The sequence below is a fragment of the Pelagibacterium sediminicola genome, from assembly GCF_003390885.1.
Taxonomy (GTDB): Bacteria; Pseudomonadota; Alphaproteobacteria; order Rhizobiales; family Devosiaceae; genus Pelagibacterium; species Pelagibacterium sediminicola.
In genome coordinates this window covers 57402-163369 of sequence record NZ_QMEL01000007.1, presented here as the reverse complement: position 1 = coordinate 163369, position 105968 = coordinate 57402, and the positions used below count along the sequence as shown (strand labels likewise).

The following is a 105968-nucleotide window of genomic DNA, read 5'->3' as shown; positions in this document are numbered from 1 at the left end:
GACGGCGCCGGCCCGTATCCACGATCTCGAGCCGCTCGACACGGCTTCTATCTGTAAAGATATCCATACCGACAGTCAGCTATCAGACCGATCGCGCAAGCCAAGGCGGCTCTCAACGGAGGCTTACAGAGCACGGGATGCATACGCGTTTCAGGGTGGCGGGTCCGGGTGGTCGGGTATATTTTTTGCCCGGTCGGGCTGGCCGTCCCATGAGTTGGCCGCCAGTGCTGGCGGCGCACTTCCCCGAGGGGAAGAGGGGAAAGCCCCGGCCATTTGCGGATGGACGCGCCACAAACTCCCGGATCGCAGGGCGAAGACCGCTCTCACACAAGACAAAAGCCGTACGGAAGCGATCTTCGCCCTGCGCCGCTCAATGCCTCGAACCGGAGCCGAAAGGCCGCCGGCGGATTTTCTATCCGAGCGCGATCAGCGAAATCTGCCGTCCGGCCCGCGTTTCGTGATGCGTCCCGTAGCGATGTGAGAAATACCTTTCGGGATCGGCATAGCTGTCTCCGCCCGCCCGCTCGGCGCTCGCAAGCCCCAGCGTCTGCGCCTGGTGCATCACCAGCCCCGGCACGTCGAAATGCGGCTTGTGCCTGCCGGGCACGATGAAAGGAGCCGCATCGGGATAATCGCGCCGGATCGTGTCCGCAAAATCCTCGCCCACCTCGTAGCTCTGGGCGGCGATGGCCGGGCCGATGGCCGCAACGATCCGCTCCGGGGCCGCCCCCAGCGCGGCCATCGCATCGACGGTTCGCGCCAGCACCCCGCCCACCGCTCCACGCCAGCCGGCATGGGCCGCTCCGATGACCCCCGCATCGGGGTCGGCGAGCAGGATGGGCACGCAATCGGCGGTGAGGATGCCCAGCGCGATGCCGGGCCGCGTCGTCACCAGCGCGTCGGCCTCGGGGCGGCGTTCGAGGTCGTAATCCTCATCGACCACCAGAACATCGGCGCCATGCACCTGCTTTGCCAGCGCCACCGGCACCGGCCCGAGTTTCAGCGCCATCACCGCGCGATGCAGGTTCTCGCGCACATTGGCGAGGTCGTCGCCCACATTGCGCGAGGCGTTGAGCGAGGCGAATTCGCCCTCCGAAACGCCGCCCTGCCGACCGAAAAATCCATGCCGGACGCGGGGCAGTGCGGAAAGGGAAGCGGCGGTTTCAAACGGAGGGTGCATGTGAGGGCTGCCTTGGAAAGATCAGGAAAACCCGGCGGGACTCAAGCCGGGGCTCGCCGCGCAGAACGCCTTGAACAGCACGCCCATTTCTTGTGCATGCGTCAGGCGATGAAACGCCGCCTCCAGCGCCCCGGTCCGGGCCGGGTTCGCAGCGGCCAGCGCTTCCATTCGCGCGGTGATGCCCAAGGATGTAAGATAATCCCCCTGGGTGGCAAGGGGTGCTATGGTCAACCCTGCCATGCGCAAGGCGCCGCCCAGCGCCTCGAAATCCACATGCGCCGTCAGGTCCGCCGCCCCCGGCGCGTCCAGCGGGTCGGCAAAGCGGTGCCTCGCCAGCGCCTGCAAGGTCTCGCCGGGCTGGGTGCGTCCATAGCCGTAGTCGAGCGCCAACAGTACCCCACCGCGCGGCCCGATCACCTTGCCCAGCCGTTCGGCGAACTGGCGCGCGGCCAGCGATATCTCGGCCACCGCCCCCTCGGGCGCATCGGCAAAGCCGGGCCCCAGCAGCGCCCCGTCATAGGGCGTGGGCGAAAGCCCGAACCGGCGCTTGCCGCCCTCGAGCCCCACCATCCGCTCGAACCACTTGTCCCCGCGCTTGACGAACTGGCGCACCGGCAGCGCATCGAAGAACTCGTTGGCGATGACGATCACCGGGCCGGGAGAGATATCCTCGGGCTCGGAAATGAATGTAGGATCATAAGCCCTGAGTGTTTCGGCCTGCATGGCCTTGAGATCCGGGTTGGTCTCATAAAGCGCCAGCGCCCGCGCGTCGGCAAAACCGGGCACCCGCGTTGCAACGCGCAGGGCGTCGGCCATCAGGGTCCCCCGTCCGGGACCCAGTTCAAGAAGGGTAAGACTGCGCGGCGAGCCCATCTGCACGTAAAGGTCCGCCACCCACGCCCCGATCATCTCCCCAAACATCTGGCTGATCTCGGGCGCGGTGATGAAATCGCCTCCCGCCCCCAGCGGGTCCGCCTTGCGGTAATAGCCGCGCGTGGGGTGGGTGAGGCACAGCCCCATATAGGTGGCGATCGAGATCGGGCCGCTGGCCCGGATCTGCATGTCGATCAGGTCGCCCAGCGAAAGGGAAGTGTCAGGCATGGCGCCGGGTCTGCGCGTAAACGACAAGCCCGATCCCGGCCAAAAGGATGGGCAGCGAGAGCACCATGCCCATGGTCAGCCAGCCAAAGGCGAGATAGCCGATATGAGCATCGGGCAGCCGGAAGAACTCGACGAATATGCGCGAAAGCGCGTAGCCGATCCCGAAAATCCCCGCCGCCAGCCCGGGCTTGCGCAGCGCCAGCCGCGCATGGGTGAAATAGCGGATGACGAGGAACAGCAGCACGCCTTCGAGCAGCCCCTCGTAGAGCTGGCTCGGATGCCGGGGCAGATCGCCCCCACCGGGGAAGACCACGCCCCACGGCATGGTCGTCACCGAGCCGAACAGCTCGCCATTGATGAAATTCGCCACCCGCCCCAGAAACAGCCCGATGGTCGCGCAGCACGCCAGAAGATCGAGCCCGGAAAGGATGTTAGCGCCCTTGTGCCGGCAATAAAGCGCCATCGCCGTGACGAGCCCGAGGAACCCGCCATGAAAGCTCATGCCACCATCCCAGAGCGCAAGGATCGCCAGCGGGTCGGCGAGAAAGGCCAGCGGATCGTAAAACAGCACATAGCCCAGCCGACCACCCACGATGATGCCGACCACGATCCAGAAGGTGAAATCGAGCAGTTCCGAAGGCGTCATCGGGGGGGTGTTCTTCACCCACAGCGATTTGCGCCTGAGGATCAGCATACCATAGCCGACCCCGAGGAAAATGCCTGCCAGATAGGCCAGCGCATACCAGCGGATGACGATGGGGCCGATGGCAAAGGCGACGGGGTCGATCTGGGGAAAAGGCAAGGCGCACTCTTTTTGGGTTGCTTGGGGACCATGCCGCCATACCGGACTCTGGTCAAGCGGGCTGGCACTGCTTAAATAGAGGAGCTAGGGCGATCCCGCCACGCAAAAGGATTTGAACCATGTCGCAGAGCAGCAGGATTTTCGACGATCTGGGCCGACTGATGAACGACGCCGCCTCGGTCGCCGACGGCGTGCGCCGCGAAGCGGAAACCGCCGTCAGGGGCCAGATGGAACGCATCGTCAACGAGCTCGATCTCGTCAAGCGCGAGGACTACGACGCCCTGCGCGAACTCGTTGCCATTCAGGGCGAGGAAATCGAAGCCCTCCGCCGGGACCTCGACGCCCTCAAGAGCCGCAAGAAGACGAGTTGACCGGACATATATGCTTCGGCTTGCGCCGACTCCCCCCTCCCAGCCTCCCCCACAAGGGGGGAGGTGCTGGCCTTGTGCGTAGGGGAGCGCTGCGGAAAAGAAAGCACCCTCCCCTTGATGGGGAGGGCTGGGGTGGGGTGAAGCGGCAAACGCAAATCTGTCTCTGATAGGCTGTCCCCAAAGGACCCGACGACCACAAAGGAAATACCATGCGCATCGCCGTCATCTCGGACATCCACGGCAACGCATTCGCCCTCGAAGCGGTGCTGGAGGATATCGGGCGGCACGCCCCCGATGCGATCCTCAATCTGGGCGATCATTTCCACGGGCCGCTCGATCCGGCTCGCACCGCAAAAATGCTCGCCGGGCTCGATGCACTCACCATCCGCGGCAACACCGACCGCTATTTCCTCTACGCCGAACCGGATGCGATGGACGCCGACGACCGCCGGGTCCTCGAGCAATTGAGCCCCCAGACCATGGAGTGGCTGCGCGCCCTGCCCGCCACCGCGCGGTTCGAGGACCAGATCTTCATGTGCCACGGCACCCCGGCTTCGGACAGCGTTTACTGGCTCGACCGCACCCAAGGCGAACGCTTCCGCAAGGCAAGCCTTGCCGAGATCGAGGCTGAGCTGCCCGACAATGGCTTTCCGCTCCATTGCTGCGGGCATACCCATATCGCCCGCGTCGTGACACTGCCTGACGGGCGGGTCGTCTTCAATCCCGGCAGCGTGGGGCGACCCTCATTCAACATGAGCGACCCCGAATCCGCCGCCCGTGCGGGACCGGACGCCGCCTATGCACTGCTGACACAGGGCGAAAACGGCTGGACCATCGATCTGCGCCAGGTCCCCTACGATCACGCGGCCGCCGCCACCCTCGCGCGCACCAATGGCAGCCGCAAATGGGAACGCGAACTGCTGGAAGGCCGCAGGCGGTAAACCCCGGGGAAAACCCGTTCACGAATCGCCCCCGTTAACACCCCGTTAACCATGTGAAACCGATCATCCACAGATAGAATCTGTGTATTGGGCTTTGCGTTCATGGGCCCAGTTGATCGGCTGCGTGTAGATTTGTCCTCAACGACGATTCGTACATCGGACGCCGGTCAGACCGGTTCGGTTGTGCCGCGTAGGGCCTGCAACACCCGGTTGAAGGCTCATAAAAAGAATTGCTCAAGCGTGCGGAGCCGCCATGTCTCTTCTCGAGCTGGAACTGGACAGGAACATCCACCCTGTCGACATCATCGAGCACATTGCCGCCATCAACGACTGGACCTTCGAGCGCCAGGACGCCGACGAGATCTCCATTTCGGTCAAGGGCGGCTGGGCCGACTATCACGTTTCGTTCAACTGGATGGAGGAGATGGAATCGCTCCATCTGGCCTGCGCCTTCGACCTCAAGGTCCCCGAAGCGCGGCGCGGCGAGGTCAAGCAGCTCATCGCGCTGATCAACGAACAGCTCTGGATCGGCCATTTCGACATCTGGAACAAGGAAGGCGTCGTGCTGTTCCGCAACTCGCACCTGCTCTCGGGCGGCGCCGATGTCTCGCCCACCCAGTGCGAGGCCCTGCTACGCTCGGCGTCGGACAGCTGCGACCTTTATTATCAGGCCTTTCAGTTCGTCGTCTGGGCTGGAAAATCCGCCGCCGACGCGCTGGCCGAAGTGATGTTTGAAACCGTGGGTGAAGCATGAGTCTCGAAACCACCGGCACGGTCCTGCTGATCGGTGCGGGCAAGATGGGTACCGCCATGGCGGAGGGCTGGATCGGCGCCGGGCTGCCGGGCTCTTCTCTCGTTCTCGTCGATCCTGCGCCCCATGACTCGGTGGTGGAATTTGCCCGCCGGGCTGGCGCTGCCCTGCGCCGCGACCTGCCATCCGAGCCGCCGCGCGTCATGGTGCTGGCCGTCAAACCGCAAGTGATGGACGGGGTGCTTGCCGCCTCCCGCCATATCGTGGGACCGGACACGCTCGTTCTGTCGATTGCGGCGGGCATCTCGATAGCGCGGTTCGCGCAAGGGCTCGGCACGGAGCGGATCGTACGCACCATGCCCAACACCCCCGCCCAACTGGGCAAGGGCGTGACGGGCGCCGTCGCCGCCACAGCCGTCACCCCCGAGGATCGCGCGCTGGCCGATGCTTTGCTCGCGGCGGCAGGCGATGTCGCATGGCTCGATGACGAAACCGGAATCGATGCGCTGACCGCCGTTTCCGGCTCGGGCCCGGCCTATGTCTTTTATATGGTCGAAGCGCTCGCGAGAGCAGGGGAGAAACAGGGGCTCGGTGCCGATCAGGCCATGCGCCTTGCCCGCCAGACGATCATCGGCGCGGCAGCGCTTCTGGAGGCCGATCCTGCCCCCGCCGAGCAACTGCGCAAGAACGTCACCTCCCCCGGCGGCACCACGCAGGCCGCGCTCGATGTGCTGATGGCCGACAACGGCCTTGGGCCTCTCATGGAGCGCGCGGTGGGTGCGGCGAGGAAACGCAGCGAAGAACTGGGACAATGAGCGAAATCACCTTCGACGACTTTTTGAAGGTCGACATCCGCACCGGCACCATCATCGAAGCAAGGGACTTTCCCGAGGCCCGCAAGCCCGCGATCATCCTCGTGATCGACTTCGGCGAGGAGATTGGCATAAAAAAGTCATCTGCACAGATTACCGTCCACTACCGGCCCGAGGATCTCGTGGGACGCCAGGTGATGGCGGTGGTCAATTTCCCGCCCCGCCAGATCGGCCCCATCCGCTCCGAAGTCCTGACCCTTGGTTTTGAGGACGAGGACGGCGCGATTGTTCTGGCCGCGACTGATAAACGCGTGCCAAACGGCCGGAGACTGATGTAGAGTACCGGCTTGACCAATTGAGCAAGAGGGGCGCAGGACGCCGTTGACCGAACCTGAACAAACCCCGCCGCGCGAACCACGCCTTCTAGGGCTCAACAATTCCTCGCGCGGCGCGCTGATGCCGCCCATCTTTGCGGCGCGCGGCCTGATCGTCCTGATCCTGCTCGCCTCCGTCTATTTCTTCCACAGCTTCCTCGTGCCGGTTCTTGCCGCGCTCATTATCGGCTTTGCAAGCTGGCCGGTGTTCCGCCGGGTGCGCGACTGGTGCGGCGGCAACCGGACCGTTGCCGCCAGCCTGATGATCGCCGTCATCGTGCTGTTCATCCTGGTGCCCATTTTCTGGGCGCTCAGCTATGCACTCACCGAGGCCCGGCAACTGATCGGCTGGGGCATCGCCGCCAACGCCAATGGCGCTCCGGCCCCCGAATGGTTCGCAACCCTTCCGCTGGTGGGCGAGTGGGCCACCGAGCAATGGGAGACCTATATCGGGCGCCCCGGCGCGCTGGGCCAGTACGTGGCCATTTTCGGCGGCGCCAACGTCATCAACATCTATCAGACGGTTCTGGCGGCAAGCGGCAACGTGCTCAACCTGGCGCTGAACCTGTTGTTCATGATCATCGCCCTGCTGTTCGTTTACCGCGACGGCGCGAGCTTTGCCGACCAGCTCGACAAGTTCGGCGAACGCATCCTGCCCGTGCGCTGGCACCGGTTGTCCCGTGTCGTGCCCGCCACCATCAGTTCGACCGTCACAGGCATGACCCTCATCGCCATCGGCGAGGGCATCGTGCTCGGCATCGCCTACTGGCTGGCTGGCGCGCCCTCCCCTGTGCTGCTCGGCGTCATCACCGGCGTTGCCGCGATGATCCCCGGCGGCGCGCCCCTCTCGTTCACGCTGGTCTCGGTCTATCTCATCGCGTCCGGCTCGGTCTTCCAGGGCATCGCGCTGCTCATCTGGGGATCGGTCGAGTTGTTCATCGTCGACAAGACCCTGCGCCCCAAGCTGGTGGGCGGACCGATCAAGCTGCCGTTCATGCCGACGTTTTTCGGCCTGATCGGCGGGGTCAAGACCATGGGCATGGTGGGTCTGTTCGTCGGCCCGGTCCTGATGGCGCTGCTCGTCTCGCTCTGGCGCGAATGGGTGAGCGACCTCGAACAACCCGAACCCGAAAAGGGAGGCGCGGGCCTTGCGACCCCCGCCATCGCGCCACCATCCAAAACTGCCGCCAAAAGGCCCGCGCGGCGGCTAAAGAAGCCCGCCATAGACAAGACCGAGAAGCAGAGCGCCTAGCGCAATCCGGTAGACAACGAATGGCGTATAGGTCTGGCGCTTGAGCCAGCCCATCAACAGGGCGATAGCGCCCAGCGCGAAGACAAAGGCCAGCAGTCCGCCCACCAGCGCATCGCTGGTGAGTTGCGAATTGCCGCTGCGCGCCATATCGACCGCCGCGAGCAGCCCCGCACCCAGAATGGTGGGGATCGAGAGCAGCATGGCGAACCGGGCCGAAAGCGGCCTGTCCAGTCCCACGAACCGCCCCGCCGTCATACATATCCCCGACCGGGAAACCCCGGGTATGATGGCAACCAGTTGCGCTGCACCCACGATGAGCGCATCGCGGAACGAAAGGGCTTCGATCTCGGACTTCTCTTCGGGCTGGCGGTCGGCGAACCACAACGCGGCCCCGAAGATCAATGTCGCCCATCCGATGATGACGAGCGAACGCCCGCTATTGGTGATGAAATCCTTGGCAAGAAATGCGCCGATCACGATGGGAATGGAAGCAACCACCAGCACCAGCAGTAACCGCGCCCTCCTTCCGCCCCTGCCCGTCACCATGTCGAGCAGACCGCCGAACAGGAGCACGATGTCCCGCCAGAAGTAAAGGATGACCGCCCCGAGCGAGCCCACATGCAGCGCGATGTCGAGCGCCAGCTCTTCCTCCGGCGTCATCGCTGCCACGGCAAAGCCCAGCGCCTCGAGCAGATACCGCCCCAGGATCAGATGTGCCGAAGAACTGATCGGCAGGAACTCGGTGGCGCCCTGCACGAGCGCAAGGAATGCGGTATTGAGGAAATCCATGGAAAGCCTTCAGATCGTTTCGTGTCCTGGCGGGGCGGCAGCATCGCTGCCCCCTCATCCGCCCCCTTGAGGCTGGGGCCGACCAAGAGCGCCCCATGTCAAAAAGAAAGGAAGCCCGCTACGAAATCCCACTATCGAGCCTGAGCGTCTTGAGCATTGCGCGGTCGCTCGGCTCGGTCATTTCGATAAAGAAACCCCTGACGGCATCGCGGGCGTGATCGGGCAGTTTGGCGAACGCGGCCTCGATGCGCCGGGTCTGCGTGGCGCTTAGCACCTCGAAAAACTGCCGCCCCTTTTCGGTGGGATAGAGCAGGCGCTGGCGGCGGTCGGTCTCCCCATGACGCTGGGCGACATAGCCACTATCGACAAGTTGGCGCAGGACGCGCGCAAGGCTCTGCTTGGTGATGCGTAAAATATCGAGCAGATCGGCAACCGTCATGCCGGGCCGAAGATTGACGAAATAGATGACCCGGTGATGCGCTCGCCCGAATCCCTGCTTGTCGAGCAGCGCATCGGCATCGCGCACGAAGTCGCGATAGGCGAAGAAAAACAGCCCCATCACATCGATCGGCATTTCGGGGAAATCGTAAATCGCCGAATTTATGTCAGCCATGTTGACATTTATTGAATGTGCAGGCATCGTCCATCCACATGCTTTGCCGTTATGTGTCTTATTCCAGAGCCACTTTGGTTTGCCAAGTGCTGTAAGAATGCGGCAATATCGGTTACGGGTGCACCGCTGGCGCACAACTTTACACGATTGAACGACCGGGAGAAAAGAATGGCCACCGTGCCAATGGATCAGCGAGAAGGTTGGATCTGGTACAATGGAGAAATGGTGCCCTGGAAGGACGCCACGATCCACGTCCTGACCCATGGGCTGCACTATGCCAGTTCCGTCTTTGAAGGCCAGCGCGCCTATGGAGGAGAGGTCTTCAAGCTCCGCGAGCATACCGACCGGCTGATCGCTTCCGGTCGTACGCTCGATTTCGAGATTCCCTATTCCGCCGACGAAATCGACGAGGCCTGCCGTCAGGTGCTCGAAAAGAACGGTCTGACTGACGCCTATATGCGCCCCGTCGCCTGGCGCGGCTCGGAAACCATTTCGGTGCCCGCGCGCGATAACAAGGTGCACCTGGCCATCGCCGCATGGGTCTGGCCGAGCTATTTTTCGACCGACGAACGCTTGAAAGGCATCCGGCTCAACTGGGCCTCATGGAAGCGCCCCTCGCCCGAGACGATCCCCTGCAAGGCCAAGGCCGCCGGCCTTTACATGATCTGCACCCTCTCCAAGCATGCCGCCATGGACGCGGGTTACGCCGATGCGCTGATGCTCGACTATCGCGGCTACGTCGCCGAGGCGACGGGCGCCAACGTGTTCTTCGTCAAGGGCAAGGAGATCACCACCCCGACCCCCGACTGCTTCCTCGACGGCATCACCCGCCGCACGGTAATCGCGCTGGCCAAGGCCAGGGGCTATACGGTCACCGAACGGCACATCAAGCCCGAGGAACTCAGCCAGTTCGATGAATGCTTCCTCACCGGCACCGCCGCCGAAGTGACCCCGGTCTCCGAAGTCGGCGAATACAAATTCACCCCCGGCGAAGCCTGCCGCGTACTGGTCGAGGCCTATATGGCCGAAGTCCAGCCCAAACAGGTCGCGGCAGCGGAATGAACAAAGGGCCGGGGCAAGTCCCCGGCCTTTTTCATGCAATGGCTTAGCAGACCCAACTTCGATAGAGGGAATTGTCATCCGCCATATCCTCGAACAGCCATACCATTCTGTCCAGGAACCAGGTCTTGGCGAGGATGACCGTGCCGATACCCGCCAGCGTCGGCCAAACCGCCAGCACGATCAGTCCGTAAATAACCACAAGCGAAGCGATCCCATTGAGCACCGAAAGCCGGAAAGCCGCCTGACGATGACCCTCGGGGATGGCCACCGTCTTACGATTCAACCAGACTCGCTCACCCAGAACCGCTTTTGATGCCCAGTTCGCCGTTGATTGAGGATTGGCGAAAAGCCGAGGATTGATCCAAATCCACAAGATGACCATAGCAATAGGCACAAGCGCCCACCATCCGACCCAAATTCTGCTCCATATAGCCAGAGCCAGAAGCGGCAGGCCCGAATAACGAGTATAGACACTCAAGGGATTGGCGTGTCGCTGCCAAGTTGAATCGTCCATCAACATGAGTCGTTCGAAGAAAGACTTGCGCTTTTCTGTCATGGAAACATGTAGATCACGCCATCATGGGGTTTTCAATCCCACCACCGCGCCGCAGCCTCGTCGTCGCTCGCCCGTGCCTCCACCCAGTCCTCGCCATCCGCCCGCCTTTCCTTCTTCCAGAACGGGGCGTCGGTCTTGAGGGTATCCATGATGAAACTGGCCCCCTCGAAGGCGGAATGCCGGTGCGGCGCGAGGGTCATCACCTGGACGATCGGCTCGCCGGGACGGAGCGTGCCGAACCGGTGGATGATGTCGGCATCGATCAGCCCGAACCGCGCCACCGCCTCCGAGGCGAGCTTTTCGAGCTGGCGCTGGGCAAGTTCGGGATAATGCTCGAGCGTCAGTTCCTCGACCGGATCGTCCGGCGTCGAACGCACCAGCCCGGTGAAGGTGACGGATGCGCCCGCTCCCTTGGCACGCGCAAGGAAACTGTTGCTTTCCGCCCCCGGGTCGAACGGTTCGGCCTGCAACCGCATCCGCATCGGATCAGCCGCCGGTCATGGGCGGAAACAACGCCACGGTCCGCGCGCCCCTGATCGATGCGGAATGTTCGACCAGTTCTTCGTCCACCGCCGCGCGGATCGATTGGCGCTTTTGCGTCGCGAGCGCAAAGCCTTCGTCCCGCTCCGCGAGAAAATCCATGAGCTCGGCGACAGTCGAAACGTCGTCGGGAACATCGATCTCATCGCCGTCCCGATCCAGCCGTTCCCGCAGCCACGCGAAATAAAGAATCTTCATTCATCCGCCTCAAGATGAGCCGTAACCCCGGCCCAATATTGCCACCCCGTGATCGCCGTCAGCACCGCCGCGGCCCAGAGCAGGATATCGGAAACCTCGCGCATCCCCAAAACCAGCGGCTCGGCAATGAGGATGCCGAGCGCCACGAGCTGCACGGTGGTCTTGTATTTGGCGAGTTTCGACACCGGCACGACGATCTTCTCGGTGCCCATGAATTCCCGCAGGCCGGAAACAAAGATTTCGCGCAACAGGATCACCGTGGCCGGGATCAGGTCCCACACTCCGAACGAGCCATCGAAACAAAAAACCAGCAGCAGCGCACCGACCAGCAGCTTGTCCGCAATCGGATCGAGCATCCGCCCGATAGGCGAAACGGTCCCGTATTTGCGGGCCAGATACCCATCGAAAAAATCGGTGACGGCCGCTGCGATATAAACGATCAGCGCGATCCAGCGCAGCGCCGGATGATCGGCAAGCAGCAGCAGCATGATCAGCGGAATGGCTGCGATGCGGCCATAGGTCAGCCAGTTGGGGAGTTTGGCCATATCGAAACTGGGGGTAGTCATGGTGTCGGCTCCTGAGTGTGTGGCTTCACCCCTCCCCAGCCCTCCCCATCAAGGGGAGGGTGCATTCTTCGTGCGGCTGTTCCCATATGCACAGGTCCAGCACCTCCCCCCTTGTGGGGGAGGTTGGAAGGGGGGTGAGCGATGGAAACGGCAGCATTCCGCATGACCAGTCTCAACTCCGGTTGAAATGATCGTAGATCAACTGCGCCATCGCCGTCGAGATGCCCGGCAGCGCAGCAAGGTCGGACACCGCCGCCCGCGACACCGCTTTGGCCGAGCCGAAATGCTGGAGCAGCGCGCGCTTCCGTGTCGGGCCGATGCCCGCGATCTCATCGAGCGGGTTTTTCACCATTTCCTTTTTCCGCCGCGCGCGGTGCGTGCCGATGGCGAAACGGTGCGCCTCGTCGCGCAGCCGCTGGACGTAGTAGAGTACCGGGTCGCGCGCCGGAAGCATGAACGGGTCGCGCCCTTCCATGAAGAAAGTCTCGCGCCCCGCATTGCGTTCCTCGCCCTTGGCGATGCCGATGACGATAACCTCGCGCTGCAGGTTGATCTCCTCGAGAACGCCCCGCACTGCATTGGCCTGTCCCGCCCCGCCATCGATCAGCAGCACGTCGGGCCAGTCGGGCATGCCGGTCGTCTCGTCCTCGGCATCGACCTCGCTTTCGGCGGCCAGCCGGGTGAACCGCCGCGTCAGCACCTCGCGCATCATGCCGAAATCGTCGCCGGGGGTGATGTCCTTCGATTTGATATTGAAGGTCCGGTAGTGCTTTTTGGATAACCCATCCATCCCCGCGACCACCATCGCGCCCACCGCGTTGGTGCCCTGGATGTGCGAGTTGTCGTAAACCTCGATCCGCCTTGGCGTTTCTTCCAGCCCGAAGGTTTCGGCCATCGCTTCGAGCAGTTTGCGCTGGCTGGCGGAATCGGAAAGGCGCCGCCCCAGCGCCTCGCGGGCGTTGGTCAGCGCATGCTCGACCAGTACGCGCTTTTCGCCCCGCTTGGGCGTCTCGATCCTGACCGACCGCCCTGCCCGCACCGCAAGCGCCTCGCGCAGCACATCGGCCTCCACCAGTTCCTCCGACAAGAGCACCAGCGCGGGCGGCAGCCGGTCCTCATAAAACTGCGCGATGAAGGCTTCGAGCACCTCGGCGGGCGCAAGGTTTTCATCGGCGCGCGGGTAAAAGGCGTGGTTGCCCCAGTTCTGGTGCGCCCGGTAGAAAAACACCTGCACGCAAAAATCGCCCGCCTCCTGATGGATGGCAAAGACATCCGCCTCGGACACCGTCTGCGCGTTGGCGCCGCCCCCGCCCTGGATCAGCGCCAGCGCCCCCAGCCGGTCGCGCAGCATCGCCGCCCGCTCGAAATCGAGCGCCTCGGCGGCGGCGTTCATGTCCCTTTGCAGATGATCCTGCACCGCCTTGGACTTGCCCGAAAGGAAATCGCGCGCTTCCTCGACGAGCGCCTGATAGTCGGAGATGGAAATGACGCCGGTGCACGGGGCCGAACACCGCTTGATCTGGTATTGCAGGCAAGGCCGCGTGCGCGCGGCATAAAAGCTGTCCGAACAGTTGCGCAAAAGAAACGCTTTTTGCAGCGCCGTGATGGTGCGATCCACCGCCACCGCCGAGGCGAACGGCCCGAAATAATGCCCCTTGCGCCGCCGCGCCCCGCGATGTTTGGCGAGTTGGGGCGCCTCGTGCTCGGTGGCGATCAGGATGTAGGGGAAACTCTTGTCGTCGCGCAAAAGCACGTTGAAGCGCGGCCGCAGCCGTTTGATGAGGTTGGCCTCGAGCAACAGCGCCGCCGCCTCGGTTTCGGTGCGCACGAACTCCATCGAGCGCGTGGCCGAAATCATGCGGTTGATACGGACCGAATTGCCCTCATAGCGGGTATAGTTGTTCACCCGCGCCTTGAGGTTGCGCGCCTTGCCCACATAGATGACGTTCCCGTCCTCGTCGAGCATGCGATAGACCCCCGGCCCCGAGGGCAGGGTCTTCACGAAGCGCCTGATGGTCTCAGGGCCTGTATCGACAGGGTTGTCGCTCATCTGAGGCGCGGGGTTGGCCCGTTGCGCGGGCTCCATTCGAGGTGCTCGCCGCCATCGAGCGCAATCATCTGCCCGGTCATGGAGCCGAGCGTCAGAAGCGTTATGACGCCCTCGGCGATCTCATCGGGTGTCGCCCCGTCCCCAAGCGGCAGCCGTTCCCGGGACGCGTGGAATTCCGCCTCGGTCTGGCGCACATTGGCGAGCGTCGGCCCCGGCCCGATGGCGTTGACCCTGATGCGGGGGCTGAGTGCCTGGGCGAGCGTGCGCGTTGCCGTCCACAACAACGATTTCGAAAGCGTATAGGAAAAATAGTCCGGCGAAAGCCGCAATACCCGCTCATCGATAATGTTGACGATATTGCCCTTTTTGCCTTCGGGAAGCTGCGCGGCGAAATCGCGGGCAAGAAACACCGGTGCTTCGGCATGGACCGCCATATGCAGATCCCACAGATCCTCATGAAGCGTATCGACGCTGTCCGGCTCGAACGCCGAGGCGTTGTTGACGAGCACGTCCAGCGGTCCGAAGGGCGCGGACGCCGCCGCAATCAGCCCCATGCGCTCGCGCCGGTTCGCAAGATCAGCCCTGACGATCTCGGCCCGCCCCCCGTCGGCGCCGATCGCATCGGCCAGCGCCTCGGCCTTGGCCCCGGACGACCGGTAATGGATGATCACGCCATAGCCCTCGGCGGCCAGCCGCGTCGCGATGGCCGCGCCGATCCTGTCTGCTGCTCCGGTGATGAGGGCGACACCCTTCATGGGACTCTCCGGTTCCTCGAAACACGTTCGAGATAGGTGCGAATCGTATGTTTCGCAATGACTCTAACCCTGGCGCAGCCGCGCGTCCCGCACTATGCCGGGCGCATCGATCCACCGCCTGCAAATTCATGCTTAAAACGAATCGAACAACCGCATAGTCTGTCATAGTTCTCGTGGCAAACTTGCTACGGGCCACTCTCTCAGAGGGGAAGAGAACATGGAAGCAATACTGCCTATTATTATCCAGCTTATTGCCGGCGCTGTCGGCGGCAACGGCCTTGCCGCCGCCGCCAAGAATTTGAGTCTCGGCACCACGGGCAACACCATCGCGGGCGCCGTTGGCGGCGTCGGCGGCACCTGGCTTGCCGGCCTCATTCCGGGGCTGGCCGGGCTTGTGGCCGGATCGGGCACGGGCATCGATGCCACCGCGCTCGTCGGACAGGGCGTGTCGGGCCTTGTTGGCGGTGGCGTATTGACCGCGGTTGCAGCGCTCATCAAGAATGCTGTAGCCAAGTAGAGCGTAAAGAGCTATCGAAGTTTCCGGTCCGGGCAGCAATTGCCCGGGCCGTTTTCTTTTGCGCCGGATAGGGCCGGTCTGGGGCGAAAGTCCCTGGTTTTCGAGATCAGAACATGTCCGCCATGGCAAACGCCGGTGAAACCAATATCGGCAAGGGCGTCGCGATCCTGCTCACGGCCACCGCCGTCTTCGGCATTCAGGACGTTTTGACCAAGATTGTCGTCCAGAACTATTCGGTCTTTCAGGTCGTGATGATCCGCTATTGGGCGTTCGCGCTGTTCTCGGTCTGGCTGGTGATGCGGCGCGGGCCGATCCGCAACGCCTTCGTCTCGGCGGCGCCCCGCTGGCAACTGGCGCGCGGGGTGTTGCTGGTCGCCGATATCTGGCTGTTCACCGAGGCGTTGCGCACCCTGGCGCTGGGCGATCTCGCCGCCATCACCATGACCTATCCGCTGATGGTGACCCTCTTTGCCATTCCCCTCCTCGGCGAGCGCGTCGGCCCGTTCCGCGCCGGGGCGGTGGTCGCCGGGTTCATCGGCGCGCTGGTCATCCTGCGCCCCGGCTTCGTGACCATCGAGATCGGCGTCATCTACGGCCTTTTGAGTTCGGCCGCCTTTGCGCTCTATCTGGTCTTCACCCGCAAGGTCGCAACACTGGATTCCACCACCACCTCGATCTTTTACGTCGGCATCGTCGGCCTTGTGATGACCACCGCCGTGGGCGTCTTCCACTGGGAGCCCATGCGGTTCGAGGACATGCTGACCGTTATGGGGCTGTGCGTAACCATGTGCACCGCCCACGGCCTTGTGATGGCCTCCATGCGGTATGCGCCCGCCAGTGTCCTGCAGCCCTTCAACTATTTCGCGCTGCCCTGGGCCATAACTCTGGGCTTTTTGGTATTCGGCACGATGATCGAGGGTTTTGCCCTGCTCGGTGCGCTCATCATCGTGGTCGCCGGGCTCACCGTCATGTGGCGCGAGCGGCACATGGTGGCCAGGGCAAGGCTCAGCGCGGGCGCCCCAACGCGACCATCCACATAGCGACCCCGACGAGAAAACACATGAACCCCAGGGGGGCGACGGTGAGGCTGAGCAGCACAGGCAGCATCGCCTCGGTTCCCGGCGCGAGCGCCATCATGGCCAGCGCTGGCAACAGTCCGATGGCCAGCAGCAGCCCCCCAAGCTGGAGAAAGGCATAGCTCCAACGCTTCAGTGTCATCGCAATCGCTCCTCATCGACCCTTGAATATCGGGCCGGACCTGCGCATCTGGAAATCTGAAACCAAACCGGGGAGACGCGCAAGGTGATCATACTCCTTTATGCGGCCATCGTGCTGGCCGCCATAACGATCATCGGCAACCTGATGCTGCACAAGTGGAACGCCAAGCGCCTCGACCAGCGCGTGGGCGAACGCGTGGACGCCTATCTCACCTCGCTCGAGCGCGAAGGCGTGCCCGAACCGCTCGATGCCATGGGCAGCGACGAGCGCCGCGAAATGCTCATCGCCGCCGCGCGGCAGGTGAAGGCCGAGAGCGACCGCCGGTTCTATATCGCCGCCATCGGGGGGATCGTCGCCTTTTTCGTCGCGCTCGGCTTTGCCATCGAGGGAGCGGGCACGCGCGATTTCGTCATCACCCTCGCCATCGGCGCCGCCGTGATCTACGGCGTCAACACCGTTCTTTACCGCAACCTCAGATCGAAACTGGCCGCGCGCGGCATCGAGTTGGAGCGCATCGCCACCCAATAGGCCAAAGGCCGGAACCCGAGGTCCCGGCCTTTCCTTGAGGGCTTAATTGCCGACGCAGAAATAGCCATTGGGTCCGTTAAAGCAAACCTGGCTGTTGTTGTGGGGCGGGCGCGGATCGGGCCGCCAATGCGGGGGCCGCGGCGAAGGATTCCAATGCGGCGGACGCGGCGGGTTCGGCTGCCAGTGCGGCGGACGCGGCGGATAATGGTTCCAGTGCGGCGGGCGCTGGACCGGCGGCTGATAGACCGGCGGGCGCGGTTGCTGATAACCCTGTGTAAGATAATTGCCCGAGACCCAGCCATTGGGACCGAAGCGCCCCTGATCGATAAAGCACCAGCCGCTTCGGCAATATTCCACCTCGACCCGCTCACCGCGCTGCAACACGTCGATGACGCGGTAGCCAGTGCCCGGACCCGAGCGCACATTGACCGACGCAGTGGCCGACGCCGTCCAGGCATACGCCCCGGCGGTCATCACCATCATCATCAGGGCAGCCAGGCCGCCCATGAGCATATTCTTCTTGAGAGCCATTTCGCATCTCCCTGTCATGTTTCTGACACCGCTCCCGGCGTCTTGACCCCATATAACGCGCTGGCAACTGAACGGTGCCTGAACGCGATATTTAGGAAGATGCCGGTTGGTTCTGCGACGCAGGCTATATCGCAACCCCCTCATCCGACCTTTCGCTTTCGCGAAAGCCCACCTTCTCCCACGAGGGGAGAAGGGCCCCGGGGGTGAGGGGTGCGATGCCAGCCGATTCCGCACATTTGTGCAACAGGCCCGTCTCGCATTCACCTTTCATGCAAAAGTCATATTGCCCATCAAATACCCAGCCGCTAAAGGTGCCCGCAAACGAGCCGGGGCGATTGGCGGCACCGGCATAAGAGCTTGGGACAGAGGCAGATCCATGAAACTGGTGACGGGCAACTCAAACCTCACCGTGGCCAAGGCCGTGTCGGATTATCTCGAAATCCCCCTCACCGACGCGTCGGTCAAGAAATTCGCCGACAAGGAAATCTTCGTCGAGATCCACGAGAACGTGCGCGGCGAGGACGTCTTCATCCTCCAATCGACCTCCTATCCGGCCAACGATCACCTGATGGAACTGCTCATCCTGATCGATGCCATGCGCCGCTCGTCGGCCCGCCGGATCACCGCCGTCCTGCCCTATTTCGGCTATGCGCGCCAGGATCGCAAATCGGCCCCGCGCACCCCGATCTCGGCCAAGCTGGTGGCCAATCTCATCACCCACGCCGGCGCCAACCGTATCCTGACCCTCGATCTGCACGCCCCCCAGATTCAGGGCTTTTTCGATATCCCGACCGATAACCTCTACGCCGCCCCCGTGCTCACCCGCGACATCGCGGAAAACTACGACACCTCCAAGGTGATGATCGTTTCCCCCGACGTCGGCGGCGTGCTGCGGGCCCGCAACGTCGCCAACCGCATCGGCGCCCAGCTCGCCATCGTCGACAAGCGCCGTCCGCGCGCCGGTGTGTCGGAAGTCATGAACATCATCGGCGATGTGGAGGGGCAATCGTGCATCCTCATCGACGATATCGTCGATTCGGGCGGCACGCTGGTCAACGCCGCCGAAGCGCTGCTCAAGGCGGGCGCCAGCGAAGTGTCGGCCTATATCACCCATGGCGTCCTTTCGGGCGAAGCCCCCAACCGCATCGCCAATTCCCCGCTAAAGGAACTGGTGACCACCGATTCGATCGAAATGACCGACGCGGTAAGGAAGGTGAGCAAGATCCGCCACATCACCATCGCCCATCTCCTGGGCGAAGCCATCGCCCGCACCGCCTCGGAACAGTCTGTCTCAAGCCTTTTCGACTGATCCGTCCGGCAACACCCCTAACCGAACCTTAACGCGCCCCTTGCCGGTTTCCCCAATTTCCGCCCTTGGGCAAATCACGCATCCTTTCTGCTGCATCGACAGCGCGTGGAAAGGGATTTTGACCTTTGAGCACGACTCAGCCAGAAACGCTGCGCGCTGGCGGAACCTGGGGTCGGCTTCGGCATTTTCTTCTTTTGAAGATCGTCCGGTGGGCCATGCAGTCCCTCGCCTCGCGCGTTGCGTATGTGGAAGTATCAGTGACCAAATCTCCCCCCCACGGGCGACGCATCGCCCCGCGTGCCGAGGCCGAGGCGGAACTTCGCGCCCTGCTCGACGAAATTCCCCAGTGGCCCGACGACATGCTCATGCATATGCACAGGCGCTATGGCGAAAGCCGTCTTTTCCGCGTGCATCACGCCCCCGATGGCGTATTGACCGAGCGTGCCCGGACCCTGCTCAACGCCACCCGCTCCGAAATGATGCTGCGCGGCTTGACATTGAGCGGCGGGGAATGAAGCCTGCATCATTATCACCCTTTCACCGTTAGATGGCTTAGCGATGTCCAGGACCATTCTCATAGCCGCCCTCGCCGCACTCGTTCTTTCAGGCTGCACGGTCTCCGCCGAAGAGCGTCGCACCCGCGACCAGCAGACCTGCCGCGGCTATGGATTTGTCGAGGGCAGCGAGGCTTTCGCCAACTGCATGCTGCAACTCGACCTCGACCGCCGCGCAGCGCGGCGCGAGGCCCTCAACAGCGCCCCGCCCCTTTTCCCGCCCACCGTGGTGGTGGTTCGGGAACAGCAGCAGACGCCCTGAGGTCTTGCTCTCGCCGGCGCGCTGCTTTATACCGCGCGCATGAAGCGCCCATCACCCCTGGAGGATGGGCGCGCGTTTTGTTCGGACACATCACAAACAGATCCGAAGGAACGCACCAACCCAATGGATGATTTCCATGAGCGTCGAGCTTAAGGCTTCGGTGCGGGACCGGGTGGGCAAGGGGGCCGCTCGTGAACTGCGTCGTGAAGGTCTGGTTCCTGCCGTTATCTACGGCGAAAAGAAGCCCCCCCTGGCTATTTCCGTGTCCTACAAGGACGCTTTCCGCAAGATTCACGAAGGCGGCTTTCTCAGCACCGTCATCGACATCGAGGTGGACGGCAAAAAGCACCGCGTGATCCCCAAGGACTACCACCTCGAACCCGTCCGCGACTTCCTCGTGCATGTGGATTTCCTGCGCGTGGGCAAGAACACCTCCCTGACGGTAGACCTGCCCGTGCTGTTCATCAACGAGGAAAAGTCTCCTGGCATCAAGAAGGGTGGCGTTCTCAACGTCGTACGCCACACCGTCGAGGTCACCGTGCCTGCCGATAACATTCCCGAGAACCTCGTGGTTGATCTCGCCGGCACCGATGTCGGAGACTCGCTGCACATTTCGGCGGTCACGCTTCCCGAGGGTGTTGTCCCGACCATCACCGACCGCGACTTTACCATCGCAACCATCGCGGCACCTTCCGCCTTGCGCTCTGCCGAGGGCGAAGAAGCCGAAGAAGGCGCCGAGGAAGCCGAAGAATAAACCTTTGGCGAGACCGGCGGCATGCCCGCCGGTCTCCTTTCTCAATACAACGGGGTCATGCGATGCACCTGATCGTGGGTCTTGGCAATCCCGGCGCCGAATATGCCGGCCACCGGCACAATGTCGGCTTCATGGCGGTAGACGAGATTGCCCGCCGCCACACTTTCCCGCCCTTCCGCCAGAAATTCTCCGCGCTCGTTTCCGAGGGCATGATCGATGGCGAAAAGCTGCTGCTTTTAAAGCCCCAGACCTTCATGAACCGCTCCGGCGATGCGGTGGGGCAGGCCGCCAAGTTCTACAAGCTCGCCCCGGCCGACATTTCCGTCATCCACGACGAGCTCGACCTTGCTCCCGGCAAGGTGCGCATCAAGTCGGGGGGCGGGCATGGCGGGCATAACGGTCTCAGATCCATCGAGGCCCATCTGGGCAAGGATTTCGTCCGCGTCCGGATCGGCATCGGCCACCCCGGCCACAAGGAGCGCGTCAATCCGCACGTGCTCTCGAACTTCCACAAGGCTGATGGCGAATGGCTCGAACCCCTGCTCGACGCGCTGGCGAAAAACGCCGGGCTTCTCGCCAAGGGCGACGCGGCAGGGCTGATGAACAAGCTGGCGCTCGCCGTGCCTTCCGGCGAAAAGCCCCAGGCCAAAGCGGCGCTAAAAGCGCAGAGCCATATCCGCCAGGCCCGCCCCGCCGCACCGCAAGCCAAAGTGCCGGAGACCGGCCCGATGGCAAATATGCTCAAGAAGCTGTTCGGGGACAAGGGCTGACTTGGGCTCCCGTGTATCACCCCCACCCAACCTTCCCCATCAAGGGGGAGGTGCTGCATCGTACCACGGGCCGTCTCCCATGCTCCGTAACACCCTCCCCTTAATGGGGAGGGGTGAAGCCGCATACGCAAAGGCCGCACTGACGATCGTACCACACCTTCTCTTGACTTCTCCCCCCGCCTGCACGAGTTAGGGCGCTAACGTCCAGCGCCCCTCCGGCGCTTTTCCCGAGGTATCTTTCATGGGTTTCAAATGCGGTATCGTCGGCCTGCCCAATGTCGGCAAATCGACGCTGTTCAACGCCCTGACGCAGACGGCGGCCGCGCAGGCGGCCAATTTTCCCTTCTGCACCATCGAGCCCAATGTGGGCGAGGTGTCGGTGCCCGATGAACGCCTCGACAAGCTTGTCGAGATCGGCAAGAGCCAGACCAAAATCCCGGCCCGGCTGTCGTTCGTCGATATCGCCGGCCTCGTCAAAGGTGCATCCAAGGGCGAGGGCCTGGGCAACCAGTTCCTCGCCAATATCCGCGAATGCGACGCCATCGCCTATGTACTGCGGTGCTTCGAGAACGACGACATCGTGCACGTGGCGGGTCGGGTCGATCCCATCGCCGACGCCGAAGTGGTCGAGACCGAGTTGATGCTCGCCGACCTCGAAAGCCTTGAAAAACGCATTCCTGGGCTCGAAAAGAAAATCCGCGCGCAGGACAAGGAGGCAAAGCTCACCCTTGACCTGATCCAGCGCGCCAAGACCCTGCTCGAAGAGGGCAAGCCCGCCCGCCACACCGCGCGCGCGCCCGACGAGGAAAAGGCGTTCAAGGAACTCCAGCTTCTCACCGCCAAGCCGGTCCTTTACGTCTGCAATGTCGACGAAAGCGCTGCCGCGACAGGCAACGAACATACCAAAAAAGTCGAGGCATATGCCCAGGAGCAGGATGCCCGCTCGGTCATCATATGCGCCGAGATCGAGGCCGAGCTGGCCGGGCTCGACGATGCCGACCGCAAGGATTATCTGCAATCCCTCGGCCTTGACGAACCGGGCCTCAACCGCCTGATCCGCGAGGGCTACAAGCTTCTGCACCTGCAAACCTATTTCACGGTTGGCCCCAAGGAAGCCCGCGCCTGGACTATTCCGATCGGCACGAAAGCCCCGCAGGCGGCGGGCGTGATCCACACCGATTTCGAGCGCGGCTTCATCCGCGCCCAGACCATCGCCTATGATGATTTCATCGCGCTCGGCGGCGAGGTGGCCGCCAAGGAAGCGGGCAAGGCCCGCGACGAGGGCAAGGACTACGTCGTCAAGGATGGCGACGTGATGCTGTTCAAGTTCAACACCTGATCCCGCCTTCTCCCCTTCGCTGTCCCGGCGAAAGCCGGGACCCACGCGCCACACCCCTCCCCGTCATCACCCGGTTTGTCCGGGTGGCCCAGAGCCGCGAAGGCTGGTTTGCCGGGATAATCCGGGCAACGACGAGGAGTTGGACAACCCCTTTAGATCGTTTCAGGTTTTGATTGAACCGGCACAGAGCGGCGCGTTTTGAAGGATCGCGCTGGATTGCCGGGAACGGGTCCCGGAATGACAATGGTGTTTTCTGCTGGCTCCCTCCCTCCAATGTCACCCCGGTATTTATTACCGCGGACCAGAAGAGTGCCTCGGCGGACACGGACCTTCTTGATTCCGTCAAAACCTGAAATGCTTTAATGCGCCGGAACTGGCGCCTTGCCCGCCATTTCATCGGGCCCATCGCTGCGCCGGATGAAGAACGACGCCGCCAGCGAGATCAGCGAAAGCGTGGCGCCGGTGATGAAGGCGAGATGCAGCCCGCCGGTCAACGCATCGATCGGGTCTGCGCCTTCCGCCATGAGGGCCTCGCTGCGCAGCGTCATCAGCGAGACGAACAGGGCGATGCCCGCCGCACCCGCCACCTGCTGAAGCGTGCCCAGCATGGCGCTGCCGTGCGAATAGAGCCGCTGGGGCAGAGCGCCGAGGCTGGCGGTAAAGAGCGGGGTGAACAACAGCGCAAGGCCGAGGCTCAGCGCCAGATGTCCCGCCAGCACATAGGTCACGGGCGTCGTCCGGTCGATGACCGTCATGGACCAGAGTACCGCACTGACCAGAACGGCCCCGGGCACGACCAGCCGCGTCGGCCCGTACCGGTCGTACCAGCGGCCCACGAACGGGGCGAGCAGGCCCATCAGCAATCCGCCGGGCAACAGCAGCAGCCCGGTCTGAAGGGTATCGAGACCCATCACGCTCTGGGTGAAGATCGGCAAAAGGATGATCATGCCGAACAGCGCCATCATGTTGATCACCATCATGCCCAGCGCGATCGAATAGGCCGGGAAGGTGAAGGTGCGGAAATCGAGCAATGCGCCATCCCTGCGCTGCAGGAAGATCTGCCGCCACACAAAGATTGCAAGCCCCACGCCACCCAGGGCAATCGGCAACCAGATCGGCAGCAGAGGCTCGCCATGGCTGGATTCGCCGATGGTGGAAAGTCCATAGACGAGTCCGCCAAACCCCAGTGCCGACAGCACCACCGAAAAAATATCGAGCGGGGCATAGCGCGGAGTCGTGACGTTCCGCATGAGCCGCCAGCCAAGCACCAGCGCGCCCAGCGAAATCGGCAGGATGAGCCAGAACAGCCAGCGCCAGTCGAGATAGTTGAGAATGAGGCCCGAAACCGTGGGGCCAACGGCAGGGGCCACAGACATGACGATCGAGATATTGCCCATGGTGCGTCCGCGCCGGGCGGGGGGCACCAGCGTCATCACGGTCGTCATCAGCAGCGGCATCATGATCGCGGTGCCCGACGCCTGCACCACGCGCCCCACGATCAGCACCTCAAGGCCGGGCGCCAGCCCGCAGATCAGCGTGCCGAGGCTGAAGAGGCTGATCGCCGTGATATAAAGCGGGCGCGAATTGACGCGCTGGATCAGGAAACCGGTGATCGGAATGACGATCGCCATGGTGAGCAGGAACGCCGTCGTTAGCCATTGCACCGCTCCGGCGGTCACGTCGAGCGCTTCCATCAGGGGCGGCAGCGCCACGCCCATGACGGTCTCGTTGAGCATGACAATGAACGCGGAAACCAGCAAAACCGCGATGACGATGAAGTTGCGCCGTTCAAGCGCAGCGCCGGCTTCCGCGCCGGACGGAGCGGGATGCGAAATGTCGGATGTCATGATCTTTTCTCTTCCAGCCACACACCGAACCACCCACCCCGCGCTCGGCCGGCAAAAAAGCGGGGGCGTGCGGAATAAGCCCAAACGCCGGTTGCGTCAACCCGCTCCCGACGATCTTTTCCACTGGCGGCAGGCGTGACACAAATGGCACAAGCGGCCATCCGCATCGAGGACGGGCCACGCGGGGTCGATCCGACACCTGCGCGGCAAGTTTTATCGCCCTTGCCCCCAATTCCGTTATCGGCGAAACTCGATTGACGTTAAGGACAACAGAATGCCCAATCCGATAACACACGACCGCCGATATTTCGAGGATCTCGCCGAAGGCGAGACCTTCGCGCTCGGGCCGATGAAGGTGACCAAGACCGACATCATCGAGTTCGCGACCGAATTCGATCCCTTCCCCTTTCATCTCGATGAAAAGGCGGCGAAACAGAGCCTTCTGGGTGGGCTTGCGGCCAGCGGCTGGCAGACGGGCGGGCTTTCGCTCCGCATGCTCGTCGATGCCCTGCTCTCCAGGGTTGCCTCGATGGGCGGGCTGGGCTTTGCCGGCCTCAAATGGAAGCGCCCGCTGATGAAGGGCGATACGCTTTCGGGCACCGCCACCATCACCTCGCTGCGGCGCTCCAACAGCCGCCCGGAAATGGGTATCCTCACCGTCGCCTTCGACATGCACAACCAGAGAGGCGAACAGGTGATGACGCTCAATCTCGCCAATCTGGTCGAGGTGCGCAATCCCGGCGCCGGGGCCGCCCAATGACGCGCTGGTTCGAGGAGATCGTCACGAACGAGCCCATCGCGCTGGGCAGCCACACCTTCACCGAGCAGGAGATCATCCGCTTCGGCAAGCGCTACGATCCGCAATATTTCCATATCGATCCCGAAGCTGCCAGACACTCCCATTTCGGCGGCCTCATCGCCTCGGGCTGGCATACGGTCAGCGTCGGGCACCGCAAGATGGTCGACCGACTCGAAGCCGAGGAAGAAACGGTCCGCGCCGAGGGCGGCACGCCCGGCGTCTCGGGTCCCTCCCCCGGCGTCAATCGCATGGATTTCAAGGCCCCCGTCCGCCCCGGCGATACGGTGAGCTATACGCTGACGGTCACCGGCAAGCGCGCCTCCAATTCGTTGCCCGGCTGGGGACTGCTCTTCAATCTGATCGAAGCCCACAACCAGCATGGCGAACTGGTCTATAGCGCCGATCTCGTCGGCTTCTCCAAGCTCCGCGATTACCGGATGCCCCTGCGCCTCAGGCTGGCGATGGCTCTTCGCAACATACCCGGCATCGGGAAGGTCTTTCGCAGATGATCGTCATCAAAAGCATCGCCCTGATCGTTGCGGGCCTGCTCGGCGCTTCGGGAGTTGCTGCCGCCGCCGCGTTGAGCCACGCGGGCGCGGACCTTTTGGCCCCCTACGCCCTCATCGCCCTCACCCACGCCCCGGCCCTGCTGGCGCTGGGCCTCGTGGCCCGGACCCGTATCCTTTCCGTTACGATGCTGATCCTCGCGCTCGGCGCGATCCTGTTCTGCGCCGACCTCGCCACGCGCCATTTTGCCGGTCACGGCCTTTTTCCAATGGCCGCCCCGATAGGCGGAATGCTGCTCATCGCCGGATGGCTCGCCGTGACACTCGCCGGGCTGGCAGCGCTGCGCCGGTAGGCTGTGGGGCCAGCCGCCGATCAGTGCCCCTCGAAAGCGATCAGCGCATCGACGGTGACGCCCATGGCCTTGAGCCTTTCCGCTCCACCGATATCGGGAAGATCGATCACGAAGCCCGAATGCTCGACCTTTGCACCCGTCCGGCGCAAGAGGGAAACGGCAGCGACGGCGGTGCCCCCGGTTGCGATGAGATCATCGATCAGCAGGACATTGTCGCCCTCACCCACGGCGTTTGCGTGGATCTCGATGGTATCCACGCCGTATTCGAGCGCGTAGTTCTGCCCGATGGTTTCGCCGGGCAGCTTGCCCGCCTTGCGCACCGGCACGAACCCCACGCCCAGCGCGATCGCCACCCCTGCGCCGAAAATGAAACCCCGCGCTTCGATCCCGGCCACCTTGGTGATCCCCTTGTCGCGATGGGCGGCGGCGAGCCGCTCGACGCTTTCCCGGAACCCGGCGGAATCCTCGATCAGCGATGTGATGTCGCGAAAGATGATGCCCGGCTTGGGATAGTCGGGGATCGAGCGGACGAGGGTTTTGAGGTCGACGGTCATTGCGGCTCCGGCCTTCAGCATTGGAGCGTTTCCAGAATAAGTGGGCACCGCTTATTCGGTTCGGAAACGCGATAAATCAAAGACTTAGAGCTTCTGTTTTGATTCCATCAAAACAGGAAAAGCTCTAGGAATGTGGAGCCTTGCGCTTCCCAGCGGAATCGGACCCCGAACCGGGCCAATCAATCATGATTCAGGCGATGGGGAAAGCGCGTCCGCGTCAGGGTTTTCCGCGCGCCATCAGCCGGCCCGCGAGCACCCCGGCGGTATAGGCCGTGCGGCGGGTCGTCTCGATGGCCTTGGCTTTCCGGGCATCCGACAACAAACTTGGCGCGGCCTTGATCGCGGCGCGAACGGCAGGACTGCGGCTGGCGGCAAAGGCAACGACCAGGACGGTGCGGGCAACGTTTGCGGCAGACACGTCATTCTCCCCTGTTCATGCGCACGGCCCGACAATGGTCTCAAAGTCGGGCCCTTGCAAGGCGGTACAAATGAAAATGGGCTCCGGGGAGCCCATTGTCCATTTCTATCAGTGCGCATCACGCCAGAGGCGCCGCTTGACGAGATACATCAGGATCGCAAAGCCCACGAGGAAGAGCAGGACCCTGAAGCCCATCTGCTTGCGCGAAACCATGTGCGGGTCTGCCGTCCATTGCAGGAAGGCCGAAACGTCGAGCGAATACTGGTGCAGCGTCTCGGGCGTGTTGCCGTCCTCATAGGGGATCATCCCGTCAGCCAGCGGCAGGCCCATGGCGATGATGCCATAGAAATCGTTGTAGTACTGGCCCGGCTCGAGTTCCACATCCGCCGGCGGCTCTTCGTAACGCGTCAGCAGGTTATAGATATAGTCCGCCCCGCCTTCCTGATAGGCGGTGAAATAATTGAGCGCCCACCAGGGAAAGTCCTGGGAAATGGTGCGGGCCTTGGCCATCAGTGAAAGGTCCGGCGGCAGGGCGCCGCCATTGGCGTCGCGGGCGATCTGCTCGTTGGGGAAGGGATCGGGCCAGCGGTCGGAAGGAACGCCCTCGCGCTCACCGCCCTCGGCGTTCGGGTCCTCAATGGTATATTCCGCCGCGAGCGCGCGCACCGCATCTTCCGAATATTCCGGACCGCCGGGCTCGGAAAGGTTGCGGAAGGAGATGTATTCGAGTCCGTGGCAGCTCGAGCAGACATCCTTGTAGATCAGGAAGCCGCGGCGAAGCTGGTTGCGGTCATAGGTGCCGAACGGCCCCGAGAAGGACCAGCTCTGCTGGTGGGCCTCAGCCCCCTCTCCTGCCGCGTTGGCCGGAACCGCTGGCAGGGCCAGGCCCAGGACCAGCAGGATCGCGCCGAGGAATGTAGTCTTTTTCATCATTGTCTTTCCCCCGCGCCCTTACGCCTTGGACTTGCTCTCGCCCAGGACGCTTTCCGAAATGCTGGTGGGAAGCGGCGCGGGCGTTTCGATACGGCCAAGGATCGGCAGGATGATCAGGAAGTAGGCGAAATAGTAGAAGGTACAGATTTTCGCAAGCATCACATAGATGCCTTCGGCCGGCTGTGCGCCAAGATAGGCCAGCGCGACAAAATTCACCGCGAACAGCCAGAAGAAGGGCTTGAACAGCGGGCGGAACGTGCCCGAACGCACCTTCGAGCTATCGAGCCAGGGCAGCGCGAAAAGGATCAGCAGCGAGCCGAACATCACGATGACGCCGCCGAGCTTGGAGTCGATGAACAGCACGTTGAAGTCGATGGCGCGCAGCATGGTGTAGAACGGCAGCAGATACCATTCGGGCACGATATGGGCGGGTGTCACCTGCGGATTGCCGGGAATGTAGTTGTCCGGATGGCCCAGGATATCGGGCGCAAAGAACACGAACCAGGCGAACGGGATCATGAACACGACGATGGCGTAAAGGTCCTTCATCGTGAAATAGGGGTGGAATGCCAGCGTATCGCGGCTGTCCTTCACCTCGACGCCCGTGGGGTTGTTGTTGCCCGGCACGTGCAGCGCCCAGATGTGCAGCACCACGACCGCCGCGATGATGAACGGGATCAGGTAGTGCAGCGAAAAGAAGCGGTTGAGCGTCGGATTGGCCACCGAGAACCCGCCCAGAAGCAGCGTCTGGATCGGCTCGCCGATGATGGGCAGGGCCGAGAAGATGCCGGTGATGACCGTCGCGCCCCAAAGGCTCATCTGGCCCCAGGGCAACACGTAGCCCATGAATGCGGTCGCCATCATCAGGATGAACAGGATCACGCCCAGCATCCAGATGACCTCGCGCGGCGCCTTGTAGGAGCCGTAATAGAGGCCGCGGAAAATGTGGATATAGACGGCGGCAAAGAACATGGAGGCGCCTACCGCGTGAGCCCCCTGGATGACCCGGCCATAATTGACGTCGCGGCGGATATGCTCGATCGAGGCGAAGGCAAGATCCACATTGGGGGTATAGTGCATCACGAGGATAATGCCGGTGATGATCTGCACCACCAGCATGAAGGCGAGGATGGCGCCGAACGTCCACCAGTAGTTGATGTTGCGCGGGGTGGGGAAGTCCATCAGGTGTTCCTTGGAGAACCTGATGATGGGAAGGCGCTCGTCGAGCCAGCGCTCGATGCCCGTTCCCGGCGTATAGCTGCCAGAATGCTGTGCCATCTCGTGCGCTCCCCTTAACCGATCTGCACGACTGTGTCGCTGATGAACTCATAGGGCGGAACCACGAGGTTCGCCGGGGCGGGACCGCGCCGGATGCGGCCCGAGGTATCGTAGTGCGACCCGTGGCACGGACAGAACCAGCCGTCGAAATCGCCCGCCTCGCCCACCGGCACGCAGCCAAGGTGTGTACAGTTGGCGATCATGATGAGCCACTGGTCGTGGCCCTCGACCACGCGGTCCTCGTCACGCTGCGGGTCCTTGAGGTCGGCCATCGGGACGGCGCGCGCCTCCTCGATCTCGGCTTCCGTGCGGTGACGGATGAATACCGGCAGGCCGCGCCACAGGATGGTCACCGAGGACCCCTCGACGATCGGCGCGATGTCGAACCGGATGGACGCCAGCGCGAGAACCGAGGCATCGGGGTTCAACTGATCGATAAGAGGCCACGCCACGCCGGCAACGCCGACCGCCCCCACTGCTCCTGTCGCGACGTATAGAAAATCGCGTCTTGTCGCTTTTGTTTCGCTCGCTGTCGCCAAAGCTCTTGATCCCCGTAAGGCCTGAACACAAATTCTTGATTACCGCCCCCGCACCGTACCCGTTTGCACGGGAAAATGCGACTCGGCCCCACCATAGGGCGACGCGGATTTTTGGGTTCTTTTTGCACCATCAAGCACACTTGTCCAGCCTCGCGGGGCGTTACTTCAATTATCTGCGACACTATACCGTCCCCGTTTTCGCCACATTCACGACGAGGTTATGGCCATGCGGGTCGCGCTTGCCCTCTACCAGCCCGATATCGCCCAGAACACCGGCACGCTGTTGCGGCTGGGCGCATGTCTCGACGTTACGGTGCACATCATCCACCCCGCCGGCTTTCCCTTTTCGCGCGCCAGCCTCAGGCGTGCCGGGCTGGATTACCTCGATCACGCGGGATATGTCGAACATTCCGCCTACTCGGCCTTTGAACGCTGGCTGGCGGAAAACGGCAGGCGGCTGGTTCTTTTGACGACGAAAACCGGGCAATCGGCCTATAACGCCGCCTACCGGCCCAACGACGTTTTGCTGCTCGGCCGCGAGAGCGCGGGCGTGCCTCACGCGATTGCGGAAAAGGCGGCGCTTTGCGTGCGCATCCCCATGCGACAACACATGCGCTCGCTCAACGTCGCCATCGCGGGTAGCATGGTGCTGGGCGAAGCGCTCCGCCAGACAACAGCATTCGGGACATTATCATGATCTTGGAATTCGACCTCGACGACGCCAAAGACCGGGCCAGCGGCTGGTTCCGCCACGTCCGCGACAAGTTGTGCGAGGTCATCGAAACGCTCGAAGACGAGGTCACCGGCCCCCACGCGGATCGCGAGCCGGGCCGCTTCGAGCGCGAAACATGGAAACGGACCGATGCAACTGGCGCCGATGGCGGCGGCGGGGAAATGTCGATCATCAGGGGCCGCGTCTTTGAAAAGATGGGCGTCCATATCTCGACGGTTCACGGCCAGTTCTCGCCCGAATTTGCCAAGCAAATTCCGGGCACCGAGGACGATCCCAGCTTCTGGGCCTCTGGCATTTCGGTCATCGGCCACCCCTGGAACCCCAACGTACCCGCCGTTCACATGAACACCCGCATGGTTGTGACCAGCAAGCTCTGGTTCGGCGGCGGCGCCGACCTCACCCCCGTGCTCGACGCGCGCCGCACCCAGACCGACCCCGACACCATCGATTTCCACGCCGCCATGGAAAAGGCCTGCGCGCGCCATAAAAGCGTCGATTACGAGCGCTACAAGCAATGGTGCGACGAATACTTCTACCTTCCCCACCGCAACGAACCGCGCGGCATCGGTGGCATATTCTACGACCGGCACGCAACCGGTGACTGGGAGGAGGATTTCTCCTTCACCCAGGACGTGGGCGCGCGGTTCATCGAAATCTATCCCGAACTGGTGCGGCGCAACTTCAACACGCCCTGGACAGAAGCCCAGCGCGAGGAGCAGTTGATCCGCCGCGGGCGCTACGTCGAATTCAACCTGCTTTACGACCGGGGCACGACCTTCGGGCTCAAGACCGGCGGCAACGTCAACTCGATCCTCTCCTCCATGCCCCCGGCGGTCCGCTGGCCCTGATGAAAAGTTCAGAGTCTGTCGAGAACCTGGTCGATCTTTTCTTCCACGGTCGTGATGCGGCGATCGATCAGCGCTTCGATCCGATCTTCAAGATTGGCAAGGGTGCCGGAAAGCTCCGACTTGAGCATCAACGTCAGATCGTCGGTCATCTCATGCGAGTTCCGCTCGAGACGGCCGATTTTTTCCGTGACAAGGAGGATGAGCTGCCGGACCTGCATGACGTCGCTGCGCAACTGCGCCTGATCACGCTGAATATCGGCAAGATTCCGGCCTAAAAAATCAAGGTTGACTGTATCGACCATCACCATTTTTCCTTGTCTGCCGGACAACTTAGGCGAGTTTTCCGGGAAATTCCAGTCTTGGACAATGGACAGGAACCGCCCCAACTTCTGCCCGTTTTATAGCATAGAGATGGATGACAACCAGAAAACGGAGGAAAGATCATGAAACGCTTTGACGGCGGATCGTTGATCCCCGGCGCGACCTGGCACGCAACGGCGGAAACCGAAGCAGAAGTCGTCCGCAAGGCGATCGAGCGGCTCAGGACCGAGCACGGCGAAACCGAGGTGCGTCCCGATATGGTCGAACGGATCAAGGAGCGCATCTTCGAGGTGCAGACGCGCCATTGAGAAGAAGGCTATGTCTGGCCCAGGCGCGCGAGCAAGGCCCGCCTGTCCAGCGCAAAGCCCGATTCGATCCAGTCCCGTTCGAGGCGCCGCAGCGCCGCGCCGAGGGCCGGCCCTTTGGGCACGCCCGCCGCGATCAGATCTTCTCCCTTGAGCGGGAATGCGCCCGGCGCATAGCCCGCCGCTTCCCTTGTCGCCGCTAATGTCCGCTCCTCCGGCCAATTGCCAAGCGCGGCAGCAATGCGGATAGCGTCCTCTTTTTGCTCTGGAAGCCGGTAAACCAGTTCCTTCAGTTTTCCTTCAGCAGCCAGAGCCGCGCCTCTGGCAAGCTGCTCGACCTGCCGGCGCAGGCCGTTCGAGAGCCGCCAGCGGGTTTGCAGCAGGGATATGCCGGTTCCCTGCGCGACAAAAATCGCCATACGCGACGCCGCATCCCCATCACCGAGACGGTCGAGCGCGGTAAGCGCGGCAGGCGAAACGAGGTCCGGCGACAGGATGGAAAGCCTGCACATCGCCTCGAGTGCCCTTGTGCAGCGCGGCGCATCGAGCAGCTTGAGCATTTCCGAACCGACCCGCTCGGCGGAAAGCTGCCCCAGCGTTGCCGCCGCCCGCCCGCAGGCTGCAAGCGCGTCGTCGTCGAACATCTCCTCGCCATGCGTGGCGCAAAACCGGAAATAGCGATAGACCCGCAGCCGGTCCTCGGCGATCCGCGCATCGGCATCCCCGATGAAACGCACCCGGCGCGCAAGGCAATCGGCCAGCCCGCCCAGCGGATCGAACAGCGTGCCGTCCGCACCGCAATAAAGCGCATTCATCGTAAAATCGCGCCGCGCCGCGTCTTGGCTCCAGTCCGTGCCGAACCGGACCTCGGCATGCCGCCCGAAGGTCGCAACATCCTTCCTCAGCGTCGTCACTTCCGCAACCACGCCCCCGGCCACCAGCGTCACCGTGCCGTGCTCAAGCCCTGTCGGATGAACGCCGAACCCGGCTTTTTCCGCGCGCGCCATCACCTCGTGGGGCAACAGTTCGGTGGCCATGTCGATATCGGTCCGGGCCCACGTAATGCCCAGAAGCGTGTCGCGCACGATGCCGCCGACCGCCCGCGTCCGCCCCTTGTCCCCATCCAGAACCTTGAAGAACCGTGCGGCTGTCCCGAGCCACGGCGCCGACCGCAAGCGGCCCAGGGCGCCCTCGGCGTTCACAGCGCCACCTCGCCGGTCAGCACCATGTCCCGGAACCGCCTTGTGAGATTGGCCGTGATGCCCCAGATCATATATCCATCGTAGTCGAGCTGCCACGACGAATGCTCCCGCCCGTTGCGGCGAATGCTGAACCGGCCATAGCTGCGCGGGTCGATCAGCATCTCAAGCGGCACCTCGAACACCCCGCCCACCTCCCCGGGGTTGGGCAGGAAGGGCGCGCTGGGCTCGACCACCGCCACCACCGGCGTGATGAAATAATTGGTGCCGGTGAAATAGAATGGCATATAGCCGAGCACCGAGGCATCGGCGGGATCGAGCGCCACTTCCTCATTGGCCTCGCGCAATGCCGCGTGGGCGGCGTCCTTGTCCTCGGGGTCGATCCGCCCGCCGGGGAACGCCACCTGTCCCGAATGGGAGCGGAGCGACGTCGCCCGCTCGGTATAAAGCACCGTATAGCCCTGCTCGCGCTTGACGAGCGCGATCAGCACGGCCGCGGGCACCGGCGGCCCGCTGATATCCGAAATGATGAAATCGGCCTTGAGATCGCGCGCATCGGGCATCGGCTGGGGCGTATCCAGCAGCCGTCCCGGTATCTGCGCAATGGCCGCATCCGATCGCACGCCGCCCTATTCTCCGTTAAAGCGCCCGATGTCGCCCGCAAGCGTTGCGGCCATCGTCTCGTCATGAGAGTGGACCAGCACGCGGGCGGGATCAACCGGGGCGGGAAAGCGGATGGCGTTGGGGACGGACGCCACAAAGCCGAGCGAGCCGTAATAGGCCAGATCCCCCACCAGCAAGACAAACGCGACGCCGTCACGTGCCAGCGCCAGTTCGCACGCATGGCGCACCAGCGCCCGCCCCGCGCCCTGCTTGCGAAAGGCGGGGTCGGTCATCAGCGGACCGAGAAGATACCCGTTGCCCCCGCCAACCCCGATCGGCGTCAGCCGCACCGACGCTGCGCGCACGCCGTTCAGTTCGGCAATCAGGCACAGGCTCGGATCGACCGGAAAACGCTCGCGCACCCGGAACGCGGCGCGCGCAAAGCGGCCGGGCCCGAACGAGACCTCGTGCAGATTTTCGATCCAGTCATTGTCGGCAGGGGTTTCGAGCCGAATGGCAAGGGCACCCGAAGGGACGGCAGGGTATGCCGGAGAAAGAGCAGTCATCGTCATGAATCCAGAACGGACAGGAAAAGGCGACACGGTGCGCGCAACTGGCGCGCGACTAAAGTCGTCGGATAACCCGGTCGATTCTGGACATCGCAATGCTCTCCTGTCTTCTGGTTTTAGCCAATACCATTGCCGGAAGGGTCCGTCCAACGAATTTGCACGCGAGTCTCAAACGGGGAAACCTGCGAAACGAACACGGCGTTCACCATATACGGGCTGATCGTGGCGGCTATTGGTCCTAGATAGGGGAAACACGAAAAACAAAGGAGTTCCCCATGGGCCAGCTCATCGAAGGAAAATGGTCGACCCAGTGGTACGACACAAAATCGACCGGCGGAAAGTTCAAGCGCAGCGTGTCGGCGTTCCGCAACTGGATCACCCCTGACGGCGCACCTGGCCCGACCGGCAAGGGCGGCTTTGCCGCCGAAAGCGGCCGTTATCATCTCTATGTCTCCTATGCCTGTCCCTGGGCGCACCGCACCCTCATCTTCCGCGCCCTCAAGGGCCTTGAAGACCACATTTCGGTTTCCTCGGTTTCCCCCAAAATGCCCGACGAAACCGGCTGGGCCTTCAACGGCGAGATGGGCTCGGACACCGACGAGCTCAACGGTGCCGACTATCTCTGGCAGGTCTATGCCAAGGCCATGCCCGATTATACCGGCCGGGTGACCGTGCCCGTCCTGTGGGACAAGAAGACCGGCACCATCGTTTCCAACGAGAGCGCCGAGATCATTCGCATGTTCAACTCGGCCTTTGACGGGCTGACCGGCAATACGCTCGATTTCTACCCCGAGGACAAGCGCACCGAGATCGATGCGCTCAACGAACGCATCTACAACGACATCAACAACGGCGTTTACAAGGCCGGATTCGCCACCACCCAGAAAGCCTATGAAGAAGCCGTGACGGCGCTGTTTTCCGCGCTCGACTGGGTCGAAGGGGTACTGGCAGACAAGCCTTTCCTCACCGGCGAGGGCCCCACCGAAGCCGACTGGCGGCTGGTCACCACCCTGATGCGCTTCGATGCCGTCTATGTCGGCCATTTCAAGTGCAACATCCGGCGAATCGCCGATTATCCCAACCTCTCGCGTCTGCTCAAGACGCTCCACGACTGGCCGGGCATCGCCCCCACCGTGCGCATGGACCATATCAAGACGCACTATTACTGGAGCCACATCACCATCAACCCCACCCGCATCGTGCCCGTCGGGCCCGATGATCTTGGGTTTTAGATCGTTTCAGGTTTTGACGGAAACGGCCTGCCACAACGGTTGGGGTTGGACCGCGCTGGATTCCGGAAACGGGTCCCGGAATGACATTGGTGGCCTTGGCCGATACCTGCCCTACTCCCGCTTGTCACCCCGGGATTCATTCCCGGGGTCCAGGCCGAACCCGCAGCAATCGCGGGAACCCCGACGATTCCGTCAAATACTGATCTGCTTTAGGGCTTCCAGCCCATCACCAGAACGGTGAAATTTCGGCCTCGCCCCGGATTTCGGCGAGACGGCGCGCCGTCCCGGGGCTCATGTCCTGCGGCGGCGCGTCCATGTCGAACCAACCGGTCCCGGCGATCTCGTGATTGGGCGAGAACGTGTACTCCTGATGCGCATCGTCGGCGATAAACACCGTCACGTGGTTACGGTTGGTGTAAAACCTTGAATGGTAGATGCCGAACAGCCGCACGCGGCCCTCGATGCGATAACCGGTTTCCTCCAGCACCTCGCGCCGCGCCGTTTCCTCCACCGTTTCGCCCGGATCGACTCCGCCACCCGGCAATTACCATCCCTGAGCATAGGTGTGCCTCACCAGAAGCACCTTGTTATCGACGATCACCGCGCACCGCGCACCGCGCGTCAGGTGCTTGACCACCCCGACGGCCCGCAGCATCAGCCCGAACTTTAGTCGCTCCCAGCGCGATGCCATCTGCAAGGTCCCTGCCCGATCCGTTCCGGTGGCGTAAACCACGCAGGCACAAATACGGCAACAAACCGCATTCGGCCATTTTCTTGCCGCAGCCGCCGTGCCAATAGTCGCCCACTCATGATTTCACTCGCCCATATTTCCGATGTCCACCTTGCGCCCCTGCCGCGCGTGACCCCGCGTGACCTTTTATCCAAGCGCTTCACCGGCTGGCTGAACTGGCAGATCAAGCGCGGGCACGAGATGAAGGGCAAGACGCTCGCGGACCTCGTCGCCCACATGAAGGCGCAGCGTCCCGACATGATCGCGGTCACCGGGGATATCGTCAATCTCGCGCTCGACGAGGAAATCTTCCGCGCGCACGAATGGCTCCGCTCGCTCGGCGAGCCCGAAGACGTCTGCACCGTGCCCGGCAATCACGACGCCTATGTCAAGGGCGGGCTGGAAAAGGCGCTGGCCACCTACGGCGCCTATATGGCCGGCGAAACGCTCGGCAACGAGCCCTTCCCCTACCTGCGCCGGATCGATCAGGTCGCCGTGATCGGGCTTTCGAGCGCCATTCCCACCGGTCCGTTCATCGCCGCCGGCGAGGTCGGCGCCGGGCAGATCGAACGCACGGCAAAACTGCTGAACCTGCTGGGAGACGCGGGCTATTTCCGCATCATCCTCATCCATCACCCGCCCTATCCCGAATATGCCGATTCCCGGCGGCTCGGACTTTGGGACGCCCCGCAACTGCGCGCAATGCTCAGCCAGGCCGGGGCCGAACTGATCCTTCACGGCCATACCCACCAGTCCACCATCAACGCGGTTGCAGGGCCCGAGCGCGAGATCCCCGTGATCGGGGTGGCGGCGGGTTCGGCGGCTCCCGGCGGGCACGACGCCCCCGCACGCTACAACCTTTTCCGCATCGAAAAGGCCGGAACCGAGTGGCATTGCTCCATGCGCGAATTCGGCTACCAGCGCCTCGGCGATGGCATTACCATGCGTTTGCAGATGCGAATCTCTTGACCAGAGCTCGTCTTGACAAAGACCGTCTTTGAAATTGCCGCCCCCCTGTTCGACGCGGACACAGGCATCGCCCGGTTCGACTACCGTCTCGGCGAACTGGCCTTCATCGAAACACTCCGCTTCCCGCTCGATGGCCTGAGCGCGGACGCCGCGCAATCGGGCGCGTTCAGGCACCTGCTCGATCTTAACGCCGCCGTTCTGGGCGTAAGCTATTTCAAGCTCCTCGCGCCCTTCTCGATCGATCTTGCGAGCCTTGCGCTCACCGATGACGACCTGCCCTTCCTCACTGACATCTACGAAAACGGGCTGGGCGAATTTTACGCCCGCAATGACCTCAGGCGCTTTGGACAACTCCAGTTCAGCATCGGAAACAGCGCGCCCCAGCCCACGCCGATAATTCTCCCCGAGCGCGCGCTCGTCCTCATCGGGGGCGGCAAGGACTCGCTGGTGAGCGTCGACCTGCTCGAATGCGCCGGCCGGGACATCACGCTTTTCGCCGTCAACCCCAAGGGCCCGATCCTCACCACGTCCGGGCGCTCCGGCCACGACCTCATCGGCGTCGAACGCACCCTCGATCCCGAAATGATCCGGCTTTCAAGAGAGCCCGGCTATTACAACGGCCACGTCCCCTCGACCGCCATCAACTCGATGATCGCCGCGCTGGCCGCGCTGCTTTACGGCTATAATGCCATCGTCCTTTCCAACGAGCGCTCGGCAAGCGAGGGCAATATCGATTTCGATGGCCGCGAGGCCAATCACCAGCACTCCAAATCGCTCGGCTTTGAAAGGCTGATCGCGGAAACGCTTGCCCACGCCAGCGGCGGGACGCTGGGCTATTTTTCCCTGCTCCGCCCCTTTTCCGAGGCCCGCATCGGCCAGCTTTTCGCCCGCACCGACCGCTACGACGACGTTTTTTCAAGCTGCAACACCAACTTCCGGCTGGGCGGCAACGATGGTCCGCTCTGGTGCGGCAAATGCCCCAAATGCCATTTCGTCTTCCTCATCCTCGCGCCCTGGATGAGCCGCGAAAGACTGGTCGCCATTTTCGGGCAGAATGTCCTCGATGACCCCGAAAACATCCCCGCCTATCGCGAATTGACCGGGCTTGCCGGGCACAAGCCCTGGGAATGCGTCGGCGAAATTCTCGAAGCCGCCGCCTGCCTGTGGCGGATTTCAAAAGATCCGCAATGGAGCCGTAGCGCAGTCGTTATCGCCCTCAGGCCCGAACTCGAAGCCTTTTACGGCGCGGCGCGGCTCGAAGACGCCTTTATGGAACTGATGGCCGACAGCCCCGACCACCTCATCCCGGAACAGATCGAAAAAGCGGTTATTTCCCATGCAAATTGACGGACCGGTTCTTCTCTATGGCGCGGGCCGCGAGGCCCGCTCGACGGCAGACTTCCTCGCCCGGCGCTATCCCGGCCTCGAACTTTTCGTCACCAGCGACGATGGCACCGCCGAACTCGAAGGCGCCATCTCCATCCCTGCCGGGGAGGCCGCCAACGTCACGCGCTTTGGCACCATCGTCAAAAGCCCCGGCGTCTCGCTTTACAAGCCCGTGTTCGACGCCGCCCGGCAGGCGGGGGTGACGATCACCTCGAACCTCAACATCTGGGCCGCGCATTTCCGTGAGGGCCGCACCGTGGCCGCCATTTCGGGCACCAAGGGCAAATCCACCACCGCCACCCTCGTCCATCTGATGCTGGTCCATTCGGGCGTCGATGCCATCCTTGCAGGCAATGTGGGCATTCCCCCGCTTGATGCCGCCGACAAGGCGCAGACCGTTGTGCTCGAGCTTTCCTCCTACCAGACCGCCGATATCGGCTTTGCCCCCGACATCGCGGCCATTTCCAATCTTTTCCCCGAACACGTCGACTGGCACGGCGGGCTCGACAACTACTACCGCGACAAGCTCAATATCTTCGTCAAAGGGCCAAGGCTCGCCGCGCTCGGGCCACAAGCGGGCGGCAATGAGCGCGTGCTCAAAGCCATCCTGCCCTCGACCGAACGCATCCCCGCGCTCGATATCGATCTTGCCGACGAGATTCTGATGGCCGCCATGCACTCGCGGCTCAAGGGCGCCCACAACCACGACAACGCAAGGCTCGCCGCCCAGATCGCGCTCGCCGCAGGCGCGACGCGCGAGGGGATATTCAAGGGCATAGAGGCCTTCGTCCCCCTGCCCCACCGGCTCGAGGAACTCAGCGTAGGGGATATCCTCTTCATCGACGATTCGATCTCCACCACTCCCGAGGCCACCAAGGTCGCGCTCGCCGCCTATCGCGGCCGCCGCATCGCGCTGATCGCGGGCGGTCACGAGCGCCAGCAGGACTATACCGACCTTGCCAATCTGATGGGCCTCGCCGGGGTCACCGCGCTTTGCTGCCTGCCCGCCACCGGCCCCCGCATCGCCACCGCCGTGCGCGAGAACACCCCCATCCCGGTCGGCGAGTTCGCAACCCTTGATGACGCCATGCGCCATCTGGCCGCCAACCGGGCCGATTTCGACACGATCCTGCTCTCACCCGGCGCGCCGAGCTACAACCAGTTCAGGAATTTCGAGGAACGCGGCGACGCCTTCAAGGCCATGGCGCAGCGCTATTTCGGATAAGGCCCTCCGTCGTCACCCGGTTTATCCGGGTGACCCAGTGGCCAAAAAGGCTGGATTACCCGGATAAACCGGGCAACGACGCGAGAAGGTGAGTAGTCAGGCCATCTTGTCGATGGTCGACATCAGCTTGTTCTGCATTTCCGTAGCTTTCGTCTCGACTTCGGCAGCCATCCGGTCAGAGGCGGTCTTGGCGACGTTATCCACCGATGAGTTGAGCTGGAACGAAAAAGTGTTTGCAAACGCGTTGGCCAGATTTAGCGAGCGCTGCTGAAAATCTTCCATCATTTCCTTGCGCTTGAGACGCGCAAGCTCGGCCTCTTTCCACACGGAGGGTCGAGGCAGCCAGTTCATCTTCTTGAAGCCGATTTGTGCCATCGCTCCAGCCAAACGCCTGTTGCAAGGATGCCTATGCTAGCCGCCCGGCGTTAACAGTCTATTAGTGTCTGTCATAATTTGACGGGAACAGCTCCCCTCGCTTTTCCGGCGAAAGCCGGAAACCAGAACGAAATCCCAGCCTGCGCAACCGTCGAGGCATGGACTCCGGCTTTCGCCGGAGAAGCAAAGGAGAACAGATCGACTATACCGCCCTCTCCTCAAGCTCGATCAGCACCCCGTCGAAATCCTTGGGGTGCAAAAACAGCACCGGCAGGCCGTGGGCGCCGGTCTTCGGCTTGCCATCCCCCAGCACCCGCGCCCCGCCCGCAACGAGGTGCCGCACCGCGCCCGCAATGTCGGGGACCTCGAAACACACATGGTGCATCCCGCCATCGGGGTTCTTTGCAAGAAACCCGGCCACCGGGGAAGCCGCCCCCAGCGGTTCGAGCAGTTCGACCTTGGTGTTGCCCGTATCGACGAACACCACCGTCACGCCATGCTCGGGCAGGGCCTGCGGCGCGGAAACCGACGCGCCCAGCATGTCGCGATATTTGCCCATCGCCTTTTGCAAGTCCGGCACGGCGATGGCGATATGGTTGAGCCGCCCGATCATCTGTTGGTCAGCCGCCCCTCGATACGCCCCAGCACGGCAAAGGCCGCGTCGAGCACGTTGGTGCCCGGCCCGAAAATCTCCAGCACTCCGGCCTCGTATAGAAAATCGTAATCGCTGCCGGGGATCACCCCGCCGACCACCACGGCCACATCGTCGAGCCCCCGGCGCTTGAGCGCCGCAATCAGTTCGGGCACCAGCGTCTTGTGCCCCGCCGCCAGCGAGGAAACGCCCACCGCGTCCACGGCAAGCTCCCCGGCATGGGCGCCGACCTCGTCGGGCGTCTCGAACAGCGATCCCATATGCACCTCGAACCCCAGATCGGCAAAGGCCGTGGCGATCACCTTGGCGCCCCGGTCGTGCCCGTCCTGCCCCATCTTGGCGATGAAGATCGCGGGCGCGCGGCCATGGGTGGAGCAAAAACCCGCGATGCGCTCGCGCACCGCCTCGAACTGCGGATCGGCGGCATATTCCCCGGCGTAAACCCCCGAGAGCACCCGCGTGGTCGCATTGTAGCGCCCGAACACATCCTCCATGGCGTGCGAAATCTCGCCCAGCGTCGCCCGCGCCCGCGCCGCCTCGATCGCCGCTTCGAGCAGATTGCCCTCGTCCTTGGCCGCATATTCGCGCAAGGCATCGAGCATCGACTGGCACCGCGCCTCGTCGCGCGTTTTTCGGACGGTCTCAAGCCGCGCAACCTGCGAAGCCCGCACCTTCGCGTTGTCGATTTCCAGCGTCTCGATGGGGTCTTCATTGTCGAGCCGGTAGCGATTGACCCCGACGATCACCTCCTCGCCCCGGTCGATGGCGGCCTGCCGCACGGCGGCCGCCTTTTCGATTTCAAGCTTGGGCCGTCCCGTCTGCACCGCCCGGGTCATGCCCCCTTCGGCCTCGACGTCGGCAATGAGTTTTTCGGCCTTTTCGACCAGTTGCGCGGTCAGCGCCTCGATATAATGGGACCCGCCGAGCGGATCGACCACATCGGTCACCCGCGTTTCGTGCTGGAGGATGAGCTGGGTGTTGCGCGCGATGCGCGACGAGGTTTCCGTCGGCAGCGCAATGGCCTCATCGAACGAATTGGTATGAAGGCTCTGCGTGCCCCCCAGCACCGCCGCCATCGCCTCGAACGCCGTACGCACCACGTTGTTGTAAGGGTCCTGCTCGGTCAGCGAAACGCCCGATGTCTGGCAGTGGGTGCGCAGCATTTTCGAGCGCGGGTCCTTTGCGCCCAGATCGGTCATGATCTTCGACCACAGCGTCCGCGCCGCCCTCAATTTGGCGATCTCGACAAAAAAGTTCATGCCGATGCCGAAGAAAAAGCTCAGCCGCCCGGCAAAGGCATCGATATCGAGCTCCCGCGCCTGCGCGGCGCGTACGTAATCCATCCCGTCCGCCAGCGTATAAGCCAGTTCCTGGATCGCTGTCGCTCCCGCCTCGTGCATGTGATAGCCCGAAATCGAGATGGAGTTGAATTTTGGCATGTGACGCGCCGTATGCGCGATGATGTCGCCCACGATGCGCATGGAGGGTTCGGGCGGGTAGATATAGGTGTTGCGGACCATGAACTCCTTGAGGATATCGTTCTGGATGGTCCCCGAGAGCTTTTCCTGGCTCACGCCCTGTTCCTCTGCGGCAACGATGAACATGGCCAGCACCGGGATCACCGCCCCGTTCATGGTCATCGAAACGCTCATCTCGTCGAGCGGGATGCCATCGAACAGGATCTTCATGTCCTCAACGGAATCGATCGCCACCCCCGCCTTGCCCACATCGCCCGTGACGCGTGGATGATCGCTGTCATACCCCCGATGCGTCGCCAGATCGAAGGCCACCGAAAGCCCCTTCTGCCCGCGCTCCAGCGCCTGCCGGTAAAACCTGTTGCTCTCCTCGGCGGTCGAGAACCCGGCATACTGCCGTATCGTCCACGGCCGGTTGGCATACATCGTCGCCCGCACCCCGCGCGTGAAGGGCTCGACACCGGGAATGGCACCGTCATCGCCGAGATAGACCGGGGAAACCGAGAGGCCGCCATAGTCGCGGTCGAGGGACGATAGTGGGGTGTCGCGGAGTTCCTTTTGCGCGAGTTTTTGCCAGAGGTTCTTGGGGTTTTTGGTCATCGGGTCAAATCCCGGCTAACGCCGGGTCCCCCCTCCCATCCTCCCCCGCAAGGGGGGAGGTGTCAGCCCGGCGTACCGTGTGATATCGACCCCAGCCCCGTTCACTCCGTAGCACCCTCCCCTTGACGGGGAGGGCTGGGGAGGGGTGAGGCGCCGGGCGTGCTTGTCCATCACACCGCCTCGAATTCCATGATCACCGCATCCACCGCCAGCACGTCTCCGGCAACGACATTCACCTTCGCGACCTTTGCCTGCCGCTCGGCCTTGAGCACGTTTTCCATCTTCATCGCCTCGACGATCGCAAGCGGCTGGCCTTCCTCGACCACGTCGCCCTCGGCCACGTCGAGCCGGATGATCTGCCCCGGCATCGGGCAGATGAGGAACTTGCTCATATCGGGGGGTGATTTCACCGGCATGTGCACCATGAGGTCAGCCACATGGGGCAGCATGACCCTGGCGATGAGGTCCGCGCCGCGATAGCGCATGCGGAAGCCCGAGGTCACCCGGTCCATCCTCACATGGAGCGTACGCCCGTCGATCTCGGACGCCGCGACGGTTTCGCCCGGCTGCCAGCCATCCTCGATCAAAAGCCCCTGCCCGTCATCGGTCATCAGAACGAAAGCCTCGTCCGATTTGGGAATCGAGAAATCCCGGCGCTCATTGCCGATGATGACGCTGCGCTCGGCGATAACATGCTGTCCCATCATCGCCCCGGCACCCTCGAACCCGCGCGTTTCGAGCTGAAATGCCGCCCGGCAGGCCAGCGCGGCCAGCGCCAGCAGGTCATCATCGTCCAGCTTTGCCCCGGTAAATCCATCCGGGAACTCCTCGGCGATATAATTGGTCGAAAGATCGCCACCCCGGAACCGCGCCTGCCGGGCCACGGTCGCGATGAACGGGATATTGTTGCCGACACCATCGAGATCGAACTGGTCGAGCGCCACTGCCAGCCCGTCGATCGCCTCGAGCCGGGTGGGCGCCCAGGTGACGAGCTTGGCGATCATCGGATCGTACCAGGGGCTGATCTCGGCGCCCTCATAAACCCCCGTATCGTTGCGGACCACAAGCGTCGCCGACGCCTCTTCGACGGGTGGACGATAGCGCTTGAGCCTTCCGGTCGAGGGCAGGAAATTGCGGTACGGGTCCTCGGCATAAATACGCGCCTCGACCGCCCACCCGTTGAGCTTTACATCCTCCTGCCTGACCGAAAGCATCTGCCCGTCGGCGATCCTGATCATCTCCTCGACCAGATCGATGCCCGTCACCAGCTCAGTCACCGGATGCTCGACCTGCAGCCGCGTGTTCATTTCAAGGAAGTAGAAATTGCGGTCCTTATCGACGATGAACTCGACCGTCCCCGCGCTCACATAACTGACGGCCCGTGCCAGCGCCACCGCCTGCTCGCCCATCTTTTTGCGCGTTTCCGCATCGAGGAACGGCGAGGGCGCTTCCTCGATCACCTTCTGGTTGCGCCGCTGGATCGAACATTCCCGCTCGCCCAGATGAATACAGTTGCCCAGCGAATCCGCGAGCACCTGGATTTCGATATGGCGCGGCTCCTCGATGAATTTCTCGATGAAGATCCGGTCGTCCCCGAAGGACGAGGCCGCCTCTGATCTGGCGCGCTCAAAGCCCTCCTTGACCTCCACTTCGCTGCGCGCGATCCGCATCCCCTTGCCCCCGCCCCCGGCGGACGCCTTGATCATCACTGGAAACCCGATCTTTTTGGCGATCTTTACAGCTTCCGCCGCCGTCCCGATGATCCCCATATGCCCCGGCACAGTCGAAACCCCGGCTTCTGCGGCGATCTTTTTGGAGGTAATCTTGTCGCCCATCGCCTCGATGGCCGGGACCGGCGGCCCGATAAAATAAATCCCTTCCTGCCGCAGCCGCTCCGCAAACGCTGCATTCTCGGACAAAAACCCATACCCCGGATGCACCGCCACCGCCCCGGTCGCCCGGCACGCCTCGACGATTCTGTCGAAAACGAGATAGGACTGGCTGGCCGGCGCGGGCCCGATATGAACCGCCTCATCGGCCATCCTGACATGCAGCGCGTCCCGATCCGCATCGGAATAAACCGCAACCGTCGCGATACCCATCTTCCGCGCCGTCTTGATGACCCGGCAGGCAATCTCGCCACGATTGGCTATGAGGATTTTGGGGAACATTCAGGTTTTCCTGACAGCGCGAGGTGAAGGTTCGAGCCGGTCCAGCGCGTTGGCAAGAACTGCACTGACGCCGCCCGGATTGTTCAGAACATCGAGATTGGAAAACCGCAGGATGATGTATCCCTCGCCAGCCAAAAAGGCACTGCGCCGTTCGTCATGACGCTGTCCCGCCAGCGTATAATGTTGTCCGCCATCGACCTCGATAACCAGCTTTGCATGGTGGCAGAGGAAATCGGCGACATATGATCCGATCGGGGCCTGTTTGCGAAAGTGAAAGCCTTGGGATCGAAATGGAAACAGAAGACGCCACATTCGCTTTTCCGCATCGGTGGGATTGGATCGGAGCGTCCTGGCAAGCGAGGAGTTCATGCCCGCAATCCTGCGCTTAATCCAAATACCGCTGATCGGCTAACGCCGAATCCCCCCTCCCATCCTCCCCCACAAGGGGGGAGGTGCTGGCCTTGTGCGTAGGGAGACAACAAGGAAAAGGAAGCACCCTCCCCTTGATGGGGAGGGCTGGGGAGGGGTGAAGCGGCGAACACAGATGCCTCCATCCTCACCCCCCTCACAGCGGAATATTCCCGTGCTTTTTCACCGGCCCCTCGACCCTCTTGTGCCGCAGCGTCTCCAGCGCCCGCGCCACCCGCCGCCGCGTATTGTGCGGCATGATCACGTCGTCGATGAACCCGCGCTCCGCCGCCACGAACGGGTTTGCGAACCGCTCCTCATATTCCTGCGTCCGCGCCGCAATCTTTTCGGCGTCGCCAAGTTCGGAACGATAGAGAATCTCCGTTGCTCCCTTGGCCCCCATCACCGCGATTTCCGCGCTCGGCCAGGCGTAGTTCACATCCGCCCTGATATGCTTTGAGGCCATCACGTCATAGGCTCCGCCATACGCCTTGCGGGTAATGACCGTCACCTTGGGCACCGTTGCCTCGGCATAGGCGAACAGCAGTTTCGCGCCGTGCTTGATGATCCCGCCATATTCCTGCGCCACACCCGGCAAAAAGCCCGGCACGTCCACCAGCGTCAGGATCGGAATATCGAAGCTGTCGCAGAACCGGATGAAGCGCGCCGCCTTCTTGCTTGCGTTGATGTCGAGGCACCCGGCCAGAACGAGCGGCTGGTTGGCGACGACCCCCACGGTCTGACCGTTAAGCCGGACAAAGCCGATGAGGATATTGCCGGCGTGCTCCTTTTGCAGTTCGAGGAAATCGCCCTCGTCGGCGATCTTCTCGATCACCTCGCGCATGTCGTAGGGCTGGTTGGCATTGGCGGGGATAAGCGTATCGAGGCTGTCCTCGCGCCGGTCCACCTGATCGTTGGTGGCGACGCGCGGCGCCTTTTCGCGCGCCGAGAGCGGCAGGAAATCGAACAGCCGCCGAACCTCCAGCAGCGTCTCGATATCGTTCTCGAACGCCCCGTCCGCCACCGAGGAAATCCGCGTATGCGTCGAGGCCCCGCCCAGTTCTTCATGGGTCACCGTCTCATTGGTGACGGTTTTCACCACATCGGGCCCGGTCACGAACATGTAGCTCGTATCCTTGACCATATAGATGAAGTCGGTCATGGCCGGCGAATAGACCGCCCCGCCCGCGCACGGGCCCATGATCACCGAAATCTGCGGCACCGCGCCCGATGCCTGCACGTTGCGCCAGAACACCTCGGCATAACCCCCGAGCGAGGCCACCCCCTCCTGGATGCGCGCGCCGCCGGAATCGTTAAGCCCGATGATCGGAGCCCCGTTCTGCACCGCGAGATCCATGATCTTGCAGATCTTCTGGGCATGCGTTTCCGAGAGCGAGCCGCCGAAAACGGTGAAATCCTGCGAAAAGACGTAGGCGAGCCGCCCGTTGATCGTGCCCCACCCGGTCACCACGCCGTCGCCGGGAATGACCTGCGCGTCCATCCCGAAATCGCGGGCACGATGGGTGACGAACATGTCGTATTCTTCAAAACTGTCGGGATCGAGCAGCACATCGATACGCTCGCGCGCCGTCAGCTTGCCCTTGCCATGTTGCGCCTCGATCCTCCGGGCGCCCCCGCCCTGCCGCGCATGCTGACGCCGTGCCTCCAGCGCCTCGATGACTTCCTGCATCCAGTCCTCCGCAATTGCCGGTCAGATTAACGGGAAATGCCGATTTGGCGAACCCTTTTCGGCACCATGCGTCAAGCGCCGGGGTTGGAGACCACCCGGCCCCTGATCCGGCCCGCAAGGATATCGCTGCCAACCGCAGGCAGATCGGCAAGCCCCGCCTCGCTCACCATGCGCTCGTAAAGGGTGCGATCGAAAAGTTCCGTCAGCCGGTCCCACGCCGCAACCCGCGCCGCAAAGGGCTGCATCACGCTATCGATCCCGGCCAGCGTCACCCCGCGCAGGATGAACGGCACGACGCTGGCGTCCCACCCGTCGCCCGCCGCCAGTCCAACTGCGGCGACGCATCCGCCCGGCTGCATCTGCTTGAGCAATTCGCCCAGCGGCGCGCCGCCCACACTGTCGATGGCGCCCGCCCAGCGCGTCGCGAGAAGTTTTTTGGGGCTTGGCGCCAGAACATCGCGCCCCACCACGTTTGCCGCCCCCAGCGCCTTGAGGTCCTCGGCAAGTTCCGCCCGCCCGCTCATCGCATCGACGCTATATCCCAGCCGCGAGAGCAATTGCGTTGCAATCGAGCCGACGCCCCCGCCCGCCCCCGTCACCAGAACGGGGCCGCTTTCTGGCGTGATGCCCTCGGCTTCGAGCCGGTTGACCGCCAGCATCGCAGTGAGCCCTGCCGTTCCGAGCACCATCGCATCGCGGGTTGAAAGCGTTTCGGGCAGCGGCACCAGCCAGTCGGCCTTGACGCGGGCGCGGGTCGCGAACCCGCCCCAATGCCACTCCCCCACCCGCCAGCCGGTGAGCACCACGCCTTCGCCGGGCCGATAGCGCCCGTCGGCGCTTTCGATAACCCGGCCCGCAAAATCGACCCCGCCGACATGGGGGTATTGCCGCACGAGCCCGCCCTCGCCCGCCAGCACCATCCCGTCCTTGTAGTTGAACCCGGCCCACTCGATGCCGACCAGCACGTCGCCTTGGGGCAGGCTCTCCTCGTCCAACTCCATGATCGTGTTGGAAATCGTGCCGTCATCGCCCCTGTCGGTGACCAACGCTCTAAAGGCCATGGAAACGCTCCTCCGCTTTTGCCTTGTATCTGAAGGCGATTTGCGTATGGCGTCCAGAAAAGATTGCGCAATAGCAGTCAGAAGGGCCGCGCCAGCCGGTCCAGCGGCACCCCGGCGTTGGCAATCCCCAACGAGAACTGGCGCAGCAATTCGGTGTCCGAGATGAGATAGCGCAGCGTCGGCAGGATACCCATGCGGCGGAAGCGCTGCCCCGCCAGCAATTGCGGCAGATAGGCGTCGATCAGGTCCCTGTTGCGCATCTGCCCGCCCGCCGCCACCAGAATGGCAAGGCTCATATCGCGATGGGCGGGCAGCGAAAGCCGCGCATGGTCGGCAGCCTCGGCATAGTCGCCCATGCGCAGCGCATGAAGGGCCGGGGTGAGATGGAACCAGGCGGGCGGATCGCTTTCGGCGGCGCGTATCTCGTCGGAAAGCCGCATGGCCGACTCCCAGTTGCCGATATGCCCGAGCACCTGCGCATAACCCGCAACGATATCCGCCGAAGCCGGATTGAGCTGGTATGCCGAATGGAAATTGTCACGCGCCGTCAGCAGTTCTCCTGAGAAAAAGGCAGCACGGGCCAGCGCCATCCAGGCCATTTCGCGCGTCGGGTCCTCATCACGCGCACTTTCGGCCAGCGCCCGGGCCTCGGCGATGATCTCCCGCCCCTCTTCGGTTTCAGCGCCCTCGTCCCACGCGGCATCCGCCAGAAGGCTTGCAAGCACGGCCCGCGCGTCCGGCTCGGTGGCCGCCAGCTTTTCCGCGCACCCCTTCACCCGGTTTGCATCTGCCTCGGGTCCCTCGCGATAGTGCCAATAGGCTGCAAGGCAGGGATAAAGCGCGAGCGGCACGGTATCGTTTTCCGCAAGCCACGCCCGGACGGGCGCGTGCAGGACGCTGCGCGGGCTTGCCAGCCGCATCACGAAATAGCGGGCGACATCGTCGATCGACATCATCGGCACCTCGTTGACCAGCGCCACGGCAAGATCGTGATTGGCAAGCGTTGCGCCCGTATCGCCATCGGTAAGGACGATCCCGTACTGGACGCCCTGCGCCACTCGCCGGGCCACGCCCGAAAGCAGATAAACCGGCATATCCAGCGCGATCTCGGCCGGGGACAGCGCCGCCCGCGCCCCGCCATAGCGCGCCACGACGTCTGGGAACTGATTGAGATCAGTGACCATTTCCACCGCCAGACCGGCCACCAGCGGCGTACCCTGTTCATCGGATGCAAGGTTCTCGAATTCTTCCACCAGCACCAGCGGCGGCAAGGGTTGCCCGAGATCGGCAAGCCGGCCCGTGCGCTCGGCAAGATCCGGCCAGAAAACGATCGCGGCCATCAGAAGGACAATGGCCGCCGCCCCCACGATCCACGTACTGCCCCGCACTGCACCGCCCGGCCGTACCGGGGCAGGTTGGGTCTTGCTCTCCACCGGAATGAATTGAGGAACGTAGCGGCCCACCGGCAACACGATGCGAACCGCGCCTTGCCCCTCCCCGCTTTCATGGAACGCGCTCAGCAGGTTGCGCAGCCGCCGGGCCTGCACGCGCACGATGGGGTCGGTTTGCGGATCGAAATCCTCACCGCGCCCGAGCACGTCCACCGCGATCGAATAGGCCTTGAGGTTGGCCTCGTCGCCATCCAGCCGCGCCTCGACGATATAGCGCAGAAAGGCCGCGAGCTGCGGCGAGCGGCGCATAGGCTCCCACGCCAGCAGCTCGTCGAGAGCCTTGCGCACCGCCGCATCATCCAATCCGCCGGCCGCATCTTCCGATGGCATGGCGTCCTCCCGGGAGGAACTGTAGCGAGATGGGTTTTACATGTAAATCGAGCGGGACGTTACCTGCATGTTACGGTGGATAACCTAGTGCCCGCGCGCGCCCTGACGCCATACGGGCCCCAGTTTCCGGCATGCTGCTTCGATTGCGCATGTCCGGTGTCTGCGCGGGCCTTGGCGGAGGCGGCGCGCTTTTCGAGCGAGCACACGATCAGGACGAACCGTTCCGGGCAACCAGGTTGTCCCTGCCGGTTCGCTGTTGCTGGAATTGGAACCAATGACCGATCCTGCCGAAGACGATGCGCCGATATTCGCGCTCGTCGACGACCACATCCATTCCGCGCGGCTCTTCGCGCGTACCCTGCGCAGGACCGGCGCTTTCGTCCGCGTGCGGTGGATGGGCAATGCCGGACGCGCCCTGCGCTCGTTCGAGCGGCTACTGTCCAACCGGGGGCCGGGCACGCCGGATATGATCGTCGTGGACCTCAAGGCCAGTTCCGCGGCCAATGAGAATTTCCTGACGCGGATCGCGTCACAGGCCCGCGCAGCGGGCATTCCCGTCGCGGTCATGGCAACGGACCTCGATCATGACAAGCGCCAGCGCCTGTTGTCCGCCGGCGCAACCGCCGCTTTCGACCGCCACCACGAGCACGACGCCTATCGGCGTCAGGTCGAACGGATTTCCAGTTACTGGGTGCGGGAAACCGGCACCTGGCCCATTCGAGCGTAACCACCGCGTCCCCGGTTCCGCTCGATAGGGAGGAACGAACGGCCCGGCACGTCCCCCAATGGCCGTTGGGCATTCGTTCCTCCGTCTTCATCCGGCCCTTTTGAGGCCGATCCCCTTCTCGCGGCTTGTTCCTCCCGGGCCGCGGGATGAATGGCCCCGGTTTCACGTCCTCCATCCAGGGCCTTTCATCCCGTGGGGAGAGGGACAAGGTTTTCCTTGAGTGCCTGCGTTCCGGCCCCTCTCCCCACATCGTTTTCGGAACCAATCGGTTTCCCCCGCCGTTGCGTTGATGGAGCGATCCGAAACCAGCGATATTCTTGAGGACGATGACCAACCATTTTTCCGCCATCCTGACGGCCTGCGCCGGCCCGGTGGCGATCTTTACCGATTTTGACGGCACCCTTGTCGAGATCGCCCCCCGGCCCGATGCGATCGAGGTGCCCGATTTTCTCGCCGGCCGGCTCGAAGCGCTCGAAACCGCGCTCGGCGGTGCCTTTGCCATCGTCACCGGCCGCACCATCGACAACATCGATGGCTTTCTCTCCTCCCACCCCTTTTCGGTTTCCGGCAGTCACGGCGCTGAGCAGCGCCATCAGGGCGAGACGCGCCCGGCCAGTTCGGGACACGCCACAGCCGCCGCCAAACTCAGCCGCATCCTTTCGGACCATTTTGATGGCGACGAGCGCATCCTCGTCGAGCCCAAGCCCGCCGGCGTCGCGGTGCATTACCGCGCGGCTCCCGAACGGGGCGGCGACGTGCAGGCGGCGATGGACCATGCACTGAAAAGTGCCACCGATTTCCATGCGATCGGCGGCAAGAAGGTGATCGAAGCCCGCCCCAGGGGCACAGACAAGGGTGCGGCCATCGCAACCCTCATGCAAAACCCCCCGTTCCGGGGCCGCACGCCGGTGTTCATCGGCGACGACGTGACCGACGAGGATGGCTTTCGTACCGTCAACGCCATGGACGGCGTCACGGTCAAGGTGGGCCCCGGCCCGAGCGCGGCAAAATTCCGCCTACCCGATATTGCTGCGGTCTACGACCTGCTCGAGACGCTGGCGGAACGCACGCCGGAGCATGGCGAGGACACCCGGCTCAAAGAGGCTCGACAATGACGCGGCTCATCATCGTTTCCAACCGCACCCCCGGCAAGGCGCCCGCCGCCGGGGGGCTTGCCGTGGCGCTCAGGAAGACCCTCGCCCGGCACGACGGGTTCTGGCTCGGCTGGTCGGGCAGCTTTACTGAAAAACCCTCGGCGGAAGCGCGTTTTGAAACCATAGACGGGCTGACCGTTGCCCAAATCGATCTCACCCGCGATGACCACAAGGCCTATTATGCGGGCTTTTCCAATTCCATCCTCTGGCCGGCCTTCCATTTGCGGCTCGACCTGACCGACATCCAGTCGCACTGGTATGAGGGCTATCGCCGCGTCAACGCCCAGTTCGCCGACGCGCTGGTGCCCCACCTGCGGCCCGACGATGTCATCTGGGTGCACGACTATCACCTGATCCCGCTCGCAACCGAGCTGCGCCGCCGCAACGTCAGGAACCGGATCGGCTTTTACCTCCACATCCCCTTCCCCACGCCCGACGCGCTGCACGCCATTCCCCATCACGAGGACCTGCTGCAAGATCTAGTTGCCTATGATCTCGTGGGCTTTCAGGCCCAGCGCGACGTCGCCGCCTTCAACGAATTCATAGCCCATGAGCAGATGTACAAGGAGGCCGGCGGCACCCCGTTCGTCGTCGAGCTGGGCGATACCGTTCTCGATGCCTTCCCCATCGGTTCGGACCCCGATGCCTTCGCGCAACTGGCCACCAGCCCCAACGCCCGCAAGATGTACAAGCGCGTTGCCCGCGCCATGAATGGCCGCGCCGTCATTCTGGGGGTCGACCGGCTCGACTATTCCAAGGGCCTGCCCCAGCGCGTCGGCGCCTACGAAAAGCTGCTGGAAAACAACGCGCGCCTGCGCCGCATGGTCCATATGATTCAGATCGCGCCGCCTTCGCGCGACACGATCAAGGAATACCGCGTCATCTCCGAAGAACTCGACGCGGCGGTCGGGCGGGTTACGGGGCGCTTTGCCGAACCCGACTGGCTGCCGATCACCTACGTCAAGCGCGCCTATTCGCAGGCATCCCTCGCCGGGCTCTACCGGCTGGCGCGGGTGGGGCTCGTCACCCCCTTGCGCGACGGCATGAACCTTGTCGCGCACGAATATGTCGGCTCCCAGGACCCCGAGGACCCGGGCGTTCTAATCCTTTCGCGCTTTGCGGGCGCCGCCGAGATCTTCCACGACGCGCTGCTCATCAATCCGTTCGATGCCGACGAGACGGCCGAGGCGATGCGCGAAGCCCTCTCCATGCCGCTCGCTGAACGCAAGGCGCGCTGGACCCGGCTGATGGAAGCGGCCCAGGCCCACAATGTCGACAACTGGGCCGCCGATTATCTCGACGCCCTCGCCGGCCCCCAGACCTCTAACCCCACCGCGCCATCCCGGCTCCGGGGGTCGATGCCTGCCGGGTCTCCCCAGACCCCACCCACCTCGACACTGGCATTCTGGCGCTCGGTATTTGGATAGCCCTCGTTCCGTTCCTCCACCTCAAGGGGGCTAGCTCGTTTAGATTTTGACGGAAACACCCGGCTTCCGCCATCCTGGAGGAATTGCGCTGGATTGCCGGCAATAAATGCCGGAATGACAGTGGTGCTTTCTGCTGGCGCCCTCCCTCCAATGTCACCCCGATATTTATTACCGGGGACCAGAAGGGTGCCTCCGCGGACGTGGACCTTCTTGATTCCGTCAAAACCTGAAACGCTTCAGTGAAAACTGCACAAACTCCTAAGAAGGGTTTGAACGCAGGGAGCACTCAGGAAAAGGAAGTCCCCTTCCCTTTGTAAAAAAAGAGGCGGCCATCCGGCCGCCCCTCAAGTTTGCAACGTGCTTGGGAGGTCGTTTTTTTGCCCCGTCTCAGAAAGGAGAGTCGGGGAAGTAGTACTGCTCGGCGTTTTCCGGCGTGATCAGCGGAGCGCCGAGGATGTACTCGCCCGTCACGGGGCCGTTCGAGGTGAAGTGGGCGACCGTCACGTCCATCGCCGTCGCGATCATCGCGGGCGGGTAGAGAACGTTGACCGGGATCAGTTCGGACCCCTGCATCACCATCTGGATCACTTCCTTCATGCCCGCACCGCCGACGACGAACATTTCGTCGACACGGTCGGCCTGGCGGATCGCCTCGATCACGCCGAGCGCGATGTCGTCGTCCTGCGCCCAGACGCCGTCGATGTCCGGGAAGCGCGACAGGAAGTCCTGCATCACCTCGAAGCCGTCATCGCGGTTCCAGTTGGCATGCTTGTTGTCGAGGACATTGATCCCCGAACCCTCGATGGTCTCGATGAACGCGTTGAAGCGCTCGTCGTCGATCACGGTCGGGATGCCGCGCAGGATCACGATATTGTCGCCCTCGCCCAGACGGGTGAGGAAATATTCGCCCGAAACGCGGCCGAGTTCGGGGTTGTTGCCCGCGACGTAAACGTCCTCGATGCCGTCCTGCGAAAGCCCGCGGTCGACCACGGTAACGAAAACGCCAGATTCCTTGACGCGGCGGACCGGGTCGGTCAGCGGCTCGGATTCAAACGGCAGGACGACCAGCGCATCGATATTGTGGATCGACACCAGATCCTCGAGGTCGTTGGCCTGCTGGGCGGGCCCATCGGCCGTCACGAGGACGATCTCGATATTGTCGTACTGGGCCTGAAGCCGGGCTTGCGCCTGCGAGGCATGCCAGTTGAGCCCCCCTGCCCAGCCATGGGTCGCGGCCGGAATGGAAACGCCGATGGTTACGGTATCGTCCTGTGCCATTGTCGGCGCCGAGAACGCCATGGCGCCCCCGATGGCCAGCACAGCTATCTTCCTCAGAAGCTGCATTGTGTAGTCCTCCATTGTTATACACCCCTCGTTTCGTTGGGTGCCTGTTCCGTTCACGGGCCCAATTCCCGTGGACGAAAGTGGTTTTGGCTCAAGCCGTGGGCTTGCGCCGGAAAGGGTTGAGGTTGGCAAGGTTGCCCCTTTGCAACCAGACCGCCGCGATGATGATGACGCCCTGCACCGCCCCGTTGAGATAGTTGGAGATGATGTCGGTGAGGTTGAGGATATTGCCGATGGTCGTGAGCATGATCGCGCCCACCACCGTGCCCCCGATGCGCCCGTAGCCGCCCTTGAGCATGGTGCCCCCGATGATCACGGCGGCGATGGCCTCGAGCTCCCACAACACGCCCGTCGAGGACGAGGCAGACCCCAGCCGCGGCACGTAGATGATCGTGGCGATCGAGACGCAGAAACCCTGGATGACGTAGGTGAGCGTGCGCACGCGGTCGACCTTGATCGCCGAATAGCGCGCCACCGTCTCGTTGGACCCGATCGCCATGCAATAGCGCCCGAACGCGGTGCGATTGAGCAGCACCCAGCCAAGGATCGCGACGATGGCGAAGGCCAGAACCGGAACCGGAACGCCAAGGATATTGCCGTAATAGACCGGGCGATAGACATCGCGCACGTCGAAGGCCAGCGACAGCGTGCCGCCATCGGCGAAATAAGTGACGAGCGAGCGGTAGATGCCCATGGTGCCCAGCGTCACGATGAACGCCTCGATCTTGCCCTTGGTGGTCATGAACCCGTTGAGAAAACCGGCGGCAAGCCCGAGCAGGACCGAGGCGACGCACCCGATCAGGACGATATGCACACCCACGCCCATCGCCCCGATGGCGCTGTTCATCACGATGATCATCACGCCCGAGATCACCGCCGCCATCGAGCCGACCGAAAGGTCGATCCCGCCTGCGGTGATCACGAAGGTCGCTCCCACCGCGATGATGCCGATGAAGGCCGAGCGGGTGAGCAGGTTGGTGATGTTGCCCTCGGAAATGAAGGCCGAATTGAGCGCGAACCCCAGAATGCACAGCGCGATCAGGGCCAGGAGCGGCCCCATGGTGTGATAGTCGATTGCAAACAGCCGCTTTCTGGCGGGCTTTACGCCCTCATGCGCTTGCACGGTCATCGTCTTCCTTTTCCCCTTTGAGTCCTGCGGCATAGCGCATGATTTCGCCTTCGGTGATCTCTGCGCCCTCAAGCGTGCCCGTCTTGCGGCCCTCGCGCATGACGACCACGCGATGGGAAAGCCCGATCACCTCCTGCATCTCCGATGAGACGACGATGATCGACTTGCCCTCTTTGGCGAGCGCCGCGATGATGTGATAGATTTGCTGCTTGGTCCCCACATCGATGCCGCGCGTCGGCTCGTCGATGATGATGATTTCGGGGTCCGATTCCATCGCCTTGCCCAGCATGAGCTTTTGCTGGTTGCCGCCCGAAAGCTGGCCCACCCGGACCGAGGCGTCTCGCGCGCGGATATCGAAGCGGCGCGTCGCGCGCTCCATCGCCTCGACCTCGCTCGACTCGACGAGAAAACCGCCGCGCATGTGGCGATAAAGGGTCAGGAGGGTGAGGTTGGGCTGCAACCCGATATTGAGCAGCAATCCCTTTCCCTTGCGGTCCTTGGTCATATAGACCAGTCCGGCGCGCACCGCCTCGCCGATGCTCCTGAATTCGACCGGCTTCCCGTTGACGGTGACCGTCCCCGCGCTGCGCGGCTCGAGCCCCACAATGGCCTCCATGACCGCCGTGCGCCCCGAACCGATCAGCCCGGCAAAGCCCAGGATTTCCCCTTTGCGCAGTGAAAAGCTCACATTGCGGATGCCGTCCGCCGTCAGCCCTTCGACCGCCAGGACGAGGGGCGCATCGACATCGGGCTCGTGCTTGGGAGGGTAAAGGTTGGAAAGCTCGCGCCCCACCATCATCTCGGCAATCGAATCGGGCGTGAGGTCGCCGGTCTCGACGGTGGCGATCAACTGGCCGTCGCGCAGCACCGTGATGCGGTCGGAAAGCGTCATCACCTCGTCGAGCTTGTGCGAGATGAAGACGATGGCGACGCCCTTGGCCTTGAGCCGCCCGACCTGCTCGAAGAAATATTCGGTTTCCGCCGGGGTCAGCACCGCCGTCGGCTCGTCCATGATGAGCACCCGCGCATCGCGGCTGATCGCCTTGGCGATCTCGACCATCTGCTTGTCGGCCACCGAGAGCGTGTTGATGCGCGCATCGGGGTCGATGGCCACATGCAGGCTACCGAGAATGCGCGTCGCCTCGGCCCGCATGTCCGCCCGGCGCAAGAAGCCCCATCGGGTCCATTCCCGGCCCAGAAAAATGCTTTCGGCAACCGTCAGGTGTTCGGCAAGATTGAGTTCCTGATGGATGACGACGATGCCGAGCGCTTCGGCCTCGCCATTGGGGGGCAGGCGTACCGGCCTGCCGTCGAGCAGGATGGTGCCCGAGGTCGGCGGTTCGAGACCGGAGAGAATCTTGATAAGGGTGGATTTTCCGGCGCCGTTCTCGCCGATCAGCGCATGGACTTCCCCCGCGCGGATGTCGAAATCCACGCTGAACAGCACGGGCACTTCCCCGAAGCTCTTGGAAATCCTGCTGGCCGCAAGGATTGCACCCTCGGCCTGCGCAACGGCCTCGGCCATCCGCGTCTCCTCCCCATGAGAACCGGGCGTTGACCGCCACGTGTCCTGTCACTGGAAAGTCATGTAAACCTTTTCATTACCCATGTAAAGGTTTACACAACGGCAGAACCGTATAACTTTGCCGCCGGACCCGGTGTATGGACCACAAAGCCCGTTTCGCGGGACATTCCGGGGATCGGGGCGGGGGTAAGAGCAATTTGAACGCGAGCAAACCGGCAACGATCGAGGACGTCGCCCTCATCGCCGGGGTATCCATAGCCACCGTCAGCAGGGCGCTCAACGAGCCGGGCAAGGTCGCCGATTCGACCCGGCGCCGCGTCATCGATGCGGTCGCCCAGACCGGCTATACCACCAACGCCATGGCGCGCAGCCTGCGCATGCGCCGCTCGCACATGATTCTCATTCTGGCGCCCGATGTGGGCGACCCGAACTTTTCCAACATCCTTGTGGGTCTGGAAACCGAAGCCTCCAAGCGCGGCTACGGCATCCTGATCGGCAACACCCAGAACGACCCCGAGCGCGAAGCCAATTATCTGCGCTTCATCAGTTCCAACCAGGCCGACGGGCTGATCCTGCTCACCGGCCACCTGCCCTACGGGCTCACCGCCAGCGGCCCCAACAAGAAGCTGCCACCCATGGTGGCGGTCAACGAACCGGTGGCCAACGCCTCGATTCCCTTTGTCGGCGTCGACAATTTCGAGGGCGCACGGGTGGCGACCGACCATCTCATCAGCCAGGGCCACACCCGCATCGCCTTTATCGGTAAATCCCTGAGCCGCACCGTCGCCTCCCTGCGCGAGCGCGGTTACCGCACCGCGATGCAGGGCGCGGGGCTCACGATCGACGAACGGTTCGTGCTCGAAGCGGACGGCACCACCGAAAGCGGACGGGGCGCCGCCGAGCGCATGTTCGTGCGCGACCAGTTGCCCACCGCCTTTTTCTGCGTCAATGACGCCACCGCGCTCGGCGTCATCATTGCGCTGAGCGCACGCGGCTACGACTTGCCTCTCGATTTTTCTGTCATGGGGTTCGACGACATTTCCTACGCCAGCTTCGTCACCCCTTCCCTCACCACCATGAAACAGCCTCGCCTCCAGATCGGCGAGGCCAGCATGGACCTGCTCCTCGCCATGCTCGAGGGCGAGGAGGTGAAAAAGCGCGAAATTCTCCTGCGCTCCGACCTCATCCTGAGAAATTCCGTCGCCATGCGCCGGGCTTGAACCTGGCGTGTTAGACTGGATTGCCCGGATAAACCGGGCAATCCAGCCTTCATAGCACTCCAGCCGCCCCTTAACTCTCCGGCTGCACCGGCGCCGGCGTGGGCAGTTCCTCGAGGCTTTCCTCTGGTGTCGTCTGCTCCAGCGTTTCGCCGCCCTGGGTGGTCGTTGCGGTATCGGGGCTGACCGACATGTTGTACCAGATGGCCAGCGCAAAACCGATGACGACGATGATCGTGCCGATAACCAGCACGCGCATGTTCATCATGCGGCTGTTGCCCTGGCGCATCTCGGTTTTCGTAAGGTGGGGGTCAGGATCGTTCATGGCATCCCTCGCTTGCTTTGGTCTAGATCAACGCGCCGCGCAGGCCCGGCGTTCCTTGGCCGTGCAAAATCCCTTGACCCGTTCACGCCTTGAGACGACGCTATCGGGAAAAAGGGGTGCTCAATGACCAGTGCCGACAATCTGGCCCGCATGATCCGCGCCGGTCGCGGAACCGAACCAGCCGACATCGTCGTAAGGAACGTTCGCCTGCTCGACGTCATCACCGGCGCCGTCACGCAAACCGATATCGCCATCGTCGACGACCGCATCGTGGGCACCCATGCACACTACAACGGCAAAGCCGAGATCGACGGACGCGGACGCTTTGCCGTGCCCGGTTTCATCGACACCCATCTCCATATCGAATCCTCGCTCGTCACCCCCTTCGAGTTCGACCGCTGCGTACTTCCGCACGGGGTCACCACCGTCATCTGCGACCCCCACGAGATCGCCAACGTGCTCGGCGCCCCCGGCATCCGCTATTTTCTCGATTGCGCCGAGAAGACGATCATGGATGTGCGGATAAACCTTTCCTCCTGCGTCCCTGCCACCCCGTTCGAAACGGCCGGCGCGCACCTCGAAATTGGGGACATCCTTCCCTTCCGCAGCCATCCCAAGGTCATCGGTCTTGCCGAAATGATGAACTTCCCCGGCGTGCTCAATTGCGATCCGGGCATCCTCGCAAAGCTCGAAGCCTTCCAGGACGGGCATATGGACGGCCACGCCCCCCTGCTTTCGGGAACCGACCTCAACGGCTATCTCGCCGCGGGCATTCGCACCGACCACGAGGCGACCAGCGCCAAAGAAGCCCGCGAAAAGCTCGCCAAGGGCATGGCCATCCTCATCCGCGAGGGCTCGGTCTCAAAAGACCTCGAAGCGCTGGCCGAAATTCTCGACGAAAACACCTCGTCCTTCGTTGCCCTATGCACCGACGACCGCAACCCCCTCGACATCGCCGAGGAAGGCCATCTCGATAGCTCCATCCGCCGCCTCGTCGCAAAGGGCATCCCCCTCCACCACGTCTACCGCGCCGCCTCCCATTCCGCCGCGCGCATCTTCGGGCTCAAGGATCGCGGCCTTCTCGCCCCCGGCTGGCGCGCCGATATTGCGTTGCTCGACGATATCGAGGACTGCCGCGTCACCGATGTGATCGCCGCCGGGCGTCTCGTCACGCCCGATATCTGGGCCACCCGCGCACCCGTCGCTCCTGTCGGGCTCGATTCCATGAAGGCGCGCCCCGTTGAAGCGACCGCCTTCATCTCCGATCCCCCGCAAGGAAAAAACGAAATTCCCGTCATCGGAGTGCGGCCCGGCCTCATCCTCACCTTCCGCCAATCCGCCAGCCTTGCCTCGGACGAATATGGTCTGAGGCCCGATCTCGACGCAGATGTCATCAAGGTGGCCGTGGTCGAACGCCACGGCATCAACGGCAATATCGGGCGCAGCTTCGTCAACGGTTTCGGCTTGAAGCGCGGCGCCATCGCCTCCTCGGTCGGCCATGACAGCCACAACATCACCGTGGTCGGGGTGACCGACGAGGACATGGCGCTGGCCGTCAACCGGCTCATCGAGATCGGCGGCGGCTTTGCGGTTGCCGACGAGGGCGAGGTCATCGCCGACCTGGCGCTGCCCATCGCGGGGCTGATGAGCACCGAGCCCTTCGAGATCGTTACCGAACACCTTGTCCGTCTGCGCCGGGCGGCGAAATCGATCGGCTGTGTTCTGCCCGAACCGTTCCTCCAGGTCGCCTTTCTGGCCCTGCCGGTTATCCCGCATCTCAAGATGACCGATCGCGGCCTGTTCGATGTCGATGCGTTCGATTTCGTGACCTGACCGTATGTCGCCTTGACTATACAGGGTTCGGGCTTATCTCATGGTGCGATGAACAAGGAACGGACACGTCTCGAGCGCCTGTTTTTACGCATGGAAGCGCGTTTCCCACGCCTTGCGATGATCCTTTACGTATTGCGCCAGCCCTGGGCCATGGTGATCCGCATTCCCCTTGGCATATTGCTGGTCGTGGGCGGCATCCTGTCATTCCTGCCGGTACTCGGCTTGTGGATGCTGCCGCTGGGCCTGCTCCTGCTCGCCATCGATCTTCCCGTACTGCAACGGCCCATGAACGGGCTCATCCTGCGCGGCGAACGCCAGTTCAAGACCTGGCGCCGCAAGCGCAGGGACAAGAAAGCCGCAAGTCAGAAGCCTCCCGCTTGAGGTCAAGCGAGAGGCTTTTCTTCATCCCCGGAGGGAAGGGGACAACAGGTCAGGCGCTCGCCTTCTTCTCGCGCCGCCTCGCATGCAGGATCGGCTCGGTATAGCCCGAGGGTTGGCTGGTGCCTTCGAGTGCGAGGGCCAGCGCCGCCTGAAAGGCGATGGAGTTTTCCGCGTCCGGCGCCATATTCTCGTAAAGCGGATCGCCCGCGTTCTGCTCGTCGACCACCTTGGCCATGCGCGCAAAGGTTGCGACCACCTCGTCCTGCGTCACCACCCCGTGCCACAGCCAGTTGGCGATGGCCTGCGAGGAAATCCGGCAGGTCGCCCGGTCTTCCATCAGCCCCACATCGTTGATGTCCGGGACCTTGGAACACCCCACGCCCTGATCGACCCAGCGCACGACATAGCCCAGGATCCCTTGGGCGTTGTTGTCCAGCTCGCGCTGGATCTCATCACGTGAAAGCGAGGAGGCATCGAGCACCGGCATCGAAAAGAGATCGGTCAGCGGCGGGATCGGCTCGTTATGGCGGCGCTTTTGCGCCTCGAACACGTCCACCTGATGGTAGTGCAGCGCATGGAGCGTCGCCGCCGTCGGGGACGGGACCCAGGCGCAGTTGGCGCCCGCCTTGGGGTGCCCGATCTTCTGGGTCATCATGTCGGCCATATCGTCGGGCTTGGCCCACATGCCCTTGCCGATCTGCGCCTTGCCGGAAAACCCGCAGGCGATTCCGATGGTGACGTTCCGGTCCTCATAGGACTGAATCCACCGCTCGGCCTTGATCTGGTCCTTGAGCAGTACCGGTCCTGCTTCCATGGAAGTGTGGATTTCGTCCCCGGTCCTGTCGAGGAACCCGGTATTGATGAAGAATACCCGGTCGCGCGCCGCATAAATGCACGCCTTGAGGTTGGCCGAAGTGCGCCGCTCCTCGTCCATGATGCCGATCTTGATGGTGTTGGCGGGCAGCCCCAGGACCTTTTCCACCTCCCCGAACACATTGCAAGCAAACAGCACTTCGGTCGGGCCGTGCATCTTGGGCTTGACCACATAGATTGACCCGAACCGCGAGTTCGCCCGGCTCTTCAGATCGTGCATGGCGCACAGCGCCGTCACCATCGCGTCCATCATGCCCTCGCCGATCGCCGTGCCGTTGGCGTCCAGAATGGCATCGGTCGTCATCAGGTGCCCGACATTGCGCACCAGTTGCAGCGCGCGGCCCTTGAGCACCAGTTCCGAGCCGTCCGGCGCGGTATAGGTGCGGTCGGGGTTGAGGCGGCGGGTCATCATCTTGCCGCCCTTCTCGAAGGTTTCTTCGAGATCGCCCTTCATCAGCCCCAGCCAGTTGCGGTAAACGCCCACCTTGTCCTCGGCATCGACCGCCGCGACCGAATCCTCGCAGTCCTGAATGGTGGTCAGCGCGCTTTCAACGATCACGTCTGCGAGATGGTTCGATTGCGTCGAGCCGATAGGGTGGTTCGCATCGATCACCAGTTCCACATGCAGCCCGTGATGGGCGAGCAGGATGCGCAGCACCCCGTCAGGCTCGACATGCCCGGCAAAGCTCTCGGGGTATGCAAGCTTGACCGGCCCGTCCTGGCTCTCGATCACCAGCCGGCCGTCGGCAACGCCATACCGCGTCACCGCGGCGTGCTTGACGCCGAGCAGCGGAAACGCTTCATCGAGGAATTCCGCCGCGCGAGAAATCACCGCCGCGCCGCGTTCGGGGTTGTACCCCTTGCCCGCCGCAAGATTGCCCTCCTGTGCAATGGCATCGGTACCGTAAAGCGCATCGTAAAGGCTGCCCCAGCGCGCATTGGCGGCGTTGAGCGCATAGCGCGCATTGGAGACCGGCACCACGAGCTGCGGCCCGCAGATCGTCGCGATCTCGGGGTCGAGATTTTCCGTCCCGATCCTGAAATCTTCCGGCTCGTCTTCGAGGTACCCGATCTCGCGCAGGAACGCGATATAGCCTTCCGGGTTCGAGGCGACGGGCCCGTTCCCGCGATGCCAGTCGTCGATCTGCTGCTGCATCCGGTCACGGATGTCGAGCAGTTCGCGATTCCCCGGCATGTAGGCGGCGACCAGTTCGGCAAACCCGCTCCAGAAGGAGTCGGCATTGACACTCAGCCCAGCCATCGCCTCGTCTTCGATAAAGGCGGCAAGCTGGCCATCGACCTGCAATCCGGCCCGATTGACGTAAGTGCTCATTGATCCTGCTCCTTGGTTAGCGCAGATCGCCCCTCTACGCACAGGTCCAGCACCTCCCCCCTTGCGGGGGAGGTTGGGAGGGGGGATCGGCGCAAGCCGAAAATTACAAATCCGCTCTATACGTGACTGCCCACCATCGCCAACGTACCACGCAAATTCCTTTCACCATGCGGAAACGCCCTTGGCGGCCTCACCGGCCACATAAGTCTGCGCCACCACCCGGTCATCCCCGCAGGTCTGGAGCAGGAACAGTTCTTCCGAGAGCGTTTCCACCTGCTCCATCTTCAATGCCATATGCGGCACCGCCCGTGCATCGAGCACCACGATATCGGCATCCGCCCCCGGCTCCAGCACGCCGATAGTATGTTCGAGCGACAGCGCGCGGGCATTGCCCAGCGTCATCATGTAAAAGCTCTCGATGGGCGAAAGCCGCTGGCCCTTGAGCTGCAGCACCTTGTAGCCCTCATCGAGCGTCTTCAGCATCGAATAGCTCGTGCCCCCGCCGATATCGGTGGCCACCCCGATGCGCGCGTTCCCCGCCCGCATCCGGTCCCGGTCGAACAATCCCGAGCCGATAAAGAGATTCGAGGTCGGGCAGAAGACGGCAACCGAGCCGGTTTCGTACATCACCGCAATCTCGCGCTCGGTCATGTGGATGCAGTGCCCGAGGAGCGTTTTGGGCCCGAGCAGCCCGTAATGCTCATAAACGCCCACATAGTCCGGCAGGTTGGGGAAAAGCTCTTTTGCGAACGCCACTTCTCCCAGGCTCTCGTTCACATGCGTCTGGACGTAGGCGTCGGGATATTCGCGCACCAGATCCTGCGTCATCTCGAGCTGTTCAGGGGTCGAGGTCAGCGCGAAACGCGGGGTGATCGCGTAATGCAGCCGCCCCCGCCCGTCCCATTTTTCGAGCAGCCGCCTGCTCTCGTCATACCCCGATTGCGCGGTATCGAGCAGGCCCGGCGGCGCGTTGCGGTCCATCATCACCTTGCCCGCGATCATTCGCAGATTGCGCTTTTCAGCCTCGGTGAAAAACGCCTCCGCCGATTGCGGATGCACCGTGCAATAAGCCGCCGCCGTCGTCGTGCCATAACGGATCAGCTCGTCGAAAAACAGCCCCGCGATCCGCGCCGCGTGGCGCTCGTCGGCAAAGCGCTGTTCCTCGATGAACGTATAGGTGTTGAGCCATTCGAGCAGGTCCTTGGCATAGGACCCCACCACCTGCATCTGCGGATAGTGGATATGGGTATCGATGAACCCCGGCATGATGAGGTGCGGGCGATGGTCGATCACCTCCGCCTTGGGCATCGCCAGCGTCAAGGCTTCCGACCACTCCCCCACCGCGACGATCTTGCCGTCCGCGACGGCCACGGCGCCGTCCTCGATATAGCGATAGGACTGATGATCGTCCGGGCCAGCCGGCTCGTCGTGAAAGGTCAGCACCCGACCGCGCAAGATCCTGCCGCTCACAGGCTGCTGTCCCCCGTAACGCTCTGATACCAGACGACGATCAGCTCGCGCTCTTCCGGCGTCATCAGCGAGACGTTGCCCGGCGGCATGGCGTGGCTGCGTCCGGCCTGGATATAGATTTCCCGCGCATGCTCGGCGATCTGGACGGGATTGTCGAACCGCACATCCTTGGGCGCCTGATAGACCCCGTCCCAGAACGGTTCTGCCGCATGGCACATGGCGCACCGCCCCTGTACGGCGCTGGAGACCGCCCCGAAATGCGCGTCCTCCATGAAAAGCTGCGCCGTCGCGCTGGGCGGCGCTTCCCCGGTCAGCACGCGGGGCGCGGTCGAGAGCCACATGATGCCGATGAAAAGAAGGAGCGAAGCCGCCCACGTCCAGTAAGGCCGGTGGCCGGTCGAGTGCATGGTGTTGAAGAAATGCCGGATCAGCACGCCGATGAGGAAAATAAGCCCCGCGATGATCCACGAGAACTCGGTGGCATAGGCCAGCGGATAGTGTCCCGAAAGCATGAAGAACAGCACCGGCAGCGTGAGATAGTTGTTGTGCACCGAACGCTGCTTGGACTGCGCGCCGAGCGCCGGATCAGGCACCTCGCCGGCCTTTAGCGATGCGACGATCTTTTTCTGGTTGGGGATGATGATGAAAAAGACGTTGGCCGACATAATGGTCGCGGTAAACGCCCCCATGTGCAGGAACGCCGCCCGGCCCGAAAAGACCTGCAGATATCCCCAGCCCATCGCCACCAGAATGACGAACAGCACCACCATCAATCCGGTCTGGTACTTCCCGATTGGCGAGCGGCAAAGCAGATCATAAAGCACCCAACCCACCGCCAGCGACCCGGTCGAAAGCGCGATGCCCCCCCAGACGGGCAGGTCCATCACCGTGCGGTCGATGAGGAACAGATCGGCCCCGGCGTAATAGACGATGGCGAGCATCGCGAACCCGGTCAGCCAGGTCGTATAACTCTCCCATTTGAACCAGATGAGATGCTCGGGCAGGTTGGGCGGGGCGGAGATGTATTTGTTGATATGGTAGAACCCCCCGCCATGGACCTGCCATTCCTCGCCCAAAACCCCTTGCGGCAGGTTCTCGTTCTTCCTCAGGCCCAGATCGAGCGCGATGAAATAGAACGACGAGCCGATCCACGCGATCCCCACGATCACATGCGTCCACCGCATCGCAAACGCCAGCCATTCCCAGAAGATCGTGAAGTCAGTCATGTTGTGATTGTCCCAAACCTAATCCCTGTTTGTCGAAAGCAGCATCGCCACCCCCCTCCCAACCTCCCCCACAAGGGGGAGGTGCTGGTCTTGTGCGCGGGAGAGTGCTGAAGAAAAGGAAACACCCTCCCCTTGATGGGGAGGGCTGGGGAGGGGTGAAGCCAAGTACTCAGGCATTGCGTTTCTCTCCCGCCACCGCCCGCAAAATCTCCGCCGCCGTCAGCGCCGCGATCACCTCAGGGCGCTTGTCGTCCACATCCGACCCGCCAATGGGCATGGTGAGCCCGTCCATCAGCCCCACATCGAACCCCATATCGCGCAGCCAACTCCTGAACGTCGCCCGTTTCGTCTTGGACCCGATCATCCCCACATAGGCCGCGTCTCCCCGCGCCAGCGCCTCCTGCGCGATGAGGAAATCGAGACCGTGGTCGTGCGTCAGAACCACGAACACCGACCCCGGTTTCGCCTCGCGCACCACCGCTTCCTGCACGGCGACGTGCCGTGCCTCGACGCCCGCCGGCACCTTGGCAATCTCCTCGGCGCGGTTGTCGACCAGAAGCGTGCGCAGGGGCAAAAGCGAGAGCGCCTGCCCCAAAGCGTTGCCCACATGCCCCGCACCGAAGACATAAACCGCACTCTGCAGGGCGCGCTCGCGCACCGCGCGCTCGCGCAGCATTTTCGCGGTTTCCTCATCGATGCGCTGCAGGCTCACGGACACCCGTCCGCCGCAGCACTGCCCGATCTCGGGCCCGAGCGGAATATCGAGCGCGGCGACGCCCTCGCCCGACGCCAGCGCCTCACGGGCCCGCGCAATGCACAGGAATTCGAGTTGCCCGCCCCCGATCGTCCCCAGCGCGTCGGCGGCGGAAACCACCATCCACGCCCCGGCCTCGCGCGGGGTGGAGCCCAGCGCCTCGACCACCTCGACCAGCACGGCATCGCCCGTGCGGTCGAGAAAATCGCGCAGCCGCTGGGGCATAATGCTCATCGGGCCGCCGCCTCGCGCTTCAAACGCTCGATGGTCATCAGCACCCGCTCGGGCGTTGCCGGCGTATCCATGCGCGGGGGGATCGCGTAATCCACGACGCTCGCCGCCGCCATCGACAGCGCCTCTGGCACCGACATCGCCAGCATGAAGGGCGGCTCGCCCACGGCCTTGGAGCGCCCGATGGTCGGCGCCTTGTTCTCGGACCATTCGGCGAGCTTGATATTGAAGATCTTCGGCACGTCCGAGGCGAGCGGGATCTTGTAGGTCGAGGGCGCGTGCGTCCGCAGCCGCCCCTTGGCGTCCCACCACAATTCCTCGGTGGTCAGCCACCCCATGCCCTGTATGAACCCGCCCTCGATCTGCCCAATATCGATGGCCGGGTTGAGCGATTTGCCCACATCGTGGAGGATATCCACGCGCTCGACCATATATTCCCCGGTCAGCGTATCGACGATCACCTCCGAACACGACGCGCCATAGGCGAAATAAAAGAAGGGCTGGCCCTTGCCCGCCGCGCGGTCCCAGTGAATGTCCGGGGTCTTGTAGAACCCCGCCGCCGAAAGCTGCACCCGCCCGAAATAGGCCTGGTCGATGAAATCGGCCCAGTCGAACCGCTGGTTGCCGATCAAGACGCAATTGGGCTCGAACACCACCGCGTCTTCGGCAACCCCGTATTTTTCCGCCGCAAACGCAACCAGCCGCGCCTTGATCTGCCCGGCCGCATTGGCCGCCGCCATCCCGTTGAGGTCCGAGCCCGAAGACGCCGCCGTCGCCGAGGTGTTGGGCACCTTGGCGGTCGTCGTTGCGGTGATCTTGACCTTGTCGAGATCGACCTGGAACGTATCGGCCAGCACCTGCGCCACCTTGACGTAAAGCCCCTGCCCCATCTCGGTGCCGCCGTGATTGAGGTGGATCGACCCGTCCTTGTAGATATGGACCAGCGCCCCGGCCTGGTTGAAGGCGGTCATCGTGAAGCTGATGCCGAACTTGACCGGCGTCAGCGCAATCCCGCGCTTGAGGATCGGCGATGTGCGATTGAATTCGACGATCGCCGCCCGCCGCGCCCGGTAATCCGCGCTTGCCTCCAGTTCATCGACGATCCGCCCGATGATATTGTCGGTAACCGTCTGGTGATAGGGCGTGACGTTGCGCTCGCCCTCGCCGTAGAAATTGGCCTTGCGCACATCGAGCGGGTCCTTGCCCAGACTATAGGCGATTTCCTCGATCCAGCGCTCGCACGCCACCATCCCCTGCGGCCCGCCGAACCCCCGGAATGCGGTGTTGGAGACCGTGTTGGTCCTCAGGGGTTCCGATTGCAGCCGCACGGCGGGGTAGAAATAGGCGTTGTCCGCATGAAACAGCGCCCGGTCGGTCACCGCCCCGGAAAGGTCGGCTGCATAGCCGCACCGCGCCGCATAGACCGCATCGACCGCCGTGATCCGCCCCTCGTCGTCATACCCCACGTCGTAATCGACGACGAAATCGTGCCGCTTGCCGGTCGCGGTCATGTCATCGTCCCGGTCGGGACGGATCTTGACGGCCCGGCCATATTTCTTGGCCGCGATCGCCGCCACCACGGCAAAAAGATTGCCCTGCGTCTCCTTGCCGCCAAAGCCCCCGCCCATCCGGCGGCTGATGACGTTGACCGCGTTGGACGGCACGCCCAGCGCGTGCCCCACCATATGCTGGATTTCGCTCGGATGCTGGGTGGAGGAATAAAGGGTGACCTCGTCGTCCTCGCCCGGCACCGCCATGGCGATCTGGCCTTCGAGATAAAAGTGGTCCTGCCCGCCCATGGTGACGGTGCCCGCGATGCGGCGTGGCGCGGAAGCCAGCCCCGCGGCCACATCGCCGCGCTTGAGCGTCATGTTTTCGGTCACCAGTTCGCCCCCGGCGGCCCGCGCCGCCGCAACGTCCCCCGCGAACGGCAACTCCCGGTATTCGACCTTGGCCCTGTGCGCCGCCCGCCGCGCCTGATCCCGCGTTTCCGCGATCACCGCGAACATCGGCTGGCCCCAGAACGAAACCTTGCCCTCGGCAAAGATCGGCTCGTCATGCTTGCCGACCGGGCTTACATCGTTATGCCCCGGCACGTCCCCCGCCGTCAGAACCCCCACCACACCGGGCGCCGCCCGCACCGCATCGAGATCGATCGCAACGATCTCACCATGCGCCGAGGTCGAAAGCCCCAGATAAGCATGGAGCGTGCCGGTCGGCTCGACCATGTCGTCAATATATTCCGCAGTTCCGGCCACGTGCTTGTGCGCGGAATCGTGCCGCTGGGAAATATGGACCCCGCCCCTGATGGGCTTCCTTGCGTCAAGAGCCGTCATGACAACACCTCAGCCATCTGCAAACATCGCTGCCCCCTCACCCCCAGCCCCTCTCCCACGAGGGGAGAGGGGGGCTCGTGTGGCTGCCCCACGCTTCCACTTCTCCCCTCGTGGGAGAAGGTGGCCGGAGCGAAGCGGAGGTCGGATGAGGGGCAGCGATGTTTCCATACACCCAAAAGCCAACCATTCCCCATCACGCCACCTCGTGCCGCACGATACGCGCCACGTCCCCGCCGCTCTCGATAAAGAACCGCCGCAACAAATTCCTGGCCGCCAGCATCCGGTAGTCCGCCGACGCCCGCCAGTCAGTCAGCGGCTGATAATCGGTCTCGAACGCCGGAATGGCGGCCGCGATGGTTTCCATCGTCCACGGCTTGCCAACCAGCGCCGCTTCCACCGCGTTTGCGCGCTTGGGCGTTCCCGCCATCCCGCCATAGGCGATCACCGCCTCGGCAACGACCCCATCGGCGACCTTCACCCGGAAGGCGCCGAGCGTTGCAGTGATGTCTTCCTCGCGGCGCTTCGAGATCTTGTAGGTGGCGAACATCTCATCCGCCCTCGGCAACGGCACCGTCACCGCCTCGACGAACTCGCCCTCCGCCCGGTCCTGCCGGCCATATTCGATGAAGAAGTCTTCGAGCTTCACCACCCGGCGGGCGTCTCCCTTGCGCAGCGTGATGCTCGCCCCCAGCGCGATCAGCGGCGGCGGGGTGTCTCCGATGGGTGAGCCATTGGCGATATTGCCGCCAATCGTCCCCATGTTGCGCACCTGCGCCCCGCCAATGCGCTCAAAGAGCTCCCGCATCTGCGGGATATGCTCGGCAATGACGCCAAACGCCTGCGTATAGCTCACCCCCGCGCCAAAAGTGATGGCCTCCCCGGAAACCGAAATCTCCCGCATCAGATGCCCGATGAACACCACCGGCGAAATATCGCGCATGAACTTGGTGACCCACAGCCCCACATCGGTCGAACCGGCAATGATCGTCGCCTCGGGGTGTTCTGTAAAAACCGCCGCGAGATCGTCCACATCGGCGGGAACGATCACCGTGCCGCCTGCCGAACGCACCTCGACCCGCTGGCCGTCGCGCAATCCGGCAAGCCGGGCCCGGATCGCCTCGCGTTCGGCATTGAGCGCATCTTCGGCCGCCTGCCCGTAACTGGAAATCGACTGCGCGGCCCGCACAATCGGCGCATAGCCCGTGCAGCGGCAGAGATTGCCCTGCAGGGCGCGCTCGACCTCGGGCACGGACGGGTTGGGATTTTCCAGCCACAGCCCATAAAGCGAGATGACGAACCCCGGCGTACAGAACCCGCACTGGCTGCCGTGATAATCGACCATGGCCTGCTGCACCGGATGGAGCGCGCCATCCCGGCCCGCCAGATGCTCCACCGTCACCACATGGGTGCCATCGAGCGAGCCGACAAATCTTATGCAGGCGTTGACCGCCTCATAAACCAGCCCCTCGCCGTCGAGCCGCCCCACCAGCACCGAGCAGGCCCCGCAATCGCCCTCCGCGCACCCTTCCTTGGTGCCGCGCAGCATCTTTTCGAGGCGCAAAAAATCGAGCAGCGTTTCGTCGGGGCGGACATCGCCCCGCTCGACCAGCGCATCGTTGAGATAGAACCGGACCGTATCGCGCGCCATGGCCTAGCTCCCGCGATAGGTGGAATAACCGAAAGGCGAGACCAGCAGCGGCACGTGATAATGCTGGTCGGGGTTGGACAGCACGAACCGCACCGGCACCACATCGAGGAACGTCGCCGCCGTGCCGTCGAGTTCGCGGAAATATTCGCCGACCTGGAACTGAAGCTCGTAGGCCCCCACATTGATATCCGCGCCGCTGAGCAACGGCGCATCGCACCGGCCATCGTCATTCGTGGTCACGTGCCGGACATGGGTGAGAGCGCCATCGACCACCCGATAAAGGTCAATATCGAGCCCCCGCGCCGGATGCCCGTTGGCCGTGTCGAGTACATGGGTGGTCAGCCGCCCCGTTCCGCTCATCGTATGCCCCTCCTCAATACGCAAACCTTCCAACTATCGGCCCAAATGGCGATAAGTGAAAGAGGGGACAATGCAATTTTTTACCACATGGTCTAAAAAATAGCAGCTAAGCTTGGCTCCAGCATTCGGTCTTCATAGGGTTCTCCATGCGTTATCCTCGCAATTTCCAGGGTTACGGCGCCAACCCGCCCCACGCCAACTGGCCCGGCGGCGCCAATATCGCCGTTCAGTTCGTCCTCAACTACGAGGAGGGCGGCGAGAACTGCGTGCTGCACGGCGATGCAGCTTCGGAAGCCTTTCTGGCCGATGTGGTGGGCGCCACCCCCTGGCAGGGCGTGCGGCACTGGAACATCGAATCGATGTACGAATATGGTGGCCGCGCCGGGTTCTGGCGGCTCCATCGCCTGTTTGTGGAAAACGGCCTGCCCGTCACCGTTTATGGCGTCGCCACCGCCCTGATGCGCGCGCCCGAACAGGTTGAGGCCATGCTCGACGCCGATTGGGAAATCGCATCGCATGGGCTTAAATGGGTCGAGCACAAGGACATGCCGCGCGAGGAGGAGGCCGCCCAGATCGCCGAGGCGATTCGGCTGCACACCATCGCCACCGGCTCGCGCCCGCTCGGCTGGTACACCGGGCGCTGCTCGATCAACACCGTGGATCTGGTTTCCGAGACAGGCGGCTTCGCCTATGTTTCGGACACCTATGACGACGACCTGCCATATTGGCGCGTCCACAACGCCAGCCCCCAACTCATCATTCCCTATACGCTATCGAACAACGACATGCGGTTCGTCACCGCATCCGGCTTTGCCAATGGCGAGCAGTTCTTCGAGGCTCTCAAGGCCAGCTTCGATTGCCTTTATCGCGAAGGCAAGAACGGCAGTCCCAAGATGATGAGCATCGGGCTGCACTGCCGCCTCGCCGGCCAGCCGGGCCGCTTCGAGGGGCTGAAAAAATTCGTCGACTACATCAAGGGCTTCGACAAGGTCTGGGTGCCCCGCCGCATCGATATCGCCCGCCACTGGGCCGAGCATCACCCCTATAAGGCCCCCCGCCTTGTCCCTTCGCAAATGGATGCCCCGAGCTTCATGCAGGCGTTCGGGGGCATATACGAGCATTCGCCCTTCATCGCCCAGCGCGCCTGGCAGGCGGAACTGGGGCCGGTCAACGACACCCCCTTCGGCATCCATTTCGCGCTCCGCAACCAGTTCCGCATGGCGAGCGACGATGAACGCCTGGGCGTCCTCAAGGCCCACCCGGACCTTGCCGGGAAACTGGCGGCCGCCAAACGCCTCACCGCCGAATCCACCTCCGAACAGGCCTCCGCCGGCCTTGATGCGCTGACCGATGCCGAACGCGAGGCCTTCACCGATCTCAACACAAACTACACGGAAAAGTTCGGCTTCCCCTTCATCATCGCAGTCCGCGACAACACCAAGGCCTCGATCCTCGACGCCTTCAAACGCCGCGTCGACAACGACCGCGACACCGAATTTTCCACCGCCTGCGCACAGGTGGAACGCATCGCCCAGTTACGGATAGAGGCGCTGTTCGGGGAAGAGTAAGTTATCTGCCCACCCCTCACCCCCAACCCCTCTCCCTCAAGGGGAGAGGGCGCTCAAAAGCCGAAATATCCGCAGGGGTTACCCTTCTCCCCTTGTGGGAGAAGGTGGCCGGAGCGAAGCGGAGGTCGGATGAGGGGTGCTGCGATGCCAGCAAAGAAATCAATGGCCCCGCCCTACTCCACCATCGGCGCTTCCATTTCCATCCCGAACTGATAGAGCGTCAGCCCGGTGGCCTTGCCGTCCGTATCCACCTCGAACGCAATCTGCGCATCGACAATTCGATAGAAATATTCCGTCTCGCTCGTCGGATAGAGCCGCGCCGCCTCCTGCCCCGTCAGAGCCGCGAACAGCTCGCCGTCCTCGGCGTGAACGGTGATGGTGATATCCGGCGAAAGCGCGTAGTCACCCTCGAGCCCGACAAACACCGCCGGATCGACTTCCGCCTCGCGCGGCGGCACGACCAGCGGGATCGAATTGTCGAGCAGGTGCGCGCCCAGATCGTCCACCCCATGCGGGGTCCCGACGTTCGAGAGCACCGCAACTCCTGCGCCCGCTTCGCGCAAAAACCCCACGAACGCCCGCGCGCCCGCCGTGCCACCATTGTGCCAGACCATCTCGTCATCGCCCAAGGGCGTGATGTGCCAGCCCAGCCCCATGCCGGTCACCCCGTCGCCGACCTCAGCATGCCGCGCCGTCGCCAGCGCGATGGCGGGGGCGAGGTCGGTTTCGGTCTCCCCCATCACCGCCGACAGAAAGATGTCGAGATCGTTGACCGTCGAGCGCAGCGCGCCCGCCCCCGCCAGAACGTCCCAGGTCCAGTCATCGACCGGTTGCAGATCGGCGTCGTGCCCTGCCGCATAGCGATCCGAAAGGTCTTCGGGCACAACGAGCATGGTGTCGTCCATCCCCAGCGGATCGAGAATCCGTTCCTTGAGGAGTGTCCCGTAGTCGGTCCCCGCGTTGAGCGCCAGAACGTGGCCGAGCAGGCCCACGCCGAGATTTGAATATTCATAGGATTCGTCGATACCGCGTTCGAGTTCATGGTCCGAAAGAAAAGCGTAAAGATCGTCCGCCGTGTAATCGGCGTAAGGATCGTCGATGTCCCGGGGATCGAAATTGTCCGGCAGCCGGGGCAGGCCCGACCGGTAGGTCGCAAGATCGAGCAGCGTGATCTCCTGCCCGTCGCGTTCGGGCATCGTCACGCCTTCGGGCAGCAGTTCGGCCACCGGCTGGTCCAGCCTCACCTCGCCCCGCTCCACCGCATCGGCCAGCAGAAGCGTCGTGAACACCTTGTTGACCGAGCCGATCTCATAGAGCGTATCGCCATCAACCGCCCTGTCGTCCCCGACGCCCAACGTGCCATAAGAGACGACCCGCGCTCCTTCGGGTTCCACCACCCCGACGACCAGTCCCACACCCTGCCGCTCATTATTGACGCGCCGCTCGAGAAGGGCGCGAATATCATCATCGGGCGGCACCGGCGATTGGGCCATGACCGGCATGGCCAGCGCCACGCCAACGAGAAAAACTGCACTACGCAAAATCAGACTCCGGATAGCTTTGAACCGACATTTCACAAACGAATGTGGCCGGTTTTCGCTCCCCGCGGATCGCGCTACCTGTAAAATCCCTCGCGCAGATTGATGCCGTGTTCGACATAAATCTTCATCGCGCACAGCATGCCCGTCCAGCCCTCGCAATTGCCGTAGGACGATTCGAGGCCGGTTTCCGTCTCTTTCCACCCTTCCTCGGCGATCGTCACCAGCGTGCGCGTGTTGCCGTCCAGCGGCTCGAAGCGCATGGTGACGGTCGTATCGTAGCTCTCCCCGTCCTCCCCTTCGGGCACCGCGCCCCACGTTAGCACGATCTTTTCGTCCGGCACGGCCTCGACCACGTTGACAGGAAACGCACCGGGAAAATCGTGGAAATCCCACGTCACCACCGCACCGGTCTCCAGCCGCCCCTTCGCCCCGCCGGTCGTGAAATAGCCCGAGAGCTTTTCAGGGTCCGCCACCGCCTCGAACACTTCATGCACCGGTTTTGCGATCCGGCCCGAAACCGTGAATTTCAATTCCATCGCACGTCTCCTCGCTGATGGCCCCCGCCCCGTTTCTAGGCTATCAATCAAAAAAACCGACGAGCCGACACAAGGTTGCAATGTCAGACCATACCTATGCCACCCCTCCCGGCGGCCTGCCGCCCCAAAGCCAGCTTCTTTCCGGCCGCGCCGTCTTCAAGCCCGCCTATGCCTTCATTCCCAAAGGCGTGATGAGCGAGATCGTTGCCAGCCTTTTGCCCCATTGGACGGCAACCAAAGCCTGGATCATCGCGCGCCCGCTCTCGGGCTTTGCCGAAACCTTCGCGCAATACATCATGGAGGTGGCGCCCGGCGGCGGCAGCGACCGGCCCGAACCGGACCCCGAAGCGGAAGGCGTGCTGTTCGTCGTCGAAGGCGAGATCGAACTGTCGCTGGCCGGCACGCCCCACACGCTGGCAACGGGCGGCTATGCCTTCATCCCGCCCGGCACCATGTGGGCGCTGCGCAACACGAGCGGCACACCGGCCCGCTTTCACTGGATTCGCAAGGCTTATGAAAAGGTCGAGGGGATCGATATCCCCGAGCCGTTCGTTGCAAGCGACATGGACCTTACGCCCACCCCCATGCCCGATACCGGCGGCGCGTGGGCGACGACGCGCTTTGTCGACCCCGCCGATATCCGCCACGACATGCACGTCAACATCGTCACCATCCAGCCCGGCGCGGTGATCCCGTTCATGGAAACCCATGTGATGGAGCACGGGCTTTATGTGCTCGAGGGCAAGGGCGTCTATCGGCTCAATGACGATTGGGTCGAGGTCGAGGCGGGCGATTTCATGTGGCTGCGCGCCTTCTGCCCGCAGGCGTGCTACGCGGGCGGGCCCCGGCCTTTCCGCTACCTGCTCTACAAGGACGTCAACCGGCACCCGAAGTTGAAACTGTAATGGCTCGCACCATCCGCATCGAACCGCTGGAAAAGGAAGCCTTTGCGCCCTTCGGCCAGGTTTTGACCACCGAGGGCGCGCATCACTTTCCGATCAACAACGGGAAGACCGAGCGCTTCCACGACCTCGCCTCTGTCGAGATCGGCGGCGAAAACGGGCGCACGCTCATCTCGATCTTCCGCGGCCAGCCCTACCCCCTCCCCCTGACGCTAAGCCTCGTCGAGCGCCATCCACTCGGCTCGCAAGCCTTCATGCCGCTCCACGACCGTCCCTTCCTCATAACCGTCTGCCCCGACGACAACGGCAGGCCCGGCACCCCCCGCGCCTTCCTCACCCAACCGGGCGTGGGCATCAATATCGCCCGCAACGTCTGGCACGGGGTGCTGACCGCGCTGGAGAAAGAGGGCGATTTTCTGGTGGTGGATCGGGGCGGGGATGGGGTGAACCTTGAAGAATTCACCTTCGATGAGCCCTATACGGTCACGCTGACCTGACCCGTTCTCCCCATCGCTTCCCCGGCGAAAGCCGGGGCCCATCGCTCTAAATCCCCGCATACCAGTCATAGCCGAGGTCTTCCCAATACCCGCCCTTGCCGCCCCATAGCGGGCTCAAATCTTCCACCAGTTCGATGCGCGAGATGTATTTCGCCATCTTGTAGCCAAGCTGGCGCTCGATACGGACCCGCAGGGGGGCGCCGTTTTCGACCGGCAGGGGCGCGCCGTTCATGCCATAGGCAAGGATCGTCTGGGGATGGTAGGCATCGATCATGTCGATGCTCTCGTAATAGGGCACGCCGCCCGCCCCGCCCGCGTGAACGTCAAAGCAGTGGAACACCACAAACCGCGCCGAGGCGCGTGGCTTCACCTCGCCCAGAATGTGGGCCAGCGGCACCCCGGTCCATTTGGCGATGCAACTCCAGCCCTCCACGCAATCGTGCCGCGTGATCTGCGTGCGCGAGGGCATGTTGTGCAACTCCTCGAGCGACCAGCTCTGCGGCGCCTCGCACAGCCCGCCGACTTCGAGCGTGTAGAGCCCGAAATTGCCCTGCCGGAGAAACATGTAATCCATGGAATTGGGGTTGGTCGCCCCGTTCGGGCGCATCCCCTGCCGGATTTCGCTTTCCGAAAATTCCCGCGCCAGCGCCTCGCGCCCGATAAGCGCCCGCTGCACGCCCAGCGTCAGATCGTTGGCCCCGGCCAGAAAATTCCGCACCGGACTGCCCGGCGCCATCATGCCATCGAACGCATCGCACCCGGCCAGCGCCGTGCCCGCCAGCCCGGCCGCCGCAGCGGTGAGAAACCGCCGGCGCGTCAGCATCAGCTTTTTCATCGTTCCTCCTCCCCTGCATCGATCCGGTATTTTCCGGTGATTATCGAGCGCATCGTGTTGACCGGCCCGGCTAGCACCACCATCGCCACATGGACGACAAAGAAGGCGACCAGCAGCACCATCACACAAAAATGGATCGTCCGCGCCGTCTGCCGCCCGCCGAAAATATCGACGATCCACGGCCAGCCCGCATTGATCCCCGGCGACATGGCCAGCCCTGTGAGGACGATCAGCGGGAAAAGGATCAGCAGCACAAGGCCATAACTGAGCTTCTGCAACGGGGCGTAGCTGCGCCCGTGCCCGAACCGCAACCGCGTATGCCTCGCAACATCTCCCGGCAGACCCTTTATATCCGCCCCGCGCGGAACGATATCACGCCGCAAATGCCCGTTAACGAGACTGGCGACGAACCACACCAGCATGGTCCCCACCAGCGCCCAGGCGAAAAAGAAGTGCACGACCCGCCCGGTCGCAAGGTCCTGATAGGAGGGAATCGTCACCGAGGCGGGAAAGGCCCGCACCCGCGATTGCAGCGGCTGGTCCCCGCCGCCGCTGAAGCCCAGCACGCCCGTGGTCTCGAACCGTTGCCCCCAGACCGTCGTGACCCCGGCCACCCCGCCCTCAGGCGTGCGCTCGGCATGGATCGAAAACACCGAATTGTCGTACGCGAACCCCGATTCCTGCCCGATATAGAGCCGCGGGTGCGCGTTAAAGATCTGCAATCCGCTCAGGAGCAGGAAGAACAGGCACACCACCCACGTCCAATGGGTCGCCCGCGTCCAGATCGACTGGCGATGGATGACGGGCCCTTTTGCCCGCGAACCTGCCCCGGCCTTTTCCTCATTGCTCGGCGCGCTCATTATCGATTCCTCCGCCCCTCGTCCCGATCCTACCCGCTTCCGGCCCCGGAAAGGAACACTTCACGCAGATTTGCCCGATTGTCACAAATTGACCACATGGTCAAAAATTGGCTTTTCCCGCTCCTCTTTCTGCGCTTAACTGCGCCCCGGAGGCCCGCTTCATCCGCATAACTGTAATCGAAGCGTCGCACCGGCATGGCAAGAGGGGCTTGTCACAGCCTGCTAATTCAAAGGACAGGGAACATGAAACATCTGCTGACGGGCGTATCCGCCCTCGCGCTCGCATTGACGTTCACAGGGGTCGCGCGCGCCGATTTCACTCTCAACATCCTCCACATCAACGATTTCCATTCGCGCTTTGGGCCTGTCACCAGTTCCAATTCCAACTGTGCGCCCGATGCCGATGCGGCGGGGGAATGCTTCGGTGGTATCGCGCGTTTAAAGACTATCATCGATGATACCCGCGCCGGCCTTGGCGATGAGAACGCGGTCCTGCTCGATGCGGGCGACCAGTTCCAAGGCTCACTCTTTTACACCCAGTACCGCAGCGAGATCATCGCCGAATTCACCAACGATCTGGGCATCGAGGTGATGGCTGTCGGCAACCATGAGTTCGATGACGGGCCCGAAGAACTGGCCAGGCTGCTCGATGCGGTCGATTTCCCCATCATTTCAGGCAACACCAATGTCGATAACGAGCCGCTCCTGGCCGGTCGCGTCGCAGGCACCCACGTGCTCGAAATCGGCGGCGAGAAGGTCGGGTTCGTATCCGCGCTTGCCGAAGACACCGACGAAACCTCCTCGCCCGGCGACAATGTGGTCTTCGAGGATGCCTTCACCAGCCTGCGCGCCCAGGTCGATGCACTGACCGCCGCCGGTGTCGACAAGATCATTGCGCTGACCCATATCGGCTACACCCACGACATGGAGATCGCCGCGAACGTTCCCGGCATCGATGTGGTCGTCGGTGGTCACTCCCACACCCTGCTCTCCAATACCGCCGAGGACGCAACCGGCCCCTATCCCACGCTGATCGAAGGCCCGAACGGCAATGAAGTGCCGGTCGTCACCGCCTATCAGTACGGGATATATCTGGGCCATCTGGTCGTTACGTGGGACGATGAAGGCAACGTGATCTCGGCTGAAGGCGAGCCGCTTCTCGTCGATGCCTCGGTCACCCCCGACGAAGGCTATGTCACCCGGCTGGCCGAACTTGAAGAGCCGATTCTCGAGTTGATGGAACAGGTCATCGGCGAAACGACCGAGGCCATCGAGGGCTCGCGCGAAGTGTGCCGCATCGTGGAATGCACCATGGGGAACCTTGTTGCCGACGCCATGCTCGACCGCGTCGCTGCCAGCGGCGGCGATTTCGCCATCCAGAACGGCGGCGGCCTGCGCGCCTCGATCGATGCGGGCGAGATCACCATGGGCGAGGTGCTGACCGTCCTGCCCTTCTCCAACACGCTCGCCACCGTCGACATTTCGGGCGCCGATGTGATCGATGCGCTGGAAAATGGCGTGAGCGATGTCGAGAACGGCGCGGGCCGCTTCCCGCAGGTCGCCGGGCTGCAATACACCTGGGACCAGTCCCAGCCGGCCGGCTCGCGCATCGTCGAGGTTCTGGTGCCCGAGGGAGACGGCTGGGCGCCGATCGATGAAGAGGCCATCTACACCGTCGTCACCAACGACTACATGCGCCGCGGCGGCGACGGCTACGGCACCTTCGCCGAAGGCGACAACCCCTACGACTTCGGCCCGCCGCTCGAACAGGTCCTGGCCGACTACATCGCCAAAATGGGCGGGATCTACGAACCCTACACCGACGGCCGCATCACCGAGGCCGGCGAGTAAGATCGCAACACGGGGCGCGCCTCACGGGCGCGCCCTTTTGGGCATCGTCATTTCATGCTGGCCTTGTGCGTATGGAAGTGCCCCGGAAAAGGAAGCACCCTCCCCTCGACGGGGAGGGCTGGGGAGGGGTGAAGCCACACGCGCAAATCCCAAATGCGCAGCCTCCAAACCCACCTCTACCGCACGCTCAATTCCGCGCGCTTCTCGTCGGAAACAAACCCCAGATCCAGCACCTTTTGCAAATTGGCGGCATGCCGGAAGTCGGGATCGCCAGTCACCCCGCTCATAACGGCTTCGGCAAAGCGGTGATAGTTCGTCGGCACCGCCTCGACCTGCATGTCGCGCCAGGTTTGCGTTTCGATGTCCTCGTCCATGCAGACCCTGAGGTGCGATCCCTCCATACCGTGCTGCACCTCGATGCCGCCCTTTTCGCCATAGGCCCTCAGGCGCAGCGTATTGAGATAGCCCGTCGCCCAGCGCGTTGCATGGACGACGCCGAGCGCGCCGGATGAAAATTCAAGGCTCATGGTGAAACTGTCGTTGGCATCGAGCACATACTCTCCCATCCGCCCGTCCGGCGCCTTCTCGAACGTCTTGAGCCGGCAAAAGGCCCGCTCGACCTCCGCGCCGATCCCGTAGACGGCAAAATCGAGGATGTGGATGCCGATATCGCCCAGGGTGCCGTTCGAGCCATGACCGCGCGAGAGCCGCCAGAGCCAGGTGTCGTCGGTCCGCCAGTCGCCCCACGTCCGCGAGACCAGCCAGCTTTGCAGATAGCTCGCCTCCACATGGCGGATCGTGCCCACCGCACCCGATGCCACGATCTCGCGGAATTTCTGCAACTCGGCCACATTGCGATAGGTAAGGTTCACCATTCCGACCAGCCCGGCCTTTTGGGCTGTCACCGCCATCTCCTCGGCATCGAAATGGTTTGTGGCCAGCGGTTTTTCGCAAAAGACGTGCTTGCCCGCCCCCAGCGCGGCCATGGTCGTCTTGTGGTGGAACCGGTCCGGCGTCACATTGGCGACGGCATCGAACCGGCCCCACGCCAGCGCATCCTCGAGCGAGGCGAACCACTTGCCGATATGATGCGCCTCGGCAAAGGCCCGCGCCCGCTCGCCATCGACATCCACCGCCGCGACGATTTCGACGCCCTCGATGGTGGCAAAATGCGCGGCATGCGCGCGCGCCATATTGCCGGTTCCAAGGATCACAAGCCGCATGGCCGCTCCGTTAACGAAAGGTGGTGGCAATTATAACGGTCAGCGGAAACCGGCTTCGCCGGGCTTGTGCAGCTTTCCGCCGCGCTCCTCGATCGGCTCCAGCGCCTTGTCCACCGGCATGTTGGGTGCATCGAGCAGATGCCGGTAAGGCGCGTTGGGGTTGTATGCCCAGTTGACCGCGTTGCGCAGCACGCGGCCCACATTGGCGTCGTGATAGGTGGGATAAGTCTCATGGCCGGGCCGGAAATAAAAGACGTTCCCCGCCCCGCGCCGATAGGTCAGCCCCGAACGGAACACCTCCCCGCCCTGGAACCAGGAGACGAACACCGTCTCCAAAGGCTCGGGCACCGAGAAGGGCTCGCCATACATCTCCTCGTTCTCGAGCTCGAAATATTCGCCCAGCCCGGCAGCGATCGGGTGTCCCGGATTGACCACCCACAGCCGCTCGCGTTCGCCCGCCTCGCGCCATTTGAGCGCGCAGGGCGTGCCCATCAGCCGCTTGAAGATTTTTGAGAAATGCGCCGAGTGCAAAAGGATCAGCCCCATGCCTTCCCACACCCGCTCCGCCACCCGCTCGACGATCTCGTCGGCAACCTCGCCATGGGCCGCGTGCCCCCACCAGACCAGAACGTCGGTCTCGGCCAGCACCGCCTCGGTCAGCCCGTGCTCGGGGTTCTGCAATACCGTGGTCCGCGCCTCGATTCCCTGATCCTCGCGCAACAGCCGGGCGATCGCCTCGTGCATGCCGTCCGGATAAAGCGAGGCAACCAGCTCGTTTTCCTGCTCGTGGACATTCTCGCCCCAGACCAATGCCCTTACGGCCATCGCCAATCTCCCAAAACGTTTTGGACCTTCATGTCCGGCAGCCTTATCGTGTTTCCAATTCGTTTGGCAGGGGCCAAGTTGCAAGGCCAACAAAAAAGATTGTCTGTGCAAAACGCACAAATCGACACCTGCCGGTCGAAATTTTTTGACCGATTGGAAAAATTCCAGCACTGTCGATGAAACGCACAAGGCAATGATCTACCGCTGCGCTTTCCCATCACTTTGCCGGTCCGGACGCGCGATAATGCGATAGCTTGAGCGATACGCTCCAGAGGAAACGCTTGCAGGCCATGAGCATGGATGCCGAAAATACGAAACCTGTGACCCGCATCCAGCGGGAAAAGCACGAGTTGATCCTCGAAGCCGCGCTCGATGTATTTTCCCAGTACGGTTTTCGCGGGTCGACCATCGACCAGATCGCCGACGCGGCGGGCATGTCCAAGCCCAACCTGCTCTATTATTTCAAATCCAAGGAAGACATCCACGCCCCCCTGCTTGCGCGGATTCTCGACACCTGGCTCGAGCCGCTACGCGCGCTCGACCAAAACGGCGACCCGCTGCCCGAGCTTCAGTCCTACATCCGCCGCAAGCTAGAGATGAGCCGCGATTTCCCCCGCGAAAGCCGCCTGTTCGCCAACGAGATGCTGCGCGGCGCGCCCGGCTTTTCCGACGTGCTGCACACCGATCTCAAGGATCTGGTCGATGAGAAGGCCCGGGTCATCGAAAAATGGATGGCCCAGGGCCGGATCGCCCGATGCGATGCACGCCACCTGATCTTTTCGATCTGGGCCACCACCCAGCACTATGCCGATTTCGACATCCAGGTCCGCGCCGTGCTCGGCAAGGAGCGCGGCGGCGAAACCCGCTTCGAGGACGCCGCCCGCTTCCTCGACCAGTTGTTCCTGCACGGGCTCACGCCGAAGAAATAAGGCACCACCGCACCCCCCTCACCCCCAACCCCTCTCCCACGAGGGGAGAGGGGGGCTCGTGTGGCTGCCCCACGCTTCCCCTTCTCCCCTCGTGGGAGAAGGTGGGCTTTCGCGAAGCGAAAGGTCGGATGAGGGGGCCAGCAATGCTCCCCATGAACGTTGAATATCGATAAGGCCTACTTGTCCGGCGCGAAATAGAGCACGACCAGCCCCAGCCCTGTCACCAGCGCGCCCAACGCCACGCTCGGGCTGGCCCAGCCATGCCCCGAAATCCCCTCATAGACGATGACATAGGCGGGCACGAGATAGCTGTAGGACATCACCTTTGCGGCAGGCAGGCGCATCGAGGCGTATTGGATGAGCGCGAACGATATGATCCCGGTCGCGATCGCCAGATAGAACACCACCGCCCACACCACCGGCGGCAGCGCCAGCCAGTCGATCGTTACGATCTGCGGCAGCCCGTAAAGGGTGAGGCACAGCGCCGTGCCGACCAGAATGTAGAACGTTGCAAGCGCCTGGGGATCGCCCCGGTTGAGCCGGCGCAGCAGCGGCGCATACAGCGCATGGGCGACACAGCCGAAAAAGAAGATGATTTCGCCCTGCCCGATCTTGAAGTCGAGCAGCGTCTCGACGCTGCCCCCGAAAATCATCCACACCGATCCGCACGCCGCAACGGCAAGGCTCAGCAACAGGATCGGCCCGAACGTCTGCCCGGCCAGCAGGAGCCCGAACCCCACGGTCATCAGCGGGGTGAGTGTAAAGACCGCGCTGGTCGATACCGGCGAGGTCATGGTCAGCGCGATGAACATGGTGACGAAATAGATCGCCATCAGCCCGCCCAGCACCAGATAGCGCCACGGCGCACTGGGCCACGCAAACCGCTTGCGCTGGATACCGAACATCCACCCCGCCATCGCCGCCACGGCAACGATGTAGCGCACGACGTTGAGCGAAACCGAATCGATATGGGGCAGCGCCAGCGGCGCCAGCGTGAACGAACCCGCGATCAGCGCCGCAAAGCACACCATCGCCAGATGGCCGCGCAGCTTTTCGGTGCCGGTCGCATGAAGAATCGAGGATCTGATCTCAGTCATGCCGTTGTGCTAGAGGCTTTCAAGGTTTGTCGGAAACGGCCATTTCCTCAGTCGCTATCCCGGCGTTCGCCGGGGAAGCCAACAGAAAGGCCGGGGATTCCGTCAAGGACGGATTTTCTCTAGCACGAAAGCGCCCCGGGCACATCTGCCATTCCGGCAAAAGGCAAGACGCAAAAAGGCCCTGTATGCAGCTTTGGCGCTCCGCATACAGGGCCAAGGGGCAGGCCTCACTCCTGCAGGAGCAGTGTTTAGCCCATCATAATATGACTGTAAAGATCATATTTATAGAAATGCGGATTTTCCTTGCACCCCGCGTCACCAGGCACGGAAGGAACGCCGAACCGGCCTAGTTGAATTCCAGTTCCACCATTTCGAGCCCGAGACGCGACCGCATGGCGCGGCGCTTGTCGGTGAGGTCGGCGATTGTGTAGGAGCGCAGCACGCCGAAGAACGCTTCGAGCGCTTCGGTCAGCGCGCCGTTGAGTTCACACCCGCCCACCAGCGGGCAATTCGTGTCCCCGCCCTCGAAACATTCGGCCAGTGCAAAACTTTCTTCCGTAAGCTTGACCACGTCGAGCAGCGTTATCTCCGCCGCCGGCTGGCCCAGCCTGATCCCGCCATGCCGCCCGCGAACGGTTTCGAGCAACCGGTTCTCGACCAGCGGCTTGATGAGCTTGAACAGGAACAGCTCGGAAATGCCATAGGCCTTGGCGACATCGCTCACCCGCGACAGTTCGGGGTCGTTGACCGCGCAGTACATCAACGTACGGACGGCGTAACTGGTCTGACGGGTCAAGCGCATGAGGGACCTTCCACCAAGGAAAACGAGAATTGCGGCGGCATTTTTCGGGCCGCCAGCATGGCCGTACTTTATAACAATTCTAAACTGTGTCAAGGAAAGGTGAACGGAGCCATCATGTTTAACAGGTAAAACCCCCGTCCCTTTCCCGGCGCCCGTTCCTTCCAATTCTGTAGTATCCTAACGTTCAGCCCTTCGCTTCGATTCTTCCGGAGTTTTCCTTGCCGCGTAAAATCATCATCGATAGCGATCCCGGACAGGACGATGCCGTCGCCATCCTTCTCGCGCTCGCCTCACCCGAGGAGCTCGACGTCCTTGGCATCGTCGCAGTCGCGGGCAATGTGGGGCTCGCCCGGAACGCGAAAAACGCCCTCAGGATCGTCGAGCTTGCCGGGCGCACCGATATTCCCGTCTTTGCCGGCTGCCCCGGCCCGATGATGCGCAAGCTGGTCACCGCCGAGCACGTCCATGGAGACACCGGCCTTGACGGCTCGAACCTGCCCGATCCGGTCAAGACCCTCGAGGACCGGCACGGGGTCGATTTTCTCATCGAAACGGTGATGAGCGCCCCCGAAAACACCGTTACCCTGTGCGCCCTCGGCCCGCTCACCAATATCGCCACGGCGCTCGTCAAGGAGCCCCGCATCGCCGCAAGGCTCGAGGAAATCGTCCTCATGGGCGGCGCCTATTTCGAGGTGGGTAACATCACCCCCGCCGCCGAGTTCAACATCTATGTCGACCCCGAAGCCGCCGCCACGGTTTTTGCCTGCGGCGCGCCCGTAACCGTCATGCCGCTCGACGTCACCCACAAGATGCTGACCACCCCCGGGCGCATGAAGGCATTCCGCGATCTGGGCAACAGGACGGGCGCCGCCATTGCCGGCATGCTCTCGTTTTCCGAGCATTTCGATTTGCAGAAATACGGCTGGGACGGGGCGCCGCTGCACGACCCCTGCGTCACCGCCTGGCTGCTCGCGCCGGACATCTTTTCGGGCCGCCAGTGCAATGTCGAGATCGAAACCGCAAGCGAGCTCACACGCGGCATGACGGTCGCCGATTACTGGCTCATCACCGACAAGCCCCGCAACGCCATGTTCATCCGCGACGGCGATGCCGATGCCTTTTACCGCCTTCTCACCGAACGCCTCGCCCGCCTTCCCTGACAGGAGCCCCCATCATGTCGCATTTCGTATCCACCGCCTGGCTCGCCGATCGTCTCGGAGATCCCGATATCGTCATCGTCGACGGCACCTGGCACATGCCCAATGCGGGCCGCGACGCGCTCGCCGAGTTCGAGGCGGGCCATATCCCCGGCGCGGTCCATTTCGATATCGATGCCATCGCCGACACTTCTTCGGGCCTGCCTCACATGCTGCCCGATGCCCAGACCTTTTCGCGCATGGCGGGCGCGCTCGGCATCGCTCCGGACAAGACCACCATCGTTTATGACGAATACGGCCTTTTCTCCGCGCCCCGCGTCTGGTGGACGCTGAAGGCGATGGGCGCCCGCAACGTAAAAATCCTCGAAGGCGGCGGCCCCCGATGGCGCGCCGAAAACCGCCCGCTGCAATCGGGCCCGGCCAACCCAACGCCCGCCCGCTTCGATGCCACGCCAGACCGCAACGCCGTGGCCGATTTCGATACCGTCCTCGCCGCGACCCGCGCGGGCAGCCAGATCCTCGATGCCCGCCCCGCCGGACGCTTTGCCGGAACCACCCCCGAACCCCGGCCGGAACTGGCCTCCGGCCACATGCCCGGCGCGCGCAACCTGCCCTTTTCCGACCTCATAGCAGAGGGCAGCCTCAAATCACCCGTCGAACTCGAAGCCGCCATCCGGCAGGCCGGGATCGACCCTTCCGCGCCCGTCATCACCTCCTGCGGCTCCGGCGTCACCGCCGCCGTCCTCACCCTCGCCCTCGACACCATCGGCGCACGCGACGTCAAGCTCTATGACGGCTCCTGGACCGAATGGGGCGCACGAAAGGACGCGCCGGTCGAGAAGGATTAGGCATCAGCGTTTGCAGCGAACATCGCTGCCCCCTCACCCCCAACCCCTCTCCCACGAGGGGAGAGGAGGCTCAAGAACCGAAACCACCACAGGGTTACCCTTCTCCCCTCGTGGGAGAAGGTGGCCGGAGCGAAGCGGAGGTCGGATGAGGGGGCCAGCGATGCCAGCAGAAAACTATAGAACCACCGCGTTCAGGCCGCGTCTCGATCAGGCGCCGTAACCCTGTTCCGCCCGTTGCGCTTGGAGAGGTAGAGCGTGTTGTCGGCCTTGCGCATCAGCGTATCGAAGCTCCGGCCCGGCTTGTCGGAAATTGCGATTCCCGCGCTTACCGTGCAGTTCACCCGCACTCCGTCCACCTCGTGCACCGTGCGCGCCATGGCGACCCGGACGCGCTCGGCCAGCGCCGTCGCCTCGGCGACCGAGCGGTCGGGTAGCACCAGAACGAATTCTTCGCCGCCGAGCCGCACCGCCACATCGTCCGCTTCAAGAAATCCGCTGACGATACCCGCGAACGCCTTGAGCACCGCATCGCCCACCGCATGCCCATAAGTATCGTTCAGGGCCTTGAACTGATCGAGATCGAGCACGACGATTGCCGTTTTCACCGGCACGTCCCGCCCCTCGAATAGCTCGTATAGCGCGCGCCGGTTCTTGAGGCCCGTCAGCGGATCGGTCAGCGCGTTGTGCCGGTGCTGCCTTGAAATGCGCTCCTGGTGCACCGTCACCAGAAGCCCCCCGATCCCCGTCAGCGCGATCACCGAGGCGACCAGATTGGCAACCTCGGCCCAGTTCTGTGGCGAGCCGTTATCGAGATAGAGCGGGTTTTCCTGAACGCCCACCACGGCACACAGCACGAACGTTACCGCAAGAATGAAGTGCAAAAGGGCAATCGTTCCCAGCGCGGCAGGAGATTCCGCGCGCATGCGCCAGTATTGCGCGCCGCAATAAAAGACAAGGCCTGCACTCAGCACGTTGACCACCAGAAAGCCCAGCCCGTCAAAACCCAGGGCAAACGCCGCCGCTTGCGGCAGTGCAAGGACGGCCGCAAGCGCCGCCACCTGCTTTCGCGGCAGATATCCGTCCCGGAACTGGACCACGCCGCCCTGATGCACGGCGATGGCGGTGGTCAGCAGGATGCACGCAAGCGCGCCGAGCAGCATGCTGCCGGTCGCGTTGAAGAACGCGAACATGATGACCGAGAGCACGACGATGGCGATCGAGCTCGACCACGTCATGAGGAACCCCGATCCGGGCTGGCGCAGCCAGTTGGTGAACAGCGTAAAGCTCAGAGCAGCGCCCGACGCGCCGACGGCGAGCAGAACCGAACCATAATCGAATGTCATAGATAGAGCGTTCCGTAGCAACGTTGCCCCACCCTAGCGCCAAAGCGTTGACGATGAGTTCATGCCAGCGGTGCGAATTTCCCCTTCCGATCCGCTCAGTCCACGCAAAAATGCCGCGTATATGCGCACAAGGGGCTTTTTTGCTTTTTAATTTGGCAAACTTCTGGTTTCTTCGGGCTTTGCGTTCTGGCCACCGCCGGAACGATCCTGTGTGAATCGCAGCAAGGGGCGTATCCGGGCGTAATGATGCCAATCCTAGAGGTCAGGGACATCCACAAGTCCTTTGGCGAACTTGAAGTTCTGAAAGGCGTTTCGCTCCAGGCGAAAGCCGGTGATGTCGTTTCGCTCATCGGGTCCTCGGGCTCGGGAAAATCGACGCTTCTGCGCTGCATCAACATGCTCGAAGTGCCCAATGCGGGTTCGGTCAGCATCGATGGCGAGCAGATCGCGCTGTCTCCCGAAGGTGCTCACCGGCGTCCCACCAATCCCGACCAGCTCCGCCACATCCGGTCCGAGCTTGGCATGGTCTTCCAGTCCTTCAACCTCTGGTCGCACATGACGATTCTCGAAAACGTCATGGAAGCGCCCCTGCGCGTCCAGCGCCGCCCCTCCGGCGAAGTCCACGCCCAGGCCATGGACCTCCTCGAAAAGGTCGGCATCGCCGACAAGGCCAACGCCTTTCCCGCCCAGTTGTCGGGCGGCCAGCAGCAGCGCGCCGCCATCGCGCGCGCCTTGTGCATCAACCCCAAGATCATGCTGTTCGACGAGCCGACCTCCGCGCTCGACCCCGAACTCGAGGTCGAGGTGCTGCGCGTCATCAAGATGCTGGCCGACGAGGGCCGCACCATGCTCCTGGTCACCCACGACATGAAATTCGCCCGCGACGTCTCCGACAAGGTCGTCTTCCTCCATCTGGGCCGCATCGAGGAGGAAGGCACCGTCGGGGAGGTATTCGGCAACACCAGATCCGACCGCCTGCGCCAGTTTCTGAGCGCCGCCGGTCACGCCTAGCCGGAACGAGATGCCATCATGCGAAGGGAGTTCCGGTTCTCTCACCAACCACACGCTTTCGAGGAGCAATAAAATGAACAAGGTGATTCTCGCCGCTGCCGCGCTGGCAGTCCTGTCCACCGCCGCTCAGGCACAGACTGTGCGCATCGGCACCGAAGGCGCATACGCGCCCTGGAACATCGTCAACGACGCGGGCGAACTCGCCGGTTACGAAATCGATCTCGGCAACGCCATCTGCGAGCAGGCCGGCCTCGAATGCGAGTGGGTCCAGAACGACTGGGATTCGATCATTCCCAACCTGCTCGCGGGCAACTATGACGTCATCATGGCCGGCATGTCTGTCACCGAGGAACGCAAGCAGACCATCGACTTCAGCCAGGAATACTACCCGTCCGACCCGGCCCGCTTCATCGTCATGACCGGCAGCGACATCGATGTCTCAAACCTTTCGGGCGTGCGTATAGGGGTGCAGAGCAACACCATCCAGGCTGCATATATCGAAGAGAATCTCGCCGAGGGGAATACCGTCGTCCAGTTCGCCAACCCCGATCAGTCGATCGCCGATCTGGCCGCTGGTAACGTGGATGTCATCCTCGCCGACGGAAGCTTTCTTGAAAGCGTCGCGGGCGGCGCTCAGGGTGCCTTCGAGCTGGTCGGCGACGGCATCGTCATCGGCGGCGGCGTCGGTGCAGGGCTCCGCAAGGAAGACACCGACCTCATCGCCACCTGGAACGAAGCCCTCGACGCGCTCAAGGCCGATGGCACCGTCAACGAACTGATCATCGAGTGGTTCGGCGAGGACGGCAGCACGTTCTAGAGCACGTCGGCATTTGAAGGAAACGCGCAAGAAACAGCGATTGCGGTTATATCGCACTGGACCCCGGGAACATATCCCGGGGTGACATTGGAAAAAGGTTCAATGCCAAAAACACCGATGTCATTCCCGAATCCAGGGCGATTCCGCCACATCCGCCAGAGCGCGCAGTTTCCATCAAAATCTGAAACGATCTGGAGCACGAACCGCCCGCATCTCATCTTTCCCGTCATCACCCGGTTTATTCGGGCAATGACGTAAGGATAGGTCGGGACTTTCGACCATCGATTAGGCCTCCGGCACAGCCTGCCGGGGGCCGATATTGGGGGATTGCTGCTTGGACAGCTTGCCGCAATGGCTGACATCCATGGTGGGCGAGGACATCGCCTTCTGGCTTGCCTATCTCACCAATGGCAAGCACCTGCAATGGTATGCCAGCTTCCGTTTCACCATCCTCGCCGCCCTGCTCGGCGGGCTGCTGGCGCTCGGCTTCGGGCTTCTGGGCGCGGTGCTGAGGGCATCGCGCTTTGCCGTTCTGCGCGGCATTGGAAACGTTTATACTTCCATGGTGCGCGGCATTCCCGACGTGCTGTTCTTCCTTTTTTTCCCGCTCGCTTTCGAGCAGACCGCGGAATGGATATGGGCGATGCAGGTCTGCACGCCCGAAACCATCGCCGCCAGCCAGGCTCTGTGGCCGCCTTGCCGTGAAGCCAACTGGCTCCTTTCGACCAACCAGTATCTCTTTCTCGCCTGCGTCTCGCTCGGCATCGTCTATGGCGCGTTCACCGCCAACGTCATCCACGGCGCCATGCGCTCGGTACCCAAAGGGCAGATCGAAGCCGCGCGCGCCTACGGAATGAGCAATCTCCAGGTGATGTTGCGCATCCAGATCCGCCAGATGTGGGTCTATGCCCTCCCCGGCCTCTCCAATGTCTGGCTGCTGCTCATCAAGGCGACCTCGCTCCTTTCCCTGCTGCAGGTCGCCGATATCGTCTGGTGGGCTGGCCAGTTGGGTTCGCCGAACTATTTCCCGCAGGCCGGTCTCGTCCATGGCGACTGGCGCTGGGCCTATTTTTTCGCGCTGTTTGTCTTTTACATCATCGTCACGTTCATTTCCGAGCGCGCCTTCCAGCGCCTCAACGTCTGGGCGCGGCGCGGCATGCCGGTGGAGGGCTAGGCGATGGCTGTGCTTGAAACCTTCTGGGCAGAAATCGCCACCTTCGCCCGTCCCGCGCTGTTCAACATCTATTTCGCACTGGCGTCCCTTCCCGTCGGCTTTGGCCTCGCCTTGCTCGTTGCCCTGGGAAAGAACGCGAAAAACCCGATCGTCTCCCATCTTTGCGCGGGCTTCATCTACGCCTTTCGCGGTTCGCCCCTCTTTATCCAGTTCTTCATGTTCTATTCGATCATGCTGGCGCTGAATCCGGTCTGGTGGCGGCCCATGGAGCTTTCATGGCTGATGATGAACCCGCTGTTCATCGGTCCGCTCGTTCTGGTGTTCAACACCACCGCCTATACCGGCGAGATCCTTTATGGCGCCCTGCGCACCGTGCCGCGCGGCGAGGTCGAAGCCGCCCGCGCCTTTGGCATGTCGCCGTTTCAGGTGTTCCGCACGGTCACCTGGCCCAACATGATCCGCATCGCCTGGCCCGCCTATACCAACGAGGCCGTATTCCTGTTCCACGCCACGGCTCTTGTCTATTTCACCCTGCCGGTGATCGGGGACCAGAAGGACATCATGAACAAGGCCCGCGAGCTGTTTGAGCGCGACTACAACGCCGTGCTGCACTTTTCGGTCGCGGCCCTCTGGTTCCTCGCCATCACCCTTGTGATCTTCCTTGTTTTCGGACGCATCCACGAGCGCCTCATGCGCCACATGAATATTGAGGCGCCAAAGCCCAAACTCCGCTTCGGCCCCAAATATATCCGGTAGCCTCATGCCCCTTGAACGCATCACCACGACCATCCCCGCCGATGCCCCCGGCACCACCACCCAGTTGACCCTGTTCCGCATCGGCCCTGCCGATGCGGCAACCAAGGTCTATATGCAGGCCGCCCTCCATGCCGACGAGCAGCCCGGCATCATGGCCATCCACCACCTCCTGCCCCTGCTTGAAAAAGCCGATGCCGAAGGTCGGCTGCGCGCGCGTTTCTCGATCCATCCCATGGTCAATCCGCTGGGCATGAGCCGCATCGAATCGGAAGTTCATCTGGGCCGCTATGACGGGCGCTCGGGCACCAACTTCAACCGCCGCTGGCCCGACCTGTTCGCCGCCATCGGCCAGACCGTCGCACCAAAACTCACCATGGACGCCGCCGCCAACGTCTCGGCGATCCGCGGGGCGGTAAAGGCCTGGCTCGACGCCCAGACCCCGCAGACGGCGATGCAGAAGCTCCGCCACCGCGTCATGTCCGAGGCCTATGATGCCGATTACGTCCTCGACCTGCACTGCGACAACGAGGCCCTGCCGCACCTGTTCGTCACCCCGGAATCGATGGCCGAACTGACCGAACTCGCCGACTGGATGGGCTCTTCCGCCCAGCTCGTCGCCGAGGATTCCGGCGGCGGTTCGTTCGATGAGGTGTGGCCCACGCTCTGGACCCGCCTGCGCGCGGCCCACCCCGACAAGCCCATTCCCTTTGCGGGCGTCGCGGCGACCCTCGAATATCGCGGACAGCATGACGTCTTCGACGAACTGGGCAGGAACGACGCGGAAAACCTCTTCAACTTCTTCATCGCCAAGGGCTTTATCGACCTGCCCCTGCCCGAAACGCCCCGACCCGCCCCTGCACCCACCCCCCTTTCGGCAACACAGATGCTGCGCGTCGACCGCGCCGGCCTTCTCGCCTACCGGGTCGAGTTGGGAGAATGGGTCGAAAAAGGCCAGCCCATCGCCGACCTCATCGCGCTGGACGGCCCCCAGGCCTTCACCGCCCGCACGCCGATCCTTGCAGGCACCTCCGGCCGCGTCATCTCCCGCTGCATGTCCAAATACGTCCTGCCCGGCGCCTCCATCGCAAAGATCGTTGGAACCGAACCGCTGGCGGAACGCCAAGGCTACCTTCTGGAAGACTGATCTTCTGCTGTAAACTATAGTTGACTACCTCTTGGCAAACCCGGAACTGTCAACTATAGTTTTCAGATGATCGAAGTTCGCCAGACCGCCGAATTTCTCGATTGGTTCTCGAATCTGCGCGATCTCCGCGCCCGGGCCCGTATCCGCGTCAGGATCGACCGCCTCGAACTCGGCCTGTTCGGAGATGCACGATTCTTCGATGGCATCGGCGAGCTTCGCATCGATTACGGACCGGGCTACCGCGTCTATTTCACAAAGCGCGGCAACACGATCGTCATTCTCCTGTGTGGCGGAGACAAGCGCACACAGCAAAAGGACATCAAACGCGCCATCGACATGGCAAAGGAGGTCTGACATGGCCATCGAAACGACGAGGTGGGAGGGTGCCGATTTCCTCGACACGCCCGAAGAAATCGCGGCCTATCTTGAAGCGGCCTTTGAAGATGGCGACCCCAAGCTCATCACCCACGCGCTCGGCAATGTCGCACGGGCCAAGGGCATCAACCAACTCGCCAGAGATGCCGGCGTCACCCGCGCGGGGCTCTACAAGGCCTTGAGCGCCGATGGCGACCCGCGGCTGACGACGTTTCTCGGCGTGCTCAGGAGTCTTGGCCTCACGGTGTCGGTTCACGCCGCGCAATAGGGCGCAACGGCTACCTTCTGGAAGACTGATCCCTCACCGGCGCATAGACGAAGCGGGGCATTTCAATCTTGAAGATGATCGCCAACAGGCGCAGCACGAACCCCACCGCAATCGCCGCGACCATCGCCACCTCCTGCGATGCCCCCGCCTGAAACCCGAAAAAGAAGATGCACGCGGTCGCTGCCGAAACCGTTGCGTAAAGCTCGCCCGCAAATAGCAGCGGCACGTCGTTGCACAGGACGTCGCGCAGAACGCCGCCCACGCATCCGGTGATCATCCCCGCAACGATCACGATCAACACCGGCTGGCCCATCTCGATGGCCACCATGCAGCCGGCGACCGTGAACACCACCAGCCCCAGCGCATCGAGCAGGAGGAACGCCATCCTGAGCTTTTCCATGAAGCGCGCCACCGCAATGGTGAACAGCGCGGCGGCTACCGTCACCAGCAAAAGCGCGGGCTCTTCGACCCAGATCAGCGGATAATGTCCCAAAAGCACGTCGCGCGTCGTGCCCCCACCCAGCGCGGTTACGCACCCCAGAACGCAGACCCCGAACCAGTCCATGTTGCGCCGCCCCGCCGCGAGGGCCGCCGTCATCGACTCCGCCGCCAGCGCAATCACGAAAATCGTATAAAAGAGCATCTGCATTCTCCTGGCCCGACTCGGTCTGGGCGGAGAATGGCGGCTAACCCCTCGGCGCTCAAGCCACTGGTTTACCGGCCCACAACGCTTTGCTCGGCAGACCGCAGCGTATTGGCCATCAGCATGGCGATGGTCATCGGCCCCACGCCCCCCGGCACCGGCGTGATCGCACCGGCGCGCAGCGCGGCGCCGTCATATTCCACATCCCCCACCAGCCGCGTGCGGCCCTCCCCGCGCTCGGGCGCATCGATCCGGTTGATGCCCACATCGATGACGATCGCGCCGGACTTGATCCACTCGCCCTTGACATATTCGGGCCGCCCGATGGCCGCGATCACGATGTCGGCGTTCCTCACGAGGTCGGGCAGGCCGCGCGTCCGCGAATGCGCAACGGTCACGGTCGCGTTGGCGTGCTGGAGCAGCGATGCGATGGGCCGCCCGACGAGATTGGAGCGCCCGATCACCAGCGCATTGAGCCCGGAAATCCCCTCGGGCCGCACCGTGTTGATCAGCACCATGCACCCCTTGGGCGTGCAGGGCACGAACGCTTCCTCCACCCGCCCGGCGGCCAGCCGCCCGATATTGATGTCGTGCAGCCCGTCCACGTCCTTTTCCGGCGCAATTGCGGCGATGGTCTCGCGCTCGCTCAACGCGTTCCCCGGCAGGGGAAGCTGCACCAGAATGCCGTGGATCGCCGGGTCCGCATTGAGCTTTTCGACAAGCGCCGTCAGTTCCGCCTGCGTCACCGTCGCGGGCAGCGTGTGCTGGACGGAATGAAACCCGCATTCCTTGGCCATGCGGCCCTTGGAGGCCACATAGACCTGGCTCGCCGGGTCCTCGCCCACCAGCACCACGGCAAGACCGGGGGTAACACCACGCTCCGCCACCAGCCGCTCCGTCCCGGCCTTCACCTCGGCAATAGACGCCTGCGCAATTGTTTTCCCGTCGATGACAGTGGCGGTCATGATCTATCTCCCCTTCACGATGTTCCGCGTAATAGAAGCTTCAACCGCGCTTGTCGAGCGCAGGATGTATACATTTTGCCGCCGCGTTAACGGCGAGCACCGCGCACCCCTCACCCCCAACCCCTCTCCCTCAAGGGGAGAGGGGGGCTCAAGAGCCGAGGCATACACGGGCTACCCTTCTCCCCTTGAGGGAGAAGGTGGGCTTTCGCAAAGCGAAAGGTCGGATGAGGGGTGCAGCGATATTTCCGCAAACACCGGGCAACAACCCTACCCCGCCGCCTTCTCACCCCCCGGAATATAATTGAGCACCGGCCCCAGCCACCGCTCCACCTCGGCAACCGCCATGCCCTTGCGCCGCGCATAATCCTCCACCTGATCGCGCTCGACCTTCGCCACCCCGAAATAATAGCTCTCGGGATGCGCAAAATAGAGGCCCGACACCGACGATCCCGGCCACATCGCGTAGCTTTCGGTAAGCTGCACGCCGATCTCTTTTTCCGCATCGAGCAGACGGAACAGCGTCGTCTTTTCCGTGTGGTCGGGCTGGGCGGGATAGCCGGGTGCCGGGCGGATGCCCTTATAGGGTTCGGCGGCCAGGTCTTCGGGCGCGAAGGTTTCGTCGGCGCCATATCCCCAAAGTTCCTTGCGCACCATCTCGTGCATCCGCTCGGCCAGCGCCTCGGCGAACCGGTCCGCCAGCGCCTTCACCAGAATGGAGGAGTAGTTGTCGTGCGTTGCCTCGAACCGGTCGGCGATCGCGATTTCCTCGAACCCCGCCGTCACGCAGAACCCGCCCAGATAGTCCGGGGTTCCCGGTTCGGCGACGAAATCGGCCAGCGCCACGTTGGGCCTGTCGCCCGACTTGGAAAGCTGCTGGCGCAGGGTGAAAAAGGTCGCGAGGTCCTCCCCCCGCGTCTCATCGGTATAAAGGCGCACATCGTCACCAATCCGGTTGGCAGGCCAGAACCCCACAACCGCCTTGGGCGTGAACCACTTCTCGGTGACGATCTTGTCCAGCATGGCCCGCGCATCGGCAAAAAGCTGCCGCGCCGCCTCGCCCTGCCGCTCGTCATCGAGGATTTTGGGGTATGTCCCCTTGAATTCCCACGCCTGAAAGAACGGCGTCCAGTCGATATAGCGCGCCAGTTCCCCCAGGTCCCAGTCCTGATAGCTGCGCGTTCCGAGAAAGCTTGGCGCCTGCGGTGTATACATTTCGCCAGGCCGGAACGCGTTGGCGCGCGCCGTGGCGATCGGCATCCGCTGCTTGGCCGCCTCGCTCCTGCGGTGCTTTTCAGCCACCCGCTCATATTCCTGTTTTACGGTCTTGACGTAATCATTGGCCGCTTCGCGCGAAAGCAGCTTGGAAACCACGTTCACCGCAAGGCTCGCGTCCTTGACGTAAACCGCCGACCCCCGATTGTAGCGCGGATGAATCTTGACCGCCGTGTGTACACGCGAGGTTGTCGCCCCCCCGATCAGCAGCGGAATGTCGAACCCTTCGCGCTCCATTTCGGCGGCCACATGCGCCATCTCGTCGAGCGACGGCGTGATCAGTCCCGAAAGCCCGATCGCGTCCACCTTTTCGCGCCGTGCCGTTTCAAGGATCGTCTGGGAGGGCACCATCACGCCCAGATCGATGATCTCGTAATTGTTGCAGGCCAGCACTACGCCCACGATGTTCTTGCCGATATCGTGCACGTCGCCCTTGACCGTCGCCATCAGGATCTTGCCCGCGCTCTGGCGCGCGCCATCGGCCTCCGCCTCCATGAAGGGCAGCAGATAGGCCACGGCCTGCTTCATCACCCGCGCCGATTTCACCACTTGCGGCAGGAACATCTTGCCCGAACCGAACAGATCCCCGACGATGTTCATCCCGTTCATCAGCGGGCCCTCGATCACATGCAGCGGACGGGGAAGCTTTTGCCGCGCTTCCTCGGTGTCGGCGACGATATATTCGGTGATCCCGTTGACCAGCGCGTGGGAAATCCGTTCCTCGACCGGCTTTTCGCGCCAGGAGAGGTCCTTTTCCCGCGCTTCCGCGCCCGTCCCCTTGTAGCGCTCGGCCAGGTCCAGCATGCGCTCGGTCGAATCCGCCCGCCGGTTGAGCACCACGTCCTCGCAGGCCTCGCGCAGTTCGGGATCGATCGACTCATAAACCGCCAGTTGCCCGGCATTGACGATCCCCATGTTCATGCCCGCCTTGATGGCGTGGTAGAGGAACACCGCGTGCATCGCCTCGCGCACCGGCTCGTTCCCCCGGAACGAAAAGGAAAGGTTCGAGACCCCGCCCGATACGTGCACATAAGGGAGCGCCGCGATGATCTCGGCCGTCGCCTCGATATAGTCGACCCCGTAATTGTCGTGCTCCTCGATCCCCGTCGCGATGGCAAAAATGTTGGGGTCGAAGATAATGTCCTCGGGCGGGAACCCCACCTCGTCGACAAGGATGCGATAGGCGCGGGTGGAAATCTCCACCTTGCGTTCCTTCGTGTCCGCCTGCCCCTTCTCGTCGAACGCCATGACGACCACCGCCGCGCCATAAAGCCGGCACAGCCGCGCGTGGTGGCGGAACGCCTCCTCGCCCTCCTTCATCGAGATCGAGTTGACCACCGCCTTGCCCTGCACGCATTTGAGCCCGGCCTCGATGATCTCCCATTTCGAGGAGTCGATCATCACCGGCACGCGCGCGATATCGGGTTCCGACGCGATGAGGTTGAGGAACTCGACCATCACCTTTTCGGAATCGATCAGCCCCTCGTCCATGTTGATGTCGATGATCTGCGCGCCGTTCTCCACCTGGTCGCGCGCCACGTCGAGCGCCGTGGCATAGTCGCCCGCCTTGATCAGTTTCTTGAACCGCGCCGAACCGGTGACGTTGGTCCGCTCGCCCACATTGACGAAGGGGATGTCCTCGGTGAGCGTAAAGGGCTCCAGCCCCGACAGCCGCAGGCGCCGCTCGATCTCGGGCACCTTGCGCGGCGGATATTTCGACACCGCTTCGGCAATGGCGGAAATATGCTCGGGCGTCGACCCGCAGCACCCGCCCACGACATTGAGGAACCCGTCCCGCGCAAACCCCTCGATCTGCTCGGCCATGAATTCGGGCGTCTCATCGTAAAGCCCGAAGGCGTTGGGCAGCCCCGCATTGGGATAAACGCACACCAGCGTGTCGGCGATGGCCGAAATCTCGGCCACATGCGCGCGCATCGCGTCGGCGCCCAGCGCACAGTTGAGCCCGAAGGTGAACGGCTTGGCATGGCGCAGCGAATACCAGAACGCGGTGGGCGTCTGCCCCGAAAGCGTGCGCCCGGAAAGGTCGGTGATCGTGCCCGAAATCATCACCGGCAGGCGGATGCCCTTTTTCTCGAATACCTCCTCGGCCGCAAACACCGCCGCCTTGGCGTTGAGCGTATCGAAGATGGTTTCGATGAGGATCAGGTCCGCCCCGCCGTCGATCAGCCCCTCGATCTGCTCGCCATAGGCGATGCGCAAGTCATCGAAGCTGACCGCCCGGAACCCCGGATTGTTGACGTCGGGGGAAATCGAGGCCGTCCGGTTGGTCGGCCCCACCGCTCCGGCAACGAACCGCCGCTTGCCGTCTTCGGTCTCGGCCCGCGCCGCCGCGCGTTTCGCCACCCGCGCGCCTTCAAGGTTCAGTTCGTAGGCCAGCGCCTCCAGCCCGTAATCGGCTTGCGCGATCGTCGTTCCCGAAAACGTGTTGGTCCCGATGATGTCGGCGCCCGCTTTGGCATAGGCGAAGTGGATGTCCTCGATCAGATCGGGCCTGGTGATGACCAGAAGGTCGTTATTGCCCTTGAGCGGCTTGTGCCAATCGGCGAACCTCGTCCCTCGAAAATCCCCTTCTTCGAGCGCGTGCCCCTGGATCATCGTCCCCATCGCGCCATCGAGGATCAGGATGCGCTCGCGCGCCGCCGCCTCCAGCGCCGAGCGCGCGTCCGCGCCCTCCTGAGGATCACGCGCCGCCATCGCCCCCGGCCGCGCGGCGGCAATCGTCGCTCCTCCACCGCCTCTTTCATCGGCAGCCGAGCGGACGGGCACCCCATGCGTGCATCCGGGTAAATTGCACATGTCTTTTGATCCAATATGCCGCGAGCAGATAAGTGAACAAAAAGACATAAAGATATCTTTATGTCAACATTTCAAGGCATCCGATAGCCGCCCCACCGGTCATCTTGACCTGGATCAAGGCATGAGCGGACCGGCAGGTCTTAAATGAGCATCCGCACTGCCCCGGCAGGGCTGCGAAACGTCAGGGTTTCAGATGGTCATCGAGCAAGACACCCACCGGGAACGACAAACGAGGGAAATGGAGCGTCCTTTTGCCAAAGATGCGCCAAAAGACACCCTCGCCGCCCTGCTCACCGCGACCCACCGCGACCAGCTCGCCCTCTGCCGATCCCTCGAAGCCATCGCCGATTCCCTGCCTTCGCACGTCGATCGCGCCGCCTGCCTCAACGCCGCCCGCGCCCTCGGCCCGCTTATTTCCCGGGCCCATGACCTCGAGGAGCGGCTGGTCTTTCCGGCAATCGAGGCGCGCCACGCCATCTCCGCCAGCATCGAGCGGCTCAAATACGAACACATGGAAGACGTCTGTTTTTCAGAAGAACTGCACGACGCCCTCATGGCCTACGGTCGCGGCTCCCCCCGCCCCGCTCCCGACGCCTTCGGCTACATGCTGCGCGGCTTTTTCGAGGGCCTGCGCCGCCACATCGCCTTTGAACAGGAAATCATCGTACCGCTGCTCGAGGAGGACACTTAGAGTGCCTAACAAAACCAGAGACGGCCACGACGCGCGCAATTTGTTCAGCCCGCAAGGCGCCGCGTGCAGCCGATACCGAGGTATCGGCAAACGCGGGAACGCAGCGGATGGACAAATTCCGCGCGCCGCAGGTGGGGTCTGGACGGCCGGCTGCCGTGTCCAGTCGCTTGGCGATACCCCCGGTATCGCCCGCGCGCCTGTCCTTGCATCCGACTCGTCCAAACCCCATCGTGGCCATCTCTGGTTTTGTTAGGCACTCTTAGAGGCTTCCAAGGTTTATCGGAAGCGGTTGCTTTCTCAGTCGCTGTCCCGGCGAAAGCCGGGACCCATGCTCCAATTTCAGCAACCGCGGATCAGGAAGTATGGACCCCGGCGTTCGCCGGGGAAGCGAACAGAAAGAGCGGCGATTCCGTCCACGGGAATTTACGCTGAGCCCGCGGTGATCCAGCCCGCCAGCCGCCGGATGATCCGGACAGGATTGCCTACCCGCAGCGCGTCTCCAGCCGCTCCAGATCGGGCACCGTGAACGTGCGGTTGTTGACCACCTCGATCACCCCGTCCTTGCGCAGCTTGGTCAATTGCCGCGATACCGTCTCGATGGTCAGCCCGAGGAAATCGGCGATATCGGTCCGGCTCAGCGGCAGGTCGAACGTCACGCTCTCGACCAGCCCTTCCTGCCGCCGCGCCTCGGTCACCGGGTCGATATGGGTGGCGATCAGCCACAGAAAGCTCGCCACCTTCTCGCTCGCCGTCTTACGCCCCAGCGTCACCATCCAGTCGCGCGCCTCGTCGAGCTCGCGCAGCGCCTGCTCGTGCAGTCTGTGTTCGAGTTCGGGATATTCTTCCACCAGCTTTTCGAGCGCGGTCTTGGGGATGCGGCACAGTTCCACGTCCGAAGCCGCCTCAGCGGTCAAATTGTTGTGCCGCGCATAGATCCGCCCCAGAAAATCCGGCGCGAACTGCAATCCCACCACCTGCTGGCGCCCGTCCTCGAGCATCTTGGAGAGCTTGACCACGCCCCGCATCACATTGGCATAGGAGTGCACTTCGCTCTCATTGGCGATCAGTTCGCTCCCCGCCTCCTGGCGCACCATCTGGGTGTGCCGGGAAAGCGCCAGCAACTGCCCCGCCTCGAGCGCGCCGCACAACCCCCTGTGCCGCACCTCGCAATTGCGGCACAGCACCGGCATGTCGGAATTATGGATATCCTGTCTTTCCATTCTCGGCCTTTCCCGCCGCTGCCCAACATAGGACCTGCCGTTCGCGATCATAAGGCGCGCGATCGTCGCACTTGACCTTAATCAAAGAAGGCCGGTCCCGGTAAGGCTATTGTGACGGGTAAAGCTGATCTTGCGAGACCGTCCATGCGCCACCCTCTCATCGAAGCCTATTCCGCTCCTGTCCCCCGCTACACCAGCTATCCTACCGCCCCACATTTCAACGAATCCGTAACGCCGGCGGTATTTTCCGGCTGGCTCGCCGCCCTGCCGCCCGACCGGCCCGTCTCGCTCTATCTCCACATTCCCTATTGCGATCGCATGTGCTGGTTCTGCGGCTGCCACACCAAGCAGGTGCGGCAATATGCACCCATCGCCGCCTATCTCGAGTCCCTTCTTGCCGAGATCGCGCTGGTTTCCTCCCGCATCGGCCACCGTCTCACCGCCAGCGCCATCCATCTGGGCGGCGGCTCGCCCACCATGCTCGCCCCCGCCGATCTCGGGCGCCTGATGGACGCGCTCGGCGCCCATTTCACCATCACGCCCGACACCGAGATCAGCATCGAGATCGACCCCAACGACATCGACCAGCCCAAGCTCGACGCCATCGCCGCCTCGGGCTTCAACCGCGCCAGCCTCGGCGTCCAGGACTTCAACTCCACCGTTCAGGCTGCCATCAACCGCATCCAGACCTTCGGGCAGACACGCGCCGTCGTCGATGGCCTGCGCGACCGCGGGATCGATGCGATCAACATCGATTTCCTTTACGGCCTGCCCTATCAGATCGTCGAGAGCGTCACCGATACCGCAAGACAGGTCGTTGAACTCGCCCCGCGCCGTATCGCGCTTTTCGGCTATGCCCACGTGCCCTGGATGAAAAAGCACCAGCGCCTCATCAACGAGGCCGCCCTGCCCGATGCAGGAGAACGTTTCGAGCAGGCCCAGGCCGCCGCCGCGGTTCTCATCGGAAACGGGTTCGAGCCCATCGGCATGGACCATTTCGCATTGCCCGCCGATCCGCTCGCCATCGCGGCCCGCACCGGTACGCTGCACCGCAATTTCCAGGGCTACACCACGGACGATGCCCAGACCCTCATCGGTCTCGGCGCATCCTCGATCAGCCAGTTGCCCCAGGGCTATGCGCAGAACACCGTCGCAACCGGCAACCACATGCACGCCATCGAGGCGGGCGGATTCTCCATCGCCAGGGGCGTGGCGCTGACCGCGGCCGATCGCCTTCACGCCTATGCCATCGAGCGGATAATGTGCGATTTCGCCCTGTCGCGCGCCGATCTTTCGGCCCGCTTCGGCGCCGACGCCAGCGCCATCTTCAAGCGCGCCGACCGCTACCTCGCCAGCCACACCGATGGCCTGTTCGTCCGCGACGGCGACACCTATCGCGTCACCCCCAGGGGCCGCCCCCTCGTCCGCCACATCGCCGCGATCTTCGACGCCTACCTCGAAACCGGCACGGCCCGCCATTCGATAGCGGTGTAGCCGCCGCGTCCGGGCAATCCGGTACCCCATCGCTGCCCCAAACTTGCAAACCATTCGCAACAACCGTTGACAAGTTGCGAATGATTGTCATATTCATTCGCAAGTCAGCTCCATCAAACAGGATTGTATTCCCCATGATGCGCACGAGTCTTGCGGCCCTCGCCACCGCCCTCCTTGCGGCCCTCCCTGCCGTAGCGCACGCCCAGACCAATGTCGTTGCCACCATCGGCATGATCGGCGACGTCGCCCGGACCATCGCCGCCGATTGCGCCACCGTCACCACGCTCATGGGCCCCGGCATCGACCCCCATCTCTATCAGGCCACCGCCCGCGACGTTCAGACCTTCGGCAGTGCCGATCTGATCCTTTATTCCGGCTATACCCTTGAAGGTCAGCTCGCCGACATTCTCGACCGCCTCGGCCAGCGCACCCCGACCCTTGCCGTCAGCGAAGCCGCCGTCCCGCCCGCCGATCTGCTGACCACAGATGACAGCTACGGTGTCGACCCCCATGTCTGGATGGATGTTTCCCTCTGGGCGCGCACCGTCCCCGTCATCGCCACCGCGCTCACCGACGAGGCTCCCCAATGCGCCGAGGCCATCGCCGAACGCGCCACAGCTTACCAGGCCCGGCTTCTCGCCCTCCACGACTGGGTGAAGGAAAGCCTCGCCACAATTCCCGAAACCCGGCGCGTTCTCGTCACCGCCCACGATGCCTTTGCCTATTTCGGCCGCGCCTACGGCATCGAGGTAGCGGGCATCCAGGGCATCTCGACCGCCGCCGAAGCCTCCATCGCCGATATCCGCGAAACCGCCGGCCTGCTGGTCGAGCGCGCCATCCCCGCCATCTTCGTTGAATCGACCATCAACCGCCGCACCATCGAGGCCGTAATCGACGCCGCCGCGCAGCAGGATCATGCCGTCACCATCGGCGGCGAACTCTTTGCCGACGCCATGGGTGAAACCGGAACGCCCGACGGCACTTATATCGGTATGATCGTCTCCAACGCCCGCGCCATCACCGAAGCCCTTGGCGGGGCGCCCGCGCCCTTCCCCGAAGCGCTCGTGCCATGGGCCGCCGAATGGAACCTCACCCAATGAGCCAAACCCTCCACGAACCCGGCCTTGCCGTCCACGTCGAGGACCTGACGGTTTCCTATGCCGCCCGCCCGGTTCTCTGGGACATCGATTTCGACATTCCCCCCGGCGTCATGGCCGCCATCGTCGGCCCCAATGGCGCGGGCAAGTCCACCCTCATCAAATCCATCCTCGGGCTCGTCCGCCCCACCGCCGGCCACGTCACCATCCTCGGTCGCCCCTATAAGGACCAGCGCCGCCGCGTCGGCTACGTCCCGCAGCGCTCCAGCGTCGACTGGGACTTTCCCACCACCGCCATCGACGTGGTGATGATGGGGCTTTACGGCCAGCTCGGCTGGTTCCGCCGCCCCGGCGCGAAAGACCGCGAAAAGGCCATGGATGCGCTGGCCCGCGTCGGCATGCTCGATTCCGCCTCCCGCCAGATCAGCCAGCTTTCCGGCGGCCAGCAGCAGCGCGTCTTTCTTGCCCGCGCGCTGGTGCAGGATGCCGACGTCTATTTCCTCGACGAGCCCATGGCCGGGGTCGACGCCACCACCGAACGCGCTATCGTCGCCATCCTCCACGCCCTGCGCGACGCGGGAAAAACGGTGATCGTCGTCCACCACGACCTCCAGACCGTCCGCACCTATTTCGACTGGATGATCATTCTCAACATCCGCGTCATCGCGCAAGGGCCGGTGGCGCAAGTCTACACCAGCCAGAACCTCCACCGCGCCTATGGCGGCCAGGTGGCGCTGCTGGATCGAGACAAGGTGCTGGGGGAGGTGGGGTAGATGTTCAATTGCAAGCACCGCAGCACCCCTCATCCGACCTTTCGCTTTGCGAAAGCCCACCTTCTCCCGCAAGGGGAGAAGGGTATCCGGGGCTCCTCGGCTCTTGAGCCCCCCTCTCCCCTTGTGGGAGAGGGGTTGGGGGTGAGGGGTGCAGCGATGTCAGCCACACAGCGCCGGGTGAGGGGATCTTTCACGACCCTCGGCGACCGCCCAATCCGGCACTGACTCATGCTCACCCTCCTCACCGACTTCACCATCCAGAACGTCATGATCGGGGCAGCCCTGCTCGGCATCGTTTCGGGCGTGCTCGGCAGCTTCGCGGTCCTGCGCAGGCAAAGCCTGCTCGGCGACACCCTGTCCCACGCCGCCCTTCCCGGCATCTGCATCGGCTTCATGCTCGCGGGCACCCGCGATCTGCCCATGCTGCTCGCCGGTGCGCTGGTCACCGGCGCGCTCGCCGCGCTTGCCATGCTCGCCCTCACCCGTACAACGCGTCTCAAGACCGATGCCGGGCTCGGCATCGCCCTTTCGATCTCCTTTGCCACCGGCGTCGTGCTCCTCACCCACATCCAGACGACGGGCAGCGCCGGCCAGGGTGGGCTCGAATCCTTTCTTTTCGGCCAGGCCGCCGCCATCCTGCGCTCCGATCTTTATCTGATGGGCGGCATCGGCGCACTTGCCCTGGCCATCGTTTCCGCCTTCTGGAAGGAATTCAAACTCGTCTCCTTCGACCCGGACTATGCCAGAACCCTCGGCCTGCCCGTCCTCGCGCTCGATGTCGCCATCACCACCATCATCGCGCTTGCCGTCGTCATTGGCCTCCAAATGGTCGGCGTCGTCCTCATGGCGGCGATGATCGTCGCTCCCGCCGTCGCCGCGCGCCAGTGGAGCAATCGGCTTGGCACCATGGTCGTCCTTGCCGCCATCTTCGGGATGGCCTCGGGTCTGTTCGGCGCGCTGGTTTCCGCCACCGCGCGCGGGCTCTCCACCGGCCCCCTGATCGTGCTGGCCGCCTCGGTGATCGTCCTCGTCTCGCTCGCCATCGCGCCGGGACGCGGCATCGTCTGGGAATGGCTCCAGCACTGGAAGAACCGCCGGAGCCTCCCCGCCCGCCGCGTGCTGACAACGCTCTATCGCCTTGCCGCCGAACATGGCGACCCCGCCTATCCCGCCGAGCAATCCATGCTTGATGCCTATCACGGCACCGCCACCGCCAGTTCGCTCGAACGGCTCAAATCACGCGGCCTTATCAGCGCCGTCGCCCATGCCCCTGAATTCACCCCCCATTG

The 105968-nt window shown here is 63.2% G+C and carries 107 protein-coding genes and 1 pseudogene (1 of these 108 only partly in view); 51 read left to right on the top strand and 57 right to left on the bottom strand.

Features of this window, described 5'->3' with window-relative positions; genetic code table 11:
* Nucleotides 1–412: 412 nt before the first annotated feature.
* Genes pgeF through lgt form a run of 3 tightly spaced genes read right to left on the bottom strand, consistent with a single transcriptional unit; the run spans nucleotide 413 to nucleotide 3083 of the window.
* A complete protein-coding gene (gene pgeF / locus DQG18_RS12490) occupies nucleotides 413–1180 on the bottom strand; it encodes a peptidoglycan editing factor PgeF (RefSeq protein ID WP_116654599.1) in 768 nt (255 codons plus the stop codon).
* A 21-nt stretch (nucleotides 1181–1201) separates the two neighbouring features.
* Nucleotides 1202–2281 (bottom strand): class I SAM-dependent methyltransferase, encoded by a 1080-nt coding sequence (locus tag DQG18_RS12485; protein WP_116654598.1) that lies wholly within the window; start codon nucleotides 2279–2281, stop codon nucleotides 1202–1204.
* Nucleotides 2274–3083 (bottom strand): prolipoprotein diacylglyceryl transferase, encoded by an 810-nt coding sequence (gene lgt / locus DQG18_RS12480; RefSeq protein WP_116654597.1) that lies wholly within the window; start codon nucleotides 3081–3083, stop codon nucleotides 2274–2276. The genes DQG18_RS12485 and lgt overlap by 8 nt, the downstream gene beginning before the upstream one ends.
* A gap of 119 nt (nucleotides 3084–3202) precedes the next feature.
* On the opposite strand from lgt, the gene DQG18_RS12475 reads away from it, so the two are divergent.
* The 6 genes from DQG18_RS12475 to DQG18_RS12450 all read left to right on the top strand — a co-directional run bounded on the left by DQG18_RS12475 (nucleotide 3203) and on the right by DQG18_RS12450 (nucleotide 7584).
* Nucleotides 3203–3454 (top strand): accessory factor UbiK family protein, encoded by a 252-nt coding sequence (locus tag DQG18_RS12475; RefSeq protein ID WP_116654596.1) that lies wholly within the window; start codon nucleotides 3203–3205, stop codon nucleotides 3452–3454.
* A gap of 209 nt (nucleotides 3455–3663) precedes the next feature.
* The gene (locus tag DQG18_RS12470) at nucleotides 3664–4395 is read left to right on the top strand and encodes a metallophosphoesterase family protein (RefSeq protein WP_116654595.1); all 732 of its coding nucleotides are present in this window, start codon (nucleotides 3664–3666) and stop codon (nucleotides 4393–4395) included.
* A 253-nt stretch (nucleotides 4396–4648) separates the two neighbouring features.
* Nucleotides 4649–5149, top strand: a complete 501-nt coding sequence (locus DQG18_RS12465) for a type III secretion system chaperone family protein (RefSeq protein ID WP_116654594.1) — start codon at nucleotides 4649–4651, stop codon at nucleotides 5147–5149.
* Nucleotides 5146–5961: a pyrroline-5-carboxylate reductase gene (gene proC / locus DQG18_RS12460; protein WP_116654593.1), complete on the top strand. Its 816-nt coding sequence runs from the start codon at nucleotides 5146–5148 to the stop codon at nucleotides 5959–5961. Before DQG18_RS12465 ends, proC begins: the two co-directional genes overlap by 4 nt.
* Nucleotides 5958–6296 (top strand): tRNA-binding protein, encoded by a 339-nt coding sequence (locus tag DQG18_RS12455; RefSeq protein WP_116654592.1) that lies wholly within the window; start codon nucleotides 5958–5960, stop codon nucleotides 6294–6296. Before proC ends, DQG18_RS12455 begins: the two co-directional genes overlap by 4 nt.
* Before the next feature lie 118 nt (nucleotides 6297–6414).
* Nucleotides 6415–7584 carry an AI-2E family transporter gene (locus tag DQG18_RS12450; protein WP_116654618.1) on the top strand — a complete coding sequence of 390 codons (1170 nt, stop codon included), beginning with the start codon at nucleotides 6415–6417 and terminating at the stop codon, nucleotides 7582–7584.
* Here the strand turns inward: DQG18_RS12450 and DQG18_RS12445 are convergent.
* Entirely contained in the window at nucleotides 7540–8373 is an 834-nt protein-coding gene (locus DQG18_RS12445) for an undecaprenyl-diphosphate phosphatase (protein ID WP_116654591.1), read from the bottom strand. The two genes, DQG18_RS12450 and DQG18_RS12445, sit on opposite strands and share 45 nt — an antisense overlap.
* A 118-nt stretch (nucleotides 8374–8491) precedes the next feature.
* Nucleotides 8492–8986: a MarR family winged helix-turn-helix transcriptional regulator gene (locus DQG18_RS12440; RefSeq protein WP_245958455.1), complete on the bottom strand. Its 495-nt coding sequence runs from the start codon at nucleotides 8984–8986 to the stop codon at nucleotides 8492–8494.
* Nucleotides 8987–9154: 168 nt separating this feature from the next.
* Between DQG18_RS12440 and DQG18_RS12435 the strand changes: the two genes are divergently transcribed.
* Nucleotides 9155–10048, top strand: coding sequence for a branched-chain amino acid aminotransferase (locus DQG18_RS12435; RefSeq protein WP_116654590.1), 894 nt, complete (start codon nucleotides 9155–9157; stop codon nucleotides 10046–10048).
* A gap of 43 nt (nucleotides 10049–10091) precedes the next feature.
* Here the strand turns inward: DQG18_RS12435 and DQG18_RS12430 are convergent, their stop codons facing one another.
* The 6 genes from DQG18_RS12430 to DQG18_RS12405 form a co-directional block, all read right to left on the bottom strand.
* Nucleotides 10092–10604, bottom strand: coding sequence for a DUF6653 family protein (locus tag DQG18_RS12430; RefSeq protein WP_116654589.1), 513 nt, complete (start codon nucleotides 10602–10604; stop codon nucleotides 10092–10094).
* 32 nt (nucleotides 10605–10636) lie between these two features.
* A complete protein-coding gene (locus DQG18_RS12425; protein ID WP_116654588.1) occupies nucleotides 10637–11086 on the bottom strand; it encodes a molybdenum cofactor biosynthesis protein MoaE in 450 nt (149 codons plus the stop codon).
* Nucleotides 11087–11090: 4 nt separating this feature from the next.
* Nucleotides 11091–11342: a molybdopterin converting factor subunit 1 gene (gene moaD / locus DQG18_RS12420; protein ID WP_116654587.1), complete on the bottom strand. Its 252-nt coding sequence runs from the start codon at nucleotides 11340–11342 to the stop codon at nucleotides 11091–11093.
* Complete coding sequence (gene pgsA / locus DQG18_RS12415) at nucleotides 11339–11908, bottom strand: CDP-diacylglycerol--glycerol-3-phosphate 3-phosphatidyltransferase (protein WP_198669757.1); 570 nt, start codon at nucleotides 11906–11908, stop codon at nucleotides 11339–11341. The genes moaD and pgsA overlap by 4 nt, the downstream gene beginning before the upstream one ends.
* 172 nt (nucleotides 11909–12080) lie before the next feature.
* Complete coding sequence (gene uvrC / locus DQG18_RS12410) at nucleotides 12081–13994, bottom strand: excinuclease ABC subunit UvrC (RefSeq protein WP_116654585.1); 1914 nt, start codon at nucleotides 13992–13994, stop codon at nucleotides 12081–12083.
* Nucleotides 13955–14713 (bottom strand): SDR family oxidoreductase, encoded by a 759-nt coding sequence (locus tag DQG18_RS12405; protein WP_116654584.1) that lies wholly within the window; start codon nucleotides 14711–14713, stop codon nucleotides 13955–13957. Before DQG18_RS12405 ends, uvrC begins: the two co-directional genes overlap by 40 nt.
* A 217-nt stretch (nucleotides 14714–14930) precedes the next feature.
* On the opposite strand from DQG18_RS12405, the gene DQG18_RS12400 reads away from it, so the two are divergent.
* Nucleotides 14931–15230 carry a hypothetical protein gene (locus tag DQG18_RS12400; protein ID WP_116654583.1) on the top strand — a complete coding sequence of 100 codons (300 nt, stop codon included), beginning with the start codon at nucleotides 14931–14933 and terminating at the stop codon, nucleotides 15228–15230.
* A 113-nt stretch (nucleotides 15231–15343) separates the two neighbouring features.
* Nucleotides 15344–16270 (top strand): DMT family transporter, encoded by a 927-nt coding sequence (locus DQG18_RS12395; RefSeq protein WP_116654582.1) that lies wholly within the window; start codon nucleotides 15344–15346, stop codon nucleotides 16268–16270.
* Here DQG18_RS12395 and DQG18_RS12390 read toward each other — a convergent pair.
* Nucleotides 16236–16448, bottom strand: coding sequence for a hypothetical protein (locus tag DQG18_RS12390; RefSeq protein ID WP_116654581.1), 213 nt, complete (start codon nucleotides 16446–16448; stop codon nucleotides 16236–16238). The genes DQG18_RS12395 and DQG18_RS12390 overlap by 35 nt on opposite strands.
* Nucleotides 16449–16532: 84 nt before the next feature.
* On the opposite strand from DQG18_RS12390, the gene DQG18_RS12385 reads away from it, so the two are divergent.
* Nucleotides 16533–16976: a hypothetical protein gene (locus DQG18_RS12385; RefSeq protein WP_116654580.1), complete on the top strand. Its 444-nt coding sequence runs from the start codon at nucleotides 16533–16535 to the stop codon at nucleotides 16974–16976.
* Nucleotides 16977–17018: 42 nt separating this feature from the next.
* Here DQG18_RS12385 and DQG18_RS12380 read toward each other — a convergent pair whose 3' ends face one another.
* On the bottom strand, nucleotides 17019–17507 hold the full coding sequence (locus DQG18_RS12380; RefSeq protein WP_245958454.1) for an SH3 domain-containing protein: 489 nt from the start codon (nucleotides 17505–17507) through the stop codon (nucleotides 17019–17021).
* A gap of 376 nt (nucleotides 17508–17883) precedes the next feature.
* Here DQG18_RS12380 and DQG18_RS12375 point away from each other — a divergent pair, with 376 nt between their 5' ends.
* From DQG18_RS12375 to ychF, 6 genes are all read left to right on the top strand, one after another.
* On the top strand, nucleotides 17884–18816 hold the full coding sequence (locus DQG18_RS12375) for a ribose-phosphate pyrophosphokinase (protein WP_116654579.1): 933 nt from the start codon (nucleotides 17884–17886) through the stop codon (nucleotides 18814–18816).
* Nucleotides 18817–19073: 257 nt separating this feature from the next.
* Nucleotides 19074–19331 (top strand): hypothetical protein, encoded by a 258-nt coding sequence (locus DQG18_RS12370; protein ID WP_157970149.1) that lies wholly within the window; start codon nucleotides 19074–19076, stop codon nucleotides 19329–19331.
* 43 nt (nucleotides 19332–19374) lie between these two features.
* A complete protein-coding gene (locus tag DQG18_RS12365) occupies nucleotides 19375–19632 on the top strand; it encodes a hypothetical protein (protein ID WP_116654577.1) in 258 nt (85 codons plus the stop codon).
* 127 nt (nucleotides 19633–19759) lie between these two features.
* Complete coding sequence (locus tag DQG18_RS12360; RefSeq protein ID WP_116654576.1) at nucleotides 19760–20386, top strand: 50S ribosomal protein L25/general stress protein Ctc; 627 nt, start codon at nucleotides 19760–19762, stop codon at nucleotides 20384–20386.
* A gap of 62 nt (nucleotides 20387–20448) precedes the next feature.
* On the top strand, nucleotides 20449–21156 hold the full coding sequence (gene pth / locus DQG18_RS12355) for an aminoacyl-tRNA hydrolase (RefSeq protein ID WP_116654575.1): 708 nt from the start codon (nucleotides 20449–20451) through the stop codon (nucleotides 21154–21156).
* Nucleotides 21157–21397: 241 nt separating this feature from the next.
* The gene (ychF, locus tag DQG18_RS12350) at nucleotides 21398–22495 is read left to right on the top strand and encodes a redox-regulated ATPase YchF (RefSeq protein ID WP_116654574.1); all 1098 of its coding nucleotides are present in this window, start codon (nucleotides 21398–21400) and stop codon (nucleotides 22493–22495) included.
* Between the two features lie 359 nt (nucleotides 22496–22854).
* Here the strand turns inward: ychF and DQG18_RS12345 are convergent, their stop codons facing one another.
* Nucleotides 22855–24342, bottom strand: a complete 1488-nt coding sequence (locus tag DQG18_RS12345) for a DHA2 family efflux MFS transporter permease subunit (RefSeq protein WP_116654573.1) — start codon at nucleotides 24340–24342, stop codon at nucleotides 22855–22857.
* A 274-nt stretch (nucleotides 24343–24616) separates the two neighbouring features.
* Between DQG18_RS12345 and DQG18_RS12340 the strand changes: the two genes are divergently transcribed.
* The 3 genes from DQG18_RS12340 to DQG18_RS12330 are packed head-to-tail and all read left to right on the top strand — an operon-like array spanning nucleotide 24617 to nucleotide 26000.
* On the top strand, nucleotides 24617–25102 hold the full coding sequence (locus tag DQG18_RS12340) for a MaoC family dehydratase (protein ID WP_116654572.1): 486 nt from the start codon (nucleotides 24617–24619) through the stop codon (nucleotides 25100–25102).
* Nucleotides 25099–25650, top strand: a complete 552-nt coding sequence (locus DQG18_RS12335; protein WP_116654571.1) for a MaoC/PaaZ C-terminal domain-containing protein — start codon at nucleotides 25099–25101, stop codon at nucleotides 25648–25650. The genes DQG18_RS12340 and DQG18_RS12335 overlap by 4 nt, the downstream gene beginning before the upstream one ends.
* Nucleotides 25647–26000, top strand: a complete 354-nt coding sequence (locus tag DQG18_RS12330; RefSeq protein WP_116654570.1) for a DUF423 domain-containing protein — start codon at nucleotides 25647–25649, stop codon at nucleotides 25998–26000. The genes DQG18_RS12335 and DQG18_RS12330 overlap by 4 nt, the downstream gene beginning before the upstream one ends.
* 20 nt (nucleotides 26001–26020) lie before the next feature.
* Here the strand turns inward: DQG18_RS12330 and apt are convergent, their stop codons facing one another.
* The 5 genes from apt to petA all read right to left on the bottom strand — a co-directional run bounded on the left by apt (nucleotide 26021) and on the right by petA (nucleotide 29722).
* Nucleotides 26021–26554, bottom strand: coding sequence for an adenine phosphoribosyltransferase (gene apt, locus DQG18_RS12325; RefSeq protein ID WP_116654615.1), 534 nt, complete (start codon nucleotides 26552–26554; stop codon nucleotides 26021–26023).
* Between the two features lie 217 nt (nucleotides 26555–26771).
* Nucleotides 26772–26972 carry a hypothetical protein gene (locus DQG18_RS12320; RefSeq protein WP_116654569.1) on the bottom strand — a complete coding sequence of 67 codons (201 nt, stop codon included), beginning with the start codon at nucleotides 26970–26972 and terminating at the stop codon, nucleotides 26772–26774.
* Between the two features lie 108 nt (nucleotides 26973–27080).
* Nucleotides 27081–27902, bottom strand: coding sequence for a cytochrome c1 (locus DQG18_RS12315; RefSeq protein WP_116654614.1), 822 nt, complete (start codon nucleotides 27900–27902; stop codon nucleotides 27081–27083).
* Nucleotides 27903–27923: 21 nt separating this feature from the next.
* Nucleotides 27924–29183: a cytochrome b gene (locus DQG18_RS12310; RefSeq protein WP_116654568.1), complete on the bottom strand. Its 1260-nt coding sequence runs from the start codon at nucleotides 29181–29183 to the stop codon at nucleotides 27924–27926.
* Between the two features lie 14 nt (nucleotides 29184–29197).
* Nucleotides 29198–29722: a ubiquinol-cytochrome c reductase iron-sulfur subunit gene (petA, locus tag DQG18_RS12305; RefSeq protein ID WP_116654567.1), complete on the bottom strand. Its 525-nt coding sequence runs from the start codon at nucleotides 29720–29722 to the stop codon at nucleotides 29198–29200.
* A 226-nt stretch (nucleotides 29723–29948) separates the two neighbouring features.
* On the opposite strand from petA, the gene DQG18_RS12300 reads away from it, so the two are divergent.
* Together DQG18_RS12300 and hemF are read left to right on the top strand one after the other, a co-directional pair.
* Complete coding sequence (locus DQG18_RS12300; RefSeq protein WP_116654613.1) at nucleotides 29949–30419, top strand: tRNA (cytidine(34)-2'-O)-methyltransferase; 471 nt, start codon at nucleotides 29949–29951, stop codon at nucleotides 30417–30419.
* Entirely contained in the window at nucleotides 30416–31303 is an 888-nt protein-coding gene (hemF, locus tag DQG18_RS12295) for an oxygen-dependent coproporphyrinogen oxidase (protein WP_116654566.1), read from the top strand. Before DQG18_RS12300 ends, hemF begins: the two co-directional genes overlap by 4 nt.
* 8 nt (nucleotides 31304–31311) lie before the next feature.
* Here hemF and DQG18_RS12290 read toward each other — a convergent pair whose 3' ends face one another.
* Nucleotides 31312–31611: a hypothetical protein gene (locus DQG18_RS12290; RefSeq protein WP_116654565.1), complete on the bottom strand. Its 300-nt coding sequence runs from the start codon at nucleotides 31609–31611 to the stop codon at nucleotides 31312–31314.
* A 135-nt stretch (nucleotides 31612–31746) separates the two neighbouring features.
* Between DQG18_RS12290 and DQG18_RS12285 the strand changes: the two genes are divergently transcribed.
* Entirely contained in the window at nucleotides 31747–31932 is a 186-nt protein-coding gene (locus DQG18_RS12285; RefSeq protein WP_116654564.1) for a DUF1059 domain-containing protein, read from the top strand.
* 8 nt (nucleotides 31933–31940) lie between these two features.
* Here DQG18_RS12285 and DQG18_RS12280 read toward each other — a convergent pair whose 3' ends face one another.
* The 3 genes from DQG18_RS12280 to DQG18_RS12270 are packed head-to-tail and all read right to left on the bottom strand — an operon-like array spanning nucleotide 31941 to nucleotide 34297.
* Nucleotides 31941–33131 (bottom strand): CCA tRNA nucleotidyltransferase, encoded by a 1191-nt coding sequence (locus DQG18_RS12280; protein ID WP_198669756.1) that lies wholly within the window; start codon nucleotides 33129–33131, stop codon nucleotides 31941–31943.
* Nucleotides 33128–33751 (bottom strand): CoA pyrophosphatase, encoded by a 624-nt coding sequence (locus DQG18_RS12275; protein ID WP_116654562.1) that lies wholly within the window; start codon nucleotides 33749–33751, stop codon nucleotides 33128–33130. Before DQG18_RS12275 ends, DQG18_RS12280 begins: the two co-directional genes overlap by 4 nt.
* A 6-nt stretch (nucleotides 33752–33757) precedes the next feature.
* Entirely contained in the window at nucleotides 33758–34297 is a 540-nt protein-coding gene (locus tag DQG18_RS12270) for a GNAT family N-acetyltransferase (RefSeq protein WP_116654612.1), read from the bottom strand.
* A gap of 278 nt (nucleotides 34298–34575) precedes the next feature.
* Here DQG18_RS12270 and DQG18_RS12265 point away from each other — a divergent pair, with 278 nt between their 5' ends.
* On the top strand, nucleotides 34576–35532 hold the full coding sequence (locus tag DQG18_RS12265) for a glutathione S-transferase family protein (protein WP_116654561.1): 957 nt from the start codon (nucleotides 34576–34578) through the stop codon (nucleotides 35530–35532).
* Between the two features lie 226 nt (nucleotides 35533–35758).
* Here DQG18_RS12265 and DQG18_RS12260 read toward each other — a convergent pair whose 3' ends face one another.
* Nucleotides 35759–36076: an NUDIX domain-containing protein gene (locus DQG18_RS12260; RefSeq protein ID WP_116654560.1), complete on the bottom strand. Its 318-nt coding sequence runs from the start codon at nucleotides 36074–36076 to the stop codon at nucleotides 35759–35761.
* Entirely contained in the window at nucleotides 36077–36223 is a 147-nt protein-coding gene (locus tag DQG18_RS16170; protein ID WP_157970148.1) for a hypothetical protein, read from the bottom strand.
* Nucleotides 36224–36340: 117 nt separating this feature from the next.
* On the opposite strand from DQG18_RS16170, the gene DQG18_RS12255 reads away from it, so the two are divergent.
* Genes DQG18_RS12255 through murD form a run of 3 tightly spaced genes read left to right on the top strand, consistent with a single transcriptional unit; the run spans nucleotide 36341 to nucleotide 39842 of the window.
* A complete protein-coding gene (locus DQG18_RS12255) occupies nucleotides 36341–37231 on the top strand; it encodes a metallophosphoesterase family protein (RefSeq protein ID WP_116654559.1) in 891 nt (296 codons plus the stop codon).
* A gap of 12 nt (nucleotides 37232–37243) precedes the next feature.
* A complete protein-coding gene (locus tag DQG18_RS12250; RefSeq protein ID WP_116654558.1) occupies nucleotides 37244–38578 on the top strand; it encodes a MurL-like N-terminal domain-containing in 1335 nt (444 codons plus the stop codon).
* Nucleotides 38568–39842, top strand: coding sequence for a UDP-N-acetylmuramoyl-L-alanine--D-glutamate ligase (gene murD, locus DQG18_RS12245; RefSeq protein ID WP_116654557.1), 1275 nt, complete (start codon nucleotides 38568–38570; stop codon nucleotides 39840–39842). Before DQG18_RS12250 ends, murD begins: the two co-directional genes overlap by 11 nt.
* A gap of 96 nt (nucleotides 39843–39938) precedes the next feature.
* On the opposite strand, the gene DQG18_RS12240 is transcribed toward murD, so the two are convergent.
* The 8 genes from DQG18_RS12240 to DQG18_RS12205 form a co-directional block, all read right to left on the bottom strand.
* A complete protein-coding gene (locus DQG18_RS12240) occupies nucleotides 39939–40217 on the bottom strand; it encodes a hypothetical protein (protein ID WP_116654556.1) in 279 nt (92 codons plus the stop codon).
* Between the two features lie 202 nt (nucleotides 40218–40419).
* Nucleotides 40420–40830, bottom strand: coding sequence for a methylmalonyl-CoA epimerase (gene mce, locus DQG18_RS12235; protein WP_116654555.1), 411 nt, complete (start codon nucleotides 40828–40830; stop codon nucleotides 40420–40422).
* Entirely contained in the window at nucleotides 40827–42944 is a 2118-nt protein-coding gene (gene scpA, locus DQG18_RS12230) for a methylmalonyl-CoA mutase (protein ID WP_116654554.1), read from the bottom strand. The genes mce and scpA overlap by 4 nt, the downstream gene beginning before the upstream one ends.
* Nucleotides 42945–43114: 170 nt before the next feature.
* A complete protein-coding gene (locus DQG18_RS12225) occupies nucleotides 43115–45115 on the bottom strand; it encodes an acetyl-CoA carboxylase biotin carboxylase subunit (RefSeq protein WP_116654553.1) in 2001 nt (666 codons plus the stop codon).
* Nucleotides 45116–45484, bottom strand: a complete 369-nt coding sequence (locus DQG18_RS12220) for an endonuclease domain-containing protein (RefSeq protein WP_116654552.1) — start codon at nucleotides 45482–45484, stop codon at nucleotides 45116–45118.
* A gap of 196 nt (nucleotides 45485–45680) precedes the next feature.
* On the bottom strand, nucleotides 45681–47213 hold the full coding sequence (locus DQG18_RS12215; protein ID WP_116654551.1) for an acyl-CoA carboxylase subunit beta: 1533 nt from the start codon (nucleotides 47211–47213) through the stop codon (nucleotides 45681–45683).
* Between the two features lie 71 nt (nucleotides 47214–47284).
* Entirely contained in the window at nucleotides 47285–48274 is a 990-nt protein-coding gene (locus tag DQG18_RS12210; protein ID WP_116654550.1) for an acrylyl-CoA reductase family protein, read from the bottom strand.
* 77 nt (nucleotides 48275–48351) lie between these two features.
* Complete coding sequence (locus DQG18_RS12205) at nucleotides 48352–50055, bottom strand: tetratricopeptide repeat protein (protein ID WP_116654549.1); 1704 nt, start codon at nucleotides 50053–50055, stop codon at nucleotides 48352–48354.
* Between the two features lie 274 nt (nucleotides 50056–50329).
* On the opposite strand from DQG18_RS12205, the gene DQG18_RS12200 reads away from it, so the two are divergent.
* The 3 genes from DQG18_RS12200 to DQG18_RS12190 all read left to right on the top strand — a co-directional run bounded on the left by DQG18_RS12200 (nucleotide 50330) and on the right by DQG18_RS12190 (nucleotide 53363).
* The gene (locus DQG18_RS12200) at nucleotides 50330–50782 is read left to right on the top strand and encodes a response regulator (protein WP_116654548.1); all 453 of its coding nucleotides are present in this window, start codon (nucleotides 50330–50332) and stop codon (nucleotides 50780–50782) included.
* Nucleotides 50783–51108: 326 nt separating this feature from the next.
* On the top strand, nucleotides 51109–51897 hold the full coding sequence (otsB, locus tag DQG18_RS12195; RefSeq protein WP_116654547.1) for a trehalose-phosphatase: 789 nt from the start codon (nucleotides 51109–51111) through the stop codon (nucleotides 51895–51897).
* Nucleotides 51894–53363, top strand: a complete 1470-nt coding sequence (locus DQG18_RS12190) for an alpha,alpha-trehalose-phosphate synthase (UDP-forming) (protein ID WP_116654546.1) — start codon at nucleotides 51894–51896, stop codon at nucleotides 53361–53363. The genes otsB and DQG18_RS12190 overlap by 4 nt, the downstream gene beginning before the upstream one ends.
* 387 nt (nucleotides 53364–53750) lie before the next feature.
* Here DQG18_RS12190 and DQG18_RS12185 read toward each other — a convergent pair whose 3' ends face one another.
* The 3 genes from DQG18_RS12185 to DQG18_RS12175 form a co-directional block, all read right to left on the bottom strand.
* On the bottom strand, nucleotides 53751–54722 hold the full coding sequence (locus tag DQG18_RS12185) for a substrate-binding domain-containing protein (RefSeq protein ID WP_245958452.1): 972 nt from the start codon (nucleotides 54720–54722) through the stop codon (nucleotides 53751–53753).
* A 76-nt stretch (nucleotides 54723–54798) separates the two neighbouring features.
* Entirely contained in the window at nucleotides 54799–55830 is a 1032-nt protein-coding gene (locus DQG18_RS12180; RefSeq protein ID WP_425454225.1) for an ABC transporter permease, read from the bottom strand.
* On the bottom strand, nucleotides 55817–57361 hold the full coding sequence (locus DQG18_RS12175; protein WP_116654543.1) for a sugar ABC transporter ATP-binding protein: 1545 nt from the start codon (nucleotides 57359–57361) through the stop codon (nucleotides 55817–55819). The genes DQG18_RS12180 and DQG18_RS12175 overlap by 14 nt, the downstream gene beginning before the upstream one ends.
* A 197-nt stretch (nucleotides 57362–57558) precedes the next feature.
* Here DQG18_RS12175 and DQG18_RS12170 point away from each other — a divergent pair, with 197 nt between their 5' ends.
* Nucleotides 57559–58581, top strand: coding sequence for a LacI family DNA-binding transcriptional regulator (locus tag DQG18_RS12170; protein ID WP_116654611.1), 1023 nt, complete (start codon nucleotides 57559–57561; stop codon nucleotides 58579–58581).
* A gap of 70 nt (nucleotides 58582–58651) precedes the next feature.
* Here DQG18_RS12170 and DQG18_RS12165 read toward each other — a convergent pair whose 3' ends face one another.
* Nucleotides 58652–58903, bottom strand: a complete 252-nt coding sequence (locus DQG18_RS12165; RefSeq protein ID WP_116654542.1) for a hypothetical protein — start codon at nucleotides 58901–58903, stop codon at nucleotides 58652–58654.
* 123 nt (nucleotides 58904–59026) lie between these two features.
* Here DQG18_RS12165 and ade point away from each other — a divergent pair, with 123 nt between their 5' ends.
* Both ade and DQG18_RS12155 read left to right on the top strand, forming a co-directional pair.
* Complete coding sequence (gene ade, locus DQG18_RS12160) at nucleotides 59027–60736, top strand: adenine deaminase (RefSeq protein WP_116654541.1); 1710 nt, start codon at nucleotides 59027–59029, stop codon at nucleotides 60734–60736.
* Nucleotides 60737–60784: 48 nt separating this feature from the next.
* Nucleotides 60785–61117, top strand: a complete 333-nt coding sequence (locus tag DQG18_RS12155; RefSeq protein WP_116654540.1) for a hypothetical protein — start codon at nucleotides 60785–60787, stop codon at nucleotides 61115–61117.
* A 49-nt stretch (nucleotides 61118–61166) separates the two neighbouring features.
* Here the strand turns inward: DQG18_RS12155 and DQG18_RS12150 are convergent, their stop codons facing one another.
* The 7 genes from DQG18_RS12150 to uraH form a co-directional block, all read right to left on the bottom strand.
* On the bottom strand, nucleotides 61167–63323 hold the full coding sequence (locus DQG18_RS12150; protein ID WP_116654539.1) for a malate synthase G: 2157 nt from the start codon (nucleotides 63321–63323) through the stop codon (nucleotides 61167–61169).
* Nucleotides 63324–63485: 162 nt separating this feature from the next.
* Nucleotides 63486–64793, bottom strand: coding sequence for a guanine deaminase (gene guaD / locus DQG18_RS12145; RefSeq protein ID WP_116654538.1), 1308 nt, complete (start codon nucleotides 64791–64793; stop codon nucleotides 63486–63488).
* Nucleotides 64790–66019 (bottom strand): urate hydroxylase PuuD, encoded by a 1230-nt coding sequence (locus DQG18_RS12140; protein ID WP_116654537.1) that lies wholly within the window; start codon nucleotides 66017–66019, stop codon nucleotides 64790–64792. The genes guaD and DQG18_RS12140 overlap by 4 nt, the downstream gene beginning before the upstream one ends.
* Before the next feature lie 169 nt (nucleotides 66020–66188).
* On the bottom strand, nucleotides 66189–67007 hold the full coding sequence (xdhC, locus tag DQG18_RS12135; RefSeq protein ID WP_116654536.1) for a xanthine dehydrogenase accessory protein XdhC: 819 nt from the start codon (nucleotides 67005–67007) through the stop codon (nucleotides 66189–66191).
* Nucleotides 67004–69340: a xanthine dehydrogenase molybdopterin binding subunit gene (gene xdhB / locus DQG18_RS12130; RefSeq protein ID WP_116654535.1), complete on the bottom strand. Its 2337-nt coding sequence runs from the start codon at nucleotides 69338–69340 to the stop codon at nucleotides 67004–67006. Before xdhB ends, xdhC begins: the two co-directional genes overlap by 4 nt.
* Nucleotides 69341–69533: 193 nt before the next feature.
* A complete protein-coding gene (xdhA, locus tag DQG18_RS12125) occupies nucleotides 69534–70988 on the bottom strand; it encodes a xanthine dehydrogenase small subunit (protein WP_116654534.1) in 1455 nt (484 codons plus the stop codon).
* Between the two features lie 3 nt (nucleotides 70989–70991).
* Entirely contained in the window at nucleotides 70992–71348 is a 357-nt protein-coding gene (gene uraH, locus DQG18_RS12120) for a hydroxyisourate hydrolase (RefSeq protein ID WP_116654533.1), read from the bottom strand.
* Between the two features lie 146 nt (nucleotides 71349–71494).
* On the opposite strand from uraH, the gene puuE reads away from it, so the two are divergent.
* The gene (puuE, locus tag DQG18_RS12115; protein ID WP_116654532.1) at nucleotides 71495–72916 is read left to right on the top strand and encodes an allantoinase PuuE; all 1422 of its coding nucleotides are present in this window, start codon (nucleotides 71495–71497) and stop codon (nucleotides 72914–72916) included.
* 173 nt (nucleotides 72917–73089) lie between these two features.
* Here puuE and DQG18_RS12110 read toward each other — a convergent pair whose 3' ends face one another.
* Nucleotides 73090–74457, bottom strand: coding sequence for a serine hydrolase (locus DQG18_RS12110; protein WP_157970147.1), 1368 nt, complete (start codon nucleotides 74455–74457; stop codon nucleotides 73090–73092).
* A gap of 74 nt (nucleotides 74458–74531) precedes the next feature.
* Nucleotides 74532–74993, bottom strand: a complete 462-nt coding sequence (locus DQG18_RS12105; RefSeq protein ID WP_116654530.1) for an SRPBCC family protein — start codon at nucleotides 74991–74993, stop codon at nucleotides 74532–74534.
* 80 nt (nucleotides 74994–75073) lie between these two features.
* Between DQG18_RS12105 and DQG18_RS12100 the strand changes: the two genes are divergently transcribed.
* Both DQG18_RS12100 and DQG18_RS12095 read left to right on the top strand, forming a co-directional pair.
* Nucleotides 75074–75898 (top strand): bifunctional allantoicase/(S)-ureidoglycine aminohydrolase, encoded by an 825-nt coding sequence (locus DQG18_RS12100; protein ID WP_116654529.1) that lies wholly within the window; start codon nucleotides 75074–75076, stop codon nucleotides 75896–75898.
* The gene (locus DQG18_RS12095) at nucleotides 75898–76392 is read left to right on the top strand and encodes an ureidoglycolate lyase (protein WP_116654528.1); all 495 of its coding nucleotides are present in this window, start codon (nucleotides 75898–75900) and stop codon (nucleotides 76390–76392) included. The genes DQG18_RS12100 and DQG18_RS12095 overlap by 1 nt, the downstream gene beginning before the upstream one ends.
* Nucleotides 76393–76438: 46 nt before the next feature.
* Here DQG18_RS12095 and DQG18_RS12090 read toward each other — a convergent pair whose 3' ends face one another.
* Together DQG18_RS12090 and DQG18_RS12085 are read right to left on the bottom strand one after the other, a co-directional pair.
* Nucleotides 76439–77227 carry a molybdopterin-dependent oxidoreductase gene (locus DQG18_RS12090; RefSeq protein WP_116654527.1) on the bottom strand — a complete coding sequence of 263 codons (789 nt, stop codon included), beginning with the start codon at nucleotides 77225–77227 and terminating at the stop codon, nucleotides 76439–76441.
* Nucleotides 77224–78087, bottom strand: a complete 864-nt coding sequence (locus DQG18_RS12085) for a cytochrome b/b6 domain-containing protein (protein WP_116654526.1) — start codon at nucleotides 78085–78087, stop codon at nucleotides 77224–77226. Before DQG18_RS12085 ends, DQG18_RS12090 begins: the two co-directional genes overlap by 4 nt.
* A 243-nt stretch (nucleotides 78088–78330) precedes the next feature.
* On the opposite strand from DQG18_RS12085, the gene DQG18_RS12080 reads away from it, so the two are divergent.
* Nucleotides 78331–79938 carry a bifunctional metallophosphatase/5'-nucleotidase gene (locus DQG18_RS12080; RefSeq protein WP_116654525.1) on the top strand — a complete coding sequence of 536 codons (1608 nt, stop codon included), beginning with the start codon at nucleotides 78331–78333 and terminating at the stop codon, nucleotides 79936–79938.
* Between the two features lie 176 nt (nucleotides 79939–80114).
* Here DQG18_RS12080 and DQG18_RS12075 read toward each other — a convergent pair whose 3' ends face one another.
* Together DQG18_RS12075 and DQG18_RS12070 are read right to left on the bottom strand one after the other, a co-directional pair.
* Nucleotides 80115–81161 (bottom strand): Gfo/Idh/MocA family protein, encoded by a 1047-nt coding sequence (locus DQG18_RS12075; RefSeq protein WP_116654524.1) that lies wholly within the window; start codon nucleotides 81159–81161, stop codon nucleotides 80115–80117.
* Nucleotides 81162–81200: 39 nt separating this feature from the next.
* Nucleotides 81201–81986 (bottom strand): ThuA domain-containing protein, encoded by a 786-nt coding sequence (locus tag DQG18_RS12070; RefSeq protein WP_116654523.1) that lies wholly within the window; start codon nucleotides 81984–81986, stop codon nucleotides 81201–81203.
* Nucleotides 81987–82276: 290 nt separating this feature from the next.
* Here DQG18_RS12070 and DQG18_RS12065 point away from each other — a divergent pair, with 290 nt between their 5' ends.
* On the top strand, nucleotides 82277–82915 hold the full coding sequence (locus DQG18_RS12065; protein WP_198669755.1) for a TetR family transcriptional regulator C-terminal domain-containing protein: 639 nt from the start codon (nucleotides 82277–82279) through the stop codon (nucleotides 82913–82915).
* Between the two features lie 176 nt (nucleotides 82916–83091).
* On the opposite strand, the gene DQG18_RS12060 is transcribed toward DQG18_RS12065, so the two are convergent.
* Both DQG18_RS12060 and rirA read right to left on the bottom strand, forming a co-directional pair.
* Nucleotides 83092–84012: a DMT family transporter gene (locus DQG18_RS12060; RefSeq protein WP_245958451.1), complete on the bottom strand. Its 921-nt coding sequence runs from the start codon at nucleotides 84010–84012 to the stop codon at nucleotides 83092–83094.
* 346 nt (nucleotides 84013–84358) lie between these two features.
* Entirely contained in the window at nucleotides 84359–84814 is a 456-nt protein-coding gene (rirA, locus tag DQG18_RS12055; protein WP_116654522.1) for an iron-responsive transcriptional regulator RirA, read from the bottom strand.
* Between the two features lie 218 nt (nucleotides 84815–85032).
* Between rirA and DQG18_RS12050 the strand changes: the two genes are divergently transcribed.
* Both DQG18_RS12050 and sseA read left to right on the top strand, forming a co-directional pair.
* On the top strand, nucleotides 85033–85974 hold the full coding sequence (locus DQG18_RS12050) for a nucleoside hydrolase (protein ID WP_116654521.1): 942 nt from the start codon (nucleotides 85033–85035) through the stop codon (nucleotides 85972–85974).
* Between the two features lie 14 nt (nucleotides 85975–85988).
* Nucleotides 85989–86819, top strand: a complete 831-nt coding sequence (gene sseA / locus DQG18_RS12045; protein WP_116654520.1) for a 3-mercaptopyruvate sulfurtransferase — start codon at nucleotides 85989–85991, stop codon at nucleotides 86817–86819.
* Nucleotides 86820–87010: 191 nt separating this feature from the next.
* Here the strand turns inward: sseA and DQG18_RS12040 are convergent, their stop codons facing one another.
* Nucleotides 87011–88162, bottom strand: a complete 1152-nt coding sequence (locus DQG18_RS12040) for a GGDEF domain-containing protein (protein ID WP_116654519.1) — start codon at nucleotides 88160–88162, stop codon at nucleotides 87011–87013.
* 243 nt (nucleotides 88163–88405) lie between these two features.
* Between DQG18_RS12040 and DQG18_RS12035 the strand changes: the two genes are divergently transcribed.
* From DQG18_RS12035 to DQG18_RS12000, 7 genes are all read left to right on the top strand, one after another.
* Entirely contained in the window at nucleotides 88406–89173 is a 768-nt protein-coding gene (locus tag DQG18_RS12035; protein ID WP_116654518.1) for an ABC transporter ATP-binding protein, read from the top strand.
* 73 nt (nucleotides 89174–89246) lie between these two features.
* A complete protein-coding gene (locus DQG18_RS12030) occupies nucleotides 89247–89990 on the top strand; it encodes a transporter substrate-binding domain-containing protein (protein ID WP_116654517.1) in 744 nt (247 codons plus the stop codon).
* A 334-nt stretch (nucleotides 89991–90324) separates the two neighbouring features.
* Entirely contained in the window at nucleotides 90325–91164 is an 840-nt protein-coding gene (locus DQG18_RS12020; protein WP_245958450.1) for an ABC transporter permease subunit, read from the top strand.
* A 3-nt stretch (nucleotides 91165–91167) separates the two neighbouring features.
* Nucleotides 91168–91920: an ABC transporter permease gene (locus DQG18_RS12015; RefSeq protein WP_116654514.1), complete on the top strand. Its 753-nt coding sequence runs from the start codon at nucleotides 91168–91170 to the stop codon at nucleotides 91918–91920.
* A gap of 4 nt (nucleotides 91921–91924) precedes the next feature.
* Complete coding sequence (locus tag DQG18_RS12010) at nucleotides 91925–93064, top strand: succinylglutamate desuccinylase/aspartoacylase family protein (protein ID WP_116654513.1); 1140 nt, start codon at nucleotides 91925–91927, stop codon at nucleotides 93062–93064.
* A gap of 66 nt (nucleotides 93065–93130) precedes the next feature.
* On the top strand, nucleotides 93131–93418 hold the full coding sequence (locus DQG18_RS12005) for a type II toxin-antitoxin system RelE/ParE family toxin (RefSeq protein WP_116654512.1): 288 nt from the start codon (nucleotides 93131–93133) through the stop codon (nucleotides 93416–93418).
* A 1-nt stretch (nucleotide 93419) separates the two neighbouring features.
* On the top strand, nucleotides 93420–93707 hold the full coding sequence (locus tag DQG18_RS12000; RefSeq protein ID WP_116654511.1) for an addiction module antidote protein: 288 nt from the start codon (nucleotides 93420–93422) through the stop codon (nucleotides 93705–93707).
* A gap of 10 nt (nucleotides 93708–93717) precedes the next feature.
* Here the strand turns inward: DQG18_RS12000 and DQG18_RS11995 are convergent, their stop codons facing one another.
* The 3 genes and pseudogenes from DQG18_RS11995 to metH form a co-directional block, all read right to left on the bottom strand.
* Nucleotides 93718–94350: a trimeric intracellular cation channel family protein gene (locus DQG18_RS11995; protein ID WP_116654608.1), complete on the bottom strand. Its 633-nt coding sequence runs from the start codon at nucleotides 94348–94350 to the stop codon at nucleotides 93718–93720.
* A 71-nt stretch (nucleotides 94351–94421) separates the two neighbouring features.
* Nucleotides 94422–95315, bottom strand: coding sequence for a bifunctional methylenetetrahydrofolate dehydrogenase/methenyltetrahydrofolate cyclohydrolase FolD (gene folD, locus DQG18_RS11990; protein WP_116654510.1), 894 nt, complete (start codon nucleotides 95313–95315; stop codon nucleotides 94422–94424).
* A gap of 267 nt (nucleotides 95316–95582) precedes the next feature.
* A pseudogene (gene metH, locus DQG18_RS11985) lies at nucleotides 95583–99260 on the bottom strand (methionine synthase); the annotation flags it as partial.
* Between the two features lie 382 nt (nucleotides 99261–99642).
* On the opposite strand from metH, the gene DQG18_RS11980 reads away from it, so the two are divergent.
* Complete coding sequence (locus tag DQG18_RS11980) at nucleotides 99643–100095, top strand: hemerythrin domain-containing protein (protein WP_157970146.1); 453 nt, start codon at nucleotides 99643–99645, stop codon at nucleotides 100093–100095.
* A 482-nt stretch (nucleotides 100096–100577) separates the two neighbouring features.
* Here the strand turns inward: DQG18_RS11980 and DQG18_RS11975 are convergent, their stop codons facing one another.
* Nucleotides 100578–101315 carry a Crp/Fnr family transcriptional regulator gene (locus DQG18_RS11975; protein WP_116654607.1) on the bottom strand — a complete coding sequence of 246 codons (738 nt, stop codon included), beginning with the start codon at nucleotides 101313–101315 and terminating at the stop codon, nucleotides 100578–100580.
* Between the two features lie 144 nt (nucleotides 101316–101459).
* Between DQG18_RS11975 and hemN the strand changes: the two genes are divergently transcribed.
* The 4 genes from hemN to DQG18_RS11955 all read left to right on the top strand — a co-directional run.
* The gene (hemN, locus tag DQG18_RS11970; RefSeq protein WP_116654507.1) at nucleotides 101460–102809 is read left to right on the top strand and encodes an oxygen-independent coproporphyrinogen III oxidase; all 1350 of its coding nucleotides are present in this window, start codon (nucleotides 101460–101462) and stop codon (nucleotides 102807–102809) included.
* A 134-nt stretch (nucleotides 102810–102943) separates the two neighbouring features.
* Nucleotides 102944–103909 (top strand): metal ABC transporter solute-binding protein, Zn/Mn family, encoded by a 966-nt coding sequence (locus DQG18_RS11965; protein ID WP_198669754.1) that lies wholly within the window; start codon nucleotides 102944–102946, stop codon nucleotides 103907–103909.
* Nucleotides 103906–104679, top strand: coding sequence for a metal ABC transporter ATP-binding protein (locus tag DQG18_RS11960; protein ID WP_116654506.1), 774 nt, complete (start codon nucleotides 103906–103908; stop codon nucleotides 104677–104679). Before DQG18_RS11965 ends, DQG18_RS11960 begins: the two co-directional genes overlap by 4 nt.
* Nucleotides 104680–104907: 228 nt before the next feature.
* A protein-coding gene (locus DQG18_RS11955; RefSeq protein WP_116654505.1) for a metal ABC transporter permease crosses the window boundary here: on the top strand, nucleotides 104908–105968 show its 5' portion. The gene runs 73 nt beyond the window's last position; only the first 1061 of its 1134 coding nucleotides appear in the window; it begins with the start codon at nucleotides 104908–104910; the stop codon falls past the right edge of the window.

Coding starts and splice junctions, on each gene's coding strand:
- DQG18_RS12220 (WP_116654552.1), bottom strand. CDS start 45,484: ATGAACTCCTCGCTTGCCAGGACGCTCCGATCCAATCCCACCGATGCG.
- DQG18_RS12345 (WP_116654573.1), bottom strand. CDS start 24,342: ATGACATCCGACATTTCGCATCCCGCTCCGTCCGGCGCGGAAGCCGGC.
- DQG18_RS16170 (WP_157970148.1), bottom strand. CDS start 36,223: ATGGCATCGCGCTGGGAGCGACTAAAGTTCGGGCTGATGCTGCGGGCC.
- rirA (WP_116654522.1), bottom strand. CDS start 84,814: ATGCGCTTGACCCGTCAGACCAGTTACGCCGTCCGTACGTTGATGTAC.
- DQG18_RS11995 (WP_116654608.1), bottom strand. CDS start 94,350: ATGCTCTTTTATACGATTTTCGTGATTGCGCTGGCGGCGGAGTCGATG.
- DQG18_RS12270 (WP_116654612.1), bottom strand. CDS start 34,297: ATGACTGCTCTTTCTCCGGCATACCCTGCCGTCCCTTCGGGTGCCCTT.
- DQG18_RS12150 (WP_116654539.1), bottom strand. CDS start 63,323: ATGAGCACTTACGTCAATCGGGCCGGATTGCAGGTCGATGGCCAGCTT.
- pgsA (WP_198669757.1), bottom strand. CDS start 11,908: ATGACTACCCCCAGTTTCGATATGGCCAAACTCCCCAACTGGCTGACC.
- DQG18_RS12330 (WP_116654570.1), top strand. CDS start 25,647: ATGATCGTCATCAAAAGCATCGCCCTGATCGTTGCGGGCCTGCTCGGC.
- DQG18_RS12010 (WP_116654513.1), top strand. CDS start 91,925: ATGCCCCTTGAACGCATCACCACGACCATCCCCGCCGATGCCCCCGGC.
- DQG18_RS12475 (WP_116654596.1), top strand. CDS start 3,203: ATGTCGCAGAGCAGCAGGATTTTCGACGATCTGGGCCGACTGATGAAC.
- DQG18_RS12315 (WP_116654614.1), bottom strand. CDS start 27,902: ATGAAAAAGACTACATTCCTCGGCGCGATCCTGCTGGTCCTGGGCCTG.
- DQG18_RS12000 (WP_116654511.1), top strand. CDS start 93,420: ATGGCCATCGAAACGACGAGGTGGGAGGGTGCCGATTTCCTCGACACG.
- DQG18_RS12285 (WP_116654564.1), top strand. CDS start 31,747: ATGAAACGCTTTGACGGCGGATCGTTGATCCCCGGCGCGACCTGGCAC.
- DQG18_RS12425 (WP_116654588.1), bottom strand. CDS start 11,086: ATGCGGATGCGGTTGCAGGCCGAACCGTTCGACCCGGGGGCGGAAAGC.
- DQG18_RS12400 (WP_116654583.1), top strand. CDS start 14,931: ATGGAAGCAATACTGCCTATTATTATCCAGCTTATTGCCGGCGCTGTC.
- DQG18_RS12210 (WP_116654550.1), bottom strand. CDS start 48,274: ATGGCCTTTAGAGCGTTGGTCACCGACAGGGGCGATGACGGCACGATT.
- DQG18_RS12390 (WP_116654581.1), bottom strand. CDS start 16,448: ATGACACTGAAGCGTTGGAGCTATGCCTTTCTCCAGCTTGGGGGGCTG.
- DQG18_RS12365 (WP_116654577.1), top strand. CDS start 19,375: ATGTCCAGGACCATTCTCATAGCCGCCCTCGCCGCACTCGTTCTTTCA.
- xdhA (WP_116654534.1), bottom strand. CDS start 70,988: ATGGCGCGCGATACGGTCCGGTTCTATCTCAACGATGCGCTGGTCGAG.
- pgeF (WP_116654599.1), bottom strand. CDS start 1,180: ATGCACCCTCCGTTTGAAACCGCCGCTTCCCTTTCCGCACTGCCCCGC.
- DQG18_RS12205 (WP_116654549.1), bottom strand. CDS start 50,055: ATGCCATCGGAAGATGCGGCCGGCGGATTGGATGATGCGGCGGTGCGC.
- DQG18_RS12015 (WP_116654514.1), top strand. CDS start 91,168: ATGGCTGTGCTTGAAACCTTCTGGGCAGAAATCGCCACCTTCGCCCGT.
- DQG18_RS12155 (WP_116654540.1), top strand. CDS start 60,785: ATGAACAAGGAACGGACACGTCTCGAGCGCCTGTTTTTACGCATGGAA.
- sseA (WP_116654520.1), top strand. CDS start 85,989: ATGTCGCATTTCGTATCCACCGCCTGGCTCGCCGATCGTCTCGGAGAT.
- DQG18_RS12440 (WP_245958455.1), bottom strand. CDS start 8,986: ATGGCTGACATAAATTCGGCGATTTACGATTTCCCCGAAATGCCGATC.
- DQG18_RS12430 (WP_116654589.1), bottom strand. CDS start 10,604: ATGACAGAAAAGCGCAAGTCTTTCTTCGAACGACTCATGTTGATGGAC.
- DQG18_RS12200 (WP_116654548.1), top strand. CDS start 50,330: ATGACCGATCCTGCCGAAGACGATGCGCCGATATTCGCGCTCGTCGAC.
- DQG18_RS12255 (WP_116654559.1), top strand. CDS start 36,341: ATGATTTCACTCGCCCATATTTCCGATGTCCACCTTGCGCCCCTGCCG.
- DQG18_RS12085 (WP_116654526.1), bottom strand. CDS start 78,087: ATGAGCGCGCCGAGCAATGAGGAAAAGGCCGGGGCAGGTTCGCGGGCA.
- DQG18_RS12300 (WP_116654613.1), top strand. CDS start 29,949: ATGCGGGTCGCGCTTGCCCTCTACCAGCCCGATATCGCCCAGAACACC.
- DQG18_RS12185 (WP_245958452.1), bottom strand. CDS start 54,722: ATGGAGGACTACACAATGCAGCTTCTGAGGAAGATAGCTGTGCTGGCC.
- xdhC (WP_116654536.1), bottom strand. CDS start 67,007: ATGAGCATTATGCCCCAGCGGCTGCGCGATTTTCTCGACCGCACGGGC.
- DQG18_RS12035 (WP_116654518.1), top strand. CDS start 88,406: ATGATGCCAATCCTAGAGGTCAGGGACATCCACAAGTCCTTTGGCGAA.
- proC (WP_116654593.1), top strand. CDS start 5,146: ATGAGTCTCGAAACCACCGGCACGGTCCTGCTGATCGGTGCGGGCAAG.
- DQG18_RS12455 (WP_116654592.1), top strand. CDS start 5,958: ATGAGCGAAATCACCTTCGACGACTTTTTGAAGGTCGACATCCGCACC.
- DQG18_RS12405 (WP_116654584.1), bottom strand. CDS start 14,713: ATGAAGGGTGTCGCCCTCATCACCGGAGCAGCAGACAGGATCGGCGCG.
- DQG18_RS12265 (WP_116654561.1), top strand. CDS start 34,576: ATGGGCCAGCTCATCGAAGGAAAATGGTCGACCCAGTGGTACGACACA.
- DQG18_RS12190 (WP_116654546.1), top strand. CDS start 51,894: ATGACGCGGCTCATCATCGTTTCCAACCGCACCCCCGGCAAGGCGCCC.
- DQG18_RS12340 (WP_116654572.1), top strand. CDS start 24,617: ATGCCCAATCCGATAACACACGACCGCCGATATTTCGAGGATCTCGCC.
- DQG18_RS11980 (WP_157970146.1), top strand. CDS start 99,643: ATGGAGCGTCCTTTTGCCAAAGATGCGCCAAAAGACACCCTCGCCGCC.
- DQG18_RS12465 (WP_116654594.1), top strand. CDS start 4,649: ATGTCTCTTCTCGAGCTGGAACTGGACAGGAACATCCACCCTGTCGAC.
- DQG18_RS12040 (WP_116654519.1), bottom strand. CDS start 88,162: ATGACATTCGATTATGGTTCGGTTCTGCTCGCCGTCGGCGCGTCGGGC.
- hemN (WP_116654507.1), top strand. CDS start 101,460: ATGCGCCACCCTCTCATCGAAGCCTATTCCGCTCCTGTCCCCCGCTAC.
- DQG18_RS12310 (WP_116654568.1), bottom strand. CDS start 29,183: ATGGCACAGCATTCTGGCAGCTATACGCCGGGAACGGGCATCGAGCGC.
- uvrC (WP_116654585.1), bottom strand. CDS start 13,994: ATGGAGCCCGCGCAACGGGCCAACCCCGCGCCTCAGATGAGCGACAAC.
- hemF (WP_116654566.1), top strand. CDS start 30,416: ATGATCTTGGAATTCGACCTCGACGACGCCAAAGACCGGGCCAGCGGC.
- DQG18_RS12175 (WP_116654543.1), bottom strand. CDS start 57,361: ATGGCCGAGGCCGTTGCGCAGGCCGAGGGTGCAATCCTTGCGGCCAGC.
- DQG18_RS12335 (WP_116654571.1), top strand. CDS start 25,099: ATGACGCGCTGGTTCGAGGAGATCGTCACGAACGAGCCCATCGCGCTG.
- DQG18_RS12445 (WP_116654591.1), bottom strand. CDS start 8,373: ATGGATTTCCTCAATACCGCATTCCTTGCGCTCGTGCAGGGCGCCACC.
- xdhB (WP_116654535.1), bottom strand. CDS start 69,340: ATGACGGCTCTTGACGCAAGGAAGCCCATCAGGGGCGGGGTCCATATT.
- apt (WP_116654615.1), bottom strand. CDS start 26,554: ATGACCGTCGACCTCAAAACCCTCGTCCGCTCGATCCCCGACTATCCC.
- ychF (WP_116654574.1), top strand. CDS start 21,398: ATGGGTTTCAAATGCGGTATCGTCGGCCTGCCCAATGTCGGCAAATCG.
- DQG18_RS12030 (WP_116654517.1), top strand. CDS start 89,247: ATGAACAAGGTGATTCTCGCCGCTGCCGCGCTGGCAGTCCTGTCCACC.
- DQG18_RS12140 (WP_116654537.1), bottom strand. CDS start 66,019: ATGACTGACTTCACGATCTTCTGGGAATGGCTGGCGTTTGCGATGCGG.
- puuE (WP_116654532.1), top strand. CDS start 71,495: ATGCGTTATCCTCGCAATTTCCAGGGTTACGGCGCCAACCCGCCCCAC.
- DQG18_RS12070 (WP_116654523.1), bottom strand. CDS start 81,986: ATGGCCGTAAGGGCATTGGTCTGGGGCGAGAATGTCCACGAGCAGGAA.
- DQG18_RS11960 (WP_116654506.1), top strand. CDS start 103,906: ATGAGCCAAACCCTCCACGAACCCGGCCTTGCCGTCCACGTCGAGGAC.
- DQG18_RS12095 (WP_116654528.1), top strand. CDS start 75,898: ATGGCTCGCACCATCCGCATCGAACCGCTGGAAAAGGAAGCCTTTGCG.
- folD (WP_116654510.1), bottom strand. CDS start 95,315: ATGACCGCCACTGTCATCGACGGGAAAACAATTGCGCAGGCGTCTATT.
- DQG18_RS12290 (WP_116654565.1), bottom strand. CDS start 31,611: ATGGTGATGGTCGATACAGTCAACCTTGATTTTTTAGGCCGGAATCTT.
- DQG18_RS12380 (WP_245958454.1), bottom strand. CDS start 17,507: ATGGCTCTCAAGAAGAATATGCTCATGGGCGGCCTGGCTGCCCTGATG.
- DQG18_RS12240 (WP_116654556.1), bottom strand. CDS start 40,217: ATGGCACAAATCGGCTTCAAGAAGATGAACTGGCTGCCTCGACCCTCC.
- DQG18_RS12485 (WP_116654598.1), bottom strand. CDS start 2,281: ATGCCTGACACTTCCCTTTCGCTGGGCGACCTGATCGACATGCAGATC.
- pth (WP_116654575.1), top strand. CDS start 20,449: ATGCACCTGATCGTGGGTCTTGGCAATCCCGGCGCCGAATATGCCGGC.
- uraH (WP_116654533.1), bottom strand. CDS start 71,348: ATGAGCGGAACGGGGCGGCTGACCACCCATGTACTCGACACGGCCAAC.
- DQG18_RS12065 (WP_198669755.1), top strand. CDS start 82,277: ATGAGCATGGATGCCGAAAATACGAAACCTGTGACCCGCATCCAGCGG.
- DQG18_RS12060 (WP_245958451.1), bottom strand. CDS start 84,012: ATGACTGAGATCAGATCCTCGATTCTTCATGCGACCGGCACCGAAAAG.
- DQG18_RS12395 (WP_116654582.1), top strand. CDS start 15,344: ATGTCCGCCATGGCAAACGCCGGTGAAACCAATATCGGCAAGGGCGTC.
- DQG18_RS12100 (WP_116654529.1), top strand. CDS start 75,074: ATGTCAGACCATACCTATGCCACCCCTCCCGGCGGCCTGCCGCCCCAA.
- ade (WP_116654541.1), top strand. CDS start 59,027: ATGACCAGTGCCGACAATCTGGCCCGCATGATCCGCGCCGGTCGCGGA.
- scpA (WP_116654554.1), bottom strand. CDS start 42,944: ATGACCAAAAACCCCAAGAACCTCTGGCAAAAACTCGCGCAAAAGGAA.
- DQG18_RS12165 (WP_116654542.1), bottom strand. CDS start 58,903: ATGAACGATCCTGACCCCCACCTTACGAAAACCGAGATGCGCCAGGGC.
- otsB (WP_116654547.1), top strand. CDS start 51,109: ATGACCAACCATTTTTCCGCCATCCTGACGGCCTGCGCCGGCCCGGTG.
- DQG18_RS12090 (WP_116654527.1), bottom strand. CDS start 77,227: ATGAAAAAGCTGATGCTGACGCGCCGGCGGTTTCTCACCGCTGCGGCG.
- DQG18_RS11975 (WP_116654607.1), bottom strand. CDS start 101,315: ATGGAAAGACAGGATATCCATAATTCCGACATGCCGGTGCTGTGCCGC.
- DQG18_RS12215 (WP_116654551.1), bottom strand. CDS start 47,213: ATGCAGGAAGTCATCGAGGCGCTGGAGGCACGGCGTCAGCATGCGCGG.
- DQG18_RS12005 (WP_116654512.1), top strand. CDS start 93,131: ATGATCGAAGTTCGCCAGACCGCCGAATTTCTCGATTGGTTCTCGAAT.
- DQG18_RS12450 (WP_116654618.1), top strand. CDS start 6,415: ATGCCGCCCATCTTTGCGGCGCGCGGCCTGATCGTCCTGATCCTGCTC.
- DQG18_RS12435 (WP_116654590.1), top strand. CDS start 9,155: ATGGCCACCGTGCCAATGGATCAGCGAGAAGGTTGGATCTGGTACAAT.
- DQG18_RS12225 (WP_116654553.1), bottom strand. CDS start 45,115: ATGTTCCCCAAAATCCTCATAGCCAATCGTGGCGAGATTGCCTGCCGG.
- mce (WP_116654555.1), bottom strand. CDS start 40,830: ATGATCGGGCGGCTCAACCATATCGCCATCGCCGTGCCGGACTTGCAA.
- DQG18_RS12075 (WP_116654524.1), bottom strand. CDS start 81,161: ATGCGGCTTGTGATCCTTGGAACCGGCAATATGGCGCGCGCGCATGCC.
- DQG18_RS12375 (WP_116654579.1), top strand. CDS start 17,884: ATGAAACTGGTGACGGGCAACTCAAACCTCACCGTGGCCAAGGCCGTG.
- DQG18_RS12080 (WP_116654525.1), top strand. CDS start 78,331: ATGAAACATCTGCTGACGGGCGTATCCGCCCTCGCGCTCGCATTGACG.
- DQG18_RS11965 (WP_198669754.1), top strand. CDS start 102,944: ATGATGCGCACGAGTCTTGCGGCCCTCGCCACCGCCCTCCTTGCGGCC.
- DQG18_RS12360 (WP_116654576.1), top strand. CDS start 19,760: ATGATTTCCATGAGCGTCGAGCTTAAGGCTTCGGTGCGGGACCGGGTG.
- DQG18_RS12470 (WP_116654595.1), top strand. CDS start 3,664: ATGCGCATCGCCGTCATCTCGGACATCCACGGCAACGCATTCGCCCTC.
- murD (WP_116654557.1), top strand. CDS start 38,568: ATGCAAATTGACGGACCGGTTCTTCTCTATGGCGCGGGCCGCGAGGCC.
- DQG18_RS12105 (WP_116654530.1), bottom strand. CDS start 74,993: ATGGAATTGAAATTCACGGTTTCGGGCCGGATCGCAAAACCGGTGCAT.
- moaD (WP_116654587.1), bottom strand. CDS start 11,342: ATGAAGATTCTTTATTTCGCGTGGCTGCGGGAACGGCTGGATCGGGAC.